This window comes from Pseudomonas sp. AC172 (genome assembly GCF_979258595.1).
On sequence record NZ_OZ409868.1, the window covers coordinates 4,159,295 to 4,272,927 of the forward strand.

General features: G+C 59.4%; 103 protein-coding genes, 2 tRNA genes, 2 pseudogenes and 1 riboswitch (2 of these 108 running past the window's edge). Of the genes and pseudogenes, 57 read left to right on the forward strand and 50 right to left on the reverse strand.

Annotated features, from left to right (window positions below; translation table 11 throughout):
- Positions 1-161: the 3' end of a phosphoheptose isomerase gene (locus tag ACZ0A4_RS18685; RefSeq protein ID WP_007917022.1), read on the forward strand. The gene continues 433 nt to the left of window position 1, outside the view; the window shows 161 of its 594 coding nt (coding positions 434-594); its start codon lies beyond the left edge, outside the window; it ends in the stop codon at positions 159-161.
- Positions 158-736: a BON domain-containing protein gene (locus tag ACZ0A4_RS18690; RefSeq protein ID WP_007917023.1), complete on the forward strand. Its 579-nt coding sequence runs from the start codon at positions 158-160 to the stop codon at positions 734-736. Before ACZ0A4_RS18685 ends, ACZ0A4_RS18690 begins: the two co-directional genes overlap by 4 nt.
- Before the next feature lie 51 nt (positions 737-787).
- Here the strand turns inward: ACZ0A4_RS18690 and ACZ0A4_RS18695 are convergent, their stop codons facing one another.
- The 7 genes from ACZ0A4_RS18695 to rplM form a co-directional block, all read right to left on the reverse strand.
- Positions 788-1,201: a ClpXP protease specificity-enhancing factor gene (locus ACZ0A4_RS18695; RefSeq protein WP_397484268.1), complete on the reverse strand. Its 414-nt coding sequence runs from the start codon at positions 1,199-1,201 to the stop codon at positions 788-790.
- A 16-nt stretch (positions 1,202-1,217) separates the two neighbouring features.
- Positions 1,218-1,835: a glutathione S-transferase N-terminal domain-containing protein gene (locus ACZ0A4_RS18700; RefSeq protein WP_007917025.1), complete on the reverse strand. Its 618-nt coding sequence runs from the start codon at positions 1,833-1,835 to the stop codon at positions 1,218-1,220.
- A gap of 146 nt (positions 1,836-1,981) precedes the next feature.
- Complete coding sequence (locus ACZ0A4_RS18705) at positions 1,982-2,764, reverse strand: cytochrome c1 (RefSeq protein ID WP_463575920.1); 783 nt, start codon at positions 2,762-2,764, stop codon at positions 1,982-1,984.
- Entirely contained in the window at positions 2,764-3,975 is a 1,212-nt protein-coding gene (locus ACZ0A4_RS18710; RefSeq protein ID WP_093430693.1) for a cytochrome b, read from the reverse strand. The genes ACZ0A4_RS18705 and ACZ0A4_RS18710 overlap by 1 nt, the downstream gene beginning before the upstream one ends.
- The gene (gene petA, locus ACZ0A4_RS18715) at positions 3,975-4,568 is read right to left on the reverse strand and encodes a ubiquinol-cytochrome c reductase iron-sulfur subunit (protein ID WP_003228055.1); all 594 of its coding nucleotides are present in this window, start codon (positions 4,566-4,568) and stop codon (positions 3,975-3,977) included. Before petA ends, ACZ0A4_RS18710 begins: the two co-directional genes overlap by 1 nt.
- A 270-nt stretch (positions 4,569-4,838) precedes the next feature.
- Positions 4,839-5,231 (reverse strand): 30S ribosomal protein S9, encoded by a 393-nt coding sequence (gene rpsI, locus ACZ0A4_RS18720; RefSeq protein WP_008080273.1) that lies wholly within the window; start codon positions 5,229-5,231, stop codon positions 4,839-4,841.
- A gap of 14 nt (positions 5,232-5,245) precedes the next feature.
- A complete protein-coding gene (gene rplM, locus ACZ0A4_RS18725) occupies positions 5,246-5,674 on the reverse strand; it encodes a 50S ribosomal protein L13 (protein ID WP_007917032.1) in 429 nt (142 codons plus the stop codon).
- Between the two features lie 245 nt (positions 5,675-5,919).
- Here rplM and ACZ0A4_RS18730 point away from each other — a divergent pair, with 245 nt between their 5' ends.
- A complete protein-coding gene (locus tag ACZ0A4_RS18730) occupies positions 5,920-6,960 on the forward strand; it encodes an NADP(H)-dependent aldo-keto reductase (protein WP_007917033.1) in 1,041 nt (346 codons plus the stop codon).
- A 101-nt stretch (positions 6,961-7,061) separates the two neighbouring features.
- On the opposite strand, the gene ACZ0A4_RS18735 is transcribed toward ACZ0A4_RS18730, so the two are convergent.
- On the reverse strand, positions 7,062-8,198 hold the full coding sequence (locus ACZ0A4_RS18735) for an acyl-CoA dehydrogenase family protein (protein ID WP_095112414.1): 1,137 nt from the start codon (positions 8,196-8,198) through the stop codon (positions 7,062-7,064).
- Between the two features lie 250 nt (positions 8,199-8,448).
- On the opposite strand from ACZ0A4_RS18735, the gene ACZ0A4_RS18740 reads away from it, so the two are divergent.
- Positions 8,449-9,345, forward strand: a complete 897-nt coding sequence (locus ACZ0A4_RS18740) for a GlxA family transcriptional regulator (RefSeq protein ID WP_171057287.1) — start codon at positions 8,449-8,451, stop codon at positions 9,343-9,345.
- A 176-nt stretch (positions 9,346-9,521) separates the two neighbouring features.
- Here the strand turns inward: ACZ0A4_RS18740 and zapE are convergent, their stop codons facing one another.
- The 3 genes from zapE to ACZ0A4_RS18755 all read right to left on the reverse strand — a co-directional run bounded on the left by zapE (position 9,522) and on the right by ACZ0A4_RS18755 (position 12,716).
- Entirely contained in the window at positions 9,522-10,616 is a 1,095-nt protein-coding gene (gene zapE / locus ACZ0A4_RS18745) for a cell division protein ZapE (protein WP_053123668.1), read from the reverse strand.
- A 90-nt stretch (positions 10,617-10,706) separates the two neighbouring features.
- Positions 10,707-12,062 (reverse strand): tryptophan--tRNA ligase, encoded by a 1,356-nt coding sequence (locus tag ACZ0A4_RS18750; RefSeq protein ID WP_463575921.1) that lies wholly within the window; start codon positions 12,060-12,062, stop codon positions 10,707-10,709.
- 24 nt (positions 12,063-12,086) lie between these two features.
- Positions 12,087-12,716 (reverse strand): alpha/beta hydrolase, encoded by a 630-nt coding sequence (locus tag ACZ0A4_RS18755; RefSeq protein ID WP_463575922.1) that lies wholly within the window; start codon positions 12,714-12,716, stop codon positions 12,087-12,089.
- 144 nt (positions 12,717-12,860) lie between these two features.
- Here ACZ0A4_RS18755 and ACZ0A4_RS18760 point away from each other — a divergent pair, with 144 nt between their 5' ends.
- A complete protein-coding gene (locus ACZ0A4_RS18760) occupies positions 12,861-13,295 on the forward strand; it encodes a Z-ring associated ZapG family protein (RefSeq protein WP_007917055.1) in 435 nt (144 codons plus the stop codon).
- A gap of 250 nt (positions 13,296-13,545) precedes the next feature.
- Here the strand turns inward: ACZ0A4_RS18760 and ACZ0A4_RS18765 are convergent, their stop codons facing one another.
- The gene (locus ACZ0A4_RS18765; protein ID WP_141127568.1) at positions 13,546-14,283 is read right to left on the reverse strand and encodes a YiaD family glycine zipper/OmpA-like lipoprotein; all 738 of its coding nucleotides are present in this window, start codon (positions 14,281-14,283) and stop codon (positions 13,546-13,548) included.
- Between the two features lie 116 nt (positions 14,284-14,399).
- Positions 14,400-15,044 (reverse strand): MBL fold metallo-hydrolase, encoded by a 645-nt coding sequence (locus ACZ0A4_RS18770; protein WP_463575923.1) that lies wholly within the window; start codon positions 15,042-15,044, stop codon positions 14,400-14,402.
- A 203-nt stretch (positions 15,045-15,247) separates the two neighbouring features.
- Here ACZ0A4_RS18770 and ACZ0A4_RS18775 point away from each other — a divergent pair, with 203 nt between their 5' ends.
- Positions 15,248-20,182: a M10 family metallopeptidase C-terminal domain-containing protein gene (locus ACZ0A4_RS18775; protein ID WP_463575924.1), complete on the forward strand. Its 4,935-nt coding sequence runs from the start codon at positions 15,248-15,250 to the stop codon at positions 20,180-20,182.
- Between the two features lie 97 nt (positions 20,183-20,279).
- On the opposite strand, the gene ACZ0A4_RS18780 is transcribed toward ACZ0A4_RS18775, so the two are convergent.
- The 5 genes from ACZ0A4_RS18780 to ACZ0A4_RS18800 all read right to left on the reverse strand — a co-directional run bounded on the left by ACZ0A4_RS18780 (position 20,280) and on the right by ACZ0A4_RS18800 (position 30,268).
- Entirely contained in the window at positions 20,280-23,012 is a 2,733-nt protein-coding gene (locus tag ACZ0A4_RS18780; RefSeq protein WP_463575925.1) for a LuxR C-terminal-related transcriptional regulator, read from the reverse strand.
- 623 nt (positions 23,013-23,635) lie between these two features.
- Entirely contained in the window at positions 23,636-25,000 is a 1,365-nt protein-coding gene (locus tag ACZ0A4_RS18785) for a DUF1329 domain-containing protein (RefSeq protein WP_463575927.1), read from the reverse strand.
- Positions 25,001-25,027: 27 nt separating this feature from the next.
- Positions 25,028-26,917, reverse strand: a complete 1,890-nt coding sequence (locus tag ACZ0A4_RS18790) for a DUF1302 domain-containing protein (protein WP_141127565.1) — start codon at positions 26,915-26,917, stop codon at positions 25,028-25,030.
- Between the two features lie 337 nt (positions 26,918-27,254).
- Positions 27,255-28,937 (reverse strand): fatty acid--CoA ligase, encoded by a 1,683-nt coding sequence (locus ACZ0A4_RS18795; protein WP_463575929.1) that lies wholly within the window; start codon positions 28,935-28,937, stop codon positions 27,255-27,257.
- A 146-nt stretch (positions 28,938-29,083) separates the two neighbouring features.
- Positions 29,084-30,268: an MFS transporter gene (locus ACZ0A4_RS18800; protein ID WP_463575930.1), complete on the reverse strand. Its 1,185-nt coding sequence runs from the start codon at positions 30,266-30,268 to the stop codon at positions 29,084-29,086.
- A gap of 84 nt (positions 30,269-30,352) precedes the next feature.
- Between ACZ0A4_RS18800 and ACZ0A4_RS18805 the strand changes: the two genes are divergently transcribed.
- Positions 30,353-31,117: an AraC family transcriptional regulator gene (locus ACZ0A4_RS18805; protein WP_463575931.1), complete on the forward strand. Its 765-nt coding sequence runs from the start codon at positions 30,353-30,355 to the stop codon at positions 31,115-31,117.
- A 115-nt stretch (positions 31,118-31,232) separates the two neighbouring features.
- On the opposite strand, the gene ACZ0A4_RS18810 is transcribed toward ACZ0A4_RS18805, so the two are convergent.
- Positions 31,233-31,862 carry a LysE family translocator gene (locus ACZ0A4_RS18810; RefSeq protein ID WP_007912807.1) on the reverse strand — a complete coding sequence of 210 codons (630 nt, stop codon included), beginning with the start codon at positions 31,860-31,862 and terminating at the stop codon, positions 31,233-31,235.
- Between the two features lie 91 nt (positions 31,863-31,953).
- Between ACZ0A4_RS18810 and ACZ0A4_RS18815 the strand changes: the two genes are divergently transcribed.
- From ACZ0A4_RS18815 to ACZ0A4_RS18825, 3 genes are all read left to right on the forward strand, one after another.
- Positions 31,954-32,919, forward strand: coding sequence for a 2-hydroxyacid dehydrogenase (locus ACZ0A4_RS18815; protein ID WP_463575932.1), 966 nt, complete (start codon positions 31,954-31,956; stop codon positions 32,917-32,919).
- 32 nt (positions 32,920-32,951) lie between these two features.
- Entirely contained in the window at positions 32,952-33,950 is a 999-nt protein-coding gene (locus ACZ0A4_RS18820) for a methyltransferase (RefSeq protein ID WP_463575933.1), read from the forward strand.
- Positions 33,951-33,989: 39 nt separating this feature from the next.
- A riboswitch (yybP-ykoY riboswitch) is annotated at positions 33,990-34,114 on the forward strand.
- Between the two features lie 87 nt (positions 34,115-34,201).
- Positions 34,202-34,786 carry a TMEM165/GDT1 family protein gene (locus tag ACZ0A4_RS18825; RefSeq protein WP_007912813.1) on the forward strand — a complete coding sequence of 195 codons (585 nt, stop codon included), beginning with the start codon at positions 34,202-34,204 and terminating at the stop codon, positions 34,784-34,786.
- 125 nt (positions 34,787-34,911) lie between these two features.
- Here the strand turns inward: ACZ0A4_RS18825 and ACZ0A4_RS18830 are convergent, their stop codons facing one another.
- Entirely contained in the window at positions 34,912-35,730 is an 819-nt protein-coding gene (locus ACZ0A4_RS18830) for a M48 family metallopeptidase (RefSeq protein ID WP_463575934.1), read from the reverse strand.
- Positions 35,731-35,992: 262 nt separating this feature from the next.
- On the opposite strand from ACZ0A4_RS18830, the gene ACZ0A4_RS18835 reads away from it, so the two are divergent.
- Entirely contained in the window at positions 35,993-38,134 is a 2,142-nt protein-coding gene (locus tag ACZ0A4_RS18835; RefSeq protein WP_463575936.1) for a methyl-accepting chemotaxis protein, read from the forward strand.
- Positions 38,135-38,340: 206 nt separating this feature from the next.
- Here the strand turns inward: ACZ0A4_RS18835 and ACZ0A4_RS18840 are convergent, their stop codons facing one another.
- Genes ACZ0A4_RS18840 through ACZ0A4_RS18850 form a run of 3 tightly spaced genes read right to left on the reverse strand, consistent with a single transcriptional unit; the run spans position 38,341 to position 39,453 of the window.
- Positions 38,341-38,964: an SOS response-associated peptidase gene (locus ACZ0A4_RS18840; protein ID WP_463575937.1), complete on the reverse strand. Its 624-nt coding sequence runs from the start codon at positions 38,962-38,964 to the stop codon at positions 38,341-38,343.
- Between the two features lie 36 nt (positions 38,965-39,000).
- On the reverse strand, positions 39,001-39,261 hold the full coding sequence (locus ACZ0A4_RS18845; protein WP_007912819.1) for a putative signal transducing protein: 261 nt from the start codon (positions 39,259-39,261) through the stop codon (positions 39,001-39,003).
- Positions 39,262-39,270: 9 nt separating this feature from the next.
- Positions 39,271-39,453, reverse strand: a complete 183-nt coding sequence (locus ACZ0A4_RS18850; protein WP_463575938.1) for a CPXCG motif-containing cysteine-rich protein — start codon at positions 39,451-39,453, stop codon at positions 39,271-39,273.
- Positions 39,454-39,595: 142 nt separating this feature from the next.
- Between ACZ0A4_RS18850 and ACZ0A4_RS18855 the strand changes: the two genes are divergently transcribed.
- Positions 39,596-40,759: a 1-acyl-sn-glycerol-3-phosphate acyltransferase gene (locus ACZ0A4_RS18855; protein WP_463575939.1), complete on the forward strand. Its 1,164-nt coding sequence runs from the start codon at positions 39,596-39,598 to the stop codon at positions 40,757-40,759.
- A gap of 61 nt (positions 40,760-40,820) precedes the next feature.
- Here ACZ0A4_RS18855 and ACZ0A4_RS18860 read toward each other — a convergent pair whose 3' ends face one another.
- Positions 40,821-41,099 (reverse strand): hypothetical protein, encoded by a 279-nt coding sequence (locus tag ACZ0A4_RS18860; RefSeq protein WP_463575940.1) that lies wholly within the window; start codon positions 41,097-41,099, stop codon positions 40,821-40,823.
- 193 nt (positions 41,100-41,292) lie between these two features.
- Between ACZ0A4_RS18860 and ACZ0A4_RS18865 the strand changes: the two genes are divergently transcribed.
- Positions 41,293-41,499 carry a hypothetical protein gene (locus ACZ0A4_RS18865; protein ID WP_008083982.1) on the forward strand — a complete coding sequence of 69 codons (207 nt, stop codon included), beginning with the start codon at positions 41,293-41,295 and terminating at the stop codon, positions 41,497-41,499.
- Between the two features lie 243 nt (positions 41,500-41,742).
- Here ACZ0A4_RS18865 and ACZ0A4_RS18870 read toward each other — a convergent pair whose 3' ends face one another.
- Entirely contained in the window at positions 41,743-42,327 is a 585-nt protein-coding gene (locus tag ACZ0A4_RS18870) for a YajG family lipoprotein (protein WP_008086137.1), read from the reverse strand.
- 204 nt (positions 42,328-42,531) lie between these two features.
- On the opposite strand from ACZ0A4_RS18870, the gene ACZ0A4_RS18875 reads away from it, so the two are divergent.
- Together ACZ0A4_RS18875 and mqo are read left to right on the forward strand one after the other, a co-directional pair.
- Positions 42,532-42,765, forward strand: a complete 234-nt coding sequence (locus ACZ0A4_RS18875; protein ID WP_116031505.1) for a hypothetical protein — start codon at positions 42,532-42,534, stop codon at positions 42,763-42,765.
- 708 nt (positions 42,766-43,473) lie between these two features.
- A complete protein-coding gene (gene mqo / locus ACZ0A4_RS18880; RefSeq protein WP_463575941.1) occupies positions 43,474-44,982 on the forward strand; it encodes a malate dehydrogenase (quinone) in 1,509 nt (502 codons plus the stop codon).
- Positions 44,983-45,048: 66 nt separating this feature from the next.
- Here the strand turns inward: mqo and ACZ0A4_RS18885 are convergent, their stop codons facing one another.
- From ACZ0A4_RS18885 to ACZ0A4_RS18895, 3 genes are all read right to left on the reverse strand, one after another.
- On the reverse strand, positions 45,049-45,336 hold the full coding sequence (locus tag ACZ0A4_RS18885; RefSeq protein WP_463575942.1) for a PA4642 family protein: 288 nt from the start codon (positions 45,334-45,336) through the stop codon (positions 45,049-45,051).
- A gap of 63 nt (positions 45,337-45,399) precedes the next feature.
- The gene (locus tag ACZ0A4_RS18890) at positions 45,400-45,879 is read right to left on the reverse strand and encodes a hypothetical protein (RefSeq protein ID WP_463575943.1); all 480 of its coding nucleotides are present in this window, start codon (positions 45,877-45,879) and stop codon (positions 45,400-45,402) included.
- A gap of 179 nt (positions 45,880-46,058) precedes the next feature.
- Positions 46,059-46,616 (reverse strand): hypoxanthine-guanine phosphoribosyltransferase, encoded by a 558-nt coding sequence (locus ACZ0A4_RS18895; RefSeq protein ID WP_463575945.1) that lies wholly within the window; start codon positions 46,614-46,616, stop codon positions 46,059-46,061.
- A 162-nt stretch (positions 46,617-46,778) separates the two neighbouring features.
- Here ACZ0A4_RS18895 and upp point away from each other — a divergent pair, with 162 nt between their 5' ends.
- Positions 46,779-47,417 (forward strand): uracil phosphoribosyltransferase, encoded by a 639-nt coding sequence (upp, locus tag ACZ0A4_RS18900; protein WP_007912842.1) that lies wholly within the window; start codon positions 46,779-46,781, stop codon positions 47,415-47,417.
- Positions 47,418-47,419: 2 nt separating this feature from the next.
- On the forward strand, positions 47,420-48,694 hold the full coding sequence (locus tag ACZ0A4_RS18905; protein ID WP_463575946.1) for a uracil-xanthine permease family protein: 1,275 nt from the start codon (positions 47,420-47,422) through the stop codon (positions 48,692-48,694).
- 102 nt (positions 48,695-48,796) lie between these two features.
- On the opposite strand, the gene hemH is transcribed toward ACZ0A4_RS18905, so the two are convergent.
- A complete protein-coding gene (hemH, locus tag ACZ0A4_RS18910; protein WP_463575948.1) occupies positions 48,797-49,822 on the reverse strand; it encodes a ferrochelatase in 1,026 nt (341 codons plus the stop codon).
- A gap of 13 nt (positions 49,823-49,835) precedes the next feature.
- Positions 49,836-50,738, reverse strand: a complete 903-nt coding sequence (locus tag ACZ0A4_RS18915) for a TIGR01777 family oxidoreductase (protein ID WP_463575949.1) — start codon at positions 50,736-50,738, stop codon at positions 49,836-49,838.
- Between the two features lie 197 nt (positions 50,739-50,935).
- Here ACZ0A4_RS18915 and ACZ0A4_RS18920 point away from each other — a divergent pair, with 197 nt between their 5' ends.
- The 12 genes from ACZ0A4_RS18920 (at position 50,936) to ACZ0A4_RS18975 (ending at position 61,069) form a co-directional block, all read left to right on the forward strand.
- A complete protein-coding gene (locus tag ACZ0A4_RS18920; protein WP_141127549.1) occupies positions 50,936-51,922 on the forward strand; it encodes an NAD(P)/FAD-dependent oxidoreductase in 987 nt (328 codons plus the stop codon).
- Positions 51,919-52,134, forward strand: coding sequence for a TIGR02450 family Trp-rich protein (locus ACZ0A4_RS18925; protein ID WP_463575951.1), 216 nt, complete (start codon positions 51,919-51,921; stop codon positions 52,132-52,134). Before ACZ0A4_RS18920 ends, ACZ0A4_RS18925 begins: the two co-directional genes overlap by 4 nt.
- A 221-nt stretch (positions 52,135-52,355) precedes the next feature.
- Positions 52,356-53,318: a YbgA family protein gene (locus ACZ0A4_RS18930; protein WP_463575952.1), complete on the forward strand. Its 963-nt coding sequence runs from the start codon at positions 52,356-52,358 to the stop codon at positions 53,316-53,318.
- Complete coding sequence (locus ACZ0A4_RS18935; protein ID WP_463575954.1) at positions 53,318-54,259, forward strand: MerR family transcriptional regulator; 942 nt, start codon at positions 53,318-53,320, stop codon at positions 54,257-54,259. Before ACZ0A4_RS18930 ends, ACZ0A4_RS18935 begins: the two co-directional genes overlap by 1 nt.
- 20 nt (positions 54,260-54,279) lie before the next feature.
- Positions 54,280-55,725 (forward strand): deoxyribodipyrimidine photo-lyase, encoded by a 1,446-nt coding sequence (gene phrB / locus ACZ0A4_RS18940; protein ID WP_463575955.1) that lies wholly within the window; start codon positions 54,280-54,282, stop codon positions 55,723-55,725.
- Complete coding sequence (locus ACZ0A4_RS18945; RefSeq protein ID WP_016987206.1) at positions 55,718-56,140, forward strand: nuclear transport factor 2 family protein; 423 nt, start codon at positions 55,718-55,720, stop codon at positions 56,138-56,140. Before phrB ends, ACZ0A4_RS18945 begins: the two co-directional genes overlap by 8 nt.
- The gene (locus ACZ0A4_RS18950; protein ID WP_463575956.1) at positions 56,137-56,919 is read left to right on the forward strand and encodes an SDR family NAD(P)-dependent oxidoreductase; all 783 of its coding nucleotides are present in this window, start codon (positions 56,137-56,139) and stop codon (positions 56,917-56,919) included. Before ACZ0A4_RS18945 ends, ACZ0A4_RS18950 begins: the two co-directional genes overlap by 4 nt.
- Entirely contained in the window at positions 56,916-58,163 is a 1,248-nt protein-coding gene (locus ACZ0A4_RS18955) for an NAD(P)/FAD-dependent oxidoreductase (RefSeq protein ID WP_463575957.1), read from the forward strand. Before ACZ0A4_RS18950 ends, ACZ0A4_RS18955 begins: the two co-directional genes overlap by 4 nt.
- Positions 58,160-58,975 carry a DUF1365 domain-containing protein gene (locus ACZ0A4_RS18960; RefSeq protein ID WP_463575959.1) on the forward strand — a complete coding sequence of 272 codons (816 nt, stop codon included), beginning with the start codon at positions 58,160-58,162 and terminating at the stop codon, positions 58,973-58,975. Before ACZ0A4_RS18955 ends, ACZ0A4_RS18960 begins: the two co-directional genes overlap by 4 nt.
- On the forward strand, positions 58,962-60,227 hold the full coding sequence (locus tag ACZ0A4_RS18965) for a class I SAM-dependent methyltransferase (protein ID WP_463575960.1): 1,266 nt from the start codon (positions 58,962-58,964) through the stop codon (positions 60,225-60,227). The genes ACZ0A4_RS18960 and ACZ0A4_RS18965 overlap by 14 nt, the downstream gene beginning before the upstream one ends.
- Positions 60,220-60,711, forward strand: coding sequence for a DUF2878 domain-containing protein (locus ACZ0A4_RS18970; RefSeq protein ID WP_463575961.1), 492 nt, complete (start codon positions 60,220-60,222; stop codon positions 60,709-60,711). Before ACZ0A4_RS18965 ends, ACZ0A4_RS18970 begins: the two co-directional genes overlap by 8 nt.
- Before the next feature lie 52 nt (positions 60,712-60,763).
- A complete protein-coding gene (locus tag ACZ0A4_RS18975) occupies positions 60,764-61,069 on the forward strand; it encodes a YkgJ family cysteine cluster protein (protein ID WP_007912865.1) in 306 nt (101 codons plus the stop codon).
- A gap of 133 nt (positions 61,070-61,202) precedes the next feature.
- Here the strand turns inward: ACZ0A4_RS18975 and ACZ0A4_RS18980 are convergent, their stop codons facing one another.
- The 6 genes from ACZ0A4_RS18980 to hemA form a co-directional block, all read right to left on the reverse strand.
- Complete coding sequence (locus tag ACZ0A4_RS18980) at positions 61,203-61,721, reverse strand: acyloxyacyl hydrolase (protein ID WP_463575962.1); 519 nt, start codon at positions 61,719-61,721, stop codon at positions 61,203-61,205.
- Positions 61,722-61,833: 112 nt separating this feature from the next.
- Entirely contained in the window at positions 61,834-62,625 is a 792-nt protein-coding gene (gene murI / locus ACZ0A4_RS18985; RefSeq protein ID WP_463575963.1) for a glutamate racemase, read from the reverse strand.
- Positions 62,618-63,373: a molybdopterin-synthase adenylyltransferase MoeB gene (locus ACZ0A4_RS18990; RefSeq protein WP_463575964.1), complete on the reverse strand. Its 756-nt coding sequence runs from the start codon at positions 63,371-63,373 to the stop codon at positions 62,618-62,620. The genes murI and ACZ0A4_RS18990 overlap by 8 nt, the downstream gene beginning before the upstream one ends.
- Positions 63,367-64,197, reverse strand: coding sequence for a peptide chain release factor N(5)-glutamine methyltransferase (prmC, locus tag ACZ0A4_RS18995; protein WP_463575965.1), 831 nt, complete (start codon positions 64,195-64,197; stop codon positions 63,367-63,369). Before prmC ends, ACZ0A4_RS18990 begins: the two co-directional genes overlap by 7 nt.
- Positions 64,198-65,280, reverse strand: coding sequence for a peptide chain release factor 1 (gene prfA / locus ACZ0A4_RS19000; RefSeq protein ID WP_463575966.1), 1,083 nt, complete (start codon positions 65,278-65,280; stop codon positions 64,198-64,200).
- Positions 65,277-66,563 carry a glutamyl-tRNA reductase gene (hemA, locus tag ACZ0A4_RS19005; RefSeq protein WP_007951716.1) on the reverse strand — a complete coding sequence of 429 codons (1,287 nt, stop codon included), beginning with the start codon at positions 66,561-66,563 and terminating at the stop codon, positions 65,277-65,279. Before hemA ends, prfA begins: the two co-directional genes overlap by 4 nt.
- Positions 66,564-66,745: 182 nt before the next feature.
- On the opposite strand from hemA, the gene ACZ0A4_RS19010 reads away from it, so the two are divergent.
- From ACZ0A4_RS19010 to ychF, 8 genes are all read left to right on the forward strand, one after another.
- Complete coding sequence (locus tag ACZ0A4_RS19010) at positions 66,746-68,470, forward strand: tetratricopeptide repeat protein (RefSeq protein ID WP_007912892.1); 1,725 nt, start codon at positions 66,746-66,748, stop codon at positions 68,468-68,470.
- 3 nt (positions 68,471-68,473) lie between these two features.
- The gene (gene lolB / locus ACZ0A4_RS19015; protein WP_463575967.1) at positions 68,474-69,091 is read left to right on the forward strand and encodes a lipoprotein insertase outer membrane protein LolB; all 618 of its coding nucleotides are present in this window, start codon (positions 68,474-68,476) and stop codon (positions 69,089-69,091) included.
- A gap of 51 nt (positions 69,092-69,142) precedes the next feature.
- Entirely contained in the window at positions 69,143-69,946 is an 804-nt protein-coding gene (ispE, locus tag ACZ0A4_RS19020; RefSeq protein WP_463577595.1) for a 4-(cytidine 5'-diphospho)-2-C-methyl-D-erythritol kinase, read from the forward strand.
- Positions 69,947-69,982: 36 nt separating this feature from the next.
- Positions 69,983-70,057 (forward strand) — tRNA-Gln (locus ACZ0A4_RS19025).
- A gap of 45 nt (positions 70,058-70,102) precedes the next feature.
- Entirely contained in the window at positions 70,103-71,044 is a 942-nt protein-coding gene (locus tag ACZ0A4_RS19030) for a ribose-phosphate pyrophosphokinase (RefSeq protein WP_003171603.1), read from the forward strand.
- Between the two features lie 142 nt (positions 71,045-71,186).
- Positions 71,187-71,789, forward strand: a complete 603-nt coding sequence (locus ACZ0A4_RS19035; protein ID WP_463575968.1) for a 50S ribosomal protein L25/general stress protein Ctc — start codon at positions 71,187-71,189, stop codon at positions 71,787-71,789.
- A gap of 171 nt (positions 71,790-71,960) precedes the next feature.
- Positions 71,961-72,545: an aminoacyl-tRNA hydrolase gene (pth, locus tag ACZ0A4_RS19040; protein WP_008079560.1), complete on the forward strand. Its 585-nt coding sequence runs from the start codon at positions 71,961-71,963 to the stop codon at positions 72,543-72,545.
- A gap of 22 nt (positions 72,546-72,567) precedes the next feature.
- Entirely contained in the window at positions 72,568-73,668 is a 1,101-nt protein-coding gene (gene ychF, locus ACZ0A4_RS19045; RefSeq protein WP_007912904.1) for a redox-regulated ATPase YchF, read from the forward strand.
- A 183-nt stretch (positions 73,669-73,851) separates the two neighbouring features.
- Here the strand turns inward: ychF and ACZ0A4_RS19050 are convergent, their stop codons facing one another.
- Together ACZ0A4_RS19050 and ACZ0A4_RS19055 are read right to left on the reverse strand one after the other, a co-directional pair.
- Complete coding sequence (locus ACZ0A4_RS19050; RefSeq protein WP_122604792.1) at positions 73,852-75,069, reverse strand: MFS transporter; 1,218 nt, start codon at positions 75,067-75,069, stop codon at positions 73,852-73,854.
- 132 nt (positions 75,070-75,201) lie between these two features.
- Positions 75,202-76,197 (reverse strand): IS110 family RNA-guided transposase, encoded by a 996-nt coding sequence (locus tag ACZ0A4_RS19055; protein ID WP_463575969.1) that lies wholly within the window; start codon positions 76,195-76,197, stop codon positions 75,202-75,204.
- 575 nt (positions 76,198-76,772) lie between these two features.
- On the opposite strand from ACZ0A4_RS19055, the gene ACZ0A4_RS19060 reads away from it, so the two are divergent.
- Positions 76,773-78,830, forward strand: a complete 2,058-nt coding sequence (locus tag ACZ0A4_RS19060; RefSeq protein WP_463575970.1) for a methyl-accepting chemotaxis protein — start codon at positions 76,773-76,775, stop codon at positions 78,828-78,830.
- Here ACZ0A4_RS19060 and ACZ0A4_RS19065 read toward each other — a convergent pair.
- A complete protein-coding gene (locus ACZ0A4_RS19065; RefSeq protein ID WP_463575972.1) occupies positions 78,823-79,725 on the reverse strand; it encodes a LysR substrate-binding domain-containing protein in 903 nt (300 codons plus the stop codon). The two genes, ACZ0A4_RS19060 and ACZ0A4_RS19065, sit on opposite strands and share 8 nt — an antisense overlap.
- Before the next feature lie 226 nt (positions 79,726-79,951).
- Between ACZ0A4_RS19065 and ACZ0A4_RS19070 the strand changes: the two genes are divergently transcribed.
- From ACZ0A4_RS19070 to ACZ0A4_RS19095, 6 genes are all read left to right on the forward strand, one after another.
- Positions 79,952-81,070, forward strand: coding sequence for an ABC transporter ATP-binding protein (locus ACZ0A4_RS19070; protein ID WP_463575973.1), 1,119 nt, complete (start codon positions 79,952-79,954; stop codon positions 81,068-81,070).
- 15 nt (positions 81,071-81,085) lie between these two features.
- The gene (locus ACZ0A4_RS19075) at positions 81,086-82,006 is read left to right on the forward strand and encodes an ABC transporter permease (protein WP_463575974.1); all 921 of its coding nucleotides are present in this window, start codon (positions 81,086-81,088) and stop codon (positions 82,004-82,006) included.
- A complete protein-coding gene (locus ACZ0A4_RS19080; protein WP_008079566.1) occupies positions 82,006-82,812 on the forward strand; it encodes an ABC transporter permease in 807 nt (268 codons plus the stop codon). Before ACZ0A4_RS19075 ends, ACZ0A4_RS19080 begins: the two co-directional genes overlap by 1 nt.
- Positions 82,813-82,839: 27 nt before the next feature.
- Positions 82,840-83,886: an ABC transporter substrate-binding protein gene (locus tag ACZ0A4_RS19085; RefSeq protein ID WP_463575976.1), complete on the forward strand. Its 1,047-nt coding sequence runs from the start codon at positions 82,840-82,842 to the stop codon at positions 83,884-83,886.
- Positions 83,887-83,946: 60 nt separating this feature from the next.
- Positions 83,947-85,401: an amidase gene (locus tag ACZ0A4_RS19090; protein WP_463575978.1), complete on the forward strand. Its 1,455-nt coding sequence runs from the start codon at positions 83,947-83,949 to the stop codon at positions 85,399-85,401.
- 86 nt (positions 85,402-85,487) lie between these two features.
- Positions 85,488-85,564, forward strand: a tRNA-Met gene (locus tag ACZ0A4_RS19095).
- A 68-nt stretch (positions 85,565-85,632) separates the two neighbouring features.
- Here the strand turns inward: ACZ0A4_RS19095 and ACZ0A4_RS19100 are convergent.
- Together ACZ0A4_RS19100 and ACZ0A4_RS19105 are read right to left on the reverse strand one after the other, a co-directional pair.
- On the reverse strand, positions 85,633-86,031 hold the full coding sequence (locus ACZ0A4_RS19100; RefSeq protein WP_463575979.1) for a helix-turn-helix domain-containing protein: 399 nt from the start codon (positions 86,029-86,031) through the stop codon (positions 85,633-85,635).
- Positions 86,032-86,221: 190 nt separating this feature from the next.
- Positions 86,222-87,322, reverse strand: a complete 1,101-nt coding sequence (locus ACZ0A4_RS19105) for a DUF2817 domain-containing protein (protein WP_463575980.1) — start codon at positions 87,320-87,322, stop codon at positions 86,222-86,224.
- A 261-nt stretch (positions 87,323-87,583) separates the two neighbouring features.
- Between ACZ0A4_RS19105 and ggt the strand changes: the two genes are divergently transcribed.
- The 3 genes and pseudogenes from ggt to ACZ0A4_RS19120 all read left to right on the forward strand — a co-directional run.
- Positions 87,584-89,416 carry a gamma-glutamyltransferase gene (ggt, locus tag ACZ0A4_RS19110; RefSeq protein ID WP_463575982.1) on the forward strand — a complete coding sequence of 611 codons (1,833 nt, stop codon included), beginning with the start codon at positions 87,584-87,586 and terminating at the stop codon, positions 89,414-89,416.
- A 396-nt stretch (positions 89,417-89,812) separates the two neighbouring features.
- Positions 89,813-90,181: a DUF6124 family protein gene (locus tag ACZ0A4_RS19115; RefSeq protein WP_127929772.1), complete on the forward strand. Its 369-nt coding sequence runs from the start codon at positions 89,813-89,815 to the stop codon at positions 90,179-90,181.
- Positions 90,182-90,306: 125 nt separating this feature from the next.
- A pseudogene (locus ACZ0A4_RS19120) lies at positions 90,307-90,459 on the forward strand (transcriptional regulator); the annotation flags it as partial.
- A 23-nt stretch (positions 90,460-90,482) separates the two neighbouring features.
- Here ACZ0A4_RS19120 and ACZ0A4_RS19125 read toward each other — a convergent pair.
- The 5 genes and pseudogenes from ACZ0A4_RS19125 to ACZ0A4_RS19145 form a co-directional block, all read right to left on the reverse strand.
- Positions 90,483-91,115, reverse strand: a complete 633-nt coding sequence (locus ACZ0A4_RS19125; protein WP_463575983.1) for a LysE family translocator — start codon at positions 91,113-91,115, stop codon at positions 90,483-90,485.
- Between the two features lie 75 nt (positions 91,116-91,190).
- A complete protein-coding gene (locus ACZ0A4_RS19130; RefSeq protein ID WP_463575984.1) occupies positions 91,191-91,790 on the reverse strand; it encodes a flavin reductase family protein in 600 nt (199 codons plus the stop codon).
- Positions 91,791-91,969: 179 nt separating this feature from the next.
- A complete protein-coding gene (locus ACZ0A4_RS19135; RefSeq protein WP_463577597.1) occupies positions 91,970-92,530 on the reverse strand; it encodes a methyl-accepting chemotaxis protein in 561 nt (186 codons plus the stop codon).
- Positions 92,510-93,334, reverse strand: a pseudogene (locus tag ACZ0A4_RS19140) (PAS domain-containing protein); the annotation flags it as partial. The gene ACZ0A4_RS19135 and the pseudogene ACZ0A4_RS19140, both read right to left, overlap by 21 nt.
- 68 nt (positions 93,335-93,402) lie before the next feature.
- Positions 93,403-94,716 (reverse strand): MFS transporter, encoded by a 1,314-nt coding sequence (locus ACZ0A4_RS19145; RefSeq protein WP_463575986.1) that lies wholly within the window; start codon positions 94,714-94,716, stop codon positions 93,403-93,405.
- Positions 94,717-95,048: 332 nt separating this feature from the next.
- Here ACZ0A4_RS19145 and ACZ0A4_RS19150 point away from each other — a divergent pair, with 332 nt between their 5' ends.
- The 6 genes from ACZ0A4_RS19150 to ACZ0A4_RS19175 all read left to right on the forward strand — a co-directional run bounded on the left by ACZ0A4_RS19150 (position 95,049) and on the right by ACZ0A4_RS19175 (position 103,883).
- Positions 95,049-96,467, forward strand: coding sequence for a short-chain fatty acid transporter (locus ACZ0A4_RS19150; RefSeq protein WP_463575987.1), 1,419 nt, complete (start codon positions 95,049-95,051; stop codon positions 96,465-96,467).
- Between the two features lie 188 nt (positions 96,468-96,655).
- Positions 96,656-98,353 carry a molecular chaperone HscC gene (locus tag ACZ0A4_RS19155; protein WP_463575988.1) on the forward strand — a complete coding sequence of 566 codons (1,698 nt, stop codon included), beginning with the start codon at positions 96,656-96,658 and terminating at the stop codon, positions 98,351-98,353.
- Positions 98,354-98,364: 11 nt separating this feature from the next.
- The gene (locus tag ACZ0A4_RS19160) at positions 98,365-100,092 is read left to right on the forward strand and encodes a J domain-containing protein (protein WP_463575989.1); all 1,728 of its coding nucleotides are present in this window, start codon (positions 98,365-98,367) and stop codon (positions 100,090-100,092) included.
- Between the two features lie 99 nt (positions 100,093-100,191).
- Complete coding sequence (gene acpA, locus ACZ0A4_RS19165; RefSeq protein WP_463575990.1) at positions 100,192-101,886, forward strand: acid phosphatase; 1,695 nt, start codon at positions 100,192-100,194, stop codon at positions 101,884-101,886.
- Between the two features lie 119 nt (positions 101,887-102,005).
- Positions 102,006-103,178: a hypothetical protein gene (locus tag ACZ0A4_RS19170; RefSeq protein ID WP_463575993.1), complete on the forward strand. Its 1,173-nt coding sequence runs from the start codon at positions 102,006-102,008 to the stop codon at positions 103,176-103,178.
- 180 nt (positions 103,179-103,358) lie between these two features.
- Positions 103,359-103,883 carry an SET domain-containing protein-lysine N-methyltransferase gene (locus tag ACZ0A4_RS19175; protein WP_463575994.1) on the forward strand — a complete coding sequence of 175 codons (525 nt, stop codon included), beginning with the start codon at positions 103,359-103,361 and terminating at the stop codon, positions 103,881-103,883.
- An 8-nt stretch (positions 103,884-103,891) separates the two neighbouring features.
- Here the strand turns inward: ACZ0A4_RS19175 and can are convergent, their stop codons facing one another.
- Positions 103,892-104,536, reverse strand: coding sequence for a carbonate dehydratase (can, locus tag ACZ0A4_RS19180; RefSeq protein WP_064120416.1), 645 nt, complete (start codon positions 104,534-104,536; stop codon positions 103,892-103,894).
- A 141-nt stretch (positions 104,537-104,677) separates the two neighbouring features.
- Between can and ACZ0A4_RS19185 the strand changes: the two genes are divergently transcribed.
- On the forward strand, positions 104,678-105,082 hold the full coding sequence (locus tag ACZ0A4_RS19185) for a serine kinase/phosphatase (RefSeq protein ID WP_463575995.1): 405 nt from the start codon (positions 104,678-104,680) through the stop codon (positions 105,080-105,082).
- A gap of 129 nt (positions 105,083-105,211) precedes the next feature.
- Here ACZ0A4_RS19185 and rimI read toward each other — a convergent pair whose 3' ends face one another.
- Positions 105,212-105,664, reverse strand: coding sequence for a ribosomal protein S18-alanine N-acetyltransferase (rimI, locus tag ACZ0A4_RS19190; protein WP_463575997.1), 453 nt, complete (start codon positions 105,662-105,664; stop codon positions 105,212-105,214).
- On the reverse strand, positions 105,657-106,403 hold the full coding sequence (locus ACZ0A4_RS19195) for an energy transducer TonB (protein WP_463577599.1): 747 nt from the start codon (positions 106,401-106,403) through the stop codon (positions 105,657-105,659). The genes rimI and ACZ0A4_RS19195 overlap by 8 nt, the downstream gene beginning before the upstream one ends.
- 233 nt (positions 106,404-106,636) lie before the next feature.
- Between ACZ0A4_RS19195 and mksB the strand changes: the two genes are divergently transcribed.
- Genes mksB through mksF form a run of 3 tightly spaced genes read left to right on the forward strand, consistent with a single transcriptional unit; the run spans position 106,637 to position 111,442 of the window.
- Positions 106,637-107,914, forward strand: coding sequence for an Mks condensin complex protein MksB (gene mksB, locus ACZ0A4_RS19200; protein ID WP_463575998.1), 1,278 nt, complete (start codon positions 106,637-106,639; stop codon positions 107,912-107,914).
- Complete coding sequence (mksE, locus tag ACZ0A4_RS19205) at positions 107,904-108,605, forward strand: Mks condensin complex protein MksE (RefSeq protein WP_016983587.1); 702 nt, start codon at positions 107,904-107,906, stop codon at positions 108,603-108,605. Before mksB ends, mksE begins: the two co-directional genes overlap by 11 nt.
- Positions 108,602-111,442 carry an Mks condensin complex protein MksF gene (gene mksF / locus ACZ0A4_RS19210; protein WP_102901100.1) on the forward strand — a complete coding sequence of 947 codons (2,841 nt, stop codon included), beginning with the start codon at positions 108,602-108,604 and terminating at the stop codon, positions 111,440-111,442. Before mksE ends, mksF begins: the two co-directional genes overlap by 4 nt.
- Before the next feature lie 118 nt (positions 111,443-111,560).
- Here the strand turns inward: mksF and ACZ0A4_RS19215 are convergent, their stop codons facing one another.
- Positions 111,561-113,633, reverse strand: the 3' portion of a protein-coding gene (locus tag ACZ0A4_RS19215) for a PqiB family protein (protein ID WP_463575999.1). 231 nt of this gene lie beyond the right edge of the window; only the last 2,073 of its 2,304 coding nucleotides appear in the window; its start codon lies beyond the right edge, outside the window — the gene reads right to left on this strand; it ends in the stop codon at positions 111,561-111,563.

Consider the following 113,633-nt stretch of genomic DNA (forward strand, 5'->3'; position numbering starts at 1 on the left):
CCGGACGCGATGGTGGCGGCATGGCGTCGCTGCTGTTGCCCGAGGACGTCGAGATTCGCGTACCGGCCAATGTCACTGCACGTATTCAAGAAGTCCACTTGCTGGCGATCCATTGCCTTTGCGATCTGATCGACAGCCAACTGTTCGGGAGTGAAGAATGACCCCTAATCGCCTTGGCCTTCTGGCCTTGACCCTGTGCCTCGGCATCAGCGGCTGCACCTCGGTGGTAAACGCCAGCCGTGAAGCACCGATCGACGACGATCGTGGCACCCGCACCTTCGGCAGCAAGATCGACGACTCGTTGATCGAAACCAAAGTGGGCGTGAACGTGGCCAAGGCCGACCCGGCCCTGGACAACGATTCGCACATCGTCGTCACCAGTTTCAACGGTGTTGTCTTGCTGGCCGGTCAAACCCCACGCGCGGACTTGAAAGCCAAGGCCGAGCAAGCGGCAGCCGCTGTCCAACGGGTAAAAACCGTTCACAACGAACTGCAGGTCATACCGCCATCCGGTTTCCTGGCGCGCCAGAACGACACCTGGCTGACCTCCAAGATCAAGACCCAGATGCTCACCGACGCCAGCATCCCTGGCTCGCGCATCAAGGTTGTGACCGAGAACGGCATCGTCTACTTGCTCGGCCTGCTGACCAAACAGGAAGCCACTCAGGCGACCAATCTGGTTCAGGGTGTTTCCGGCGTACAGAAAATCGTCAAGCTGTTCGAGTACATCGACTGACAGCCGAAACGCGCACATAAAAAAGGCGATCCATCCGGATCGCCTTTTTTATTACTTCACCACTTTCAAACTAGGCCGGCCGCTAGGGCGCGGCGGCTCGCTGTCCGGCGGCGGCATGTCGTCATCCGACTCGATCTCTTCCTCGTCATCCATCGGCGACTCGAGATCAAACACCATGCCCTGACCGTTCTCCCGGGCGTAGATACCCAGGATCGCGCTGATCGGCACGTACAAGCTGTGCGGGACGCCACCGAAGCGACCTTCGAAGGTCACCACGTCGTTGTCCATGTGCAGATGACGCACGGCACTTGGCGAGATGTTCAGGACAATCTGCCCGTCACTGGCGAAACCCTGCGGCACCTGCACCGCCGGGTATTCAGAGTTGACCAGCATGTGTGGGGTGCAATCATTATCAACAATCCACTCGTAGAGCGCGCGGACCAGATAAGGTCGACTGGAGTTCATAGCGGCTCCTTAAGCCTTAGCGCATATCGCGTTCGACACCAGACAGACTCGCCTGGAAAGCCTCACGCGCAAACGAGCGCTCCATATAATCAAGCAGCGGCTTGGCCGGCCGCGGCAATTCAATACCCAGAATCGGCAAACGCCAGAGTATTGGTAATAGGCAGCAATCCACCAGACTTTGTTCCTCACTGAGGAAAAACGGTTTGTCGGCAAACAGCGGCGACACGCCCGTCAGGCTTTCACGCAATTCCTTGCGCGCCACGACACGCGCGGCCTCCTTGGACTTGGGATCCAGAATCAGATCCACCAGACCACACCAGTCACGCTGAATGCGATGAATCAGCAGACGACTGTTGGCACGCGCCACCGGATAAACCGGCATCAACGGCGGGTGCGGGTAACGCTCATCCAGATATTCCATCACCACGGTCGACTCCCACAACGCCAGGTCACGATCGACCAGCGTAGGGAGACTGCCGTAAGGGTTCACCTCAATCAGTTTAGGCGGCTGGCGACCAGCTTCCACATAAATGATCTCGGCGCTGACACCCTTCTCTGCAAGCACAATGCGCACTCGGTGGGAATAGTGGTCGGCGGGGTCGGAGTAACAGGCCAACCGATTGGTCACGCCCATGGCGATCCTCCTCGCTTGTTGAAATTATCGGAACCGGAAAAACGCGCGCGCCCAGAGGGCGCCTCCCGCAACATCCGGCTGACCGGACGTTGCGTTATCGGAGGCGCCCTTGGGCGCGCGCGATTAACAGCAATGCTTGAAGCGTATCAGTGCACGTCTTTCCAGTATTCACGCTTGAGCAGGTAGGCGAACACAAAGAAGAACGCCAGGTACAGCAAGACATAAGTACCGATGCGCTGATGTTGCAGCTTAACCGGGTTAGCCGAGTAAGCCAGGAAGGTTACCAGATTCTTGACCTTCTCATCGAACTGCTCTTCGTTCAGAGCACCGGATTTCGGCACGATGGTCAGTTGATCGCACGCTTCATGGGTCAGAGGCGTACCGGTCAGCGGGTCATATTGCTTCTTGCCGTCTTCGACGATCTGCACCTGCTTGCAACCCACGACCTGACGACCTTGCAGGCCGACCAGCACGTTAGGCATGCCGACGTTCGGGAAGACCTTGTTGTTGACACCCCATGGACGTGCAGGATCCTCGTAGAACGAACGCAGGTAACCGTAAAGCCAATCAGTGCCACGCACACGAGCCACCAGCGTCAGATCCGGTGGCGCTGCGCCGAACCAGGTCTTGGCGTCAGCAGGCTGCATGCCGATGTTCATGTGATCGCCGATCTTGGCACCGGTAAACACAACCTTTTCCAGCATCATTTCGTGAGGAATGCCCAAGTCATCGGCAACCCGCTCATAACGCTGGAACTTGGCACTGTGGCAACCCATGCAATAGTTGGCAAAGGTACGTGCGCCATCCTGCAGCGCAGCGTTGTCGGAAACGTCGATGTCGACCTTTTCCAACTCCGGACCACCGTGTTCAGCGGCGAAGGACAGAACAGGCAGAGCAGCAAAAATCAGAGCCAAAAATAACTTTTTCATCAGCCAGTCACCCTTTCCGGAACCGGTTTGGTCTTCTCGAGCCTGGTGTAGAACGGCATCAGGATGAAGTACGCGAAGTACAGGAAAGTGCAGACCTGCGACAGCAACGTCAGAGACGGCGTCGGAGCTTTCACGCCAGTCCAGCCAAGCAGCACAAAACAAACGCAGAATATGACGAGCCAGACTTTGCTCATCCAGCCTTTATAGCGCATGGATTTGACCGGACTGCGATCAAGCCACGGCAGGACAAACAGGAAAGCAATTGAAGCGCCCATGGCGATAACGCCCATGAGCTTGTCAGGGATTGCTCGCAGGATCGCGTAGAACGGCGTGAAGTACCAGACCGGCGCGATATGCTCAGGCGTCTTAAACGGGTTGGCCGGCTCGAAGTTTGGTTTTTCGAGGAAATAGCCCCCCATTTCCGGGAAGAAGAACACAATAAAGCAGAAGATAAACAGGAACACCACGACACCGACAATGTCTTTCACGGTGTAATACGGGTGGAAAGCAATGCCGTCTAGCGGGATGCCGTTTTCGTCTTTGTGCTTTTTGATGTCGACGCCGTCAGGGTTGTTCGAACCCACTTCGTGCAACGCCAGAATGTGCAGCACCACCAGACCGAGAATCACGATCGGCAGCGCCACAACGTGCAAGGCGAAGAAGCGATTCAGGGTGATCCCGGAGATCAGATAGTCACCACGAATCCACTGGGTCAGGTCGTTGCCGATGACCGGAATCGCGCCGAACAGCGAGATGATCACCTGGGCACCCCAGTAGGACATCTGGCCCCACGGCAGCAAATAACCCATGAACGCCTCGGCCATCAGCGCCAGGTAAATCAGCATGCCGAATACCCAGACCAGCTCGCGCGGCTTCTGGTACGAGCCGTAAAGCAGACCCCGGAACATGTGCAGATACACCACGATGAAGAACATCGAAGCGCCGACAGCGTGCAGCAGGCGCAAGATCGAGCCGTGATTGACGTCACGCATGATGCCTTCGACGGATGCAAAGGCCTCTTCTGCCGATGGCGTGTAGCTCATCGTCAACCAGACACCGGTGACGAGCTGGTTGACCAGCACCAACAGCGCCAGGGAGCCAAAGAAATAGAAGAAGTTGAAATTTTTTGGAGCGTAATACTTGCTGAGATGGTCTTCCCACATTTTGGTCGCAGGAAAGCGCGCATCAACCCAATCCATGAACTTGCTCATCACGCTTTCTCCGTATCGACGCCAATGACAATCAGATCATCGGTCTCATAGGAATGCGGGGGAACTGGCAGGTTCAAAGGCGCAGGTTGCGACTTGTAGACGCGGCCAGCCAGATCGTAGTGGGAACCGTGGCAAGGGCAGAAATAGCCACCGACCCAGTCCTTGCCGAGATCTGCAGGTGCCACTTCGGGACGGAAAGTTGGTGAGCAACCCAGGTGCGTGCAGATCCCGATCAGCAGCAGAATTTCCGGCTTGATCGAACGCACTTCAGGGTCGACATAGGTGGGTTGCGTGGAGTTTTTGGAGGTTGGATCGGAGAGCTGGCCCTCGATCTTCTTGAGATTCCCCAGGATTTCCGCAGTACGGCGGACAATGAACACCGGCTGGCCGCGCCATTCAGCAATCATCTGCTGTCCTGGCTCGATTTTGCTGACATTCACTTTCACCGGTGCACCGGCGGCTTTCGCCTTGGCACTGGGAAACCATGACCCCACGAACGGGACCGCAGCCCCCACCGCTCCTGCAGCACCCACCACGGATGTGGCTGCTACCAAGAAGCGACGCCGGCCTGCATTCACGCCGTCATTGCTCATTCAGTCCTCTCCCATCAGCTTTTGTGGCCTGTTAAATCAGGCATCTACTAAATAAATCAATGTTACTTATAAAAATTTTGCCGAGATGGTAATGAAAAGCCCCAATTCTGACAAGGGAATTACCCAGAGCTCATACCCTCAAGCCTTGCAGTATAGGGGGTCTACGGAAGTGGCAAGTTGTCGCAGCGCAATTCTTTGATAAATCACAGGCATAAAAAAACGCCCGCTTCCGTGAGGAGGCGGACGTTCTTTTTGAACGCGGAAGCGGAATTAACGCTTCGAGTACTGCGGACGCTTACGCGCTTTACGCAGACCAACTTTCTTACGTTCAACTTCACGGGCGTCGCGAGTAACGAAGCCAGCTTTGCGCAGAGCGCCACGCAGGGTTTCGTCGTAGTCCATCAGAGCGCGAGTGATGCCGTGGCGGATTGCGCCAGCTTGACCACTTACACCACCGCCGATCACGGTGACGTAGATGTCGAACTTCTCGACAGTCTCAGTCAGCTCCAGCGGCTGGCGAACTACCATGCGGGCAGTTTCACGGCCGAAGAAGTTTTCCAGCGAACGGTTGTTGATGGAGATGTTACCAGTACCCGGACGCAGGAAAACGCGTGCGGTTGCGGTCTTGCGACGGCCAGTGCCGTAATTTTGAGTCGCCGACATAATGTACTATTCCGTTAAAACTTCAGTTCTTGGGGCTGCTGAGCAGTATGTGGGTGTGCAGCGCCCGCATAGACTTTCAGCTTACGGTACATGTCGCGACCCAGTGGGTTTTTAGGCAGCATGCCTTTAACCGCGGTCTCGATCACGCGCTCAGGGGCTTTAGCGATCAGCTTTTCAAAGTTGATCGACTTGATGCCGCCCGGGAAACCGGAGTGGGAGTAGTACATTTTGTCAGTGGTTTTAGCACCGGTAACACGAATCTGCTCAGCATTGATTACGACGATGTAGTCGCCGGTATCAACGTGAGGAGTGTACTCAGGCTTGTGCTTGCCACGCAGACGGCTCGCGATTTCGGTGGCCAGACGACCCAGGGTCTGACCAGCAGCGTCGACGACAAACCAGTCGCGCTTTACTGTTTCCGGTTTAGCAGTAAAAGTTTTCATTCTTTATAGCCTCAGGGGCCGCCCTGTAAATTAGACGGCGGATCTTACTGAATAGTGCGTACTTTGACAAGTCAAAGGCAGCCGGATACAGACGCTTTCGGGGGCTCGGGTCGGCGCGTCCGTTCAACGGCAAGATTCTTCGGCGGCGGCGCATCACTTCCACTGCAGAAAGAGGTCGGCAATTATGCAGATTGCGAAAAATATTTCAACCTGCTTTTATGATTGTTTTGCCCAAGGAGCACCTGATGGACTATCGCCAGCTAGGCCGTACCGACCTGAACGTGAGTGCAATCTGCCTCGGCACCATGACCTGGGGCGAGCAAAACACTGAAGCTGAAGCCTTCGCGCAGATAGAAAGGGCCAAGGAAGCCGGGATCAATTTCATCGACACCGCCGAGATGTACCCGGTGCCGCCGAAAGCCGAAACCTACGCCACCACCGAACGCTACATCGGCAATTACTTCAAAAGTCGCGGCGACCGCGCCGACTGGATCCTTGCCAGCAAGATCGCCGGCCCGGGCAACACCATCGACTACATCCGCGACAAAAACCTGCGCCACAATCGCCAGCACATCACCGCAGCGGTGGACGCCAGCCTCGAGCGCCTGCAGACCGACTACATCGACCTGTACCAACTGCACTGGCCGGAGCGCAGCACCAACTTTTTCGGACAGCTGGGCTACAAGCACAAGATCGAAGCCAACCTGACGCCGCTCGAAGACACCCTCGAAGCACTCGACGAACAGGTGAAGGCCGGCAAGATCCGCCACATCGGCCTGTCCAACGAAACCCCGTGGGGCACCATGCGTTTTCTCGCACTGGCCGAAGCCCGTGGCTGGCCGCGTGCGGTGTCGATCCAGAACCCGTACAACCTGCTCAACCGCAGTTTTGAAGTGGGGCTGGCGGAAATTGCCATCCGCGAACAGTGCGGCTTGCTGGCTTATTCGCCGCTGGCGTTTGGTTTCCTTTCAGGTAAATACGAAGGTGGCGCCCGCCCGCCGAAAGGCCGTCTGAGCCTCTACAGCCGCTTTAGCCGCTATTTCAACGCTCAGTCGGAAGCAGCGTGCAGCCGTTATGTGGCGCTGGCCCGTGAACACGGTCTGGATCCGGCGCAGATGGCGCTGGCGTTCGTCACACAGCAACCGTTTGTCACCAGCAACATCATTGGCGCGACGACGCTTGAGCAACTGGACAGCAACATTGCCAGTTTCGATCTGAAACTGTCGGATGAGGTGCTGGCAGGGATCGAGGCGATTCACAAGGATCACCCGAATCCTGCACCTTGATTGACCGCTAGAAGCTTCGCGAGCAGGCTCGCTCCCACAGGTACGGTGATCCCCTGAGGGAGCGAGCCTGCTCGCGAAGAGGCCCGCCAATGCAGCGAAGATCAAAGCGACCGCGCAATGATCTCCTTCATGATTTCATTGGTGCCGGCATAAATCCGCTGCACCCGCGCATCCGCCCACGCCCGGGCTACCGGGTATTCCCACATGAAACCGTAGCCGCCATGCAACTGCACACATTCGTCGAGCACCTTGCATTGCAGATCGGTGCCCCAGTATTTCGCCATCGCTGCCGTCGGCACATCCAGTTTGCCTTGCAGGTGAAGCTCCAGACATTTGTCGACGAACACTCGGCCGATCTGGATTTCAGTCGCCATCTCGGCCAGCTTGAAGCGCGTGTTCTGGAAATCGGCAATGGCCTTGCCAAACGCCTTGCGATCTCGGGTGTAATCGAGCGTCCACTGCAACGCTGCTTCGGCTGAGGCGAGGCCACCGATCGCCACTGTCAGGCGTTCCTGCGGCAATTCCTGCATCAGGTAAGCGAAGCCTGCCCCGGCCTGTCCCAGAAGGTTTTCCTTGGGCACACGCACATCCTGGAAGAACAGCTCCGAGGTGTCTTGCGCCTTCATGCCGACTTTCTCCAGGCGCTTGCCCTTGTCGAAGCCCGGCGTATTCGCTTCCACCAGAAACAGGCTGGTGCCCTTGGCGCCGGCCTTCGGATCGGTCTTCGCGACCACGATCACCAAGTCCGCCAGAAAGCCGTTGGTGATAAAGGTTTTCGAGCCGTTGATCACATATTCATCACCGTCCAGCACGGCCGTGGTCTTCACACCTTGCAGATCGGATCCCGCGCCCGGTTCGGTCATGGCAATGGCCGTGACCATCTCGCCCGAAACCAGTTTCGGCAGGTATTTGTGCTTCAGTGCTTCACTACCGTAATGCAGGATGTACGGCGCGACAATGTCCGAATGCAGCGAGAAACCGATCCCGGTCAGACCAAGCCGGCCGACCTCCTCGATCACCACTGCGCTGTACAAAAAGTCCGCCCCCAACCCACCGTACTCTTCAGGGAGGTGCGAGCAGAGCATCCCCGCCTCGCCTGCCTTGTTCCAGAGTTTGCGGTCGATATAGCCTTGCTTCTCCCATTGCGCATGAAACGGCACGGCCTCTTTTTCAAGGAAGGTTCGTACGCTGTCGCGAAACAATTCGTGCTCGGGGCTAAACAAGGTTCTGGGGATCATGCGGCACCTTTCTTTCTTGTTGGAGGGAGATGACCTTCAGAGACTAAGCCTCCCCTGTGACACAGGACACTGGACACATCCGACAAAAAATAAGACGATCCAGCCGTCTGGTGACCACTTTCCCTTATAAAAACAAAACAAAAGTTGAATTATGTCCAAGCAAGTCTCCACGCCCTTGCGGCGCGTCAGCATCCTGGCAATCGACCGGGTTTTCGCCTCCACTCTCATGCAAGCCAAGGATTTCTTCCATCTGGCCAGCCTGCGTTATGGCAAACAACTGGGCCACGGCCTGACACCGGCGTTCGAAACACGCCTGGTCAGCCCCGACGGCAAACCGGTGAACAGCTTCAGTGACGTGGTGATGCCGGTCGATGGTGGCCTGGAAAACGCCGACGTCATTATCCTCCCGGCGTTCTGGGACGATTTCGATACGCTGTGCAGCCGTTATCCACAAGTCCTGCCGTGGCTGCGCGAACAACACTCTCGCGGCGCCGTGCTGTGCGGCGAAGCCACCGGGGTGTTCTGGCTGGCCGAGGCCGGTCTGCTCAACGGCAAGGAAGCGACCACCTACTGGCGCTTCTTCAATGCCTTCGCCGAGCGCTTCCCCAAGGTTTATCTCAATCAGGACAAGCACCTGACCGATGCCGACAACTTGTATTGCGCTGGCGGCACCACCTCAGCCTGCGACCTTTACATCTACTTGATCGAGCGTTTCTGTGGGGCCAACGTCGCGCAAGCCGTAGCCCGCGACATTCTTTACGAAGTGCAGCGCAGCTATGCGCCGGGACGCATCGGTTTCGGCGGGCAGAAACTGCACCAGGACGTGATCATCCTGCAGATCCAGCATTGGCTCGAAGAGCATTTCGCCGACAAATTCCGCTTCGAAGACGTGGCGCGTGAGCATGGCATGAGCATTCGCAATTTCATGCGGCGCTTCCAGACGGCCACGGGTGACAAGCCGCTGCATTACTTGCAACGGCTGCGTATCGAGACGGCGAAGGGCTTGTTGTCCGGCAGCCGCAAGAGCATCAAGACCATCAGTTATGAGGTCGGTTACGACGACGCGAGCTTCTTTGCGCGGTTGTTCCGTCAGCACACTGAACTGTCGCCGAACCAGTATCGGCAGCAGTTTCAGCAGGCTGCATAGCCTTCCTGCAACAGCGCAATTCCAATGTGGGAGCCTGCTCGCGAATTCGGTTTCACACTCAACAAAATTGTTGGCTGACACACCGCCTTCGCGAGCAGGCTCGCTCCCACAGGGGAAATCAGTGCCAATAAAAAGGGCCTGCAATTGCAGGCCCTTTTTTTGTTTCGCGACTCTGTTTAAGGCTTATGCGCCCGCGACAGGAATTCGTGCGATTGCATCTCCAGCAAACGGCTCAGCGTGCGCTGGAATTCAAAATTCAAGCGGCCGCCGGTGTACAGATCCTTCAGCTCGACTTCAGCCGAAATGATCAGCTTGACGTTACGATCGTAGAACTCGTCGACCATGTTGATGAAACGACGGGCGATGTCGTCGGTGGTGACGCTCATCTGCTCGACACCGCTAAGCAACACGGCGTGGAAGATCTTGCCCAGCTCGATGTAGTCGTTCTGGCTACGCGGGCCGTCGCACAGTTCGCGGAAGTCAAACCACGCCACATCATCACAAGTGCGCAGGGCACGGATCTCGCGGTTCTCGATCATCAGCACATCGTTTTCGACCGCAGCAGTGCATTCCGGTGTCAGCGCACGGAAGCTTTTGCGCAGGCTTTCGTGGGACGCTTCGTCGAGCGGGAAGTGGAACAGCTCCGCCTGTTCGAGGTGACGCAGACGGTAGTCGACGCCGCTGTCGACGTTGACGATCTCGGTGTTCTGCTTGATCAGCGCAATCGCGGGCAAGAAGCGTGCGCGTTGCAAGCCGTCCTTGTACAAGCCATCGGGAACGATGTTCGAGGTCGCGACCAAGGTCACGCCATTCTTGAACAGCTCTTCCATCAGCGTACCGAGGATCATCGCGTCGGTGATGTCGGAGACGAAGAATTCATCGAAGCAGATCACCCGCGACTCATCGGAGAAGCGCTTGGCGATGATGGTCAGCGGGTTTTTCTCGCCGCCGAGGGTTTTCATCTCTTCGTGTACACGCTTCATGAAGCGGTGGAAGTGGGTGCGGGTCTTTTCCTTGAACGGCAGCGCTTCGAAGAAGGTGTCGACCAGGTAAGTTTTGCCGCGACCTACGCCGCCCCAGAAATACAGGCCCTTGACCGGCGTCTGATCTTTCTTGCCGAACAGCTTGCTCAGCAGACCCGGCTTGTTTTGATCGGCGGCGATCAGATCGTCGTACAGGCGCTGCAAATGACGCACAGCAGTTTCCTGCGCGGCGTCATGGAAGAAGTCCGGGCGTTTCAGATCAGCTTGGTATCGTTCTAGGGGCGTCATAATTCGTTAGCAAGGCAACAAAAACGGGCCGTCACTGTAGCGACGGCCCGTGGGAATGGCAATCGGCCCTTGGTCGGACCGTGCCGCCGATTAGTCCTGAACCGGGGTCAGCGCAACGCGCAGCGCCTCAATGGCTGCGTCCCGCGCAGCAGCGTCGGCGAATGCCGGGCTGTCCGCGACACACTCGCCTTCCAGCCACACGCTGAAGCTCAGGTCTTCGCTGCGTACATCCAGCGGTTGGCCGGCTTGCAGTTGCTTGGTCACCTGCCCGGCGGTTTTACCGTCGGCGAAGTTGCGCGACAGCAGCAATTGCTCACCATCGGCCGCTAGCAGACGGAAACGGAAGCTGCCATCGTCTTCACGGAAGCTGACGAAGCGAGCGGCTTTTGCGGCTTTCTTCTTGGTGGTCGCGGCAACCTGAACCTGATTGACGAAGGAGCGCAGGCCAACGGCTTCGCGCAGTTCGTTGAGGAACGGCGTGGCCACGGCGCGGGCCTTCCTGGCGCCAATCTGCAGGATGTCTTCCAGGTCTGCCGGACGCTCGATCAACTGATGATACTTGTCGCGCGCTTCGCCGAGATCGTTGTCGAGCAACTGGAACAGACGGTTCTTCGCCTCGCCCCAACCCAGACCACCGAGCAGTTCACTGCGGAACTCGTCAGCCTGCGCCGGCGTGGCGAAGGCCTGGAACAGGGTGAACAGGTGCGAGTTGTCCGGATCCTTGGCTTCGCCTGGCGCTTTGGAGTCGGTGACGATGCGCGAGATCGCGTCCTTCATCTCTTTGGCGCTGGAGAACAACGGGATGGTGTTGTCGTAGCTCTTCGACATCTTGCGACCGTCGAGGCCCGGCAACGTCGCCACGCTTTCTTCAATCAACGCTTCGGGCATGGTGAAGAACTCTTTGCCCTGACCGAACAGGTGGTTGAAACGCTGGCCGATGTCGCGGGCCATTTCCACGTGCTGGATCTGGTCACGACCGACCGGCACCTTGTGCGCGTTGAACATCAGGATGTCCGCGGCCATCAGCACCGGGTAGCTGTAGAGGCCCATGGTAATGCCGGCATCCGGGTCTTCACCGGTTTCGACGTTCTTGTCCACCGAGGCCTTGTAGGCGTGCGCACGGTTGAGCAGGCCCTTGGCGGCCACGCAGGTCAGCAGCCAGGTCAGCTCAGGGATTTCCGGGATGTCGGACTGGCGGTAGAAGGTCACGCGGTCGACATCGAGGCCACCGGCCAGCCAGGTCGCGGCGATTTCCAGACGCGAGCGCTGGATGCGCAGCGGGTCATCGCATTTGATCAGGGCGTGGTAGTCGGCCAGAAAGTAGAACGAATCGGCATTGCTGTCGCGGCTGGCAAGGATCGCCGGGCGGATGGCGCCGGCGTAGTTGCCCAGGTGCGGCGTGCCGGTGGTGGTGATGCCGGTGAGGATACGGGTACGGTTCGTCATGGGTAATCGCTTGTCAGACTGCAATCAATTCGAGAGACGCGGCAGGATCAGATCCTTGAGATCGGTCAGCTTGCCATGAAAAAAGTGTCCGCATTCTGCCACTTTCAGCAGCTCATGGGGGCGCTGGAGTTTTTCCGACCAGTCGTAAACCAGCTGTGGATCGATGACTTCGTCGGTTTCTGGCTGGATCACCGTGAGTTCACCCTGCTGCGGCAGTTGATCCTGTTCGCCCAGACGCATCACCGCCGGCGCGACCATGAACAGATGTTTTAGCTGCACGCCCTGCGCTTCGAGACGACCGCCGAGACTTGCTGCAACAAATCCGCCGAAGGAAAAACCGAACAGGGTCAGCGGCAGATCCGGGTGTTTCTCGCGCAGCCACTTGGCGGCGGCCTGAGCATCGTCGACCTCGCCGGTGCCCATGTCGTGGGAACCTTCGCTGGCACCAACGCCGCGATAGTTGAAGCGCAAGGTAATCAGGCCCGCGTCGCGCGCGGTGCGCTGCAGGGTCGAGACGACTTTGTTGAGCATGGTGCCGCCCTGCACCGGGTTCGGATGGCAGATCAGCGCGATGCCGATTGGCTGCTCGTTATCCAGGTACAGAGACTCAAGTTGACCCACCGGGCCGTCAATCACTACAGGGGTTTCACGCATCAGCAAGGAAGGAACTCCGTGACCTCGAATCGGGTCGACTCGTCTAGCAAATTGTCTGTGCCAATCTATTGCGAGTGAATCGCGGTATACAGCGCAGGTTCGAGCCGTTAACGTAAAGCAAAGCCGTTTATAGAGGAAGGACTCGTGGAACACTCGCTCTTAGTTTGGTTGTTACCGACTCTTGCCCTGGTTGTGGGTGTCGCCATTGGATTCCTGATCGCGCGCGTTGCGCCGAACGCCGCGCCGAGCCGTACGCAGCGTCAACTGGATGATATCCAGGAGCGTTTCGACAGTTATCAAAACGAGGTGGTCACCCACTTCAACAGCACTGCGATGCTGGTCAAGAAACTGACCCAGAGCTATCAGGAAGTGCAGGATCATCTCGCCGAGGGCGCCAATCGTCTGGCCCTGGACGAGCAGACCCGCCAGCGCCTGATAGCCGCCCTGCACGCTGACGCGGCAGTCGCGCCACGTGAACGCCTGACGCCACCGCGCGATCAGGAGCCGCCGCGCGACTACGCACCGAAGACCCCGAACTCGCCGGGCATGCTCGATGAGCACTATGGTCTGAAGAAGTAATCAGCCTGCGCTGACAAACAAAAAGCCCCCGGACAGTGATGTGTCCGGGGGCTTTTTTGTGTCTGTAATCTTCGGTGTTTGTAGCGGCCCCTTCGCGAGCAAGCTCGCTCCCACAAGGTTAAGTGTGGAACACAGGTTTTGTGTACACCATCAATACCTGTGGGAGCGAGCTTGCTCGCGATGAGGCCGGCACTGCCCAACAAAAAATGCCCGATCAGCGGATCGGGCATTTGTTCATTCAGGCAAGCGCTTACGGATACTGCTGAACCGTACCCGGCTGCTGTTGCTGCTGACCACCATACTGCTGGCCCGGGATCGCCTTCAGGTTGACCTCGACCCGACGGTTTTGCGCCCGGCCATTCACGTCGCCGTTGCTGGCAATCGGATTATCCGGACCGGCACCACGGGCCGAGAGGTTGGCACCGCTGACACCCTGCGAAGTCAGGTAGGTCGCCACGCTCTGCGCACGACGCTGGGACAGGTCCATGTTGTGCTGACGGCTACCGGTGCTGTCGGTGTAGCCAACGATTTCGATCTGGTTCTGGCTGAACTCTTTCAACGAACCCGCGAGATTATTCAGCGGTTGGTAGAAGCTGGAGGCGATGTTCGCCGAATCGGTAGCGAAGGTAATGTTGCCCGGCATGATCAGCTTGATCTGATCGCCCTGACGCTGCACTTCAACACCGGTGTTGGCCATGCTGGCGCGCAGCTTGGCTTCCTGCTTGTCAGCGTAGTAGCCGTAACCGGCCGCCGAAGCACCGACCACGGCCGCACCGATCAAGGCGCCCTTGCCACGATTGTTGTGGTCGATGGCGGCACCGGCCAGTGCACCGGCCAGCGCACCGAGGCCACCGTACTTGGCGGTTTTGCTCATGCCCTGCGAGCCACCGTCGGCCTGGCCCTGATTGTCATACGGGTTAGGCGAGGCACAGCCGGACAGCAAGGCCACGGCAGTAGCGACAATAATCAAACGACGCTTGGTGAACATGAAGAGCTCCTACTTTTGTGCATTCTGTGGTGCAGCGGCCGTTTGGCAATAAACCTCTGCGGGCGTTGGATCATCACTCTGCGCAAAAATTCCGCCGCACACTCGTGACAAAATATTTAGGCGCGCACAAACGGGTTTTCGCGCATTTCATCCCCCAGACGCGTGTCCGGCCCATGTCCGGTCACTACGGTCGCGTCCTCGTCCAAGGTGTATAGCCGCTGCTTGATCGAACGCACGATGGTCGCCTGATCACCGCCCCACAAATCCGTGCGCCCTACGCCGCGACGAAACAACGTGTCACCGGCAATCAACAGCTTAGCCTCGGAAAACCAAAAACTCATGGAACCGGGTGTATGTCCCGGCGTATGCAGGGCAACGCCGCAACCGCAGGCCAGCTCTTCATCGTCGTTCAACCAGCGATCGGGCGATGGCACCGGGGTGTATGGCACACCGAACATCTGGCACTGCATTTCGAGGTTGTCCCAAAGGAACTGGTCTTCCTTGTGCAAATGCAGGGTCGCGCCGGTTTTCTCCTTCATCTGCCCGGAGGCGAGGAAGTGATCGAGATGCGCGTGGGTATGGATGATGCTGACCACTTTCAAGCCATGCGCATCGAGGCGCGCCATGATCAGATCAGGGTTACCGCCGGGATCGACGACGATAGCTTTCTTGGTGACCGGATCGCCGATGATCGTGCAATTGCACTGGAGCGGGCCGACGGGGAAGGTTTCACGAATGAGTGTTGGGGTGAGTACAGACATGACAAATCCTGGACGAACGGCGATGAGGTTTGTTGGAGGATTCTACTGCACCTGCCGATACAGAAAGCCCGGTCAGTTATTTGACACCACTGATCGGATAGATAGTGGCGTAACGATATCAAGCTCGCTGTTTATCGTGCAAAATCGCATTTTTTTGTAGCGGTCGCATTCAGGAAGGGCCGCAGAGCACTCAGGAAATACACATGCCTACGCCTAGAAGTTACTCCTTCAGTTTCCCATCATCTCTGACCGGCAACGTCGTCGTTGATAGTCTTATCTCCGGTACTTATTGGCTGGGCGCCAACTGGGGCAAAGGTGGGCCAACCAGCTTGAGCTATAGCTTCATGGCCCCCGGCAGCTCCTATTTCATCAATAACTACAGCCCGGTCAACGAATACAACGCACTCTATGAGCTGACATCCGGCCAGAAAATGGCGGTCAACTATTCGCTGGGCACATGGGCGGCGGTGACCAATTTAAGTTTCTCCCTAACCACCGATACGCTGACGAACGTGGGTGACCTGCGTTTCGGCGGCTATCGACTGATGGACAATAAAACCGCGGCCTGGGCCTATTTCCCTGACAATTCACCGGCCGGCGGCGATGTATGGATTGGTCCGCAAACCAGCGAAGCGACTCCGCTGAAGGGCTCTTACGATGTCATGACGTTCATCCATGAGATCGGCCATTCATTGGGTCTCAAGCATCCATTCGACACCAGCGATAGCAACAAAACACTGCTGGACCCGTCACTGGATGATGTTCATTTCACGGTGATGAGCTACAACAGCAACTATTCCTATCAGCCGACAACGCCGATGGTGCTCGACATCATTGCGATTCAGAGTCTGTACGGCGTCAACACCCTCTGGCAGGCCGGAGACAACGTTTACAAGTGGACGCCTGACCAGTCGATTTTTGAAACCATCTGGGACGCTGGCGGTAACGACACCATTGACGGCAGCAACCAGCTTTCCGCAGTCAAGATCAACCTCACGGAAGGCGCCTACAGCGAGATCGGCAAGGCTTTCACAGACCTGAATACTCAGACGCAAATCCATGATGGTCTGGCGATTGCCTACGGCACGAAAATCGAGAATGCCGTTGGCTCCGCCTTCGATGATGTCTTGATCGGCAACGCTCTCAACAATGCCCTTAATGGCATGGCCGGCGCAGACTCGATGACCGGTGGCGATGGTAACGACGTTTACTATGTCGATAACGTCGGCGATACCGTCGTCGAACTCGCGAACGCCGCCTCGGGCATCGACACCGTCATTTCGTCCATCACCTACTCGTTGGGCAACAACGTCGAGAACCTGACGCTGACGGGCATCGACAATCTCAACGCCACGGGCAATGCGCTGAACAACGTTTTACTTGGCAATAGCGGCAATAACTTTATCGACGGTGGCAGCGGTGCAGATTACATGGCCGGCGGCGCTGGCAATGACACTTACATTGTCGACAACGCTGGCGACGTAGTCAGCGAGACCAGCACTCTGCCAGGCGAAATTGACAATGTGCTCTCCTCGGTCAGCTTCGTACTGGGCGCCAACATAGAAAACATCACCCTCACCGGTACGGGTAACACCTTCGCGCTGGGTAACGCGCTCAACAACGTACTGATTGGCAACGACGGCAACAACCAACTGGCGGGTGGCGCCGGGCTGGACACCATGATTGGCGGCAAAGGCGATGACATCTATGCCCTTGATCAGGCCGGCGAACTCAATCTTGTCCAGGAGATAGCCAACGAAGGTGTCGATACCTTGCAGATCGTCTATTCGGCGATGCCGCAGACCAGCCTGATCGATTTGAACGTCAGCAACCTGCAAAACTTCGAGAACGTTACGCTGCTGGGCAGCGGCAACTTTACTGTCCTCGGCAACAGCCTGAACAACACCCTGATCGGTAACGCCGACAGCAATATTCTCAATGGCGGAACCGGTGCCGACACGATGATCGGCGGCGCTGGCAATGACACTTATATCGTCGACAACGTCGGTGATGTAGTCAGTGAAACCAGCACGCTGGCCAACGAGATCGATACCGTGCAAGCGTCGATCAGTTATGTTCTGGGCAACAACCTGGAAAACCTGACCATCACCGGTACCGACAATCTCAACGCCACAGGCAATACTCTCAACAACACGTTGATCGGCAACAGTGGCAACAACATTCTCGATGGCGGAGCCGGCGCAGACTTCATGGCCGGCGGCACTGGCAACGACACCTACATCGTCGACAATGCCGGCGACGTGGTCAGCGAAACCAGCACCCTGGCGAGCGAAATCGATAATGTGCGCGCCTCGGTCAGCTATGTACTGAGCGCAAACGTCGAAAACATCACCCTGACCGGCAACGCCGACACCTTCGCGCTGGGTAATGCGCTGGACAACGTGCTGATCGGCAACGATGGCAATAACCAACTCGCCGGCGGCGCGGGGCTGGACACCATGATCGGTGGCAAGGGCAATGATATTTATGCGCTGGACCAGGCCGCAGAACTGGCACTTGTTCAAGAGCTGGCCAACGAGGGCATCGATACCCTGCAGCTCACCTATTCCGCCACGCCACAGACCAGCACAGTTGATCTGAACGACAGCAATCTACGCAATTTCGAAAACGTTACGCTATTGGGCAGCGGTAATTTCACGCTCATTGGCAACAGCGCCAGCAACACCCTGATCGGTAACGCTGACAACAATCTCATTGACGGCGGCGCAGGCGCAGACTTCATGGCTGGCGGCGCCGGCAATGACACCTACATCGTCGACAATGCCGGTGACGTGGTCAGCGAAACCAGCACCCTGGCCAATGAAATCGACACGGTACTTTCCTCGGTCAACTACGTTCTTAGCACAAACGTTGAAAACCTCACCCTCACCGGCACCGCTGATATCTTCGCGCTGGGCAACACGCTGGATAACGTACTGATCGGCAACGACGGCAATAACCAGTTGTCCGGTGGTGCCGGTCTCGACACGATGATCGGTGGCAAAGGCAATGACACCTACGCACTCGATCAGTCCGGTGAACTGACACTGATCCAGGAACTGGCCAACGAGGGGACCGACACCCTGCTTCTGACCTATGCCGCGACTTCGCAGATCGTCGACATGAGCATCAGCAACCTGCAGAACGTCGAGAACCTCACGCTGCTCGGAAGTGGCAGCTTTGCAGTGGTCGGCAACGGCCTGAACAACGTGCTGACCGGGAACGCCGACAACAACATCCTCAACGGCGGCGCGGGCGCAGACACCCTGAATGGCGGTGCCGGCAATGACACCTATGTGGTCGATAACATCGGCGATGTGGTCATCGAAAACGGCACGTCGACGTCAGAAATTGACCTGGTTTATTCCTACATCAATTACACGCTGGGCAACAACGTCGAAAACCTCACACTGGTGGGCACTGACAATATCAATGCGACAGGCAACGCCCTCAACAACGTGTTGAACGGCAACAGTGCCAACAACATACTGGACGGCGGCGCAGGCGCAGACTTCATGGCTGGCGGCGCCGGCAATGACACCTACATCGTCGACAATGCCGGTGACGTGGTCAGCGAAACCAGCACCCTGGCGAGCGAAATCGACACCGTGCGGTCTTCGATCAACTACGTCCTCGGCGCCAATGTCGAAAACCTCACCCTCACCGGCACCGCTGATATCTTCGCGCTGGGCAACACGCTGGATAACGTACTGATCGGCAACGACGGCAATAACCAGTTGTCCGGTGGTGCCGGTCTCGACACGATGATCGGTGGCAAAGGCAATGACACCTACGCACTCGATCAGTCCGGTGAACTGACACTGATCCAGGAACTGGCCAACGAGGGGACCGACACCCTGCTTCTGACCTATGCCGCGACTTCGCAGATCGTCGACATGAGCATCAGCAACCTGCAGAACGTCGAGAACCTCACGCTGCTCGGAAGTGGCAGCTTTGCAGTGGTCGGCAACGGCCTGAACAACGTGCTGACCGGGAACGCCGACAACAACATCCTCAACGGCGGCGCGGGCGCAGACACCCTGAATGGCGGTGCCGGCAATGACACCTATGTGGTCGATAACATCGGCGATGTGGTCATCGAAAACGGCACGTCGACGTCAGAAATTGACCTGGTTTATTCCTACATCAATTACACGCTGGGCAACAACGTCGAAAACCTCACACTGGTGGGCACTGACAATATCAATGCGACAGGCAACGCCCTCAACAACGTGTTGAACGGCAACAGTGCCAACAACATACTGGACGGCGGCGCAGGCGCAGACTTCATGGCTGGCGGCGCCGGCAATGACACCTACATCGTCGACAATGCCGGTGACGTGGTCAGCGAAACCAGCACCCTGGCGAGCGAAATCGACACCGTGCGGTCTTCGATCAACTACGTCCTCGGCGCCAATGTCGAAAACCTCACCCTCACCGGCACCGCTGATATCTTCGCGCTGGGCAACACGCTGGATAACGTACTGATCGGCAACGACGGTAATAACCAGTTGTCCGGTGGTGCCGGTCTCGACACGATGATCGGTGGCAAAGGCAATGACACCTACGCACTCGATCAGTCCGGTGAACTGACACTGATCCAGGAACTGGCCAACGAAGGGACCGACACCCTGCTGCTGACCTATGCCGCCACGCCACAAACCAACCTTGTCGATCTTGGTATCAGCAATCTGGTGAACGTGGAAAACGTCACGCTGTTGGGGGGCGGTAATTTCACCTTGACTGGCAACAGCCTGAACAACGTGCTGACCGGCAACGCCGACAACAACACTCTCAACGGCGGCGCCGGGGCGGATACTCTTACTGGCGGTGCGGGTGCAGACACATTTGTTTTTGGCAGCGTCAACGAAATCGGGATGGGCACCAGCCGCGATATGATCACCGACTTCAACAGCCTGCAGGGCGACAAGATTGACCTGACGCAGTTTGATGCCAACCTGCTGAATGCCGGCTTCAATGGCTTCAGTTTCATCGGTGCAGCTGACTTCACCGGCGCAGGACAACTGCGTTTCGTCGATCACATGCTCTCTGGCAACGTGAGCGGCAATGCCGGTGCGGACTTCGAAATCCAGCTTGTCGGTGTGAACAGTTTCAGCGCCAACGACCTGGTAGCCTGATACAACCCGTTGCCCGACCTGATCGCAGGTCGGAAAAGGCGAAAAAACGCCCCGATTGATTCGGGGCGTTTTTGCTTGCGTCGACGTCACTCAGGCGTTACGGCAAAACCCCTAAATCTTTGGCCCGGGCCACGGCCTGTGTGCGCCGCTCGACCCCCAGTTTGCTGTTGATGTGGCTGGCATGGGTTTTCACGGTGTGCAACGAAATGAACAACTGCTCGCTGATTTCCTGGTTCGAACAGCCTTGAGCGATCAAGCGCAGTACCGCCAGTTCGCGACTGCTCAATTGTTCGGTCGTGCCGGACTCGACGCTCGGACGGGATACCGCAGGCGGGTAGTGTTCCAGCAAGTATTGTGCAGCCAATGCAGGCGAAGTCAGCAGTTGGCCGCGCAACCAGTCCACATGTCCTTTCACCAACGCCTCGAAAGGCTGCAGAGCGCCACCAACCGCTGCCTCCAGTGCCTGACTCAGTGCTTTTCTGGCCTCCGGCTCACGCCCCCCCACCAGCAGCAACGCCACCTTCTGCGTCAACGCCATCACACTGAGCAACTGCCGGCCGGTTTGCTGACCATTTTCATGCAATACGTTCAACCGCCCTTCGGCGAGCATGGGTTGCCCTTGAATCAGGTCCAGTAACGCCTGTTGCAACTCCACATGCAGCGGCAGCTGTGGATGAAACTCCGGTGGCGCAGCGGCGCGCTCGCCGGTGTAAGTCTGGCCCAGTCGTGCGAGCCACGCCTCGGCCAGATCAGTGCGGCCCTGCGCCAGCCACAGTTCACATTTGACCAGGGTGATCATCGCCAGGTAGTAGATCGGCGGCACGTCCCAGATATGCATCAGGCGTTCGGCTTCAGCGAGTTCGGCAAAGGCCTTGGCGAACTCGCCAGTGGCGCCGTCCAGGCGGGCGATCACACAGTGGCCGATCAACACGCTGATATCGCGACAGGCCCGCGCCTCGCCGATCCCGGCCATCAAACGCACGCGCGCTGCCTGAGGCTGCAAGCGCATGGCCAACAGAAAGCCCTCGTACAGCGTCAGCCGCGCTCGAACCGCGTACAGGCGTTGTGGCGACAAGCCGCGCAAGCGCTCCAGGCCCTGATGAACTTCGTCGAGGGCGCGCAGGATTTCGCCGCGAGCCTGCAACACCCGCGCACGGTCGTAATGCGCCAGCGCTTCGAACAGCGGATTGCCGACACGCTGCGCCAGTTCCAGGGATTCGCGGTTAAGACCGCGAGCACGCCACAGATCGCCGTCGGCAATGGCCAGATTGGACAGGGTTGACAGACACATCAGCCGCTGGCCATAACGTTTGGCCGGCAGGCTTTCCAAGGCTTCGCTGCAATACCTGAGCGTCAGCTCACGATGGCCTCGGCCGCGGGCAATGATTCCGCTCAGAGCCAACCACTGCGCCAGCATCGACTTCTGTGCGGTGGCAGAAGGTGCCGGCAGGAAGCGACTCAGGTGGCTGGACAACTCTTCGGCGGCATCAAGCTGACAGGCCAGTCCCAGTGCCCAACTGTAGAGAACGATCAGACGCGGCGTGCTGATCAGCAAGCTGTCGGGCAAGTCCATTTTCCAGCGCAGCAGCATGCCGACGTTTTGCTCGGCCAGCAGTTGCTCCTCGGAGAGGTTCTGCACCAGGTTCGCGGCGACATCGAGGTGGCCGGCGCGCAACGCCTGCTCGACCGCCTCATCCAGCAGCCCTTGTGCGTTGAACCAGCGACAGGCACGCAGGTGCAGCGTGGCCGTCGGCACCATCGCTTGGGCAATCGGCCGGGTGCGCAACAGATCCGAGAACAGATGGTGATAGCGATACCAGTGACCGTGCTCGTCCAGCGGCACCAGAAAGACCTGATGCGCCAGCAGAAAACGCAGGATCCCGGCGCTGTCATGAGCTTCACGCACGGCATCGCACAGTTCGCTGCAAAAACGCTCTTGCGGTGCGGTGTCGTAGAGAAAGGCCTGTACTTCGGCGGGCAGGCAATCGATGACCTCTTCGAGCAGATAATCGCGGATAAGCCCTTCCCCGCCGTTCAGCGCTTGTGGCAACGCCGCATCACTGCCCGCTTCGGACACCGCCAGCAGCCAGAAACGCAAACCGGCGACCCAGCCTTCACTGCGCTGGATCAGGTTTTCCAGCGCCTCACCGCGCAACGAACTGCTGTGGCGATCGAGCAAGGCCAGGGCTTCGTCGTGGGTCAGGCGCAGATCCGCCTCATGCAGTTCCAGTAACTGCCGGGACAGACGCAAGCGTGCCAGATGCCAGTCCGGACGCTGGCGGCTGGTGACCATGACCAGCAAGCCATCGGGCAGATGGTTGAGGAAAAATTGCAGGCAGCGATCGAGCACCGGGCCTTGCGCAAGATGGTAATCGTCGAGCACCAGTAGCAGCGGTGCGCCGGGGTCGAGGTGCAGGGTCAGTTCATCCAGCAAGCCGTCGAGCCATTCTTCGAAGGCAAACGGCTGATGGCGCTGGCGCATTTTCAGCAGTCCCAGTGCGCGACTGCCCAGTTGCGGAAAGTAGTCCTGCAAGCCTTCAAGCAAACGTTCAAGAAAGCGTCCGGGGTCGCTGTCGCGAGGACTCAGGCCCAGCCAGAGGCTTTGCCAGTGCGCCGGCAGACTCTGACAGAACTCCACCGCCAGCGAACTCTTGCCGAACCCGGCGGGGGCGCTGACCAGCAACAGCCGCCCACCGAGCCCGGCCTGCAGGCGCTCGCAAAGACGTGGTCGCAAGACGTAGCCGTCGGGCAACGGCGGGCGAAAAAAACGCCCGTCCAGTGCCGCGACGGCAACGCTTGCGGGACCCGGAAGTGGGGACAGATCAGTCATGGCCGGCTCTTGTTCGAATTGCTGTTGGCGGCGTTGCAGATGTCCGCAGACTAGCCTTAAACGTACCGGGAATGAAGGTTGCTGCTACAAATGGCTACAAAAGTCTTTCCAGAATGCGCCATCCCCCCCATTTTCGACCTGGAGCTGCCGAAGGCTGCGATCTTTTGATCTGCTTTGGCTCCTGCTTTTGATCTGGCTTTTGATTTCGCCCCCATCGGCAGGCCGAGCGAAGGTGTTCATCCGGAGCAGGCGCGCAGCGCCGTGCAGCGTAGCCGCATACATCGAGAGGAGGCGCAGCGAAGCAAACCGTAGGCGATGCCCCCGGATGAACACCGTAGCGAGGGAACACTGAGCCTGAGCGAAGTGCCGTACGCCGGGGGCCAAGCCTTTTGGTTCCTTTTTGGCGTTTGAAAAAGGGACTCGCTGTAAGAGCGAAACCGCCAGAGGCCCCAACCGCAGCAACGGATATGCCCCCAAAACCCACGGTCCAAACAAAAGATCAAAAGATCGCAGCCTTCGGCAGCTCCTACAAAAGCGGATCGAAGGAGCGGAGGCCGCGCAAAAAAAACGCCCCGAACCAGTCGGGGCGTTTTCACGAGGATGCGGCCTCGGGTTACAGCGGGTTAGCGAACACCATCCTGACGCAGTGCGGCCGGGGTGAAATCGCTGGTGGTGGCGGTGAAACCGAAGTCATACGCCTGTTTCTCTTCGTTCTTCATGCCCAGTGCCAGATAGCGGCCGGACTGCAGGTCGTAGAGGGTTTCCAGGGCATACCACGGCACTTGCTTGTCGTAGTAGTTCTCGGCGTGCGCTTCGGCGACGCGCCACAGTTGACCACGACCGTCGTAGTGGTCGATCACCGCCGCTTGCCAGGTGTCTTCGTCGATGTAGAAGTCACGCTTGGCGTAGATGTGACGCTGACCTTCCTTCAGTGTCGCAACCACATGCCAGACGCGGCGCAGCTCGTAACGCGCCAGATCCTGGTTGATGTGACCGGCCTTGATGATGTCGGCGTACTTCAGTTTCGGATCGTCGAGCTTGTAGCTGTCGGAGGCGATGTACATCTCTTTCTTGCCTTCGAGCTTCCAGTCGTAGCGATCCGGGGCACCGTTGTACATGTCGAGGTTGTCGGAGGTTCGCAGACCATCCGCCGCAGTACCCGGGCCGTCATAGGACACTTGTGGCGCCCGGCGCACACGACGCTGGCCGGCGTTGTAGACCCACGCCGAACGTGGTTCTTTCACCTGGTCGAGAGTCTCGTGCACCAGCAATACACCACCGGCCAGACGCGCCGGCGCGGTTACTTTCTGCTTGAAGTAGAACAGGATATTGCCCGGGTTCGCCGGATCGTAGTCCTTCATCTTGTCGCGGAACACGAACTGATCCTGGAAGTACACCAGGCTGTACGAGCCGTTCGGTTGCGGCGTGGCCTGGGTCACCAGACGAGTCACGCTGCCACCGCGATAGCGGGTGATGTGGTTCCAGATCACTTCCACGCCGCTCTTCGGAATCGGGAACGGTACTGCGGTTTCAAAGTTTTCCAGACCGTTGCCGCCGGACACCAGATTGGTGTTGGTGGCGTTTTTCTTGATCGCGGCGAACACGTCATCCGGCACGGTCGCGCCACGGTGGGACGGATAGACCGGCATCTTGAAGGTGTCCGGGTAGCGCTTGAACATCGCGTATTGGCCCGGCGCCAGCTTGTCCTTGTACTTGTCGACATCCTTGGCCGTGATGGTGAACAGCGGTTGTTCACTGGCGTAAGGGTTGGACAGGAAACCACGCGCGTCGACCGTGCCGGCGTTTTTTGCCAGCGGCTTCCACGCCGGGATCGAATTGTCGGCGTTGCCGGCCATTTCCGCGCCCATCGGGGTCAGGCTTTTACCCAGCTTGTCCGCTTCGGCAGCGGGCACCGCCGCCATGACACCTGTCGCCAGCAGCGACAGGCCCAGAACACCGGCGTGGAACAGACTCTTTGTTATTTTCATATGTGTGTTCGTCCTGAAATGCAGTGCTTAGAAGTTCACGCCGAAGCTGAGCGCAACGAAGTCGCGGTCATCCACAGTGGTGTACTTGCCGTCGAAGAAGTTGGTGTAGGCCAGGCTCGCGGTGTAGGTGTTCTGGTATTCGGCATCAACACCCAGACTGACCGCCTTGCGACCTTCCTCGAAGTTACCGCCAGGGCCTGGCGAGTAACCACTGACGTCGTGGGACCAGGCCACGTTCGGCTTGAGGTTCACACCGGCGAAGACGTCGTTGTATTCCCAGATGGCGCGACCGCGGTAGCCCCACGACATCGATGTGGTGAAGCCATCGTTGTCGCAATTGCGGCTGCGGTTGTTCTGCGGCGAGCCCGGCCCGGCACCATTGATGGTGCTGGCGTTGAGGATGTTGGCGCAGGTATTGACACCGCCAGTGGCCGGCAACTCACCCGGGCCATACACCGGATCGCGGCCATAACGCATGTCGGATCGGCTTTCCAGCCCGCCGACGTAGGTCGCGCCGACTTCACCGACGAGGGTCAGGCGGCTGGCGCCCATGACCTGATCGAAGAAGTGCGTGAACGTTGTCTGGATCTGGGTGATTTCCTTGCGCTCGTAACCGTGCAGATCCTGACCCGGCACGCCATTGAGTATCGAAGCATTGGTCAGTGCGCCGCCGATCGGACGCACACCGGCGAACAGGATGTCGGTGGAGTTCAGTTGTACCGGCGCGTTCGGACGGTAGCTGATCTCACCGCTCCACGCCGTACCGGTAGGCAGGGTGGTGGAGAAACTCAGACCGTAGAGGCGAATGTCTTCAGGGTATTCAATGAAGTAGTTCGAGTTACCCGCGACCAGCAGTGGTGCGAGTGCCGCAAACGGCCCCGGCAGCGCGCGCGCGGTGTTGTAGACCGATTGCGGCGCACCGGTGGCGCTGAAGATCGGCGCACGGCTGTGATAGTTCATGAAGTAGGCGCCGAACTCGGTGTCGAGCGGCTCGTACATGTACTTGAAGGACGCGCCCCACTGACCGCTGTCGCGGGCATCGCGGTCCGGACCACGGCGCACCAGAACGCCTTCTTCGTTGACGTTGACACCGTTGGCCGCCAGTGGCCCCAGGGCGATGGCCGGGATTTGCGAACGCTTGTTCAGCACGCGCAGGTTGTCGTTGCAACCGTCGGCCACGATGTCCGGCTGCGAGAAGAACGTGCCGCAGTTATCGACGACGGTCTGGTCCCATTCCAGCTGATAGAACGCTTCGGCCGAGAGGTTTTCGGTCAGGCTCTGGGACACGTAGAACATGTTGACCGGGATCAGGCCTTCCTTGATCTCGGCGCCCGGACGACGGAACGCGGAGACGTCGATCGGGTTGATCGAGTTGATGCCGCCGCCGATGAAGGTACTTTCACCCCAGCTCACCACCTGCTTGCCCAGACGCACGGAACCCGGCTGATCGGCAATCGAGTAATTGTGGTAGACGAAGGCGTCGAGGATCTGGCCGCCGGACGATTTGGCGCCCTCTTTGCGACCCGAATCGCTGATGTCCTTGAACTCGCGGCTTTCATCCTTGAGTTCGAAGTCGTACCAGTACTTGCCACGGACGAACACGCCGGTGTCGCCGTATTTCAGTTCAAGGTCATGAATGCCCTTGAAGATCTTCGAAAAGGTTTCACCGCTTTTGAAGTTGGCGTGACCGTCGTCGGACGTCTGCGACAGGCCGTGGCCGCCATTGTTGACGCCGATGAGGTTCTTGTTCGGGCTCTGAGTAGACCAACTGGCACCGATCGACAGGGATGAGTCGAACTGGCCTTCGATTTCACCGACGTTGAAACTGACGCCGAATGCGGGCCCGGCGAGCGAAGAGGCAAGACTGACCGCCAGAGGCAGTTTCGCCCGGCGCCAGAACTGGTTTACTGAGGTCATCGACGCTACTCCATGTGCATTATTGTTATGGCAGTGAGTACTTTTAAAAACGCCTGAAGGACCGGGTGCCAGAGACAGCCCGAAGTCACTCCAAAAATGCATCGCCCCGTTTTGTGCGTGTGCCCCGTTCTTAAAAATCCTTGAGCGGACTATAGCCAGCAGGTGGTACTGCTTGATCCCTCTAAAGTGTGATTTGCAGCTGCCGGCCACTCTGGAACAGTCCTTTCGCCAGTCCGACAGATGTCGGCACGGCAAGGATGGCCTAATTTTTCGATTTCACAAGCCAAGCGCTTGCTTGGTGGGTCTGGCGCGCCGTTTTCGGCGCGCCAGCAGACACTTAAAGTGTCGAGAGGAAGGTGCTGTTGTTGGCCTGCCATTCGGTGATGTCGAGGCGGATGCGCTTCTTGTCGAGCTTGCCGACACTGGTCTTGGGAATTTCGGTAACAAGGGCGATCTGACTCGGAATCGCCCACTTGCTCAGGTGCCCCAATTCCACGAACGGCTTGAGGTGTTCCTTGAGCTCGCGCGCCCCGATCACATGCCCTTCGCGGATCACCAGCAAGGCAAACGGGCGCTCGCCCCACTGCGGATCGGCGATGCCCACGACTGCTACTTCGCGTACCGCGACGTGACGGCTGATCAAGTCTTCGAGGTCCAGCGAGGAGATCCATTCGCCGCCGGTCTTGATCACGTCCTTGATGCGATCGCGGATGTCGATCACGCCCATGCTGTCGAGCGTGGCGACGTCGCCGGTGTGCAGCCAGCCGCCGGCCCACAACTCGGCGCCCTTCTGCGGTTCGTTGAAATACCCTTCGGTGAGCCACGGTGCGCGCAGCACCAGTTCGCCCTGGGTTTCGCCGTCGGCCGGAAGGAAGTTGCCGTCGCCGTCGACGATCGCCGCTTCCACCAGCGGCCCCGGCACACCGGCCTTGATCCGATAGGTGGTGCGTTCGTCTTCAGTGCCGGCCATCAACTCGTCATTGAGGTGCGCGCAGGAAACCAATGGCCCGGTTTCCGACATGCCGTAGGCCGCAGTGAGTTGAATACCACGGGCCTTGGCGGTTTCGTACAGAGTGCGATTGAGCGCACTGCCGCCGATGACGATCTTCCATCCACCGAAATCAGTGCCCTGCGCCCCTTTCGCGTTAAGCAGCATTTGCAGAATGGTTGGCACGCAGTGGGAGAAGGTGACCTTCTCTTTACGCCACAGCTCCACCAGAAACTCCGGATCATAGCGCCCCGGGTAAACCTGCTTGAGCCCGAGCATGGTCGCCACATACGGCAGACCCCAGGCGTGAACGTGGAACATCGGCGTGATCGGCATGTACACATCGTTGGTGCCAAGCAGGCGCACGCTGTCGATGGAGCCCATGATTGTCGACACGCCCATGGTGTGCAGCACCAGTTGCCGATGGGTGAAATACACGCCTTTCGGATTGCCGGTGGTACCGGTGGTGTAGAAGGTGGTAGCGACCGAGTTTTCGTCGAAGTCCTGGAAGTCGTATTGCGCACTGGCGGCGGCGAGCAGTTGCTCGTACTCGCCGACCAGATTCGGCAAGTCGGCAGTTTTCTCCGGCAGATCAGTCAGCAGCAGGGTGTTCTCGACCGAGGTCAGGTGCGGTGCGATCGCTTGATACAGGCCAACAAACTCGCTGTTGACCAGCACAAAGCGGTCCTCGGCGTGGTTCATGGTGTAGAGGATCTGCTCCGGCGACAGGCGCACGTTGATGGTGTGGATCACCGCGCCAATCATCGGTATCGCGAACATGCATTCCAGGTAACGGTGACTGTCCCAGTCCATCACCGCCACGGTGTCACCGGCCTTCACACCGGCCGCCGTCAACACGTTGGCCAACCGCGCCACGCGCTCGATCAGGGTCGGGTAGCTATAGCGAATCTGGTCACGGTAAACGATCTCGCGGGTTTTCTCGTAACGGGCGCCGGACATCAGCAGCCGTTTAATCAGCAATGGATACTGGTAGGCCCCATCGGCCGGGGGAATGACGCGAGTCTGCAACATAAGAATCCCTTTTCTGACTGCACGGTGTTGGCGTAGAGATTGGTACTCTAGAACCCTTATACGCCAGCCAAATCAGCCAAAGGAATGATTTGCAAAGCCGTACAAATGCTAGCTTTGCGCCAGCATTTGCCGGTTTTCATCATCGCTCAGGCGGTTTGTCCCACAGCCTCTTCAGAAGGCGTGCGTGGGAAAACCACCGCAGCGAGGAAGGTCAAAGCGCCGAAACCCGCAAGAATCAAGTACAGGCCTACGAAACCGTGGCGCGGTTCGACATAGGAAATCAGCGGAATCGCCGTCGCACTTGCACCGAACGATAAACAATAACGCAGGGCGAAGACCCGTGATTGCCATTGCGGGGCGACGAAGTTGGCGACCATCGCATCGTTGACGGTGACCTGACCGAACACCACGAACATGAACGCCGCACCGAGGGCGATTACCGCCCAGCCGTCGGCATAAGCCAGCGCGACCAACAGCGGCGCCTGGCACAGCGTCAGGACAATGAACGGCCATTTCAGGCTGAGCCGATGCAACACGCGACCAATGCTCAATTGCGCAACCGCACCGAAGGCATAGGCCAGACTGACCACCACGCCGAGGGTTTGCGGCGAGGCGAACAGCTCATGCAAACGTTCCTGAAACAGCTTCGGATAGGTCATGGTCGTGGCGTTGAACACCACGCCGCCGGTGGCCGTGGCCAACGCCAGCACGCCGAAAACCATCATCATCGAGATGCGCTGGCCGCCGGCGCCTTTGAGTGGAGTGTGCGAGCGTTTCGGAATCGGCTCCTCATGCACCTGCAAGGCAAAGCCAATCCCCAGCACAATCGCCACTGCGCCCGGTATCAGAAACGCCGAGCGCCAGCCGAATTGCGCCACCAGCAAGCCTGTGATCAACGCCGAAAACGCCACGCCAAGATTGCCCCACATGCCGTTGATGCCGATTTCGCGGCCACGGTTCTGCGCGTAAGCAACCAGCATCGCAGTGCCGACCGGGTGATAAATCGCCGCAAAAATACCGATCAGGGTCAGGCCGATCACCAGCATCGTCGGACTGTTACTCAGGCCGGTAAAAATTGCCGAGAGGCCAATGCCGAAGAAAAACACCAGCATCATCTGCCGCCGACTCCAGTGATCGCCGAGCCAACCGGCGGGTAGTGAACAGGCACCGAAAGCAATGAAACCTCCCAGCGACAAACCGATCAGCGTGGCGTAATCGAGGCCGAAAGCCTGGGTCATGCCGAGCACGGCGGCGGGAAAAATCAGCATGAACATGTGATCGATCACATGGGCGGCGTTGATGTAGCGGATGACATTACGGGATTGATTCATGGCGGCACGCTTTACCTTGTTGTGTACCGCTATGCTAAGTTGGCCGTAAAGCGCATTCCTGCCAAGCAAGTCATCAAACCAGACATGTTGATCAGCCACTTCGAACACGGCCCGGTAAGCGCCTACCCCCGGGATTACCTGGATCGCGCGCACCAGCCGTTGCATCTGCATCGTGAGGCGCAGTTGCTGTATGCCGTCAGCGGAATCATGCGCGTGGTCACTGCATCCGGCGCGTGGGTGATTCCACCGAGTCGTGCGGTATGGATTCCGCCAGAGGTGGCGCACGAGATTTTCATGAGTGGCGATGTGCAAATGCGCTCGCTGTTCATCGCTCCCGAGCTGTCACCGGGGAGCCTGCAGCAGTGTTGCGTGCTGGCAGTGACGCCGTTGTTGCGCGAGCTGATCCTGCGCGCCGTGCAAGGCCCGCCGCACGCCGACAATCCGTTGATTCAGCAATTGATGCTCGAAGAACTGGCCAGCCTGGAAGACCTGCCGCTGCATATCCCGATGCCCACTGACCGGCGCCTGCAAAACATCTGTCTGGCGCTGCTGCACACCCCGGATCACCCAAACACTTTGGAAGACTGGGCGCAGCAGGTCGGCGCCAGCTCACGGACATTGGCGCGGCTGTTCCAGCAACAACTACAGATGAATTTCAACGCTTGGCGCCAGCAATTGCGCCTGATGGAAGCCCTGCCACGCCTGCTCGCCGGGGACAGCGTGCAGTGTGTGGCGCGGGATCTGGGTTACGGCAGCGCGCGGGCGTTCAGCGCGATGTTTCGCCGTTTGCTTGGGGAAAATCCCCGCGAATATCTGAATACCCTGAGCAAGCTCAGCGAACTTGTGTAAGACCCTGTGGGAGCGAGCCTGCTCGCGAAAGCGGTCTTTCAGCCACCAATAATGTCAACTGACCCAACGCCTTCGCGAGCAAGCTCGCTCCCACAGTTTGATCGCGTTTCAGCTCTTAGTGCATCTCGGTAAACGCGATTTTCACGCCGAGAGCAATCAGCACCGCGCCCATGGTGCGATCAAACCAATGCCCCATGCGGGCGAAACCGGCACGTACCCGTTGCTGGCTGAACAGCATCGCCACCAGGCAGAACCAGATGGCCGTCGCGACAGCCAGATAAATCCCGTAACCGGCCTGCACCGCCAGCGGCGTATGCGGGTTGATCACCACGGTGAACAACGACAGGAAGAACAGCGTGGCTTTCGGATTCAAACCATTGGTCACGAAACCCGAGGTGAACGCGCCGCGTGCGGTACGCACGCCGGCTTCTTTATGCAGATCGTCGGTCACGGTTTTCGCCGGCTGCGCACGCAAGGCTTTGAAACCGATGTACAGCAGATAAGCCGCAGCCGCCCACTTCAAGGCGTTGAACAGCACAATCGATTGCGACACGATCAGGCCGATGCCGAGCAACGAATAACCGACATGCAGGAAAATCGCCGTGCCCACACCCAGTGCGGTCCAGGTGCCGGCGCGACGCCCGTGGGTCACGCTCTCGCGCACCACCACGGCAAAGTCCGGGCCAGGGCTGGCCACGGCCAACAGATGGATCAGTGCAACGGTCAAGAACTCGGTCCAGTACATGGGGGCTCCTTTCGGCCAAGCGTATCAATTTGTTTCATCTGGTAGGCTCGGCAGATTACGCCCAACGCTCACAGCACAAAAGGTACAGTTGATGACGAACACGCGCCGCGCGGTATTCCTTGATCACCCTTCGCTGGATCTCGGCGACCTCGACCTCAATCCATTGCGCGAATGTTTCAGCGATTTGCACCTGTTCGCCCAGACCTTGCCCGAGCAGGTTGCCGAGCGCCTGCAAGGTGCCACCGTGGCGATCAGCAACAAGATCCTGATCGATGCTGCCGCCATGGCTGCCAACCCCGATCTGAAACTGATCCTGATCACCGCCACCGGCACCAACAACGTCGACCTCGCCGCGGCGCGCGCGCAGGGCATCACCGTGTGCAACTGCCAGGGTTACGGCACGCCGTCAGTGGCGCAGCACACGATCATGCTGCTGCTCAACCTCGCCACCCGGCTGGCCGATTACCAGAAGGCCGTCGGCGAAGGTCGTTGGCAGCAGGCCAAACAGTTCTGCCTGCTCGACTACCCGATTGTCGAACTGGAGGGCAAAACCCTCGGCTTGCTCGGTCATGGCGAACTCGGCGGCGCCGTGGCGCGACTGGCCGAAGCGTTCGGCATGCGTGTGTTGCTCGGGCAGATTCCCGGGCGCCCTGCTCGCCCGGATCGTTTGCCGCTGGATCAACTGCTGCCGCAAATCGACGCCCTCACCCTGCACTGCCCGCTCAACGAACACACTCGCCATTTCATCGGTGCCCGCGAGTTGGCCTCGATGAAGCCAGGTGCGTTCGTGGTCAACACCGCACGTGGCGGCCTGATCGATGAACAGGCGCTGGTCGATGCTTTGCGCAATGGCCACCTCGGCGGCGCGGCTACCGATGTGTTGAGCGTCGAGCCGCCGACCCAGGGCAATCCGTTGCTCGCGGTGGACATCCCACGCCTGATCGTTACCCCGCACAACGCTTGGGGCAGCCGCGAGGCACGCCAGCGCATCGTCGGCCAATTGACCGAAAACGCTCAGGCGTTCTTCAGCGGTAAGGCGCTGCGGGTCGTCAGTTGATAAACTGCGGCACTTTTTTTTGAGGAGCAGTTATGGATCCGCGCAGTGAAGTACTGCTTCGTCAGCCCGAGTTGTTTCAAGGTTCGTTGTTGCTGGCCGGTTTGCCCGCCGACGATTTGCTTGGACGCCTGCCGAACGCATTCGGCTGGTGCTGGCATGCCGGCGATCAAGCCGCGCTGGACGCCCGTTTCGAAGGCCGCAGCCATTTCGGCGTGAATGTTCCCGAGCGCGAGTTCGACAGCGCTGTGGTGTTCCTGCCCAAGTCCAAGGATCTGACCGATTACATCCTCAACGCCGTGGCTTCACGCCTGGCCGGGCGCGAAGTGTTTCTGGTCGGGGAAAAACGCAGCGGCATCGAGGGCGCGTCCAAGCAGCTCAACCCGTTCGGCAAGCCGCGCAAACTCGACAGCGCGCGTCACTGCCAGCTCTGGCAAGTCACTGTGGCCAATGCCCCGGAAGCCAAGTCGCTGGAAAGCCTGGCGCAGACCTATGAATTGCCTTTGGCCGAAGGCCCGCTGAAAGTCATCAGCCTGCCGGGCGTGTTCAGCCACGGTCGCCTGGATCGCGGCAGCGCCCTGCTGCTGGAGCATCTGGACAAACTGCCGAGCGGCCACCTGCTCGACTTCGGTTGCGGCGCTGGCGTGTTGGGCGCTGCGGTCAAACGTCGCTACCCGCACAATCAGGTCACGCTGCTCGATGTCGATGCGTTCGCCGCCGCCAGCAGCCGTCTGACGCTGGCTGCCAACGGCCTGGAAGCCGAAGTGTTGACCGGGGACGGGATCGACGCTGCGCCGATGGGTTTGAACGCGATTCTGAGCAACCCGCCGTTTCATGTCGGCGTGCACACCGATTACTTAGCTACCGAAAATTTGCTGCGAAAAGCGGCCAAACATCTGAAAAACGGCGGCGAACTGCGCTTGGTGGCGAACAGCTTCCTTAAGTATCAACCGCTGATCGAAGAACATCTTGGCGTGTGTGCGATCAAGGCGGAAGGCAATGGTTTCCGGATTTACCGGGCCAAGCGCGGCTGAAAATTTGTTCTTGCCCAAACGGATTTGCCTAGGCAGAATCCGCTCCGTCCTAGGGGAGTAGTCTCCCACGAGCGCCAAGCTCGTCCGGCATACGTCAACATACTTGATCCTCAGATCATGGCGTATGCGACCCAAGCGTCCGCAGCAGACGGTTCGCAGGGTTTGACAAGACCTATGACACGCACACCTTACCCGGGGCGGGAAGGCTGTACGTGTCATAGCCGTGTCGACCCGCCCCTTAGGAAATCCTGATGCTGGACTCGTTACTCGTTCCCACCGCAATCGTTGCCTTGGCCGAAATCGGCGACAAGACGCAACTGCTCGCGCTGATTCTCGCCGCTCGCTTCCGCAAACCCTGGCCGATCATTGCCGGTATTGTCGCCGCGACCCTGGCCAACCACGCAGCAGCCGGTGCGGTAGGCGCCTGGTTCGGCAGTTTCTTCTCGAATGCGACGCTGCACTGGATTCTCGCCGCGAGCTTTACGGCCACGGCGCTGTGGACACTGGTGCCGGACAAAATGGACGACGATGAAACCAGCACCGCGCGCAAGTTCGGGCCGTTCCTGACCACACTGATTGCATTCTTCCTGGCAGAAATGGGTGACAAGACTCAGGTCGCGACGGTGATGCTCGCGGCGCAATACCCGGATCTGTGGCTGGTGATTATCGGTACGACGGCGGGCATGTTGATTGCCAACGTGCCGGTGGTATTGGCGGGTAACTTTGCTGCGGACAAATTGCCGCTGACCTTGATCCGTCGCCTCGCGGCATCGGCGTTCATGATTCTGGCCATCGTAGCGGTGTACAAGGCGATGCAGAGCAGTGGCTGGGTTTAACCCTGCCGACGCCGCTCGTTCCCACGCTCTGCGTGGGAATGCAGCCGGGGACGCTCTGCGTCCCTTTTGGAACACGGAGCGTCCCTTGAGGCATTCCCACGCAGAGCGTGGGAACGATCATCGACTCAGGACTTCGGGGCCTGTTCGTACAGCGGCATAACCTTCGGAATCGCCGCCTGCAACGAGGCAATCCGGCTGGCCGAGGCCGGGTGGGTACTCATGAATTCCGGCGGCGAGCCTTCCGAAGCCTTGCTCATCTTGTTCCACAACGTGATCGCGGCATTCGGGTTGTAGCCGGCGCGTGCGGCCAGTTCCAGGCCGATCAGATCGGCTTCGTTTTCGTTGGCGCGGCTGTTCGGCAGGGTCATGCCGTAGTTGGCCACGGTGTCGGCCAGCGCCAGACTGTCCTGACCCAGCCCCAGCAACGCACCCGCGCCCTGCTTGGCCATTTCAATCCCGTAAGCCTTGGACATTGCTTCACGACCGTGCTCGCGCAGGGCGTGGGCAATTTCATGGCCCATGACCGCAGCGATTTCATCATCGGTGAGCTTCAGGCTGTCGATCAGCCCGGTGTAGAAAATGATCTTGCCGCCCGGCCCGCAGTTGGCGTTGAGTTCGTCGCTCTTGATCAGATTGACCTCCCACTGCCATTGCGCCGCATCCGGACGGAAGTTCGGTGCCTGGGCGATCAGGCGGTTGGCAATCGCCTGAACCCGCTTGGCCTCGGGACTGGTCTTGTCCAGCACACCTTTGCTGGAGGCCTCGCCGACGGTCTTCTGATACGACTGGGCATACATCTGGTCGACCTCTTGCGAGGACAGCATGCTGAACATGTACTGCTTGCGCTCCACCCCCACGGCGCCGCCGCTGGTGGTGTTGACCGACTGACAACCGACCAGCAACAGCGCTGCGCTCAGTGCACTTACAACCAATGTCTTGTTCATTCAAAAGCTCCCTGAAAACCTGCGCGTATCCTAGGCGGGTAATTGTATCGACGCCAGATACAACGGACGTGATGCAACGACTTTCAGACGTTTCCCACCAGAGCTGTCGTAAAAAATTCACAGCGACTGCCAAGCCCCGTGCAACTGCGTCGCGCACTGATCCATTTGCGACATCGGCTTTCAATTGCACCGGCTCGCACTCATGGCCCAATGCTGCCTGCCGATACATCAGCGCAGACGTCCTCTTGCGTGCGGAGCTCCCATGAAGTTCAAGTCGATCCAGTTTTCTGTTGCCGCCCTGGCCGGTGCCATCGTTCTCAGCGTGGTGGCAGCGCTGGTGCTGTACGCGCTGTTTGCCGGCGCCCGCACGCAAGAGATGGTGCAGCAGCGCACTCAGGCGCAGTTTGAGCAAGTCATCGAACAGCGCCTGACTTCGCTGGCACACACCCAGGTCAACCAGATCCAGCGCGAACTCGAAGCGCCGCTGCTGATTGCCGGCGCACTGGTGCGGGTCAACGCCCTGCTCGGCACGCCGGGCACCGATGGCCAGCCGCGCCTGAGCGTCAGCCGCGAGCAACTGATCAGCCTGATCAAAGAAAACGTCGAAAAGAACCCGAAGATTCTCGGCACTTACATCGGCTGGGAAAAGAACGCACTGGACCACAATGACGCGGCCTACGTCGGCACCAGCGTTGTGGGCATCGATTCCGCCAACGGGCGCTTCCTACCGTGGTGGTTCCGCAACGACGACGGCAGCCTCGGCCTCGACAAACTGGTCGACGTCGACGACCAGAAGACGCTGTCCACCGGCGTGCGCGCCAGCGAGTACTACTTGTGCTCGAAAGAGAGCAAAAAAGCCTGTGTGATCGATCCGGCGCCGTACAAGGTCGGCGACAAGATCGTCATGCTCGCCTCTTTTATTGAACCGATCATGCTCAACAGCGCCTTCCAGGGCATCGTCGGTGCTGACCTGTCGGTGAACTTCATCCAGGAAATGCTCCTCGCTGCCAACCAGAAGCTCTACAGCGGCGCCGGGCAAATGGCCCTGATCGGCAGCAACGGCCGGATCGTTGCCTACACCAAGGACGCCAGCAAGTTCGGCGAAAAAGTCAGCGATATCCTCGACGCCGAGCAGATCGGCAACCTGGCTGATCTCAAGCGCGGTGAAGTGACTTACTCGGTCAACAAGGATAAGGGCCGCATCGAGTTGTACCTGCCGTTCGGCATCGGCCAGACCGACGCGCGCTGGACGTTGATGCTGCAACTGCCGCTCAACGCGGTGATGGCGGATCTGCAAAAGCTACAGGCCGATCTGGATGCTCAGCGTAAATCCGACACCTTCGGCATGGCCATGGTCGGTCTGCTCATCGCCGGCCTCGGCTTGCTGGTGATCTGGCTGGTCGGCCACGGCATCGCCCGACCGCTGAAGCAGATGGTCGCCATGCTCAATGACATTGCTCAGGGTGAAGGTGATCTGACCCGACGCTTGAGCAGTGATCGCAGCGATGAATTGGGATCGATCGCCAAGGGCTTCAACACCTTTTTGGCCAAATTGCAGGCGATGATCACGCAAGTAGTGACGTCGGTGCAGAGTGTCAGCGATTCTTCGGAACACACCGCTGACATCGCGATTCGCACCAACATCGGTATTCAGAAACAAATGGCCGAGATCGATCAGGTCGCCACGGCGGTGCAGGAAATGACCGCCACCGCGCAGGATGTCGCGCGTAACGCGACGCAGGCGGCACAAGCGGCCAGCCATGCTGATCAAGCGGCGAGTCAGGGCATGCAGATCGTCCGCGATACGTCCAATTCGATCGGCGTACTGGCCGTGGAAATCGGCAAGGCGGTAGGCGTAGTGCAAACGCTGGCCAAGGACAGCGAGAACATCAATGCGATCCTCACGGCGATTCGCGGGATTGCCGAGCAGACCAATTTGCTCGCCTTGAACGCGGCAATTGAAGCGGCACGTGCAGGTGAGCAAGGTCGCGGCTTTGCCGTGGTCGCCGACGAGGTGCGCAATCTGGCGCAGAAAACCCAGAAGGCTACCGAAGAAATCCAGACCATGATCCAGCAACTGCAACAGGGCACGCGCGACGTGGTGCGGGTCATGGAAGACAGCCAGAACCGCACCGACGAAAGCGTGCAGCACGCGGCGAAAGCGGCCGAGGCGCTGGAGACGATTACCCAGGCGGTGTCGGTGATCAACGACATGAACACGCAGATTGCCAGTGCGGCGGAAGAACAGAGTGCAGTGGCCGATGACATTAACCGTAACGTGATCAATATCGGGCAAGTGGCCAATGAAGTGGCGGGCGGTGCGGATGAGTCGAGTTCAGCGAGTGCCGATTTGACCAAACTGGCAGAGCAGCAGCGGCGGTTGATCAATCAGTTCAAGGTCTGAAAAGCGAGAAGCCCCTCACCCTAACCCTCTCCCAGAGGGAGAAGGGACTGATTGGAAGATATTTCAGAATGACACCGACCTGAAAGATCTTCACTGAATCCATAATCGACTCGATGCATCAGGTCGGTGAATCGCTCAAGACAACTCGGTCGGTCCCCTCTCCCCCCGGGAGAGGGCTAGGGTGAGGGGCTTTTGATCCAAATGCTTTAACCCGGGGTCAGGCACTCCGGCCCGTTGAGCTTGGGATCATTGATCAGATTCGCCAACACCCGCTCGCGCAGCACCGCCGGCTCACTGGCCAGCAACCCCTGCAACACATGCAACGGCGTCTCGGGATCAAGCCACGCCGCCTGCCCTGCTTCATCAAGGATCAACGGCCGGCGCTGACTCGACGCCGGCTGGGTAATCACCGCCGTACTCAACCAAACCTGCTCCTGAACCGGATAAGCCTCCCAGATCGCCGCAAAAAACAGTGACGAGCCCTCCCCCGGTGTCAGCCAGTACGGCCGCTTGCGCTGGGTCCCGCGCCACTCGTAAAAACCGTTCGCCGGCAGCAGGCAGCGACGCTGGCGCAGTGCCTCACGAAACATAGGTTGCTCAGCCACGGTTTCCGCACGGGCATGCGCCGGCGTCTTCGACAAATCGGTCAGCCACGGCGGCGTCAGCCCCCAACGGGCGCGGGCCAGTGTGCGCGCACCGTCTTCACCTGCACGCAGCATCAACACCGAATCATTGGGGGAAATGTTCCACTGCGCCTGCTGATCGGCGGGAAAACCTGGCAGGGCCGCGAAATCGCGGTTCCAGCGAAACAGGGCATAACGTCCACACATGGGGCAACACGACTCTGAAGTAAAACGAAGCTCAGCCTAACAGACCAGCGTTCCGGGGAAGCTCTCCGGTTCATCGCCGGGCAGCGGCAGCGCGGCATTGTACGCGGTGATCAGCTCGCGGGCGTATTCAGCCTGGTCGTTATCGACGGACAGTCCCAGCAGACCGAAAATCGGCAATTCGCCCGTACCACCGAGCAAATCGCGGCCAATCAAATGCGCCTCGATGCCTTCGCTGGCGAGCATGCCCTTGAGCATTTCACCTTCCATCAGGTTTTCCGGCTCGTAAATTCGCTGCATGGGCGCCCCTTATTCGTTCTCGCTGAAAACTTCCAGAAACCAGTCCTCTCCATGGACCTGCAACACGAACGTGATTGGCCGACAACACACCTGACAGTCCTCGATGTAGGTCTGATCGCCGCCGGAAAGGTCCACTGACGTCTCGACCGTTTCACCACAATAAGGACATTCGTATTCAGCGGCTTCCAGCATCGCGGTCTCCCAAGTGACTTGTGCGTATAATCGCCGGTCTATTTGCAGGGCTATTTTTGTCTGGCTACTTTTTCAGACCGTGCCCCGCGGGTTTTCGATCAAAACCTTTACTTACCCTAGCCGTTTCCAACAAGAGAGCATGATGGGCGAATTCGATGCCATCCGACCTTACGACGACAGCGAAGTACCTGTGGTACTGGCAAGACTGCTCGGCGACAAGGCGTTTCTAGATATCCTCACCCACTTCCGCTTCCCGCGTTTTGCCGGTGCCTTCGGCTGGATGCTCAAACCACTTATAGCCCATCGGCTGCGTCGTGAGTTCGCCGACGTGACCTCGGTGGCGACGTTGCAGGACAAGGTCGAGTCCTACGTCGACCACACCATTGAGCGCGCCACCGACGGCGTGACCTACACCGGTGTCGAGCAATTCAAGTCCGGCAGCGCTTATCTGTTCATCGCCAACCACCGCGATATCGTGATGGACCCGGCCTTCGTCAACTACGCCGTGTACCACGCCGGCCTGCCGACGCCGCGCATCGCGATTGGCGACAACTTGCTGCAAAAACCGTTTGTCAGCGATCTGATGCGTTTGAACAAGAGCTTTATCGTGCACCGCTCGATCACCGGCCGTCGCGAGAAAATGGCCGCGTATCAACTGTTGTCGGCGTACATCAACCACTCGATCCGCAACGATTGCGCCTCGATCTGGATTGCTCAGGCCGAAGGCCGGGCGAAGGACGGCGACGACCGCACCGAGTCGGCGATCCTCAAGATGTTCCATATGAGCCGCAAGGATGAGCCGTTCGGTGAAGTCATCCGCTCGCTGAACGTCACCCCGGTGTCGATCAGCTACGAATACGACCCCTGCGATCAGGCCAAGGCCCGTGAGCTGTACATCCGCGCCACCACCGGCACCTACGCGAAAGCGCCGGGCGAGGATGACGTGAGCATCGCCAAGGGCATCACTGGCTACAAAGGGCGCGTGCATGTGAACTTTGCTGCGCCGATCACTGAGCTGTTTGAAGACACCAAGCAATTGGCGGTCGAAATGGACAAGCAGATTCTTGGCGGTTACCGGTTGTTCCCGGTGCACTACCTGGCGTACGCACAGTGGACTGATGCTGACCCGCAGTTGAATGTGCCGAAGGCTGCCGAGGTGTTCCCGGCGGATGAACTGGCCAAGGCGCAGGAAGAATGGCAGGAACGGCTGGATGCGTGCCCTGAAGAGCACCGTCCGTATCTGGTTCTGCAATATGCGACGCCGGTGCGTAATCAGTACCGGGTCAAGGCTGGGTTGCCGCTGTAAGCGGTTTCCAGCAGACGCAAAAACGGCGCCTTCGGGCGCCGTTTTTTTATGCCGGAAGCTTTCAGAAGCGGGTGCTGATCCAGGAGACGATCAGGGCCAGGCCCAGGCAGGCAAAACCAAAACGATAGAAAAACCGGTTCATGCGCAAGGTCGCCCAATCCAGTATCGGCTCGGCTTTCGGCTGCGCCTGACGCTGGGCGGCGATGCTGGCCATCGCGCGCTGTTCACGGCGGCGGGTGGCGTGCAGCAGCCAACTGCCCGGAAACGCCAACAACAACGCCAGCAAGTTGATCAACTTGGCGGGATGGGCGGTAAACAGTGTCATCAAGTGCAACGACATCACAGACCTCTATCTAAACCGGTGTGGCAGACGCCAGATCGGCGACTGCGGCGCGGATTCTACCGAAACCTTGCAGCCCTGCCCCAGCCTTTGCGACAAATTACCTGATAATCGACCGATGGCTGTCCTGTGTCACGGCATCGTCATGTGGATGGGCCACCCTGCGCGCCTCGAAACACACATGGAACGCGACATGCTTCACGCTGAAAACCAGGATCGCCTTTATCTCATTACCCCTTACGACGAACAGCAAAGCCTCGTCGGCAGTCTCGCTTTTAACGTTCAGGATCGCCATTGGCTGGTGTATTGCGCGCTCGGCGGGCATCAGCATGCGGATTTGCCGGAGACGGATTTGCTGACGGGCGTTAGCGTGCTCGACTTCTATTCCCAGGCTGCCTAAAAGCAAAAGCACCCTCACCCTAGCCCTCTCCCGGAGGGAGAGGGCTAGGGTGAGGGTGCTTTTCGAGGTGCATCGACCTGAAGGTTCGAGGTGAATGTAGATCTCAAGAACAACACAGATCGGCTCCCTTCCCCCTCGCCCCCTTTGGGGGAGAGGGCTGAGGTGAGGGGGTTACGATTTCAGGTCCCACAAAAAAGCCCGGGCTCATCGCTGATCCCGGGCTTTTTCACATCCGCCGAAAACTTACTCAGCCAGCACCTGACCCACCGTCGGATCCTTGAACAGACGCGTCAGCGCATCGCTCAACACATCGCTGACCAGTTTGGTGTTGGTTTCCTGGTTCGGCGCCATGCCGAAACGCTGGTCCAGCGACGCACCGTAACGGCCGCTGTAACGGCGGTTGGCGTTTTGCACGTCTGAGCGGAAGGTCGCGCCGATGGTGGCTTCAGTCACGTACATGCCTTCTTTCGGCGACTGATACTTCAGCTCGGCCAGAGTCACGGTCAACTGCGGCGCGTTCGGCGCGTTGTTGGTCGGGGTGAAACCGAGCAGACGCACGGCGGCTTCAGCCTGAGCCTGCAGCTTCGGCAGGATCTGCTCGCGCTGCACGGTGATGGCGCTGGTTTCCGGGTACAGACCGCCACGCGTGCCCAAAGTTGGCGACGGACGACCGTCTACTACACGCACAACAACAGGCTGACCACGGCCGACCGCTGGCAGCTGAGTGGTCAGCTTCGGCTCCGGGTTCAGTTGTTGCGGGCTGTGGGCGCAGCCGGCCAGGGTCAAACCGGCCACAGTGATCAAACCGAACAACAGGCGTTGCAACATGCTCTTCTCTCCAGAATCAGGCACAAACAGGCCGGCAGTATAGCGGTGGGCCACTGCGGGTAACCAGCGCCCGACAGTGAATACTGAAATGTCTGACAAACCCGTGGGAAAGCGGTTCCTGTCACAGATTATTCACCCGGCATACACGTTCACGTCACGGCGCTTTGACAACCTTGTAATCAGTCCCCCACAAGGTACTCAACCATGCGTTATCTGATCTCGTTGTTCGCGCCACGCCCGCTGCACCGCAGCTTCGCCCTGCTCGACCGTAACGGCCATTGCCAGGCTTTCAAGCAGTGCAGCCTGCAGCCGATGGGTGACGGCTGGGTGGAAATCGAAGAAATCCGCCTCCACTGGTTGCACCAGCCACTGCCCGCCAGCGCCCGCGTCATAGCGTCGCAGCCCCGTGCACGGGTGCAAGCGATGTTGAGCATCTGACCGGATGCCTAATAAAAGTCATTAAACACGAGCAACTGCCCGCATTTCTTCGATACAATCTCCCCCCGATTATAAGGACGTCTCCTGATCGGGCCCCGCAACAGCGTCAATGCGCATGCATTTGACATCAAAATCGCCCACAGAGAGCCGCCCACACAGATCGAGTGAAGTTGGCGCGCTTGCCTGTTCTTCCGGCAAAAACCCCGCTTTTCGCGAATCTGCAGAGCTGTCATGACGCTCGGCCACCGCGTTGTTTTTGCCCTCGGGCAAGGTGCCAGGCCTGGACAGCCCTTTTTTGAGGTTCACGTCTTCAAAAGAGCGTGAAAAAAACGGGTTTTCACAACTTCACAAGAGTGTGGCGAGCAAATGAAAAGTTTTGCGTCTGAACATGCACCATTAGCGTCTGAAACAGCCCAACGACACAGGACCGGGTACACCTCGAATATCGGAGCCTGAAGCCTGTCCGCTACGGATTTGGTTGCACAAAAACGGATGTCTCGACCATAAGTCGAATTGCCAGCTGCGTGCTGAAATGAGTTCATGGAGCTCTTGAAGCCAGGCCGCATACATCCGTCGAAGTTGCGAAAAATTGCGAAGATTCGGACATGGCGAACCTGACCACGGATAGCCCGGACATCACTGACCTGTCCCGGAACGCCTGGCAGCCATGCCGACAATTTGGTGCTGCAGATTTTGGAGACGCGTTAAATGGCGCATAACGAAGCAGTCGACGTAGTTCTGGTTGGGGCGGGCATCATGAGTGCCACCCTGGCAGTACTGCTCAAAGAGCTCGACCCCGCGATCAAGCTGGAAGTCGTCGAGCTGATGGATTCCGGTGCTGCGGAGAGTTCCAACCCATGGAACAACGCCGGTACCGGTCACGCCGGCCTGTGCGAGCTGAACTACACGCCGCAAGCCGCCGATGGCACCGTCGACATCAAGAAAGCCGTACACATCAACACCCAGTTCGAGGTTTCGAAGCAGTTCTGGTCGTACCTGACCAGGAAAGGCACTTTCGGCTCGTGCAAATCCTTTATCAGCCCGGTGCCACACCTGAGTTTCGTCCAGGGCGACAGCGGCGTGTCTTTCCTCAAATCGCGCTTCGACGTGTTGAGCAAGCACCACGCCTTCGCAGACATGGAGTACACCGAAGACAAGGCCAAGATGGCCGAGTGGATGCCACTGATGATGCCGGGCCGCGCGCAAGACGAAGTGCTCGCCGCGACCCGCGTGATGAACGGTACCGACGTCAACTTCGGCGCCCTGACCAATCAGTTGCTCAAGCACCTGACCAGCGCTCCGGACACGCAAGTCAAATACTGCAAGCGCGTCACTGGCCTCAAGCGTAACGGTGACGGCTGGACCGTCAGCATCAAGGACGTCAACAACGGCAACACCCGTGAAGTCGACGCCAAATTCGTCTTCCTCGGCGCGGGCGGCGCGGCGCTGCCGTTGCTGCAAGCTTCGGGTATCGAAGAAAGCAAAGGCTTCGGCGGCTTCCCGATCAGCGGCCAGTGGCTGCGTTGCGACAACCCGGAAGTGGTCAAACACCACCAGGCCAAGGTTTACAGCCAGGCGGCCGTGGGTTCGCCACCGATGTCGGTGCCGCACCTCGACACCCGCGTGGTCGATGGCAAGAAGTCCCTGCTGTTCGGGCCATACGCCGGTTTCACCACCAAGTTCCTCAAGCACGGCTCCTTCATGGACCTGCCGCTGTCGGTTCGCGCCGGCAACATCGGGCCGATGCTGGCCGTGGCGAAAAACAACATGGACCTGACCAAGTACCTGGTCAGCGAAGTGATGCAATCGATGGAACAGCGTCTGGATTCCCTGCGCCGTTTCTACCCGGAGGCGAAAGCCGAAGACTGGCGCCTGGAAGTGGCCGGCCAACGGGTACAGATCATCAAGAAAGACCCGAAAAAGGGCGGCATCCTGCAGTTCGGTACCGAACTGGTGTCGGCCAAGGACGGCTCCCTTGCTGCCCTGCTCGGCGCTTCGCCGGGAGCATCGGTGACCGTTTCGATCATGCTGGAATTGATCGAGAAGTGCTTCCCGGCCAAGGCCAAGGGTGAGTGGGCCGGCAAACTCGCCGAGATCTTCCCGGCCCGTGAAAAGGTCCTGGAAACCGATGCTGCGCTGTATCGCAAGATCAACACGCAGAACAACATCGCGCTGGAACTGGTTGAAGAAAGCAGCGAGACCCCAAGCTACGCTTGATCTTGCCGCATAAAAAACGCCCCGATCGGGGCGTTTTTTTATGGCCTTTGATCTTGTCTCTCGACCTTAACCGCGGGACTTTTCGATCAGTTCGATGTAGTCCGGGGCGTTGCGCTGATCGGCGATCAGCTCAACGAAGGTCTTGCCCTGCTCGTCTTTGCCATCAACGTCATAACCCGCCGCGACGAAGAAGCCCAGAAAGCGCTCGAAGTCATCGATACGCAGGCCACGGTAAGCCTTGATCAGTTTGTGCAGCGACGGCGAAGTGGCGTCGACCGGCTCAAAATCGAGGAACAGCTTGATCTGCTCATCGCCGATCTCGTCACCAATCACTTGTTTCTTATCTTTACGCATTGCCGACTCCAGCTCGCAGACATGACACGGGGCGGGCAGTTTACCCCTGCCCGGCCGCCCGGCTCAACGCGATCGCACCGCACCGGTGTGCAAATCGGCCCAGATATGGCCGTTGGCGTAACTGAGGAATTGCACATACACGGTGTCATTGCGCAGCAGATCGATGATCACGCGGTATTGGGCCTGTGGATAAAACAGTGTCAGAGTTTTGCTTTTGTCGTCGTAGATCGGCTTTTTCAGGCTTTTGCTTTCGCCGTCGAAATTGACCAGTACCTGGGTGATCGTCGCGCCCTTGTTCAGGGATTTGCCTTTGAGGCGGATCATCAGCGGCGACGTGACCGGAATCGGCTGCTGATTGGACTGGCGTTGTGCGCCGACGACCACGGAATAATCGGTGACCTGCATGAGTTGCTGCTGCTCGGGCTCGGCATCGCGTACGGTCAGATCGTCCGGCGGCAGGAACTGGCTGTGCATCGGCGCGGCGGAAAGAGGCAGGCAGAAGATCAGTGAAAACGCGGCGAGGCTGCGGATCAAGAGGCGCATGACAGGCTCCGGAGGGCGGGGCCGAGCACTCTAGCATGGGGAATGCGGATGGATCAGCACACACAAAACAACTGTGGGAGCGAGCCTGCTCGCGAAGGCAATTCACATTCAACACTTATGTTGAATGAAAGATCGCTTTCGCGAGCAGGCTAGCTCCCACAGGGGATAGTGCCGGGGTCTTACATGCCTTTTACGGCAAAGATCCCGTTGGCGTTGCGCCAGTAGCCTTTGTAATCCATGCCGTAACCGAAGATGTAACGGTCGATGCATGGCAGGCCGACGAAATCGGCTTTCAGGTCAGGACGCGCCTTGCGGTCGTGGTCCTTGTCGATCAGCACGGCGGTGTGCACTTTGCGCGCGCCGGCGTGTTTGCAGAAGTCGATGATCGCGCCGAGGGTGTGACCTTCGTCGAGGATATCGTCGATGATCAGCACGTCGCGATCAATGAACGAGACTTCCGGCTTGGCTTTCCAGAACAGGTCGCCGCCGCTGGTTTCGTTGCGATAACGGGTCGCGTGCAGGTAGGACGCTTCCAGCGGGAATTGCAGATGCGTCAGCAGCTTGCCGGAGAAAATCAGTCCGCCGTTCATCACGCAGAACACTACCGGGTTGCAGTCGGCCAGTTGTTCGTTGATTTGTGCACCGACGCGGGCAATGGCGGCCTCGACTTCAGCTTCGGTGTACAGGCAGTCAGCCTCTCGCATGATTTGACGGATATGCTCGAGATCAGCGGACATGGCGCTCTCCAGGGGTGGCGGAATTGGAAAAGCGGGCAAAGGTACGCATCCATTGAGGCCGAATCAAGCCTTTATGGACTAACGTACAGAATGTCCTATAGGACATCACCCTCGGATAGATTAATCTAGGCCGGTTTTTTTGCCCGCCGCCGGAGTTTTTCCATGCCCATCCTCGAGATCCGCCATCCGCTGATCCGTCATAAACTCGGCCTGATGCGCCGCGCCGATATCAGCACCAAGAACTTCCGTGAGCTCGCTCAGGAAGTCGGCGCCCTGTTGACCTATGAAGCTACAAAAGATTTGCCGCTGGAGTCCTACGATATTGCAGGCTGGTGCGGCACCGTGTCGGTCGAGAAGATCGCCGGCAAGAAGATCACCGTCGTGCCGATCCTGCGCGCCGGTATCGGCATGCTAGAAGGCGTGCTGAGCCTGATCCCGGGTGCCAAGGTTTCCGCTGTGGGTGTCGCCCGCAACGAAGAAACCCTGCAAGCGCACACCTACCTGGAAAAACTGGTTCCGGAAATCGACGAACGGTTGGCGATGATCATCGACCCGATGCTCGCCACCGGCAGCTCGATGGTTGCGACCATCGACCTGCTGAAAAAGGCTGGTTGCAAAGATATCCGCGCGATGGTGCTGGTTGCCGCGCCGGAAGGCATTGCTGCCGTCGAAAAAGCTCACCCGGACGTGACCATCTACACCGCGTCCATCGATGAGCGCTTGAACGAGCACGGTTACATCATCCCTGGACTTGGCGACGCCGGTGACAAGATCTTCGGCACCAAGCAGAAGGACGCGTAACCATGCAGCAAGAGTTCAACGATCCGCTCTGGCGCACGGTGCTGTCCGGCGCCCAGATGCTGTTCGTGGCTTTCGGCGCTCTGGTGCTGATGCCGCTGATCACGGGCCTGGACCCGAACGTGGCACTGTTTACCGCGGGTTTAGGGACGATTCTGTTCCAGATCGTCACCGGGCGTCAGGTGCCGGTGTTTCTGGCGTCGAGCTTCGCTTTCATCACCCCGATCATTCTCGCCAAGGGCCAGTTTGGCCTCGCGGCGACCATGGGCGGTGTGATGGCGGCCGGTTTCGTCTACACCTTCCTCGGCCTGGCCGTGAAGATCAAAGGCACCGGTTTTATCGACCGTCTGCTGCCGCCGGTGGTGATTGGCCCGGTGATCATTTCCATCGGTCTGGCCATGGCGCCGATTGCCGCAAACATGGCGATGGGCAAGGCTGGCGACGGTTCTGAACTGATCCATTATCAGACCGCAATGCTGATCTCGATGCCGGCGCTGCTGACCACGTTGATCGTGGCGGTGTTCGGTAAAGGCATCTTCCGCCTGGTGCCGATCATCTCTGGCGTACTGGTCGGTTTTGGTATGGCGTTCTATTTCGGCGTGGTCGACACGGCTAAGATTGCCGCAGCGCCATGGTTTGCGATTCCGCACTTCACTGCGCCGGAGTTCAACTGGCAGGCGATTCTGTTCATCGTTCCGGTGGCCTTGGCGCCGGCCATTGAGCACATCGGTGGCGTGATTGCCGTGGGTAGTGTGACCGGTCGTGACTATCTGAAGAAGCCAGGCCTGCATCGCACCCTGCTCGGTGACGGCATTGCTACCACCGCTGCCGGGATGTTCGGTGGTCCGCCGAACACTACTTACGCCGAAGTGACGGGCGCAGTGATGCTGACCAAGAACTACAACCCGAAAATCATGACCTGGGCGGCGATCTTCGCCATCAGCCTGGCCTTCATCGGCAAGTTCGGCGCGCTGCTGCAGAGCATTCCGGTGCCAGTGATGGGCGGGATTTTGTGCTTGCTGTTTGGCTCGATCGCGGCGGTGGGCATGAACACCCTGATTCGCCACAAGATCGATCTGGGCGAGGCGCGCAATCTGGTGATCGTTTCGGTAACACTGGTGTTCGGGATTGGCGGTGTGCTGGTCGGCACCGGCACCGGTCCGGACGACTTCGGCCTCAAAGGCATCGCGCTGTGCGCGGTGGTGGCGATTGCGCTGAACCTGATTCTGCCGGGCAATGATGGCTGGAAGAACAAGAAGGCGGATGAGCCGCTGATCTGAACCTTTAGATCTTCATCGCCTGACAGATAGCTTTCGCGAGCAGGCTCACTCCTACAAGGTCAACGCAATACCTGTAGTAGTGAGCCTGCTCGCGATTTGCTTTCAGAGCGCCAGCGGTGCTCTTTCGCAGAGGGTCGCCAAGGCCTTCGCCCATTGCCGGTCATCGTTCAGACACGGCACCAGCACCAATTCCTCGCCCCCCGCTTCGCGGAACTGTTCCTTGCCGCGATCACCAATCTCTTCCAGCGTCTCGATGCAATCGGCAACAAACGCCGGGCACATCACCAGAAGCTTCTTCACACCGCTTTTACCCAGCTCATCCAGGCGCGCTTCGGTGTACGGCTCGATCCACTTTGCCCGACCCAGACGCGACTGAAACGACACCGACCATTTGCCCTCCGGCAGGCCCATGCGCTCAGCAAACAAGGCCGCGGTACGCAAGCACTGCGCGCGATAACAGGTCGCCAATACCGCAGGCGCGGCGTTCTTGCAGCAGTCGTCACTCTTGAAGCAATGATTGCCGGTCGGATCGAGTTTGGTCAGGTGCCGCTCGGGCAAACCGTGGAAGCTCAGCAACAGGTGATCGAAATCCTGCTGCAGATGCGGTCGGGCGCTTTCGACCAACGCATCGAGGTATTCCGGTTGATCGTAGAACGGTTGCAGCACCGACAGTTGCACATCGAGCTTGTTCTGCCGGATCACCCGTTTCGCTTCTTCGATCACCGTGGTTGTGGTGCTGTCAGCGAACTGCGGATACAGCGGCGCCAGCGTGATGCGCTTGTGCCCCGCCGCCACCAGCTTCAGCAAGCAGGTTTCAATCGACGGTTCGCCGTATCGCATGGCCAGCTCTACCGGGCCGTGAGTCCACTGCGAGGTCATCTGCTGCTGCAGACGACGACTGAGCACCACCAGCGGTGAACCCTCGTCCCACCAGATCGAGGCATAGGCATGTGCCGATTGCTCGGGGCGTTTGATCAGGATCAGCGACACCAGCAAACGCCGCACCGGCCACGGCAGGTCGATCACGTACGGGTCCATCAGGAATTGATTGAGGTAGCTGCGCACATCGGCCAGTGAGGTTGAGGCCGGGGAACCCAGATTGACCAGAAGCAAAGCGTGATCGGTCATGCAACGTCCTATTTCAGAGGCGGCTGGAGAGATCGTCCAGAGCCGCGCGTAAATCCGTGAACTGGAAAGTGAAACCCGCTTCCAGCAAGCGTGCCGGCATAGCCTTCTGGCCGCCGAGCAACAACAAAGACATCTCGCCGAGGCCGACCTTCAGTGCCAGAGTCGGCATCGGCATGAACGCCGGGCGGTGCAGAACGCTGCCCAGCGTCTTGGCAAATTCGCGATTGCGCACCGGTTGCGGCGCGCACGCATTATAAGGACCACTGGCCTGCTCGCGGTGCAGAAGAAAATCAATCAAGGCGATTTGATCGTTGATATGAATCCACGGCATCCACTGCCGACCATTGCCCAAAGGCCCGCCCAGGCCGAGTTTGAACGGCAACAGCAAGCGCGACAAAAAGCCGCCCTCGGCCGACAGCACCAGGCCCGTTCGCACCAGTACCACGCGGATGCCTTGTGCCTCGGCACGCTGTGCGGTTTCCTCCCAGGCAATACACAACTGACTGGCGAAATCGTCGATCACCGGCGGCGAATCTTCGGTCAGTTCGCGCTCACCGCCGTCGCCGTACCAGCCGATCGCCGAACCGGAAATCAGCAATGCCGGTCTCTGCGTGCGGGTTTCAAGCCACGCCAACAGCGTTTCCGTCAGCGTGATGCGGCTGCTCCACAGCAACGCTTTGCGTCGGTGCGTCCACGGCCGATCGGCAATTGGTGCGCCGGCCAGATTGATGATCGCGTCGACAGGCTCTTCGCCAATATCTTCCAGACGCGCAATGCCACGCACCTGCGCACCACAGTTTTTCGCGACTTTTTCCGGTTTGCGGCTCCACACCGTCAGGCGATGGCCCTGCTCTGACCAATGTCGGCAGAGCTGACGTCCTATCAAACCAGTACCGCCGGTCAGCAATATGTGCATGACATCTTCCTCGCGTAGCGTTTAACCCGGATCACTAGTCTATTTTTATAAGCAGGGATCTTTTCTATCGGGCAGGCTCTATTGTTTAACCATAGGCCAAGCTGTCAGAACGAGAACGCTAGAAGTTATACCAAAAAACAAAATTGTACAGGTTTCATCCACGGCGTAGTCTGTACAGAAAGGTAAACGAGGCCCCTATGACTGTACCTATCGCAATCATCGGCACCGGCATCGCCGGGCTCTCCGCCGCCCAGGCTCTGACAGAGAGCGGGCACACCGTCCAGTTATTCGACAAAAGTCGCGGCAGCGGCGGGCGCATGTCGAGCAAGCGCAGCGACGCCGGTTCGCTGGACATGGGCGCGCAATATTTCACCGCGCGTGATCGCCGCTTCGTCACCGAAGTGCAGCGCTGGCAAAGCCAGGGCTGGGTCGCTGAGTGGACGCCACAGCTCTACACCTATCAGGGCGGGCAACTGAACCTGTCGCCGGACGAGCAGACCCGTTGGGTCGGCGCGCCGCGTATGAGCGCCATTACTCGTGGCTTGCTTGACGGTCTGGAAGTGCATTTCGCCTGCCGGATCACCGAGGTCTATCGCGGTGAAGAACATTGGCATTTGCAGGATGCCGAAGGCTTCACCCACGGGCCGTTCAGCCATGTCGTGATCGCCACCCCGGCACCGCAAGCGACTGCCCTGCTGGCCGCTGCACCGAAACTGGCCGGGGCCGCCGCCGGGGTGAAAATGGACCCGACCTGGGCCGTCGCCCTCGCTTTCGAAACACCACTGGATACGCCGATCGAAGGCTGCTTTGTGCAGGACAGCCCACTCGACTGGCTGGCGCGCAACCGCAGTAAACCGGGGCGCGACAACACCCTCGACACCTGGGTGCTGCATGCCACCAGCGCGTGGAGCCGGCAACATATCGACCTGTCCAAGGAAGCGGTGATCGAGCAACTGCACGGCGCCTTTGCCGAGTTGCTGCACAGCGCGATGCCCGCGCCGAGTTTCAGCCTCGCCCATCGCTGGCTCTATGCCCGCCCCGCCACCGGTCATGAATGGGGCACGCTGGCCGATGCCGATCTGGGCTTGTACGCCTGCGGCGACTGGTGCCTGTCCGGGCGTGTCGAAGGCGCTTGGCTGAGTGGTCAGGAAGCCGCAAAGCGCTTGCACGAACACCTGCAATGAACCGCATCAATCCGCAAAAATTGCTGCTGTCGAAATGGACAGCAGCCCATCCGCAGAACCGCGAAAAGCACTTTCTGGTGACCGAGCTGTTCCGCGACGAGGAAGGCACGGTGCTGGAAGTTGAGTTGCAGGCGGTGTTGACCAAGCGTGCTGAACACTTCGACTGGCAGACACTACAAAACAACACTGAATGGCTGCAGGGCTGGAAGTAAATACCCTCCCCCTGTGGGAGCGAGCTTGCTCGCGAAGGCGGTGAATCAGCCAATGCATCTGTTGAATGTTAATCCGCTTTCGCGAGCAAGCTCGCTCCCAAAGCAAACTGCGCTCAATCCGAAAAAGTTATACAAATAATTTGACTTGTACACCCATGAATCTATGCTGAGCAAAGTTGTACAGAGATCTACCTCTGTACAGGTATGGATTCGAGGTGCCCATGTCCGATCCTTGCGTAGCCAAACCAAAAATCGCCATCAGCGCCTGCCTGCTGGGTGCCGAGGTGCGCTACAACGGTGGGCACAAGGAATCACGGCTATGCAGCCGCACCCTCACCGAGCATTTCGATTTCGTCCCGCTGTGTCCGGAGGTCGCGATCGGCCTGGGTATCCCGCGCGAACCGATCCGCCTTGTTGGCGATGCCGAGCATCCACAAGCGGTCGGCACGGTGAACCGGGCGATCAACGTCACTCAGCCACTGGCCGAATACGGCGAGAAAATGGCCGCCGAACTCGATGACCTCTGCGGCTACATTTTCATGCAGCAATCGCCGTCCTGCGGCCTGGAGCGGGTCAAGGTCTACCACGCCAACGGCGCTCCGGTGAACGGCGGCGGACGCGGGATCTACGCCCAAGCGTTCTGCGCCCGTCATCCGGATCTGCCGGTGGAAGAAGCCGGGCGCCTCAACGACCCGGTGCTGCGCGAGAATTTCATCACCCGTGTGTTCGCCTACAGCGAATGGCAACAAGTCCTCGCCAATGGCCTGAGCCGTCGCGCCCTCACCGAATTCCATTCGCGCTACAAATATTTACTGATGGCGCACAACCCGCTGCAATACAAAGCACTGGGCAAACTGTTGGGCAACATGGCCCACAGCGATCCCGCCGAACTCGGCCCACGCTACTTCAGCGAACTGATGGCGGCGCTGAAAAAATGCGCCACCCGTGGCACCCACTGCAACGTGCTGCTGCACATCAGCGGTTATCTGAAACAGGTAATCAGCGCCGAAGACAAACAGGAAATGCAACACGTCATCGGCCAGTACCGCCAAGGCATCGTGCCGCTGGTGGTGCCGTTGACGCTGCTCAAGCATCACTTTCGCCTCCATCCGGATTCGTACATCGCGCAACAGGTTTACCTGCAACCGCACCCGGAAAACCTCAGCCTGCGAAACGCAATCTAATGAACGACAAACTCGATACCAGCGCCCAGGAAGACCTTGGCGCGGATTTTAAAAAAGCCCTCGACGAGGGCTGGCTGCCGATCCGCGAAGTCGCCCGGCAGACCGGCGTAAACGCGATCACCCTGCGCGCGTGGGAACGCCGCTACGGGCTGGTCGTCCCGCAACGCACGCCCAAAGGTCACCGACTGTATTCGGCCGAACATGTGCAGCAAATTCTGACCATCCTTACCTGGCTCAACCGTGGTGTTGCCGTCAGTCAGGTCAAACCGCTGCTCGACGCACCGCAGGCGTTCAGCGAGTCGGTGGAAAACGACTGGCAGCGCTTGCGCCAAACCCTGCTTGCAGCCGTCACGCAGCTCAATGAACGCAGTCTCGACGACAGCGTCAATCAGGCCATGGCGCTCTACCCGCCACGCACCTTGTGCGAGCAATTGTTGATGCCGCTGCTGGCGGAACTGGAGCAGCGCTGGCAAGGTCAGTTCGGCGCGCAGATGGAACGGGTGTTCTTTTATTCGTGGTTACGCAGCAAATTCGGCACACGCATCTACCATAACAATCGTCAGTTACATGGCGCACCGCTGTTATTGATCAATCATTCCGACCTGCCACTGGAACCTCACCTGTGGCTGTGCGCGTGGCTGATCAGCAGCGCCGATTGTCCGGTGCAAGTGTTTGACTGGCCGCTGCCGGCCGCCGAACTGGCGCTGGCGGTCGAACATCTGCAAGCCCGTGGCGTACTGCTGTATTCCAGCAAAGCCATGAACCTTGCGCAGTTGCCGAAACTATTGAACGGAGTCAGTTGCCCGAAAATGCTGGTCGGACCAACGGTATGCATCCACCACGCCGAGTTGTCCGTAAGAACTTGCGAGATGGCTGATGTGTTCCTGGCTGAAGACGCGCTTCTGGCGCACCAGGTGCTCGTTCAGCGTGGGCTGATCTAATGGACGCAGTGAGTTCCGACATGCAATTGATCTGGCTGCGCAGCGATCTGCGCCAACATGACAACACTGCCCTCGCGGCCGCCGCAGCGCGCGGCCCGACGGTCGCCGTGTTTCTGTTGAGCCCGCAGCAATGGCACGAGCATGACGATGCAGCGTGCAAGGTCGACTTTTGGTTGCGTAACCTGCGGGAGTTGAGTGCTAGCCTTGGCCAACTGAATATCCCGTTGCTGATTCGCACTGCGACCCATTGGGATCAGGCCCCGGCAGAACTGCTCAAACTCTGCCGGCAGTTGCGGATAGCAGCGGTTCACGCCAATGAAGAATATGGCGTCCATGAAAGCCGTCGCGATGCAGCGGTGGCCGAAACACTAAAGGCCGAGGGCATCACCTTTCACAGCTATCTCGACCAGTTGCTGTTCAAACCCGGCAGCGTACTGACCAAGACCGAGAGTTACTTCAAGGTGTTCAGCCAGTTCCGCAAAGTCTGTTACGAACGCCTGCATCGCTCGATGCCGGGGTTGGTCAAGGCCCCCGGAAAACAGGCAAAACTTGCCATCGACAGCGACCCGGTTCCCGACTCCGTCGAAGGCTTTGCCACACCGAGCCAATCCCTGCGCGATCTGTGGCCCGCCGGTGAACAGGAAGCCCGACGCCGCCTCGACACCTTCACCGACGTGCAGATCGACTACTACCAAAGCGAACGTGACTTTCCGGCCAAACCTGGCACCAGTCAGCTCTCGGCGTATCTGGCGGCGGGCGTGATTTCGCCGCGCCAGTGTCTGCATGCCGCCCTGCAAAGTAATCAGGGCGAATTCGAGAGCGGCAAGGTCGGCGCGGTTACCTGGATCAACGAACTGCTGTGGCGCGAGTTCTACAAGCACATTCTGGTCGGCTACCCACGGGTCTCAAGGCATCGCGCTTTCCGCCCGGAAACCGAAGCGCTGGCCTGGCGTGATGCGCCGGAGGATCTCGCGGCGTGGCAAGAGGCCCGCACCGGTCTGCCGATCATCGATGCGGCCATGCGCCAATTGCTGGAAACCGGCTGGATGCACAATCGCCTGCGCATGGTCGTGGCGATGTTCCTGACCAAAAACCTGTTGATCGACTGGCGCGAAGGCGAACGCTTTTTCATGCGCCACCTGATTGATGGTGACCTGGCAGCGAACAACGGTGGCTGGCAATGGAGTTCGTCGACGGGCACCGATTCGGCGCCGTATTTCCGCATCTTCAATCCGCTGAGCCAGTCGGAAAAATTCGACAGCGAAGGCCTGTTCATCAAGCACTGGCTGCCGGAACTGGCCGACCTCAACAAAAAAGAATTGCACAACCCGGCCAACCTCGGTGGTTTGTTCGGTGCGGTGGATTATCCGTCGCCGATCGTCAACCTCAGCGACTCGCGCCAGCGGGCACTGGCGGCCTTCAAGAATCTGCCATCGCGTACGTCTACAGGAGGCGATGATGAGTGAATTCCTGCGCCGCTTCGCCCGGCAATTTTCAGCGTTGAACAAAGACAACCTGCAAAGCCTGGGCGAGCTGTACAGCGATGACATTCATTTCACCGACCCGCTGCACGAGGTTCAGGGGCTGGCGCAGCTACGCGACTATTTCGGCGAGCTCTACGCCAACGTCAGCGAACTGCGTTTCGACTTTCATGGTTTCGACCAGATCGGCGACTGCGAAGGCTACCTGCGCTGGGTCATGAGTTATCGCCACCCGCGCCTGGCGGGTGGCCGCGTGATTCGTGTCAGCGGTTGCTCGCATCTGTTGTGGCACGACAAGGTTTATCGCCACCGGGATTATTTCGATGCCGGGGCGCTGCTGTATGAACATTTACCAGTATTGGGCCGGGTCATCGCCTGGCTGAAAAGGAGAATGGGATGAGTCGTACACCTCCACGGCGTTATTGGTTGACCGGGGCCAGCAGTGGCATCGGCGCGGCCCTGGCTGAGGAAATTCTGAAAACCGGTGCGCATCTGGCGGTCAGTTCCCGTCAGATCGCACCGCTCAAGGTCTTGTCGCAACGCTATCCAGGGCAGGTTTTAGTAGTGCCGGGGGATCTGACCAACAGTCAGACAGTGCGCGAAATCGGTGAGCAGATCGCCGAGGACTGGGGTTCGCTGGACTCGGTAATTCTCAACGCCGGCACCTGCGAATACGTCGATGCCAAGCAGTTCGATTCCTCGATCATCGAGCATGTGGTGCGCACCAACCTGCTCGCCAGCAGTTATTGCATCGAGGCCGCGCTGCCGCTGCTGCGTAAAGGCACCGCGCCGCACCTGATCGGCGTGGCCAGTTCGGTGACCTACCTGCCGCTGCCCCGCGCCGAAGCCTACGGCGCCTCGAAGGCCGGTTTGCGTTATCTGTTCGAATCGCTGCGCATCGATCTGGCCGACGAAGGCATTGAAGTCACCGTGGTCAGCCCAGGCTTCGTCGAAACACCGCTGACCGCCAAGAATGATTTCCCCATGCCCTTGAGCTGGCCTGTGGATAAAGCCGCGCGGCACATCTTCGCCAAGCTCAAGGACCGGCCGCTGGAGATCGCCTTCCCGGCGCTGTTCATGGCCGCGCTGTGGCCGCTGTCGAAACTGCCGGCACGCGTCCAACTGGCGATCGGCAAGCGCATGGTGCGCAAGTCTCCACCGCTGACGGATCCGACATGAAAATTGCCATCGTCGGCAGCGGCATCGCCGGGCTGACCTGCGCCCACCTGCTCAATCGCCGGCACGAGATCACGGTGTTCGAGGCCAGCGACTGGGTCGGTGGCCACACGCACACGGTCGACGTCACGGTCGCAGGACGGCAGTACGCTGTGGACACCGGTTTCATCGTCTTCAACGACTGGACCTACCCGAATTTCATCCGCCTGCTCGGCCAGCTCGGCGTAGCGTTCAAGCCGACTGAAATGAGCTTTTCGGTGACCGACCCGGACACCGGACTGGAATATAACGGCAACAACCTCAACAGCCTCTTCGCCCAGCGCAGCAACCTAATGTCGCCAGGGTTCTGGGGCATGTTGCGCGACATTCTGCGCTTCAACAAAGAAGCCCAGCGCGACCTCGTCGAACTGCGCATCGCCGCCGACACCACCCTCGACGAATACCTCAAGGCCGGCGGTTACGGCGAGCGTTTCATCCTGCATTACATCGTGCCGATGGGCTCGGCGATCTGGTCGATGCCGATGGCGGAAATGCTCAATTTCCCGCTGCAGTTTTTTGTGCGGTTCTTCAAGAACCATGGCTTGTTGTCGGTCAGTGAGCGGCCGCGATGGCAGGTCATCGAAGGCGGCTCAAGCGCCTATATCGCGCCGCTGACGGCAGCGTTCAAGGAGCGGATTCGTCTCAATTGCCCGGTAACCCGGGTTGATCGCGACGCGCATGGCGTAGTTATCCACAGCCCGGCAGGCATTGAGCATTTCGACCAAGTGGTATTCGCCTGCCACAGCGATCAAGCGTTGAAACTGCTGGCAGTCCCAAGCGATGCCGAACGCACGATCCTCGGTGCCCTGCCCTACGCCGACAATGAAGTGGTACTGCACACAGACACGCGCTTGTTACCAACGCGAAAACTGGCCTGGGCAAGCTGGAACTATCGCCTCAGCGGCGCCGGCCATACTCACGCCGCCGTCACCTACGACATGAACATTCTGCAGGGCATACAGAGCGACACCACGTTCTGTGTCAGCCTCAACCAGAGCGCCGGCATCAGCCCGGACAAAGTGCTTGCCCGTTACACCTATGCCCATCCGCAATTCAGCCTCGCGGCAGTGGCGGCGCAAAACCGCTGGGGCGAACTGGATGGCGCGCAACATACGCATTATTGCGGCGCCTATTGGGCCAACGGTTTCCATGAGGACGGTGTGGTCAGCGCCTTGCGCGTGGCCGCCGCGTTCGGTGAAACCTTATGAACAGCGCCCTCTACAGTGGCTGGATTGGCCATCGGCGTTTCTCACCGCGCCGCCATGAATTCCGTTATCGGATCGGTATGCTCTACCTCGACCTCAGCGAGCAGGACGCCGTGCTCGCACTGTCGCCGCTGGCCGGGCGCAGTCGCTTTGCGCCGTTTTCATTTCGCGAGACCGACTACCTCAAGACCTTTACCGGCCGTGGCATGCGCCTGATCGATGCCGTGCGTCGGCAGGTCGGCATCGCCATCGGCCACGAACCGCAAGGCTCGATCTGCCTGCTGACCCAGGCGCGCAGTTGGGGGTTGTCGTTCAACCCGGTGAGTTTCTTTTATTGCCATGAAGCCGACGGACAACTGGCGGCGATTGTCTGCGAGGTCACCAATACGCCGTGGCGCGAGCGCTATCACTACGTACTGCCAGCGCGCACGCCCGTCGACCTCCAGGATTTTCACCAGCACTTTGCCGTCGCCAAAGCCTTTCACGTTTCGCCGTTTTTGCCGCGCGATCTCGAATATCGCATGAGTTTCAGTCCCGCCGCGCAAGCCCTCGGCGTGCACATGGCCGACTGGCAAGGCGAGCACAAACTGTTCGACGCGACGCTCAATCTGCAGCGCGAAACCCTTGATCGCCAGAGCCTGCATCGATATTTGCGCCGCTTCCCGTGGATGACCGCGAAAACCGCCTTGGCGATCTACTGGCAAGCGCTGCGACTGCTGCTCAAACGCGCACCGCTTTTTGCTCATCAGGCTGCCGACGGCAGTTTTCAAACCGCCACTGTGCCTCCCAAGGAGCACCGCCATGAAATCCTCTAGTCTGTCGGTCAGTCGGTTCAGCACCAACGGTCTGACCGGATCGCTGCTGCGTCGTGGTGTATTGCGCCAATTGGCGCAGCTCAAACACGGACATCTGCTGGTGATCGAGGATGGCGAACGGCTGATGTTCGGCGCGCCGGGCAGTACGTTGCTCGGGGAAATCCATGTGCTCGACTCGGCCGTCTGGGGCATGGTCGCCGGCAATGGTTCGATTGGTGCTGGCGAGGCGTTTATTCACGGTTATTGGAGTTCGCCGGATCTGACGGCGGTGGTGCGCGTGTTCGTCAGCAATCTGGACGTGCTCGATGCCATGGAGGGCGGCCTGGCACGCCTGGGCCGGCCGTTGGTGCAAGGCCTGCATTGGCTCAATCGCAATACGCGCAAGGGTTCGCAGAAAAACATCGCTGCGCACTACGACCTCGGTAACGATCTGTTCGAGCAGTTTCTCGATCCGACCATGATGTATTCGGCGGCGCAGTTCCTTACGCCAGAAGACAGCCTCGAACAGGCGCAGTTGAACAAGCTGGAGCGGATCTGCCAGAAACTCGCGCTGCAACCCGGCGACCATTTGCTGGAGATCGGCACCGGTTGGGGCAGCATGGCGCTCTACGCCGCTCAGAACTACGGTTGCCGCGTCACCACTACGACGCTGTCAAAAGAGCAGTATGCGTTTACCGCGCAACGCATCGAACAACTGGGCTTGCAGGATCAGGTCACGCTGCTGCTCAAGGACTACCGCGACCTCACTGGCGAATACGACAAACTGGTGTCGATCGAAATGATCGAAGCCGTCGGTCACCGCTTCCTGCCAGCCTACTTCAAACAATGTGCGCACCTGCTCAAGAGCAACGGCCTGATGCTGATCCAGGCGATCACTATTCGCGAACAACGCTACGAACAAGCCAAGCGCGGCGTCGACTTCATCCAGCGTTACATCTTCCCCGGTGGCGCCCTGCCCTGCGTGCAGAAAATGCTCGAAGTGGTCAGCCGCGACACCGATATGAACCTGCTGCACATGGAAGATTTCGGCCTGCACTACGCCCGCACCCTGCGTTTGTGGCACGAGAACTTCCGTCGCGCCCATGGCCGTTTGAGCGAGTTGGGTTACGACGACTATTTCCTGCGGCTGTGGGAGTTTTACCTGTGTTACTGCGAGGGCGGATTTCTTGAGCGCACCATCGGCACCGCGCAATTGCTGCTGGCCAAACCAGCCGCAATGACCGCACCGCTACTCGGTCGCTTCGATGCTTGAGCGTGTCGCCAATGCCGTGTTGTTCCAGATCGGCTGGCTGACCTGCGTGCTCGGCGGCAACAGTTTGTGGTTGTTGCTGGCGTTGGCGGTGCTGGTGATTCATCTGCGCTGGATCAGCAGTTGGGCGGCCGAGGGCCGTTTGATGTTGAGCGTGGTGATTGTCGGCACGGCGGTGGACAGCGTTTTGCGCGCGGCGGGTGTGTTCGAGTTTCAGGACCTGTCGCCGCTGATTCCGCTGTGGCTGATGCTGCTCTGGGCACTGCTGGGGACCACGTTGCGTCATTGCCTGGCCTGGAGCGCCCGGCCGTGGTGGCTGGCGAGTGCGCTGGGCGCGATCGGTGGCGCGTTGTCGTATTACGCTGGCGGGCGACTGGCCGGGGTGCAATTTCCCTATGGTGAACTGTCGACATTGATCGGCATCGGCCTGCTCTGGGCGCTGCTGTTTCCGTTGCTGCATGTGATGGCTCGGCGCTTGAGTCACTGAGCGTCTGTCAGACCTTTCACACGCACAGCGGCGACTGCCTTACACTGCCGCCATGAAAACCATACCCCACCAGCAAATCACCGAGCCGGCGGTCACCTGCTCGACCTGCGCGGCGTGCTGCTGCCAGCTCGAAGTGATGCTGATCACCGACACCGGCGTGCCTGATCGCTTTATCGATACCGATGAGTGGGGCGGCGAAGTGATGCTGCGTCTGGACGACGGCTGGTGCGCGGCGCTGGATCGCGACAGCATGATGTGCACGATCTATGAGAAACGCCCGCTGATCTGCCGCGAGTTCGAAATGGGCGCGCCGGAATGCATTGAAGAACGCAAAGGCATCACGACCGCTTACCGCTGATCCCAATAACACCCCCAAACCAAATGTGGGAGCGAGCCTGCTCGCGAAAGCGCTCTTTCATTCAACATCATCGTTGGATATGAAACAGCTTTCGCGAGCAGGCTCGCTCCCACAGGGGTCAGGTGTGTATCAGTCAGAGCGGCATCGTGTAATGCAGCGAGTAACTTTCTACACCGTCGTTGTCACTGGCCAGGCCCGCGTTGGAATAGTGCGTCGCACGAATCCCGACTTCATGCCCACCATTGAAACGCAGGCCAAAACCGAAGCGGTCTTCGAACTGGAAAGAGCCGCCGAGGTTATTGGATTCGTACTGGGTGTTGGAGAACGCCGCCACGCCGATCCCCGCTTCGATATACGGTTTGACCGATTGACCGGCAAACTCGTAAACGAATACCGGCGAGAACGACAGGCTGTTGTTGCTGGAGGTCTTGTCACCTTCCCAGTAGGTGTAAGCCCCGCTCCAGTAACCGGTCAGGCGACCGACGTCACTCTGCAGCCAGCTCTTGTCCCAGTCGAAATTCATGCCCAGGCGATACGTCATGGTCGAGTCGCTGGTGGCCCCCACCGCGAACTCCACGCCTGCCGCTTGTGCAGTAAAACTTTGCCCCATCAGTGCGGCCGCAATCGCGGCCAAGCAGAATAGTCGCTTCACGTTGAAACTTCCTTTTCCGGAACGATCGTTTGGTTTTCTAGGTAACTCATCGCTATAGAAGCTAGCGCCTGCTCAGAAGTTCAGCTGATTTTTTAGTTATTTCACAATTTTTTTACAAGCTGAAGTTTTGCACTTCGCCAGCGTTTTGTCCCAGCAGCGGCAAGATGTTTTTCAAGTACGCAGGATCGGCGCTGGACCAGAATCTGACCGACTGGTTCGGGCCGACAGCGAGTAAATCGCGCTCCGCCAAAAGCCGCTGAAGTTGACGCGCCACAGCCGCGCCGGTATCGATCAGGCTGATGTCCGCAGGGATCATCGACTTGAGCATCGGCTTGAGAAAAGGATAGTGGGTGCAGCCCAAAATGATTGTGTCGCAACCACTGGTCAGCAGTGGTTCGACATAGCCGTGCAGCAACTGGCGCAACTCGGTGCTGTGCAGATCGCCGCTTTCAATCAGCTCGACGAGGCCGGGGCATGGCTGGGTGATCACGCGTACGTCAGCGGCAAAGCGATCCAGCAACGCGGCGAATTTGGCGCTCTGCAATGTGCCGGTGGTGGCGAGCACACCGACCACACCGCTGCGGGTCGCGGCGGCGGCGGGTTTGACCGCTGGCTCCATGCCGACTATTGGCCAGTCGGGAAAGTCGCGACGCAAATCGGCAACGCCGGCAACCGTGGCCGTATTGCAGGCCAGCACCAAGGCCTTGGCGCCTTGCTCATGGAAAAACCCGGCCATCACGCTGCAGCGCTGACGGATAAATTCCGGGGTTTTCTCACCGTAGGGAATGTGCCCGCAATCGGCGACATAGAGCAGCGATTCATTGGGCAGCAAACGCTGGATTTCCGCCAGCACCGACAAGCCGCCGACGCCGGAGTCGAACACGCCGATCGGCGCTTCACGCATGGCGCGGACCACAGACGCTGCACCCCGGATCACGCTTGACCCGCAACTCGCGGAAACGCGAACCGAGAGCATCGATCAACAGCAAACGGCCCACCAGCGGCTCACCGAAACCGACCAGAACCTTCAAGGCCTCAAGCGCTTGCAGGCTGCCAACCAGCCCCACCAGCGGCCCGACCACACCCGCTTCGCTGCAAGTCAGTTCGGCTTCGCTGCCGTGCCCGTATAAACAGTGGTAACACGGGCTCTCGGCGCGACGCGGGTCGAACACTGACAACTGCCCTTCCAGGCGAATCGCCGCACCGCTGACCAGTGGCTTGCACGCCGCCACACACGCGGCGTTGACCGCTTCGCGGGTGGAGAAATTATCGGAACAGTCGAGCACCAGATCCACCGCTGCCACAGCAGCGGCGAGGGAATCCTCGTCCAGCGCCTGACGATGGGCGATCAGTTGAATCTCGGGATTGATCGCGCCCAGACGTTTGAGCGCCGAGTCGACCTTGCTCATGCCGACGCTGTCGGTGTCATGAATGATCTGGCGTTGCAGGTTGGTCAGGTCGACCGTGTCGAAATCCGCCAGATGCAGCTCACCGACACCCGCCGCCGCCAGATACAAAGCCACCGGAGCGCCGAGACCGCCGAGGCCGACGATCAGCACGCGACTGTGCTTGAGCTTCAGTTGCCCGTCGATGTCGATGTGTTGCAGCAGAATCTGCCGGCTGTAGCGCAGCAATTCCTGATCATTCAGCACGGCAGGCGCCCCAGACTGATGCGTTGATGGCCGCCCAGATCGGTGCGGCTGTGGACTTCTTCAAAACCGCGAGTGAGCAGCAGATCACGCACGGCTTCGGCTTGATCATAGCCGTGCTCGAGCATCAGCCAGCCAGCGGCCTCCAGATGATCCGGGGCCTGGGCGACGATCAAACGCAGATCATCGAGCCCGTCTGCACCGGCGACCAGCGCACTGGCCGGTTCGAAGCGCACATCGCCTTCGACCAGATGCGGATCGGCGGCGGCAATGTACGGCGGGTTGCTGATGATCAACTGGAAGCGCTGACCTTCAAGGGCGCTGAACCAGTGGCTGCTCAACACCGTGGCGTTGTTCAAATGCAAGCGCTGGCGATTGCGTTCGGCCAAGGCTACGGCTTCGAGTACGCGATCCACCGCAGTGACTTTCCACGCCGGACGCTCGCTGGCCAGGGCCAGGGCAATCGCGCCGCTGCCGGTGCCGAGATCGAGTACTTTGGCCGGCGTCGCGGGGAGCAATTCCAGCGCCGCTTCTACCAGCAATTCAGTGTCCGGGCGCGGGATCAGCGTGTGCGGTGCGACTTCCAGATCGAGTTTCCAGAAGCCTTGCTGTCCGAGAATGTAGGCCACCGGCTCGCCGCCACGACGACGTTGCAGGTATTCGGCAAAGGTCAGCGCCGCTTCACTCGGCACGATACGCTCGGGCCAGGTGTGCAGAAAACTGCGCGATTTGCCCAGCGCAGCGGCGAGAAGCAACTCGGCGTCAAGACGCGCCGTGGGCGAGTCCGGCAGTTCAGCGGCGCGCAACAGGCTGGCGATGATGGTCATTTATTCACCTATCGCTGCAAGTTGATCCGCCTGGTGTTCGGCCAGCAACGGCTCGATCACCGCTTCAACGCCACCGGCGAGGATTTCATCCAGCGAGTACAGGGTCAGGTTGACGCGATGGTCGGTAACCCGGCCCTGAGCAAAGTTATAGGTGCGAATCCGCTCGGAACGGTCACCGGAACCGACCAGCAATTTACGCTCGCTGGCGATCGCATTGGCCGCCGCAGCGGTTTGCTGATCGTTGAGCTTGGCCGACAACCAGGCCATCGCACGAGCACGGTTCTTGTGTTGCGAACGTTCTTCCTGACACTCGACGACGGTGCCGGTCGGAATGTGCGTGATGCGGATCGCCGAATCGGTGGTGTTGACGTGCTGACCACCGGCCCCGGAGGAACGGTAAGTGTCGACGCGCAAATCCGCCGGGTTGATCTCGATGGCTTCGCGCTCGTCCGGCTCGGGCAACACCGCGACGGTGCAGGCCGAGGTGTGGATACGGCCCTGGGATTCGGTGGCGGGTACGCGCTGTACGCGGTGCGCGCCGGATTCGAATTTCAGCTTGCCGTAAACATTGTCGCCTTCAATGCGCGCGATGACTTCTTTATAGCCACCGTGTTCGCCTTCGTTTGCCGACAGGATTTCCACACGCCAGCCACGGCGCTCGGCGTAACGCGAGTACATGCGGAACAGGTCGCCGGAGAAGATCGCCGCCTCGTCGCCACCGGTGCCGGCGCGAATTTCGAGGAACACGTTACGCCCGTCATTCGGATCCTTGGGCAGCAACATGCGTTGCAGATCGTCTTCCAGGGTCACCAGCAATTCTTTGGCTTCGCGGACTTCTTCCACGGCCATTTCGCGCATGTCCGGGTCGTTGTCCTTGAGCAGCGCCTGCGCGCCTTCCAGATCGCCTTGTACGCTGAGCAGCTTTTTATAGGCTTGCACGACCGGCTCGAGTTCGGCGTATTCCTTGGAATACGCGCGGAATCTGGTCTGATCGGCAATGACTTCGCCGTCGCCGAGCAGCGCGGTCAGTTCCTCGAAACGGTCCTGGAGGATGTCCAGCTTATTGAGCAGTGACGCTTTCATTGCGGTTTTTTATCCGAAAAGCTATCCGGTGAGCCCTCAAGGGCAAAGAGTTCCTGGGCCATGGCCAGCGCATCGAGGCGGCCTTCGGCAGAAAGCTTTTTCAGTTGCACGCTAGGCGCGTGCAACAGTTTATTGGTCAGGCCACGGGCCAGTTGCCCAAGCACGTCTTCAGCGTTGCCGCCATTGGCCAGCAGGCGCAGGGCCTTTTGCAGCTCTTCATCGCGCAGGCGTTCGCTCTGTTGACGATAGGCCTTGAGCACATCGACCGCCGCCAGCTCGCGCAGGCGCACCATGAAATCGTCGGCGCCGACCGAGACCATCTCTTCAGCGGCTTGCGCTGCGCCCTGACGGCTCTTGAGGTTTTCGGCGACCACTTCGTGGAGATCGTCGACGCTATAGAGGTAAACGTCGTCCAACTCGCCGACTTCCGGCTCGATATCCCGGGGAACGGCGATGTCGACCATGAAGATCGGTTTGTGCTTGCGCAGCTTCAAAGCGCTTTCCACCGCGCCTTTGCCAAGAATTGGCAACTGACTGGCGGTGGAACTGATGACGATGTCGCTGCGCACCAGTTCTGCCGGGATGTCCGACAGCAACACCGCGTGAGCACCGAACTGTTCGGCCAGCAAACTGGCGCGCTCCAGCGTGCGGTTGGCAACAACGATGCGCTTGACGCCCAGCTCGTGCAAATGGCGGGCGACCAGGGTGATGGTCTCGCCGGCGCCGATCAGCAAGGCCTGACTGCGTTGCAAATCGCTGAAAATCTGTTTGGCCAGGCTGACCGCAGCAAATGCCACCGATACCGGGTTTTCACCGATCGCGGTGTCGGTGCGCACCTGCTTGGCGGCGTTGAACGTCGCTTGAAACAGTCGCCCCAACAGCGGGCCGATGGTGCCGGCCTCGCGAGCCACGGCGTAGGCCGATTTCATCTGACCGAGAATCTGCGGTTCGCCCAGCACCAGCGAGTCGAGCCCGGAGGCGACGCGCATCATGTGACGAACTGCCGCATCATCTTCATGCACATAAGCACTCGCGCGCAGCTCATCGAGGCTTAAATGGTGATAGTCGGCCAGCCAGCGCAGCACGATATCGGCAGAAAGCTGATCCTGTTCTATATAAAGCTCACTGCGATTGCAGGTGGAGAGGATCGCAGCTTCGCGGCTGTCGGTCAGTCGGCAGAGCTGCTGCAAGGCCTCCACCAGCTGTTCAGGAGTAAAGGCCACGCGCTCGCGGACGTCTACTGACGCAGTCTTGTGGTTGATACCGAGTGCAAGGAAGGCCATTCAAGGTCGCTGATGGTGACGTGAAGCCGGCAATTGTCCTACTTCGAAAGATTCAGAACAACTACCGCTGACTATTGTCCCAATCGTCAGCCCCTATAATGGGCACAATTGAGTCTCGGTTATGTTTGGCCGAAGGCTTGTGTCATGATGATCCGACCGCAGGTTAGTCGTCCTTTTCCTATATGAATAGATCTTCCGCGTTGCTCCTCGCTTTTGTCTTCCTCAGCGGCTGCCAGGCCTTGGCTCCCGTTTCGCCGGACGGTACGCCGTCGGTCGAAGACACCACGCCCGCGCCTGAAAAACCCAAGGTTTACAGCTCGTTCAGCGAGGAAACCGTTTTCAGCCTGTTGAGCGCCGAACTCGCCGGCCAGCGCAATCGTTTCGACATTGCCCTGGATAACTACGTGACCCAGGCCATCAATACGCAGGATCCGGGCGTCTCCGAGCGCGCATTCCGTATCGCCGAATATCTGGGCGCCGATCAACCGGCCCTCGATACCGCGCTGATCTGGGCGAAAAACGCCCCGGACGACCTCGAAGCGCAACGTGCCGCCGCCGTGCAACTGGCGCGCGCGGGGCGTTATGACGACTCGATGGTCTATATGGAGAAAGTCCTGCAGGGCAAGGGCGACACCCATTTCGACTTCCTCGCGCTGTCGGCAGCGGATACCGATCAGGAAACCCGCAACGGTCTGATGAAAAGTTTTGACCGTTTGTTGCAGCGTCATCCGAACAACAGCCAGCTGATTTTCGGCAAAGCCCTGCTGTTGCAACAGGACGGCGACAACAAAGCCGCACTGGCATTGCTTGAAGACCATCCGCCGGAAGAAGGCGAGATCGCGCCGATCCTGCTGCGCGCACGTCTGCTGCAATTGCTGAACCGTGGCGACGAAGCACTGCCACTGCTGCAGAAAAGCATCAAAAAGTACCCGGACGACAAACGCCTGCGCCTGACTTACGCGCGCATGCTGGTCGAACAGGACCGCATGGACGACGCCAAAGCCGAGTTCTCCAGCCTTGTGCAGCAATACCCGGAAGACGACGAACTGCGTTACTCGCTGGCGTTGGTCTGCCTGGAAGCCAAAGCCTGGGACGAGGCCAAGGGTTATCTGGAAGACTTGATCGCCCGCGAAAGCCACGTCGATTCGGCGCACCTGAACCTCGGTCGCATCGCTGAAGAACGCAACGACCCGCAAGGCGCGCTCATTGAGTACGCTCAGGTCGGCCCGGGCAACGACTATCTGCCAGCGCAATTGCGTCAGGCCGATATTCTGATGAACAACGGTAAAACCGCTGAAGCGCAGAGCAAACTCGCCGCCCAGCGCGACGAGCAACCGGACTACGCGATTCAGCTATACCTGATCGAATCGGAAACCCTGTCGGCCAATAAACAGGACGACAAGGCCTGGAAAGTCTTGCAGCAAGCCTTGCTGCAATACCCGGACGATCTGAATCTGCTCTATACACGGGCCATGCTCGCGGAAAAACGCAATGACCTGGCGCAGATGGAAAAAGACCTGCGCCTGATCATCAAGCGTGATCCGGACAACGCCATGGCGCTCAACGCTTTGGGCTACACCCTGTCCGATCGCACCACGCGCTACGCTGAAGCCAAAGCGCTGATCGAGCAGGCACACCAGATCAATCCGGAAGACCCGGCCGTACTCGACAGCCTCGGCTGGGTGAATTACCGCTTGGGCAATCTGGATGACGCCGAGAAATATCTGCGTCAGGCGCTGGAGCGCTTCCCCGATCACGAAGTCGCCGCGCATCTGGGCGAAGTGTTGTGGACCAAGGGCAACCAGCGTGAAGCCAAACAAATCTGGGGCAAATTCCTCAAGGATCAGCCCGACAGCACCATTCTGCGCAGCACCATCAAGCGCCTGACCGGATCCGAGACTCTTTAACTCATGTTTTTGCGCCACGTTATTGTTTTCAGCTTCATCGCCCTGCTCGCTGGCTGCTCGGGTTTTGGCACTCGCGAATCGGTCGAGGGCCACGGCAGTCCGGCTCAATGGGCCGCGAACAAACAACAGCTGAGCGGCCTCGATGGCTGGCAGATCGACGGCAAGATCGGCATCCGCGCACCGAGAGATTCCGGAAGCGGCACGCTGTTCTGGCTGCAGCGTCAGGACTATTACGACATTCGTCTGTCCGGCCCGCTGGGTCGTGGTGCAGCACGCCTGACCGGACGTCCGGGCAAAGTGTCGCTGGAAGTCGCCAATCAGGGGCGCTACGAATCGCAGTCCCCGGAAGCCCTGCTCGAAGAGCAACTTGGCTGGAAACTGCCAGTGTCGAATCTGGCCTGGTGGGTGCGTGGTCTGCCCGCTCCAGACAGCAAAAGTCGCCTGAGTCTGGATGCTGACAGCCGCTTGGCCAACCTGGAACAGGATGGCTGGAAAGTCGAATACACCGCTTACACCGAACAAAACGGCTACTGGTTGCCCGAGCGCATCAAGCTGCACGGCACTGACCTCGACGTGACGCTGGTGATCAAGACCTGGCAGCCGCGCAAGTTGGGGCAATAAACCGTGACCGCTACACGCCTGACCCTGCCCTCGCCGGCCAAACTCAACCTGATGCTGCACATTCTCGGTCGCCGTGAAGACGGTTATCACGAGTTGCAGACACTGTTTCAGTTTGTCGACTACGGCGATGAAATCACGTTTGCCGTGCGTGATGACGGTGTGATTCAACTGCATACCGAGTTCGCCGGCGTACCGCATGACAGCAACCTGATCGTGCGCGCGGCGAAAATGCTTCAGCAACAGTCCGGCTGTTCGCTCGGCATCGACATCTGGATTGATAAAGTCCTGCCCATGGGCGGCGGTATTGGTGGCGGCAGCTCGAATGCGGCGACGACTTTGCTCGGTCTGAATCATTTGTGGCAGCTGGGTTGGGACGAAGATCGCCTGGCCGCACTGGGTTTGTCGCTGGGCGCCGACGTACCGGTTTTTGTCCGTGGTCACGCGGCGTTTGCCGAAGGCGTGGGCGAGAAACTCACCCCGGTGAATCCCGAAGAACCGTGGTATCTGGTGCTCGTGCCGCAAGTCTCTGTTAGTACGGCAGAAATTTTTTCCGATCCTTTGTTGACACGTAACACGCCGCCCATTAAAGTGCGCCCCGTTCCCGAGGGAAACAGTCGAAATGACTGCTTGCCGGTGGTTGCAAGGCGTTATCCAGAAGTACGTAACGCATTGGATTTGTTAGGTAAATTTACCGAAGCAAAACTCACCGGAACTGGAAGTTGTGTGTTTGGGGGCTTCCCAAGCAAAGCTGAAGCTGATAAAGTCTCGGCCCTTCTGACAGAGACCCTTACAGGGTTTGTAGCAAAAGGCAGCAACGTTTCGATGTTGCACCGCAAGCTGCAAAGTCTGCTCTAAAGGAACCAGGTGCTCGGCACTTGATGCAACAGATACAGGGGCGTCGCCAAGCGGTAAGGCAGCAGGTTTTGATCCTGCCATGCGTTGGTTCGAATCCAGCCGCCCCTGCCATTTTCTATACTCATCCAGGTTACCCTCAGCCTCTAGGTACTGCGCGTGTCCAAGATGATGGTCTTTACGGGGAACGCTAACCCCGATCTGGCTCGGCGTGTCGTACGTCAGCTGCATATCCCTCTCGGTGACATCTCTGTCGGTAAGTTCTCCGACGGCGAAATTACTGCCGAGATCAATGAAAACGTTCGCGGTAAAGACGTTTTCATTATTCAGCCGACTTGCGCTCCGACCAACGATAACCTGATGGAACTGGTAGTGATGGCTGATGCCTTCCGCCGCTCCTCGGCTACTCGTATCACTGCTGTTATTCCTTATTTTGGTTATGCCCGTCAGGATCGCCGTCCGCGTTCCGCACGTGTGGCTATCAGCGCGAAAGTCGTTGCTGACATGCTTACCGTAGTCGGCATCGACCGTGTTCTCACGGTTGATCTGCATGCTGACCAGATTCAGGGTTTCTTCGATATTCCGGTAGATAACATCTACGGCTCCCCGGTTCTGGTGGATGACATTGAAGATCAGCGCTTCGAAAACCTGATGATCGTTTCCCCGGACATTGGTGGCGTCGTGCGTGCACGTGCCGTTGCCAAATCCCTGGGTGTGGATCTCGGGATCATCGACAAACGCCGTGAGAAAGCCAATCACTCTGAAGTGATGCATATCATCGGTGATGTCGAAGGGCGTACCTGCATTCTGGTCGATGACATGGTCGATACCGCCGGCACTCTGTGCCACGCGGCCAAGGCCTTGAAAGAGCATGGCGCAGCCAAGGTCTTTGCCTACTGCACACACCCTGTGCTGTCGGGTCGGGCCATCGAGAATATCGAAAATTCCGTGCTGGACGAGCTGGTGGTGACCAACACCATCCCGCTGTCCGCTGCAGCACAAGCCTGTGCACGTATCCGTCAACTGGATATCGCACCGGTTGTTGCCGAAGCGGTTCGCCGCATCAGCAATGAAGAATCGATCAGTGCGATGTTCCGTTAAGGGCCCTGCCCTTCGCGAAATGTCTCGTTGACGAAAAGCGCCCCGCCCCGGCATTCCTGCCGGGGCGGGGCTTTTTTGCCCATACCGTGTTTGGCGCTGGTCGCAAACGCCACTCCGGTCATGGCTATTTTGGAGATACAAAATGAACGATTTTACTCTGAATGCTGAAGTGCGTTCCGACCTGGGGAAAGGTGCGAGCCGCCGCCTGCGTCGTATCGCTAGCCTGGTTCCAGCTGTTGTTTACGGTGGCGAAAAAGCCCCTGAATCCATCAGCATGCTGGCCAAAGAAGTTGCCAAACTGCTCGAAAACGAAGCGGCTTACAGCCACATCATCGAGCTGAACGTTGGTGGCACCAAGCAAAACGTGATCATCAAAGCTCTGCAACGTCACCCGTCCAAGGGTCACGTTATGCACGCTGACTTCGTACGCGTTGTCGCTGGCCAGAAACTGACCGCTATCGTTCCTGTGCACTTCATCAACGAAGCTGCTCCAGTGAAGAAAGGCGGCGAAATCTCGCACGTTGTTGCCGAGATCGAAGTCTCCTGCCTGCCGAAAGATCTGCCTGAGTTCATCGAAGTCGACCTGGCTAACGCTGAAATCGGTTCGATCATTCACCTGTCGGACCTCAAAGCTCCTAAAGGCGTTGAGTTCATTGCTCTGGCACACGGCGATGACAAGGCTGTTGCCAACGTCCACGCTCCACGTGTTGCTCCAGAAGCTACCGAAGAAGGCGCAGCAGAGTAATTCACTCTGTCATGCCTGAGTGAGCAAGTAACATCGCGGACTGGAACGTAGCGAGAAAGCGGGCGAGAACGCGGAGTTTACATCCATGGTAAATGAGCATTTTTCGTCCACTTTCGCCGCTTTGCCTGATCGCGGCGATGTTACTCACCACTCTAAGGAAGGGCCCCTATCGTGACTGCCATCAAACTGATCGTTGGCCTGGGAAATCCAGGCGCCGAATACGACCAGACCCGGCATAACGCAGGGGCCCTTTTTGTTGAGCGCATCGCCCACGCACAGAATGTGAATCTTGTGGCCGATCGCAAATATTTCGGCCTGACCGGGCGCTATTCGCATCAGGGTCAGGATGTTCGTCTGCTGATTCCCACCACTTACATGAACCGCAGCGGCCAGGCCGTGGCGGCACTCGCCGGTTTCTTCCGCATCAAGCCTGAAGAAATCCTCGTGGCGCACGACGAACTCGACTTGCCTCCGGGCGTTGCCAAGCTCAAGCAGGGCGGCGGCCATGGCGGTCACAACGGGTTGCGCGACATCATTGCGCAACTGGGCAATCAGAATACGTTCTACCGCCTGCGGCTTGGCATTGGCCACCCGGGCGTCGCCAGTATGGTTTCAAATTTCGTCCTGGGTCGTGCGCCACGCGCCGAACAGGAAAAACTCGATGCCAGCATCGACTTTGCCCTCGGCGTGCTGCCGGATATCCTCGCCGGTGAATGGAACCGCGCGATGAAAAACCTGCACAGCCAGAAGGCCTGACTCTACTCCGAGGGGAAACACCATGGGATTCAATTGCGGCATCGTCGGCCTGCCTAACGTCGGCAAGTCCACCCTGTTCAACGCCCTGACCAAATCCGGTATCGCGGCCGAGAACTTCCCCTTCTGCACCATCGAGCCGAACAGCGGCATCGTGCCGATGCCGGATCCGCGTCTGGAAGCCCTGGCGGCCATCGTCAATCCGAAGCGCATCCTGCCGACCACCATGGAATTCGTCGACATCGCAGGCCTGGTGGCCGGCGCCTCGAAAGGTGAAGGCCTGGGCAACAAGTTCCTCGCCAACATCCGTGAGACTGATGCGATCGCCCACGTCGTGCGCTGCTTCGAAGACGAAAACGTGATCCACGTTTCCAACAGCGTCGACCCGAAGCGCGACATCGAAATCATCGACCTGGAACTGATCTTCGCCGACCTCGACAGCTGCGAGAAGCAACTGCAGAAAGTCGCGCGTAACGCCAAGGGCGGTGACAAGGACGCTGTGGTTCAGAAGGCTCTGCTTGAGCAACTGATCGCGCACTTCACCGAAGCCAAGCCTGCACGCAGCCTGATGAAAAACATGAGCGCTGACGAAAAGGCAGTGATCAAGGGCTTCCACCTGCTGACCACCAAACCGGTCATGTACATCGCCAACGTCGCTGAAGACGGTTTCGAGAACAACCCGCACCTGGACGTGGTTCGCGCCATCGCCGAAGAAGAAGGCGCCATGGTCGTTCCGGTCTGCAACAAGATCGAAGCGGAAATCGCCGAGCTGGATGACGGTGAAGAGAAGGACATGTTCCTCGAGGCCCTGGGCCTGGAAGAGCCTGGCCTGAACCGCGTGATCCGCGCCGGCTACGAAATGCTGCACCTGCAGACCTACTTCACCGCAGGTGTCGAAGAAGTCCGCGCCTGGACCGTCAAAGTCGGTGCCACCGCACCTCAGGCTGCTGGCGTAATCCACACCGACTTCGAGAAAGGCTTCATCCGCGCCGAAGTGATCGCCTACAACGACTTCATCCAGTACAAGGGCGAAGCCGGTACCAAAGAAGCCGGTAAATGGCGTCTGGAAGGCAAGGATTACATCGTCAAAGACGGCGACGTGATGCACTTCCGTTTCAACGTGTAAGCGTTACGCCCAAGAAAAAGCCGCGTTTGATACGCGGCTTTTTTGTGCCTGAAATTTACTGTTGTACGTATTTCCCCTGTGGGAGCGAGCCTGCTCGCGAAGAGGGAGTGTCAGTCACATCACTACGGATGACACACCGCATTCGCGAGCAGGCTCGCTCCCACAGTTGGGAATTGTGTGGCGTCAGGCCTTTTTGGTGCGCGGCAAAAAGATCGCCAGTACGCCAAACAGTGGCAGGAACGAGCACAGGAAATACACGTACTCAATCCCGTGCACATCCGCCAGATGCCCCAGCAGCGCCGCGCCAATCCCGCCAAAACCAAACATCAAACCGAAGAACACCCCGGCAATCATCCCGACATTGCCCGGCACCAGTTCCTGCGCATACACCACAATCGCCGAGAACGCCGACGCCAGAATGAAGCCGATCACCACGCTGAGAACGCTGGTCCAGAACAGGTCGACGTGAGGCATGAGCAGCGTGAACGGCGCCACACCGAGGATCGAGAACCAGATCACCGCCTTACGGCCGATCTTGTCGCCGATCGGCCCGCCGAAGAACGTCCCCGCCGCCACCGCGCCCAAAAACAGGAACAGATGCAGCTGCGAGCTGGCCACCGACAGGTCGAACTTCTCGATCAGGTAGAAAGTGAAATAACTGGTAAGGCTGGCCATGTAGAAATACTTGGAGAACACCAACAACCCCAGCACCACCAACGCACTGGTCACCCTGCCCTTCGACAGCCCGTGAGTCGCCGCCTGGCCAGCCTTGAGCTTGAACAGATTCAAGTGATGGGCGTACCAGCGGCTGATGCGGTACAGCACGAACAGTGCAAACACCGCGAACAAACCGAACCACGCCACGTTGCCTTGGCCGAACGGAATGATGATCGCCGCCGCCAGCAACGGGCCGAACGCGGAACCGGCGTTACCGCCGACCTGGAAGGTCGATTGCGCCAGACCAAAGCGTCCGCCCGAGGCCAGTCGCGCAATCCGCGAGGCTTCCGGGTGGAACGTCGAGGAACCGATACCGATCAGCGCCGCCGCCAGCAGAATCAACGGGAAACTGCCGACCATCGACATCATCACGATGCCAATCAGCGTACAGATCGAACCGGCCGGCAACAGCCACGGCTTCGGATGCCGATCGGTGTGATAACCGACCCACGGCTGCAACAGCGAGGCGGTCAGTTGAAAGGTCAAAGTGATCAGCCCGACCTGAGTAAACGTCAGGCCGTAATTGGCCTTGAGCATCGGATAGATAGAAGGCAAAACCGACTGGATCAGGTCGTTGATCAAATGCGCCAGCGCCACTGCGCCGATGATACGCATCACCAAAGGACTGCTTTGGGGAGCAGCGGGCGCCGAGGCAGCGGCGGTCTGAACGTTGCTGATAGCCATGGGAGTTTCCGGACAGCAGATGAGTGCACACAGGCAGGTGCGTCAATGTGCCATTTTTCAGTGCGCCAGCGCCATCCCCTTAGCCAGCTAACTAACTGACCTGACCGAATCATGTAGATACTCTGTTCACGGTCAAGCTTTTGCGAGGTGTTTCTCGCTAAAAAGCTTGGCCGTATTGAAATCTTCGCCGGCTCGCATGCAGGCCCACAGCCCAGTCAGGTATTTGCGCATGACGGCGACGATGGCCTGCATTTTTCTCTTTCCTCGCCCGATCAGCGCTTCGTAAAAGGCTTTCACGTTGCTGTCGCAACGTATGGCAGTCAGCGCTGGCATATACATCGCTGAGCGTAGGTAGGCGTTTCCGCCCTTACTTATCCGTCCAGGTTTATCGATGCTGGTACCTGATTGCGTAAGCCGTACATCGAGACCTGCATGTCGGCTGACCTGCGCGGACTTAAGCGTCACTGGCAAGGTCGTCAATTCAGCCAATGCCGCAAATACTGAAATTTCGCCCATGCCCGGCGCTGCGATCATGTGCCCGAACTGGGCGCTTAGGGTTGGGCAATTGTCGATCAGCGCCCGACCTGCGAGCCTGAAACGCTCGATTCGCTTGTCAAATGCCTCAATGGCTTCTTCTTCGTCTTCAATCAGCATTTTCATGGTTGTTTGAGTAGCTTTCAGCGCATGCAGCTCGTTCTTGGCTCGGGTGCGATGACACGTCAGACGATTGATATGCCTTCCGATAGCCCGCAGTTCCAACTGTATGGTCGTGGGCGGCGTCCACAATCTGGGGCTCATGCGCTCGCCGTATTCAGCTAGCAACTGGGCATCGATCGCATCGGTTTTGCTGTTCTTCAGCATCAGCTTGGCGAAGTTATGAAAGCTCTTCGGGTTGATAACCGAAACGGGCAAACCCGCTGCAGTGAGCTCCATGGCCAAATCCAGGTAATAGATGCCGGTGGCCTCCATCACTACGGATAAAGGCTTGAGCTCGAGCAATCTGTTGACCGCTGCTTTGCGCCCGGCGGGCGTTTGGTCGATGTTGCAGGCCCCTGCAAAACGGCCGTCGTTGCGCCAGCCCATGGCGGTCGTGCGAGACCCCACATCCAAACCGACATGCATGCTCATGCTTTCAACTCCGAGTGAACTGGGTTAGAAATGCATCCTGGTTCCCCTGACCTCGAACTTCATGCCACTGCAACCTTGTAATGCGAAGTCCGACTTGTCGGCTTCTCGATACTCTTCGTGGTGGGCAATGAGGCGGGGGGACCTCTCTACAGACAAGGTCAGGAGCAAGTCCTGCCTTTAGGAGCGATCGGTCTCCCCCAGAAACACATCTTCGTATGTCCGCACCAACGAGCTTAGATCTCAATCGACTGGTGTAAGGGCAACATACAAGGAGCTGCCGCAGGCTGCGATCTTTTGATCTTGCCGTTAAAAACACAGATCAAAAGATCGCAGCCTTCGGCAGTTCCTACATGGGATGCGTGATTGCACAACGCCATGGTCTGAATCTTGCCTTGCTTCTCCCCTTGAACGCGGGCGCCTTACAAAGGCGACCGACAATGGGAAGTTTCGCTACAGAGCCGGCCTACAGAGCGGGCGAGAGTGAACTTTCGAGGCCTTTTAGCAGGGCACAACATCCAGGTCGCACGACCTCGATGCACGCCTTTGGTGCGTGGTGTCCAGAGGAGTCATGGGGCATGCAGGCTTTCCTTTCACCGGGGATCAAATTGCTGGGGCGGTTTGGCTTCGCAGGTAAATTCCAGTTGTTGTTTCTGCTGTTCATTCTGCCGTTGGCCGGCAGCCTGTTGATGATCGGCCAGGACTATCGCGACAAACTCAATCTGATTTCTGGCGAACGTGCTGGCGTGCGGCAGTTGCTCGCGCTGGATGCGCTGGACAACTTGCTCGCCGCGCAACGTGATCGCGCCGCCCGCTGGCGCGCCACCGAAACCAATCGCCAACCGACACCGGCCACCCTCGCCGCCATGGGCGCGTTTGACGCAGTGCAACCGGCAGTTCTGCAAGCCACCACTGATTTGGGCAACGCGTTGAAAAACGAAGGCGCGGAAGGCGAAACCCTCACCCGCTATCAAGCGCTGCAAAATGCATTGAACGGTCTGGATTCGAAAAGCCTCAGCAGCGTCGGCTGGTGGCCGGACGGTTACGACCGTTTCACCAATGCGTTGAGCGCCCTGCAAGCGTTGCGCGAGCAGATCGTCATGGACAATCGCCTGACCCTTGCGCCGTGGCTGGAAACCTACCTGCTGACGCAAATTTCCACGCAACACGCGCCGGACCTGATCGAACGCGTCGGCCGCCTCGCTGCGGTCGGTCAGGCTTCGGTCGTCTCTGGCCAGTTCACCCTGCAAAGCCGCTTGCAGTTGCGCGACTTGCGCAGCCGTATCGGCGATGCCCGCGAGCAACTGGTCAAAACCGCTACGCTGCTCGAAGCACGCCTGCCGAAAGATCAGCAGAGCTGGGCCAGCCAATACCATGACAGCCTGAAACGCCTTGATAGCGGCCTGAAGGTGCTCGACGACGGCGTGTTCGGCGGCAGCATCACGCTCAAACCGGAAGACTTCGAACGCAACCTTGATGCCCTGCTGACCGACCTCGCCGCTCTGCGCCAGCAGTCGCTGGTGTCGCTGGACCAACGACTGGACGCCTACCACAGCTCGGCGATCCGTCAGTTCATTATCGTCGCGGCGATCTTCGGCTGCCTGTTGCTCGCGGCGCTGTATCTGTTTGTCTGCCTGCAAGCCTCGATCCGCCGCAGCGCCAGCGGCATCACCCTGCTCGCTGAGGCCCTGCGCGATGGCAACCTGAGCCTGCAAGTGCCGGTGGAGGGCCGCGATGAACTGGCGGCGATCAGCACCGCACTCAACGTTGCCGTGGTGCAACTGCGCGCGAGCATGCTCGGCGTCGATCACGAGACCTCGCAGTTGAGCCATGCCGTGCGCAGTCTCAACGAACACTCCAGCGGCGCTCTCGGCGAAGTCGAGGCGCAACAGTTGCAGATCAGCCAGATCGCTGCCGCCGCCACGCAATTGGCCGCGACCTCGCAAGGCGTGGCGCAAAGCTGCGAACAGGCTTCCGGCAGCGCCCAGCACACCCGGCGCATCGCCGCCGACAGCAGCCGCGACAGCCAGCGCACCACGGCGAGTATTCAACAACTCAATCAACGCTTGAACGACACCGCTGCAGCGCTGGGTCGGGTCAGCGAGCAAGGCCAGCAGATTCAATTGGTGGTCGACACCATTCGCGGCGTCGCCGAACAGACCAATTTGCTCGCGCTCAACGCAGCCATCGAAGCTGCGCGAGCTGGTGAACAAGGACGCGGTTTCGCTGTGGTCGCCGATGAGGTGCGCAGCCTGTCGCAACGTACGCAGTCGTCCACCGCGCAGATCGCCGGCACCGTCGACAGCCTGCGCGCGACGGTCAACGAAGCCGTGAGCCTGATGGAAGCTGCATGCGGCCAGGCGCAAACCGATGCCGAGTCGGTGACGGGTCTCGGTGAACGCCTGGGCGAAATCGCCAGCGCCGTGCAGAGCGTCACCGACACCCTGGCGCAGATCGCCACGGCAGTTGAAGAGCAAGCGAGTACCGCCGATGAAGTCAGCGGCAATATTCAGCAGGTCGATCAGGCGGCTGTGCGTTTACTTGAAGGCGCACGGGCGGTGAACCTTGCGGCGGACACCCTCAGCCAGGGCAGCAAAGCGCTGAGCGACAATACCGCACGTTTCCGTCTCAGTTAATCACGGCCTCGGGGAAGTCCGTTTCCAGTTCAGCCTTGAGCCATTGAATAAACCACGCCACATCCGCCGAGAGTTCGGCGGACGGCGTCAGCACCCGATAGCTCTCAAGCTTCACCTGAGCGTCGACCGCGCGCACCAGTTTGCCGCTGGCGAGTTCGTGACGCACCAGCACCTCGTTGGCCAGCGCGATGCCCTGTCCGCTCTCGGCCACGGACAGCGCGTGATCGTTGTTGACGTAGAGCATGTCGGAATTGAGATGAATATCGAGGTCGTGGGCGGCGAACCACAGATTCCACCATTCGCCGTCATCGACGTGGATCAGTTCGTGGCTGACCAGATCAGCCGGGCTGTTGATCGGTGCAATGCTGGCTAGATACGCCGGCGTGCAGATCGGAAAAACCCGTGGGCAAATCAGCGCTTCCCGTGAGTCGGCATATTGCCCGTCGAGGCCGTAGACGATGCCCAGATCCGCCGTTTTGCCATCCACTTCGGTGAAGGTCGAATTCGGTTCGATCGCCAGTTTCAATCCCGGCCGCAGATGCCGCAGCGCTTCGATCCTCGGCATCAACCAGCGCTTGGCGAAGCCCGGCACCACCATGATCCGCAACCAGCGCTCGGCATCTTTTGGCCGGGCTTCTTTGCCCGCCTCAATGATTAGCTGCAAAGCGGCGCTGATCTTGCGGTGATACTTCTCCCCCGCCGGGGTCAGGGTGACCCCGCGTGAGGTACGCTCGAACAATTGAATGCCCAACCAGTCCTCAAGCAATTTCACGTGGCGGCCAATCGCAGGCTGGGTCACGTGCAGGGCTTTCGAGGCTTCGACATAGCTGCCCAGACGCGCGGCGGCATCAAAGGCACGCACCGCGTTGAGCGGCGGCAAACGGTGGTCGGGCATGATTCCTGGCACCTTCGGCTGTTAAATTAACTAACACCTGCCATGTTTAAATTGAAGTGTCGCGCCGCGCAACCCCTGGCTGATAATCGAGCCACAGCAGAACAATAAAACAGCTGGTGTCACACCCGAACGCAATCTCGATCCTGCCCAAAAAAATAATATCCATGGCCCGACGGCAACGCTTTGCACAGCGAGTCGCAGGCGATGGGGGAATCGGAGGTAACGCATGAATGCCCTGCATTCGCTGCAAACGCTGGCGGTCTCGATCCGCTCAGTGCGCAAGGTTTACGGTGATCCGCAGACCGGTCCGGTGGCGCTGAAAAGCATCGACCTGGACATCCGCGACAACGAATTCTTCACCCTTCTCGGCCCTTCGGGCTGCGGCAAGACCACGCTGCTGCGGATGATCGCCGGCTTCGAATTTCCCACCGAAGGCGAGATCCTGCTCTACGGCGAAAACATCGCTGATCGCCCGCCCTTCCAGCGCCCGGTCAACACGGTGTTCCAGCATTACGCGCTGTTCCCGCACATGACCATCGCCGAGAACCTGGCTTTCGGTCTTGAATCGCAGCCGATGGGCAAAGTCCTCAGCAAGGTGCAAATCGCCGAGCGCGTGCGCGAGATGTTGGCGCTGGTGCAGATGGAACGCTTCGCCAATCGCAAACCAGCGCAGCTCTCTGGCGGCCAGCAACAACGTGTCGCCCTCGCCCGCGCTTTGGCACCGCATCCGAAAGTGCTCTTGCTCGACGAGCCGCTGTCGGCACTCGATCTCAAGCTGCGTCAGGCGATGCGCGAAGAGTTGAAAACCATCCAGGCCAAGACCGGCATTACCTTCATTTTCGTCACCCACGACCAGGAAGAAGCGCTGACCATGTCAGACCGCATCGCCGTGCTCTCCGAAGGCGAAGTGCAGCAGGTCGGGCGGCCAGAAGATATTTATGAGCGCCCGCGCAATCGCTTTGTCGCTGACTTCATCGGCGAAACCAATTTCATTGAAGGCTCGGTCACTCGCGTAGAAGACGGCATGGCCTGGTTCGCCGGACCTGCGGGTCATTCATTGCCGGCGCAACCGTGCAGCGATGTGCAGGTCGGCGCCAACGTGACCTTGTCGGTGCGACCTGAGCGTCTGCATCTGGTACCAGCGGCTACCGAAACCGCGCTGCCGTGCCGGATCGAAGCGCAGATTTATCTGGGCACCGACCTGCAATATCAGGTCAGCCTCAGCGACGGTTCGCGCCTCACCGTGCGTACGCCCAATTGCGTCGACCAGAGCCTGCGCTTTGCCGTCGGCGCCCAGGCCGGTCTGTTGTTCGACCAGGGCAGCGCCAGCGTCCTGCACGATTGAGCCGGAGGAATTGCCATGCACGCCTTACCGATTGCCAACACGCTGGAACGCCGCAAGGCTTTCCAGAATTTCCTCGGGGTCAGCCCGGCGCTGATCGCTATCTGTTTGTTTCTGGTAGTGCCGATCCTGATCGTCATTGGCTATTCGCTGATGGAGGCCAACCCCTACGGCGGGGTCAACAAAGTCTTCAGCAGCGACGCCTACACCTCGCTACTGTTCGAGCGGCAACTGGACGACAGCCTCGCCTTTGCCGACTCGTATTTGATCATCGCCCTGCGCTCGATCGGCATCGCCGGGCTGACCACCATCATCACGTTGCTGATCGGTTTTCCGGTCGCCGTGTGGCTGGCCATGCAGCCGGCGCATCGACGCGGCCTGTTGATCTTTCTGATCACCGTGCCGTTCTGGGCCAACCTGCTGATCCGCACTTACGCGTGGATTCTGCTGCTGCGTAATACCGGGGTGATCAACAACAGCCTGATGGGCATGGGCGTTATCCACGAACCGTTGCAGCTGTTGTACACCGACGGCGCGGTGCTGCTGGGGCTGGTTTACACCTACGCGCCGTTCGTGGTGTTGCCGATTTACGCGACGCTGGAAAAGATGGATATCCGTCTGCTCGAAGCCGCGCAGGATCTCTACGCCGGACGCATACGTACCTTGCGCAAAGTGGTTTTGCCCATCGCCAAACCGGGGATTCTCGCCGGCGCCATCCTCACTTTCGTACCGTGCCTGGGCGCGATGATCGCTCCGGAATTGCTCGGCGGCGGCACGCGGATGATGCTCGGCAACCTGATTTTCCGGCAGTTCAGCGATGCACGTAACTGGCCGTTTGGTGCGGCGTTGTCGCTGGTGCTAATGGCTGCGGTGATGCTGGTGCTGACCGTGTATGCCCTGCGCGCTGAGCGCCAGCGCATCGCCAAAGGAGGTGCGTGATGATCGGCCTATTCAAACGCAAAGGGCTGGGTGTGCAGGACTTTCCCGGTTTCGGCGGCTTCAGTTTTCTGTTCTATCTGTACCTCTACGCGCCGATCGTGGTGCTGGTGGTGTTCTCGTTCAACGCCAATCAGTCGGCGACGGTGTGGACCGGTTTCAGCCTCGACTGGTATCGCGCCGCGTTCGCCAATCAGGCCTTGCGCCAGGCCGCCGGCAACAGCCTGTTGATCGCGGTGTGCGCGAGCATGATCGCCACGGCGATTGCCACCCTCGCCGCCCTCGGCACCTCGCGCGGGGCCAAGTTCAAGGGTCTGCAATTGTCGATGGGCGCAATCATGTTGCCGCTGGTGTTGCCGGAAATTGTTGTCGGTGTGGCGACGCTCGCATTGTTCTCGACCATCGGTCTGTCGCTGGGTTACGGCAACCTGATCATCGCCCATACGGTGTTCTGTATTCCCTTCGCCTACCTGCCGATTCGCGCGCGGCTGAACGACATGGACCTGTCGCTGGAACAAGCCTCGGCCGACCTCTACGCCGGCCCTTGGCGGACCTTTCGCAAGGTCACTTTGCCGCTGCTGATGCCAGGGATTTTCTCCGGGCTGATGCTGGCCTTCATCGTCTCGCTGGATAACTTCGTGATCTCGATGATGGTCTCGCAGGCCGGCACAACAACGCTGCCGATCTTCATTTTCGGCCTGCTGCGCATGGGCGTGACACCCGACGTCAACGCCGTGTCGACGTTGATCCTCGGCGTCTCGGTGCTGTTCGTCAGCCTCTCTTACCTGTTGGGCAAAAAGAACGCCTGAACCTTCTACGACCTGTGGGGAAATAGCATGAGCAAGTGGATAAAAAGCGTTGGCACTTCGTTGTTCCTGACTGTGCCGCTGGCGATGGCTGGCAGCGTTCAGGCCGCCGAGAAGCTCAACGTGGTGAGCTGGAGCGGCTACTTTTCGCCGGAGATTCTCGCCAGGTTCCAGAAGCAGACCGGCATCGAAGTCACGGTCGATTCCTACGATTCCAACGAGACCTTGTTGGCGAAACTGAAACAGGGCGGCGCCGGTTATGACGTGGCGATTCCGTCGCACCAGTTCGTGCCGATCCTGATCAAGGAAAACCTGCTGGAACGCTTCGACCCGGTCAAAGAGCCCTACTACGCCAGCGTTGTGGATAACTTGAAAAAACCGAGCTGGGACCCGGAAGGCGCGTATTCGGTGCCGTTCATTTGGGGCACCACCAGCGTCTTGCTGGACTCGGCGCGCTACAAAGGCCCGGCCGACAGCTACAAGGTTTTGTATGAGCCGCCGGCCGAATTGCAGGGGCGCATCAACATGTTCGACTCGGTCAGCGACATGGTCGACATGGCCAGCCTCTATCTGAACATTCCGCTGTGCAGCGAAGACCCGAAACAGATGCAGCAGGTGCTGACGCTGCTCAAGGCGCAGAAGCCGTTCGTGAAAACCTACAGCTCCAAGGCCGGCTCGATTCGCGAGAACCTGGCCTCCGGTGAAATCGACATGTCGATGTTCTGGGGCGGTTCGTCGATGCGTGCCCGCGAGATGAAACCGACGCTGAAATACCTCTACCCGAAAGAAGGCGTGCTGGCCTGGGTCGACAACATGGTCATCCCTATCGGCAGCAAAAACCCGGCGAATGCCAAGGCGTTTATCGCATTCCTCAGCCAGCCGGAAAACTCGGCGATGACGCAGAACTTCCTCAAGCACCAGAGCCCGATCAAAGGCGTCGAACCGTTCCTCGACGCGGCGCTCAAGGACGCGCCGGAGTTGCACATTCCCGAGGGCACAAACGTGGTGTTCAGCAAGACTTGCGGCGAGGGTGCGATCCGCCTCGCCGACCGTCTCTGGACCAACCTGATGCGTTGATCTTTACCGCCCCGTCGCACTGGCGGGGCGTTTTTCCAGCCGTCTGAAAGGCCGCTTGCAATGAACTCTAATAACATCAGCGAACTGGTCCTGTTGCAGGCCCACGCGCTCGCCGACCGCATCCGCCTGCGCCAGGTTTCCTGCCGGGAAGTGATGCAGACTTACCTTGCCCATATCGAACGTTTCAACCCGTTGGTCAATGCGTTGATCAGCCTGCAGTCGCCGGAACATCTGCTGGCTCAGGCCGATGAGCGCGATGCCGAACTGGCGCGTGGCGAGTACCGTGGCTGGATGCATGGCTTGCCTCATGCGATCAAGGATCTATCACTGACCCAAGGCATTCGCACCACGCTGGGGTCGCCGCTGTACAAGGATTTTGTGCCTGAGCGCGACGGCATCATGGTCGAGCGGATCAAGGCGGCCGGCGCGATCATTATTGGCAAGACCAACACCCCGGAATTCGGTCTCGGTTCGCAAAGCTATAACCCGTTGTTTGGTGCGACTGCTTGCGCGTATGACCCGAGCAAAACCGCGGGCGGCAGCAGTGGCGGCGCGGCGGCGGCGCTGGCGATGCATCTGGTGCCGGTGGCGGATGGCAGCGACATGATGGGTTCGCTGCGTAATCCAGCGGCGTTCAATAACATCTTTGGTTTTCGTCCGTCGCAGGGTCGCGTGCCGTTTGATGACAGCGCGGATCTGTTTTTTGATCAGTTGGGTTACGAAGGGCCGATGGCGCGCAGTGTGAAAGATGCGGCGCTGCTGTTGTCAGTGCAAGCCGGGGGCGATGCGCGGGCACCGTTGTCGATCGCGGAATCCGGTGAGGCGTTTGCGGCGCCGCTGGAGCGTGACTTCAAAGGCACGCGGTTGGGCTGGCTTGGTGACTTCGGTGGTTATCTGCCGATGGAGCAAGGCGTGCTGTCGCTGTGTGAGAAGACCTTTGCCGACTTTGAAAGCCTCGGCTGCCACGTTGAGTCAGTTGAGCCGGGGTTCGCGCCTGAGCGGCTGTGGAGCAGTTGGCGGACGTTGCGGCACTGGATGGTCGCGGGGTCGCTGGGCGCGACGTATGCCGATCCGCAAAAGCGTGCATTGTTGAAGCCGGAAGCGATTTGGGAAGTCGAGAACGGCCTGAAGCTGTCGGCCAGCGAAGTGTTCGCCGCCTCGATGGTGCGCAGCGATTGGTATCGGGCGATTTCCCGGCTGTTCGAAAAGTACGATTACCTGCTGCTGCCCAGCGCCCAAGTGTTCCCTTTCGACAAAACCCAGCCTTGGCCAACGTCTATCGAAAGCGTGGCGATGGACACGTATCACCGCTGGATGGAGGTGGTCATCCCCGGCACGTTGTCGGGTTGCCCGGTCGCCAATGTTCAGGCCGGATTCAATGCGCAGGGTTTACCGATGGGGCTGCAAATCATCGGCAAGCACCAGGCCGACTTCGCTGTCCTGCAATTGGCGCACGCGTATGAGCAGGCCAGCCGCTGGTTCCAACGCTACCCTTCGCCGCTGCTGAGCCAGTGATTTTGATAAACGGTTGAAAGCGTAGAAAAATTTTTTAAATTTACGCTTGACGCTTTTCCATTTCAGGGGAATAATGCGCGCCACTTGGCTACATAGCTCAGTTGGTTAGAGCATAGCATTCATAATGCTGGGGTCCGGGGTTCAAGTCCCTGTGTAGCCACCAAGTACTAAAAACGGCTTACCGAAAGGTAGGCCGTTTTTTTATGCCTCGAGAAAAGTCTCGGCAATCTGTTACTTCAATACATCCTTCTCTTCGTCACTCGCTTTGGTCGCTGCCTGTGCGATTAGTGCGTCAAGCATCTGCGCAATGACCTTCTGTTGGACCTTCGAAAGCTCATTGATGGACTGCAACCGTCGATACCACATCGAGGTCAAGCTGCGTCTGGGCGTCTCCGTGTACGAGGGAACCCCGAGCAGGTCTTCAACAGGCACGCGCAGCGCAAATGCCATCTTCACCAGCGTCGTGACCGGCATGCTGCGCGTGCCCTCCTCGTAGCCCTGAAAGGTTTGCCGGGAAAGACCTAAAGCCCGTGCAAACCGCGTCTGTGTGATCTCGTGCACTGTGCGTAAGTGAGCAATGCGACTGCCCATCGCCACCAGAAAATCGCGATCCTCATTGGAAACACTCATGACAATGGCCGACTGAAAATAGAGTTGAATGGCAACGGACTCATCCTTTTCATCTGAAATCCATCCTGGAAAAAACGATAGAAACCATCCTCAGGCAGCGGTGCGTAAGTTGTCGACCTGAAAAGTCTGTAGGAGAAATGTGGAGCAACCGCCAAGTTGCGGCGAAGTACTACAGGCGCGAAATGCGTTTTCAGCAAGCCAACGCCGACAACCCTTTCGCCCAGATTTGCCGAGTCCGCAACCCCACCATCGCCCGCCAATCCGGATCAGCCGGATAGAACTGCTCGAGCAGATTCACTTTGATCCCCCTCCCCGTCGCATCCAGCGGATCACCATGCAGATGCAGCCAATGGTCATCACGCAAATGCCGATGCACATCCGGCCCCGGATACGTCCCGCACTCGATCACGAACGGCATTAGCTGCACGCCCGGCAACGCATTAAGCAACGCCTGTGAGGTGTAACCGGTGGCAGTCGCTGCCACACCGGTTTCGCTCAAGGTTTCGGCGCCGGTGTGCAGGGTGTAAAGCCATGGACCATAAATCGCCTGGGCCTGCGCGAGTGCCGGGTACGGCGCCTGGGTGATGGTCAGCAACATCGGATGACCGTACTCACCGGCGCCGGTGTGCAGGTCGAAACACATCACGGTTTCAGCGCCAGCCAGATGCGTTTCGATGATTTGATGCAGCGTGCGGTTCGACCAACTCGGCGCGCGGCCACCGTAAAACAGTCCGTCGGGATGGCTGTGCTGACCGCCCTCGACAATCGACATCACCGCCGGCCAGCCGTGTTCGTTGATCTGTGCGTCGAGCAAGGCATCGGCGCGTTGGCGCTCGGGGCCGTGCAAATCGGTGCAGGCGTAGATTTCATGCAGTGCCGCGTACGCGCGGTTATCCGGTAGCGGCCCGGTGAAATCCAGATGATTGCGGTTGAGGTCGATGTTGTCTTCGTTGACCCGGCGCAACCACGCCGTGCCCCATGGGTTGATCAGGTGAACCATGACCACCGCGACATCCTTGGGCAGCGAACCAGGTTCGAAGGTTTTCAGCCATTCGATCTGACTGTCCGAGCCGTAATAGCCCTCGACTCCGTGCGTGCCGCTGAGCGCTACCAGCCGACGTTTGGCCTGCGGATCGCCGAGCACGGCGACGTCGGTGCTCAGCGGTTCGCCGAATGGCCCGCAACGCGGATGCGCGTAGGAGGTGAGCGCGGCGCCGGCGGCATTGGCGGCGACGATGAACTGCTCGCGTTGATCGCTGTAGCTGGCTTCGGTGGGGAACTCGCTGTGCATATCGGTCTCTTGTTGATCTTGTAATTGTGGGAGCGAGCTTGCTCGCGAAAGCGGTTGGACATTCAACATTTCTGCCGACTGACACTGCGCATTCGCGAGCAAGCTCGCTCCCACAGGTGCTCAGTGCAGCTCAACGGATTTGCGGTTGACCCTAGCGAACATCCGCCCTGAAAAGAAAGACAAAAATTCCCACCAATTTGCGTCGCGACCGAGCGGTCGATAAAGTCCCTCAGACTTTTATCCCACGGACGGAGAGCCCGCGTGTTTTCAGCCTTGCCCTTGAGCTGCTTTCGCCTGCCTGCCCTGACGCTGATCATCAGCGCCCTGACCCTCACCGCGTGCAACGCCCCGCCCTCCTCGACCTTGCCGCTGGCACCGGAAGCCGCGTCAGGTTTTCGCACCGATCTGCAAACCCGTCACGCCAGCAGACACATGGCCGCCGCAGCCAATCCCTTGGCTGCTGAGGCCGGTCGCGAGATGCTGCGTCAGGGCGGTTCGGCGATTGATGCGGCGATTGCGATGCAAGCGGTGCTGACCCTGGTTGAGCCGCAATCTTCCGGGATCGGTGGCGGCGCGATGATCGTGTTGTGGGACGGCAAACAGGTGCGCACTTACGACGGTCGCGAAACCGCGCCGGCCGGTGCGACCGAGAAGCTGTTCTTGCGCGCCGATGGCCAGCCGATGTCGTTCCCGCAGGCGCAGATCGGCGGTCGCTCGGTTGGCACGCCCGGCGTGTTGCGCGCGCTGGAAATGGCACATAAACAACACGGTCGGCTGCCATGGGCCAAGCTGTTTGAACCGGCGATCAAACTGTCCGAGCAAGGCTTTGCGATCTCTGCGCGTTTGTACTCGCTGCTGGAATCAGATCCAGTCATCCGCCAGTCGCCGGACATGGCCAAGTATTTCCTCAACGCCGATGGCAGCGTCAAAGCCGTCGGCACACGCCTGCAAAACCCGGCGCTGGCCGCCGTGCTCAAACGCATCGCCAATGAAGGCGCGGATGCGCTTTACAAAGGCCCGATCGCCGAAGAAATCGTCGCCAAGGTGCAGGGCCACGCCAACCCCGGCAGCCTGACGCTCAGCGATCTGCAGCGCTATCAGGCCAAGGAGCGCGCGCCGCTGTGCACCGATTACAAACGCTGGCAGGTCTGCGGCATGCCGCCACCGTCGTCGGGCGGGATCGCCGTTGCGCAGATTCTCGGCACCTTGCAGGCGCTGGAAACCCGCGACCCACGCCTGTCACTGACGCCGCTCAAACCGGTGAAAACCGACAAACCGGCCGGCATTGAACCGGATCCGCAAGCCGTGCATCTGATCGCCGAAGCCGAACGTCTGGCCTACGCCGACCGCGCGCAATACGTCGCCGACACTGACTTCGTGCCAGTGCCGGTCAAAGGCCTGGTCGACCCGGGTTATCTGGCCAGCCGCGCCAGCCTGATCGGCGAGCGCAGCATGGGCAGCGCCAATCCGGGCACACCGCCGGGCGTACAAGTGGCCTACGCCCCGGACCGTTCGCCGCTGCGCATCTCCACCTCACAAGTGGTCGCGGTGGATGACCTCGGCGGCGCCGTGTCGATGACCACCACTATCGAAGCGGCGTTCGGTTCGCACCTGATGGTTCAGGGTTTCCTGCTGAACAACCAGATGACCGACTTCTCGTTCATCCCCGAAGAGAACGGGCAGAAAGTCGCCAACCGCGTCGAGCCCCTAAAACGCCCTCGCTCGTCGATGGCGCCAACGCTGATCTTCGATCGCCACAGCGGCGAATTCGTCGCCACGGTTGGCTCTCCGGGCGGTTCGCAAATCATCGAATACGTGGCGAAAACCACCGTCGGCCTGCTCGACTGGAACCTCGACCCGCAAAGCGCCATCAGCCTGCCCAACTTCGGCAGCCGTAACGGCCCCACCGAACTGGAACAAGGCCAATTCAGCCCGGCGCTGATTCAGGCGCTGAAAGACAAAGGGCATGCGGTGAATGAAATCGACATGACCAGCGGCACCCAGGCCATCGTGCGGGTCAAGGATGCGCAGGGGAAAGCGTCGTTGGAGGGTGGCGCGGATCCACGGCGTGAGGGGGAAGCGCTGGGGGATTGAGGCTACGACGCAAAGAGAAAAGGCTTACCGCGAGGTAGGCCTTTTGCTTAGCACACCGCGTATTTCAAATCGGGATGTTTAAAAGCTGCGAGGCAAACAGAGAACCGTCCCACAAGGTTTTCAGGTTGTCCGTCGGACGTCAGCTCTCTAGCCTGTACTCGTCGCTGCCAATTCAGTGACCGGGATTGGAAACCCCGAGTAGAACCGAGCGCACAAGCGCCTTTCATAACGTATCCTTGCGCACCTTCATGGTGTGCACTCCGTTATGGCGGCTGTGCGCGGGAGACCTTCGGGTCAACCGGGTTCTCCGTTCCCCGGGTTTCCAACCTGCGTACAGCTGCCACCTATTCGTTCGGAAACCGAATCGGCCAGCTCCAATCCTGATCGGAGAACACCATGAAAAAACCAACACCCAATCCCCCCGAAACAGACACCGACCCAACATCCCCGTACGCAACCATCGACAGCAAAAAACTCAACGAAGCGGCCGACCGCGCCCTCGACCACTACCTCAAACCGACCATTCACATCATGGCGTCCACCCGCGTAGCTGAACCCATGTACCTCGCCAACCCGGTCTACGACACCGAATCCCTGCTGGCCAATGCCAGCGAAACCCTGGGCTCGGTCACCGAGATGCTCAACAATTTCGCCGCCGTGCTGGATACCGCGCACCGCAAGACAGCGCTGGGTATCGCGCAAATCGTCATGTTGAGTGAGCTGGCGGTGAATCAGGCGCTGGATAACGTTCAGCCGGTTACGTAGTTTTCGCAATGCATAAAAAATCCGATGCCTTGCAGGCATCGGATTCTTATTTCCTCGCGTTGCCCGGAATAAACCTGGCGCCCCTTATTGCTTATGAGGCGGACTCCTTTGAAGTGGAGTAATCCATGAACGTACGCCCAATTCATAACGAAGACGACTATCGTGCGGCGCTCAAAAACGTGTCTGCACTTTTCGACAACGAGCCAGTACCGGGTACTGCTGAAGGCGATCACTTCGACATCATGATCAGCCTTATCGAAGCCTACGAGGCCACACAGCTTTCACATCCAAGATCTATGGCTCAGCGATTCGCCACCAGATGCGCACCAAACAACAGATAGCAACCACCGGCCAAGCGATCCAGCCATTGTCGCGAACGCTCATACACACCAGCAATTCGCCGACTGGCGAAGAACAGCGCTACGCAGCAATACCAGCTGAACGACAGCGTTGCCATGGTCATCACCGCCAGCGCCAGTAACAGTGGCGGGATGTGAGCCGGCATGGCTGTAGCGAAGATGGTGGCGACGAACAGCGCTGACTTGGGATTGGTCATGTTGCCCAGAAAGCCGCGGCCATAAGCTCCGAGCAACGTTTGCTGCGAGTCATCCAGCGTACCCGCGACAATCGGCGCTTTGCGCTTGAACTGCTTGAGCCCGAGGTAGATCAGGTAGCAGCCACCGGCAATCTTGAAGCTCAGGTACAGCGTCGGCGCGGCACTGAACAGCGACTGAATGCCCAAGCCACCCGCCAGTCCCCACAACACGGTTCCGCTGGCGACGCCGAGCGCCGCGAACACGCCATGGCGGCGGGAACGGCTGACCGCGAGTTGTGCGATGTTGAAGAAGTTCGGGCCGGGCGTGACCACGGCCACGGTCCACAGCAGAGCCAGCGACAGCAACGGCGCCAGATAACTCGAAAGGGAAAGATCCATGGGGCATGTGCCTGATTGGTTCGATGATGCCCTCTACCTTGCAACATCCTGCAATGTTTTGCCATCAGCCGTCATTCAGACCGCTAGCGTCTTGCCATCCACCGCATCACCAATCTTCAGGAAATGCCCGCCTGCCACGTGGTGCAAAGTGCGTAAACCATCATGACCTTCGAAATGCCAGCGACCGTCGCTGAACACACGCTCATCGGCATGGGCGGCGATGACTTCGGCGAGGAACAGGTCGTATTGCTCGTGGTTGCGCGGCTCTGGCAGCAAGCGGCATTCGAGCCAGGCGACGCAGCCGTCGAGCAGCGGTGCTTCGACCTGTTCGCCAGCAAAGGTTTGCAGGCCATACGCTTGAAACTTGTCTTGCCCTTGGGTTTGGGTGATGTCCAGGCCCGACGTATTGCCGACGGTTTGCACGATGTCGGCCTGATCGACGCACGGGACGTTGAGCACGAAGGTGCCGGACGCTTCGAGCAGTTGCCGGGTCCAGGTGGATTTATCGAGGACGACGGCGACTTTCGGCGGTTCGAAATCCAGCGGCATGGCCCAAGCGGCGGCCATGATGTTGCGCTGGCCGTCGTGGGCGGCGCTGACCAGCACGGTCGGCCCGTGGTTGAGTAAACGGTAGGCTTTGTTCAGGGGCACCGGGCGGCGGTGGGAATCGCTCATGGGATCTGCTCCGGGGGAAAAGGAGCCGATTGTAGCGCTGCCACTGAAGAAACACAGAACCTGTGGGAGCGAGCTTGCTCCGGGCGGCGTTCCGACGAAGGCGATAGGTCAGTCACATCAATGTTGAATGACACACCGCTTTCGCGAGCAGGCTCGCTCCCCCATGGGATCAGTGCAGGTCAGTTGGAGAGTTGATTGGCAAACTGGCCTACCGCATTCACGACCTTCTGCGCACCGTCCTGAATCTCGACAATCACCGTGCCCGCCTCTGCCGCCAACGCCAGGCCTTGTTCAGCCTGGAGCTTGCCATCGGTCATCAGTGCCACTGCATTGCGCGCCATTTCCTGGTTCTGCCGCACCACGGTGACAATTTCTTCGGTCGCCTGGCTGGTGCGCGAGGCCAGTTGTCGCACCTCGTCGGCCACCACCGCAAAACCACGTCCCTGCTCACCGGCGCGCGCCGCCTCAATGGCAGCGTTGAGCGCCAGCAGGTTGGTCTGCTCGGCAATGCCGCTGATGGTTTTGACGATGGTGCCGATCACCTGCGACTGCTCGTTCAGTGCCTCGATGCCCTCACCGGCAGCCTGCATGTGCCGCGACAGGTCACGCATTACGTTGACCGCTTCAGTCACCACCGTGGTACCGCGCTGGGCGGTGCTGTCGGTTTGCTGCGAGGTGCTGTAGGCAATGCTCGCCGCGTCGGCTACTGCTTGTTCGCGGTTGACCTGATCGGTGATCACCGTGGCGAACTTCACCACTTTGTACAGTTTGTCGTTGGCATCGACGACCGGGTTGTAGGACGCCTCCAGCCACACCGTACGACCATGGCTGTCGACACGCTTGAAGCGGTCAGCCACGAATTCACCGTTGTTCAAACGCCGCCAGAAGTTCTGGTACTCGGCGCTGTTGTACTCCTCCGGCGTGCAGAACATACGGTGATGTTTGCCCTTGATCTGCGCCAGGCTGTAACCCATGCCGCTGAGGAAGCGATCGTTGGCGTTGAGCACGTTGCCGTTGAGGTCGAACTCGATCACCGCAGTCGAACGCACCAGCGCACCAATCAGGTTTTCGTGTTCACGAGAGGCTTCAATGGTGCGGGTCAGGTCGCTGGCGAACAGCGAAATATGCTTGATCCGCCCGTCCGAGGAACGCACCGGTTGCACGATCGAACGCAGCCACGCCTCCTCACCATTGCCGCGCAACAGGCGCACGGCACCGGCGAAGTGCTCGCCACGGGTCATGGCGTTTTTGAAGCGGTGGTGGAATTCGTCGGTTTTTACGTGGGCCGGGACGATGTCTTCAATCGCCCGACCGATGAGGTCCTGACTCTTGTAGAGCATCTCGGTGAGGAAGTTCTGGTTGACCGATTGAATACGCCCGTCGGGCTCAAGGTTCAGCACCAGCATCTCGCTTTCCAGGCTTTCCTTCACCTGCACGAGGCTGGAGAGTTCTTCACGAAGAGCGGCCAGCTCTTGCTTCAGGCGTTTGTTGAACATGGGGAAGTACCGATGGGCAGGATAGAAAGCGGGATGCAGCCTAACCATCGGCCTTGAAAAACTTTTCTGAAGACCGCTGGCGACTCGTCAGTCAAAAATAGTTCTGACCGGTAACGTCACGCCGCTCCGGCCACCTGACACTGTCCCGAACGCGGCATCCGCGCACCGAAATACGCCGCCGTCAGCAGACCCACCATGCCCATCACTGCGCAGAACATCACGCAAATCCATGGGCTCCATGGCATCAGACCGATCAGCAACAGCGGTGTGATACTGGCCCAGATGGCGTAGGCAATGTTGTAGGTGAAGGAAATGCCTGACACGCGAATACGTGCCGGGAACAACCCGACCATCACCGACGGCACCGCGCCGACCACACCGCAAGCCAGACCGGCCACCGCGTAAGCCAGGCCTACCCAGTGACCGCCCATGATCAAGCAGCCATACAGCACGCCAATACCCAGCGGCAGCAACAGGCTATAAAGCATGACGGTACGCCAGGCGCCGAGACGATCGACCAGCAACCCGGCGATCACGCAGCCGATATTGAGAAACACGATACCCAAGGCACTGAGGGCAAAGGTATGGCTGGCGGTCATGCCGAAGGTTTTCTGCATCATGGTCGGGGTGATGACGACGAACACCACCACCGCCGAAGTCAGCACGCAGGTCAGCAGCATCGCCGGCAGCATCGCCAATCGATGCTCGCGCAGCACCGTGCGCAGCGGCAACTCGACCCGCGCCTCACGCTGCGCTTCCATGGCCATGAACACCGGGGTTTCGCTCAGCCAGCGGCGCAGATAAACGCCAATCACGCCGAAGACACCACCGAGCAGGAACGGATAACGCCAGGCGTAATCAAGGATTTGCGCCGGGGTGAAGACTTGCGCCAGAAACGTCGCGGTCAATGCGCCGATCAGGTAACCGAAGGTCAGCCCGGCCTGCAAAAAACCCAGGGCATAACCGCGATGGCCGGTCGGTGCGTGCTCGGCGACGAACACCCAGGCGCTCGGCACCTCACCGCCTACCGCCGCACCTTGCAGAATGCGCAGCGCCAGCAACAACAACGGCGCGAAATAACCGATCTGCGCGTAGGTCGGCATGATGCCGATCAGCAGGCACGGCAGCGCCATCATCAGAATGCTCAGGCTGAAGACTTTCTTGCGCCCGAGTTTGTCGGCGAAATGCGCCATCAGTATTCCGCCCAGCGGCCGCGCCAGATAACCGGTGACGAAAATCCCGAAGCTTTGCAGCAGACGCAGCCATTCGGGCATTTCCGGCGGGAAGAACAGCTGGCTGAGGGTCAGGGCGAAGAACACGAAGATGATGAAATCGTAGATTTCCAGCGCGCCGCCAAGGGCCGCAAGGCCGAGGGTCTTGTAGTCGGAACGGCTGAACGGCGCAGGTTTGGCCGGGGATTGGGCAGTCATGGCAAAGAACTCGAAAACAGGCAAAAAACCAAGGCGCCCATGGTCTACGCAAATGCGCGGATGGACAACCCGTTAGACCATAGTCCCGGTTTTGCAAAACCTGCTCACAAAGCATCGGTAGTTGAATTAATGTTAATGCCTGTCCAGCGGGTTAGCTCCTCCGAAGAAACCCCTGTGGGAGCGAGCTTGCTCGCGAAGAGGCCGGTACATTCAGAATCGATGTCGACTGACCGACCGCCTTCGCGAGCAAGCTCGCTCCCACAGGTAGGGTGTGTTTGGAGAAATCGGAAACCCGCGGACCACAATAACCATAAAAATCCGAGGTACTCCCTGTGGCCGTTGATATCGAAGATAGCCGCTCCGCACGCTTTGCCCTGCGCTGTTCAAGTTTCGCCGAACGCTGGTTTCCCGACTCCTGGGTATTCGCCGCACTGGCTGTGATAATCGTCGCCCTGGCCACGCTGGTCATGGGCGCCAAACCCACCGATGCCGCGATGGCTTTCGGTGACGGCTTCTGGAGCCTGATCCCGTTCACCATGCAAATGGCCTTCGTGGTAATCGGCGGCTATGTGGTCGCCAGTTCGCCGCCCGCCGTGAAACTGATCGACCGCCTCGCGCGGATCCCGAAAAACGGCCGTTCCGCCGTGGCCTGGGTGGCGCTGATCTCGATGGTCGCGTCCTTGCTCAACTGGGGCCTGTCGCTGGTGTTCGGCGGTTTGCTGGTGCGCGCCCTCGCCCGCCGCACCGATCTGAAAATGGATTATCGCGCCGCCGGTGCTGCTGCCTATCTGGGCCTTGGCGCGGTGTGGGCGCTGGGTTTGTCGTCGTCGGCTGCGCAGTTGCAGGCCAACCCCGCCAGCCTGCCGCCGTCGATCCTGTCGATCACCGGGGTGATTCCGTTCACCGAAACGATTTTCCTCTGGCAGTCCGGTGTCATGCTGCTGGCACTGATCGTGATCTCGATCATCATCGCCTACGCCACCGCCCCCGGGCCGAACTCGGCGCGCGATGCCAAGGCCTGCGGCATCGACCCGGCCTTTAATCTGCCGCCACTGCAACCGCGCACACGACCGGGCGAATGGCTGGAACACAGTCCGCTGCTGATCATCGTGCTGGTGCTGTTGGCGGCGGGATGGCTGTTTCATGAGTTTTCGACCAAACCGGCGATCACCGCGATTTCCGGCCTCAATACCTACAACTTCCTGTTCATCATGCTCGGCGCCTTGCTGCACTGGCGTCCGCGCAGCTTCCTCGATGCCGTGGCGCGTGCGGTGCCGACCACCACTGGCGTGTTGATCCAGTTCCCGCTGTATGGCTCGATTGCCGCACTGATGACCACGGTCAAAGGCGCGGATGCGCAGACGCTGGCGCACCACATCTCGACGTTCTTCGTCAGCATCGCCTCCCACGACACCTATGCGCTGCTGATGGGCGTGTATTCAGCGATTCTCGGCTTCTTCATTCCGTCGGGCGGCGGCAAGTGGATCATCGAAGCGCCGTACGTGATGCAGGTCGCCAATGACCTGCAATATCACCTCGGCTGGGCAGTGCAGATTTATAACGCTGCCGAAGCGTTGCCGAACCTGATCAACCCGTTCTACATGCTGCCGCTGCTGGGCGTGCTTGGGTTGAAGGCGCGGGATCTGATCGGTTTCTCCTTCGTGCAACTGCTGGTGCACACGCCGCTGGTACTGCTGTTGTTGTGGGCGCTGGGGACGACGCTGGCGTATACGCCGCCAGTCATGCCGTAGTCCCAAGCGGGGCCAGTCATGATGGCTGCGCCCCGCACTTTTCTCGCGAAACAGCCGCGTGTCGGGCTGCCTGTCGCAAATAATGGCTCAGAGCCATCATCCTGCTTTACCGCATCGCACCCTCGGTAATATTCTGCGCGCCCATAAATGTTTCCATTTTTTACCAAGCGCAAAGGGAGTTCGTTGCAATGATCGTAGGGATTGACCTGGGAACCACCAACAGCCTGGTCGCCGTCTGGCGGGGCGATGCCACCGAGTTGGTGCCCAATGCCCTGGGTCAGTTCCTGACACCGAGCGTTGTCGGCCTCGATGATCAAGGCCGGATTCTGGTCGGTCAGGCGGCGCGTGAGCGTCTGCACACGCATCCGCGTCTGACCGCATCGCTGTTCAAGCGCCACATGGGCAGCGCCACGCAAACGTACCTGGCCGACAAGGCGTTTCGCCCGGAAGAGTTGTCCGCGCTGGTGCTGAAGAGTTTGAAGGAAGACGTCGAGCGCGCGTTTGGCGAAACCGTCACCGAAGCCGTGATCAGCGTCCCGGCCTACTTCAGTGATGCCCAGCGCAAGGCCACGCGGATCGCCGGCGAACTGGCCGGGCTGAAGGTCGAGAAGCTGATCAACGAACCGACCGCCGCCGCCCTCGCCTATGGACTGCACCAACGGGACAAGGAAACTTCGTTCCTGGTTTTCGACCTCGGTGGCGGCACGTTCGACGTGTCGATTCTGGAGCTGTTCGAAGGCGTGATGGAAGTGCGCGCCAGTGCCGGTGACAACTTCCTCGGTGGCGAAGACTTCGACACGGTGCTGCTGGAGCACTTCATCAGCCAGCAGCGTTCCGCCGCAGACTTCCCGGAGCGCAGCAGCGTCATCCAGCCGCTGCGTCGCGAGGCCGAGCGCGTGCGCAAGGCGCTGGGTCAGGACGACAGTGCCGAATTCCGCCTGCAACTCGGTGAGCGGCAGTGGACGCAAACCATCACTCAGCAACAGTTGGCGACGCTGTACATGCCGCTGCTCGAACGCCTGCGCGCGCCGATTGAACGGGCGCTGCGCGATGCACGCATCCGCGTCAGCGACCTCGACGAGATTTTGCTGGTCGGCGGCACCACGCGCATGCCGATGGTACGCAAACTCGCCGCCGGGCTGTTCGGCCGCTTCCCGTCGATCACCCTCGACCCTGATCAGGTCGTGGCACAAGGCGCGGCCATTCAGGCAGCACTCAAAGCCCGCGCCGCCGCGCTGGAAGAAGTTGTGCTGACCGATGTCTGCTCCTACACCTTGGGCATCGAGACTTCGACGCAGGTCGGCCGCAACTATGAGAGCGGCCATTACCTGCCGATCATCGAGCGCAACAGCATCGTGCCGGTCAGTCGGGTAAAAACCGTGTACACCCTGCACGACAATCAGGAACAGGTGGTCGTGCGGATCTTTCAGGGCGAAAGCCGTCTGGTCAAAGACAACGTCGCACTCGGCGAACTGGACATCAAGGTGCCGAAACGCAAGGCCGGCGAAGTGGCCCTCGACGTGCGTTTCACCTACGACAACAACGGTCTGCTGGAAGCCCAGGTGAAAATCCCTCTGACCGGACAACAGCATTCGCTGGTCATCGAGAACAACCCGGGCGTGCTGTCACCCGAGGAAATCCAGCAACGCCTGCAGAACCTGGCACAGCTGAAGATTCACCCACGCGAGCAGCAGGTCAACACGCTGTTGAGTGCACGCCTGGAGCGCCTCTATCAGGAAAGCCTGGGCGATCTGCGTGATCTGATGGGCGATTGGGCCAAACAATTCCAGATCGCGCTCGACTCTCAGGACGAGCGCCAGATCCGTGAAGTGCGCACCGAACTGAGTCGACAATTGAGCGAACTTGATCGCACTCCGTGGCAATAAGGAGCCTGGCCATGGATTGCTGGTCGGTGCTGCACCTGCACAATGATGCAGACGCCCGTGACATCAAGCGCAGTTATGCGCGCCTGCTGAAAACCTTCCGCCCCGATGAGGATGCCGAAGGTTTCCAGCGCCTGCGTGAAGCCTACGAACAAGCGCTGGCGATTGCCCGGTGGCGCCTTGAAAACGCTGAACCTGTGGACGAAGACGACGTCGCCGTGGCCACGGCATCCAGCACCTTTGCCGCACTGGCACTCGATGCTGCGCTGGCAAACAAACACAGCCACCCGCAAAACCCGTCGTGGGATTTTGCCGGTCTCGACGTTCCGCCCGTCAACCCGACCGCTCCTGAGCCTTTTGCACCGCCGGCGAAGGATGATGTTTTGCCTGTCGAGCCACTGACGGCGGCCTCGGACACAGAAGCGTATGTGTTTGAAGCGCAGGCCGCGCGGCAACTGCTTGAGGGGCTATCGCCCGAAAACCTCGACGATCGTTGGGATCAGGCGCAACAGCAAGGCTGCGCCAAGGCCTTCGAAAGGCTGTTGCTGCAATTGTGTTTTGAACAGCCGCAACTGCGCAGCCCGGTGCTGCACTGGGCCGTCGAGCAACTTGGATGGTTGGGGCCGTGGCAGGACATGCTGATCAATGATCGCCAGCGTGAGGTTCTCGCCGAGAGTCTGATGGCCGACTATCGAGACCACCTGCAAGCGCTACTCGAAAGCCACAGCGAACGCGAGTTTCTCAACGTGCTCAAACGCTACAGCGCCCAACCGTGGCTGCAGGTTTTCGATCGCCGCGAACAATGGCAGCAAACCCTGCTGCACTTGCTCAATGACACTGAGTGGAGCGTTCCGCTGTTCGACCGCATCGGCCAACTGTTCGGCTGGGATCACAACAAAGGCCTGCACCCGCAACCGGACTGGCTCTGGGACACCTTGATCGAACGTTGCAATCAGGAAAGTTTCTACGACAATCTGCGGGCCAAGGCTGAAAGCGACCGGACGTGGGCGGCCGATGTCCAGGCAGCGCATCTGCTGATCAATCCGCTCAAGCCCCTGCAGCAAAAGAAGATCATCGACGGCTTCGGTCAGAACGAATGGCAGGCCTGCCACGATCTGTCGGAAAACCTCAAATGGCGCTTCCCGGCACTGCTCGCGCGATTGCCCTACGCCGACGTTTTTTATTGGCGGCGGTTCTTCCCGCGGCCCATTGCGGCCGAAACCTGGGTGCGGGTATGGGCGGCCATTGCGTTGGCGCTGTGCCTGTTTTATCTGGGCCTTGAGAAAAGGGATGCCGCCAATCTGATCTTCATTCCGATGATCTTTGCCTGCGTGCCGGTCTGGTTTTTCCGCTTTGCCCTGAGTTGGTGGGTGGTGCTCACGTCCCATGTCATCGTGCCGGACCTGTGGCTCACCGAAAGCCTGATTCCACGCAAATGGAACCCTGACACGCGCTGGCTGGTGATACGCCACGGAGTACCGCAAGGGGTGATGGTGCTGCTGTTTTCGCTGATGCTTGGCCCGCTGGGGGCGCTCGCGTATGCCGGCACGCTGCTGATCGGGCTGGTGCACAAACGCCGCATCGGTTCGCTCGATCCGGAGCTGAGCAGCCGCCGCCCTTGGCTGACAGCGCTGCATTGGGCGCACTTCAGTCCGCTGCAATTGCTGTTTCTGGTGGTCATGACTGCGATCACGGCGGCCAGCAGACTGGGCTTTTCGCTCAGCCAACTCATGCCCGGCTAGACATGCAGCGCCAGTGCCGCCTGTCATCCATCCGTCACATTCACTTGCTAGCGTCCGCCCGAAACATACTGAAACAATTAAGCAAGAACGGGCTGACAGATGAAAGACGACACAGACGGCACTGACGCACCTGAATCCAATCACCCCACCGACACCAGTCGCCGCCGCTTTCTCGGCGGCGTCGCGGTGCTCGGTGTCGGTGCCACGCTGGCCGGGTGTGGCAGCGCCAGCGATCAACCGGGCAAACCGGCCGAGCGCCCGCTGACACCTGCCGAGCTGGACAAAGCCCTGCGCGATCAGGTGAAAACCGTGGTAGTGATCTACGCCGAGAACCGCAGTTTCAATAACCTGTTCGGTGATTTCCCCGGTGTCGAAAAACCACTGGCAGCGCTCAAGCCCGGCGACTATCAACAACGTGACCGCGACGGTTCGCTGCTGCAAACCCTGCCGCCCGTCTGGGGTGGCGTCCTGCAGATCGGCCCGCAAACACTCGATGGCGTGACCTACCCCAGCGCCACGCAGTTTCAGGAAAACCTGGCCAACGCACCGTTCGCCCTCAAAGGCCCGAACGCTGAAGATTTGCCGTTCGGCCTGGTGACCCGCGATTTATGGCACGTGTTTTATCAGAATCAGATGCAAATCAATGGCGGCAAGAACGACGGCTTTGTCGCCTGGGCCGACTCCGGCGGTTTGACCATGGGCCATTACGCCCAGAGCCGTTATTCCCTGCGCCTGTGGGACGTCGCGCAGGAATTCGTGCTGTGCGACAACTTTTTCCAGGGCGCTTTCGGTGGCTCGTTCCTCAATCACCAGTACCTGATCAGCGCTACCGCGCCGTTCTATCCGGACGCGGCCAACTCTGTGGCCAAGTCACAGATCGCCGCGCTGCAAAGTGACGACCCGACCGACCCGCGCCTCAAGCCCCTGGACGCATCGCCGGCCAGCGCCATGACCGGCCCGCCGCAGTTCGGCCCGAGTGCGCTGACGCCGGACGGTTTCGGCGTCAACACCCTCGCCCCGCCCTACTGGCCCACGTGGATTCGCGACCCCGAGCGCCCGGCGTATTCGAAAGCGGATCTGCCCAACGTCATGGTGCCGCAAACCCACGAACACATTGGCGACAAGCTGTCGAAGAAAAACATTGATTGGGCCTGGTACGCCGGCGCCTGGCAGGCGACGCTGGATCAGTACAAGGATTCCGGCGGAATTCCGAAGATCCCGAATTTTCAATACCACCATCAGCCGTTCAACTACTTCAAACAGCAAGGTCCGGAGAACCCCGCCGAGCGCAATAAACGCCTGCGCGATGCTGGCCTGGGCGATGAGTCGAGCAGCAACAAATTCTTCGCCGATGCCGAAGCGGGCAAGTTGCCGGCGGTGAGTTTCTACAAACCTCAGGGCAACCTGAACATGCACGCCGGTTATGCCGACGTGGCCTCCGGTGACCGGCATATCGTGCGCGCGCTGAAAGTACTGCGCGAAAGCCCGCAGTGGCAAAACATGGTGGTGATCGTCACGGTCGATGAAAACGGCGGTTGGTGGGACCACGTCGCACCGCCCAAGGGCGACCGCTGGGGGCCAGGTTCACGAGTGCCTGCGCTGGTGGTGTCGCCGTTTGCGCGCAAGGGCACAGTGGACCACACGGTCTACGACACGGCATCCATTCTGCGGTTGATCACCCGTGTGTTCCGGCTCGAGACCCTCAACGGCCTCAAACAACGTGACGACACCATGATCGCTCGGGGTCAGAAACCCATGGGCGACTTGACCAACGCCCTGCATTTTCAGGTCTGAAAGCAATTCCTGCGGCGTGCGGCAAATATCTGCACATGACGGCTTTTCTGTGCAACACACCTGATCCAATATGAGCCGCCCCCGACTCGCGGGGAACCCACGCTGAAAAGGATCTGAGCATGTTCAAACTCGCAGGACTCACGCTCGCCGCGCTCACGCTGAGCGCGGCCGCCCACGCCGATGTCGACCTGAAACTGGGCAGCACCGAGCGTGTTACCCGCCTCTTCGCCTACCCCAACAACTGCAACGTGATCTGCTACCGCAACTGGACGCTGGAACAGACCGTCGCCCATTACCTGAACCAGAGCGTGCAACGCGATGGTTATGCCGATGCCAAGGTGCTGATAAAAACCGACAACGGCCAGCTCTATGCCGAAATCACCGGCGTGCCGAAGGATTACGACAAACCACTGTCGGCGCTGCTGGATGCAGGGGATCTGGCTTACACCGGCGCGAGCAAACTCAACGCCGACGGCAAATGGGCCTACAGCTGGTATCTGTTCCTGCCGCTGGGCATGGCTCTGGAAAACCGCAAAAGCGTCGAATTGCTGCACTTCCCGCCGGATTATTCGCTGACCCAGGCGCAGGATTATCTGCGTTCGAACACCACCGATCGTTGGGCGACGCTGCTGACTGACAATGGCATTCCTGCCGGGCAGACGCCGGCCTATCAAACCATCATCGATATCGCCCCGATCGCTGCGCCGTCCAATGCTGGCAGTGATCTGGAAGGCGTGTATGACTACTTCAAGGACTACCAGACCACCCTGGTCAAACAGTTCAGCCAGACCGCCAGCGGCACGACGCTGCCGATGGTCGCGTTCGGCGCGCCGGTGCGTAACTGGATCAAGCAACAATACGGGCCAACCGTGAATGTCTTGGGGCTGGCGACCATCAGCCCGAGCGAAGGCGTGAAAGTGTCGGTGCTGGGTTCCAACCACCCGAGTTACATCTGGTACGCCGCCGACCCGAAAAGCTACACCGGCGACGATGCGCAGGCGAAGGCTGATGCAGCAGGCCTGAAAGTCATGGGTCAGGATTTGAGTGCCGCCTGCTGGCAGGCCGGGATGGGCAGCAAACCGGGCAGCGATGCCCAGGCTACCCTCAGCAGTTGCACACAGACGTGGCAGGTCACGCAGAAAGTCAAAACCTGCGAGCTGTTCTACACCTCGATCCGTAATCTGACCCCGGAACAAGCCACCGCCAAGTGCTCCACCACCCCGATCAAGGCTCAACTGAAGCAATTGCAGGCACCCCTGCCAGCCACCGCAATCCCCGCCCCGCACCTGTAATCGCCTGAAGCCTTCCCGTGTCAGCCAAGGCTGACGCGGGAAAGCGTCTAAATCGCCTGTCAGATCTGACAGTAGACCCGCTATACCTAATAGGACACGATTGGATCCAACCAGCAGTATTGCAGCGCTGACAGGACGTCAACCCAAGGAAGTCGCAAAAGCCTTGCGACAAGGACTGATATGAATATCCACGCCAAGGCGCATTCGCCGCCACGCGATACTAAAGGTATTTATCCCTTCGCCGGTCTGCCCGTGCGTCTGGGGTTTCCGGCCAGCGCCGATTTCGAAATCCTTCAGGATGGGTACGGTGCCCCGGCGGCGGTCGCTGCGCGGCGCGAGTTCCTGCACACCCACCGGATTTGCCGGGTGTCCGGGCAATTACTGCCGTATCGCTGCCGCCAGACCCGACAATTGCTGACGGGCATCCATATCTACGATCCGCGTTTTTGCGGTTTGATCGAACACGCGTGCGACCCCAACGTGTTTCTCGACATGAGCGAGTTGTGGCTGTGGGCGTTGAAAGATATCCACAGGGGCGAACGGCTGACCATGGACTACACCGCCACCGAAGACAAATTGCTGCACCAGTTTGCCTGCGGTTGCGGTTCGCCACGCTGCCGTGGGTGGATCACCGGCTACGACGAACCACCCAGTCTCGAAGGCCAGCACTTTCTACGGCGCTGGCGGCATTCCGGCCTGCGCTGAAAGGTGCGTTATACCGCGCCAACCGGACGCAAACGATACTGCGGCGGCAGTTGCTCGAAACCACTGATGGTGGTGTTCAGACTTTTCCAGCGGCCATCCTTGATGCCGTAGATGCACCCGTGGATCGACAGGCTCTGCCCGCGATGCCAGGCGTTCTGGATGATGCTGGTGTGGGCGACGTTGGCCACTTGCTGGATCACGTTGAGTTCGCACATGCGATCAACCTGCTCTTCTTCAGTCGGCAACTTGGCCAGTTCTTCACGTTTTTCGTAATACAGATCACGAATCGAACGCAGCCAGCCGTCGATCAGACCGAACTGCCGGTCCTGCATCGAAGCGCGCACACCGCCGCAGCCGTAGTGGCCGGTGACGAGGATGTGTTTGACCTTGAGCACGTCGACCGCGTACTGGATCACCGACAGGCAGTTGAGGTCGGTGTGCAGCACCACGTTGGCGACGTTGCGGTGTACGAAAAGATCGCCCGGCAGCATGCCGACGATCTCGTTGGCCGGCACACGCGCATCGGAACAACCGATCCACAGATATTCCGGCGTTTGCTGGCGCGCCAGTTTGGCGAAGAAATCCGGGTCTTCCTTGGTGATCGCGTCAGCCCAACGCTCGTTGTTATCAATCAGGTCTTGTAAGTCATGCATGCTGTAAGGCCTCAAGAAAGATGCGCTGGTATGACAGACGACCGCCCGTCGGGGTCACGCCGCCACCGCAAGTGATTTCATTGGAATTCTCGTGTGCCTGGTGAGTCCACCTAAGTAAGGCCCACAGTATGAGGAATTGCCATGACTGATTCACGACGCCCTTACGATGCGGTGCAACCGGAGCCCATCGATGATAACGAAGACCGTATGGGTTCGGTGCATGAGCTGGATTTCGATGAAGACGAACCCAGCGCGAAGATTGGCGATGAAATTCCCGAGCGTGAACGTGAGCAGTTGATGCCCAACGAGCGCGTGCGTGAGGCGGGCATGACCGGTGCGTCAGTCAGTGATCATGAGCCGACGGACGATGACATGAGCCCGGAAACCCTGATCCATGAAGACGGCGCGCGGGATGCCGAAGAGGCTGGCCAAGGCAATCAGGCGGATTGGGATTTGAGCGTTGTCGACGAGGATGACATTGGCGGTGGCAATGGCCTGGATGAAGCGGAGCTGGCGCGGCGGGATCCGATGGATGGCAACCGCTGATCTTCGTTGCCTGAAAGGACGCTTTCGCGAGCAGGCTCGCTCCCACAGGTTTTTGGTTTGATCACAAAAGTTGTGTGCGAATCAAATCCACTGTGGGAGCGAGCCTGCTCGCGAAGCTTTTAACGACGGTCAGTCAACCAGGGTGCAGGCCATGACCACGGCATCTTCACGCCCACCCACCGCCGGATAATAATCCCGACGCCGGCCAATCTCGTTGAAGCCATAACGCTCGTACAACTTGAACGCGCCCGTATTGCTGTCGCGCACTTCCAGAAAACATTCCCGTGCCGAAGCCGCATACGCCCGCGACATCAAGTGCTCGAGCAACGTCAGCCCCAGCCCGCGCCCCTGATTCTCCGGTTTGACGGTGATATTGAGCAGATGCGCCTCATCCAGAATGATCTGCACCACCCCGTGGCCAACCTGCTGCTCACCTTCGAACATCAGCCAGATCTGGTACTTGCCCAGCCCATCAAGAAAAATCCCGCGAGTCCACGGATGGCTGTAAGCGGCGTACTCGATTTTCAGCACGGTTTCCAGATCCGCTTCGGTCATCGGGCGGAACGATACAGCTTCACTCATTCGATTCTTTCCAGCGCGCCATCAGCCGACGCATGGCTTGCCACACAGCGGCTTTGCGCTGTGGCTCTTCCATTAACAATTCCAGACCGGGAATGGCCCAGGCCGAACCCAGACCTTCGATCTGCAATTCACGATTGAACGCTTCGGCATCCGCTTCACCGGCAAAACGCACCGCTGGCAGGCCGATCAGCCACAGGCAGGCGCACGGAGCGGCTTCCATTTGCACCGAAAGGAAACCCTGAACGAAGTCACGCGCCGCTTCCGGGCCTTGATCCATGGTGCCGCGATTTAACCACGGCCAACGCACTGGCTCGCCGACGATTTGCGGCGCATCCGGCAGACCGGCGGCGCGCAGCATGTCTTTCAACAGCAAATACGCTGGATCACGGCTCTGGAACGGTTCGCCTGTGGGTAACTCGACCAGTAGCAGGCAACGCCCGGCGCGAAGTAATTGCAAGGCGAAACGCGGTGGCGGCACCGGTGCCGGTTTGGCGACGACGGGTGTGTCGTCGGCCTCTTCCACCGGTTTGGCGTTGGTCCGGGTGCTGGCCAACGAAGGGCGCGGCACTTCGATCTTCGGCCGTTCGGCCGGACGAACGGCAGGCTGCGCGGGCGTTTCGACCTGAGGCGCAAGCACCACCGGCGCCTCTACCTCGGGCTCGGGCATGTCCAACAGCTCGGGCCGCGAAAGCGCGGCGAAGGGCAATTCGGTGCGCGGCAGCCAGTTGACCACCTGCATGGCGTTCAAATAGGCGCGGCGGCGGGACTCGATAAGCAAAGGGTCGGCCACTTGTGGATAACTGAAGTAGGCTGATTCTACCGCCCTTCGTTCAAGATCGCTTGCTGTTGATCGATAGCCTTTACCTAAGCTCCCTCCCTTGGAAAATGCGACAGCCCGTCCCGAGAGTGAATCGCATCCTTCGTGATGCAGTACAATCGCGGCTTTTAATCGTCAACCAGCCGGCCATTCCGATGATCGAACCCAAGCGCGTCTTGCGCGCCCTCGCTGAACACTGGGCACTTCTGGAGCCACTGTGCGAGCACTTCGACCAAGGCACACTGAGCCTCAACGAACTGCGCACGCAACTGGCCGCCCAACAACTGGACAGCACACCGCAGGACATCACCAGCCTGCTCGACGTGTGGATTCGCCTCGATATTCTGATTCCGGTGGCGAAAAGCCCGAACCGTTTCGAGCTGAACGCGCAGATCCACGACTTCCTCGCGTACCTGCGCCGTGAACACCGCTTGGGCCTGTGCCTGGAAATCGAAGCCTATCTGCGTCACCTCGAGCGTCTGGCCGGTTACATCCAGGACGCATTCGAAGTCCGTGACGGCCACGACCTGGCCCGCCAGTTGCGCCTGCTCGACATGCGTGTCCGCGACGTGTTGAAGAAGCTCGACAACGACGAACAGGCCTTGGTCGCCGTGGCCGAACGGGCGAAGACCAGCGATCGACAGATTCCATTGCGTCAGCGTTACGCTGAAGTACTGGCGACCTGGGACGAATACGTCGAGCCGATGATCGATCTGGTGAACGCCGACGGCGCCTTCGAACAAGGCGTGCGCAAAGTCGAAACCGTGCTGCTGAAGATGCTCAGCGAGCAACAGCGCCTCGGCCATCTGGTTGACGACGACATGCTGCTGCGCACCCACGCGCGCATCCTTGAAATGCAAACCAGCGCCCAGTTGACCTTGCGCCATGCCCGCGAACTCTTGCTACCGCTGCGTGAAGAAGCGCGCCGGCACAACGCCGTGACCCGTGGCGCCGCGTTGGCCTTGGCCGCTATTCGCCGCAAAGGCATCGACGCCGTGCCGCAAGCGGCGATGCCACTGTTCACCCGTCCGCAAAGTACCTTCCTCGGCAGCGCCAGTCAGGTCGAAGCCTACGTGTATGCGTTGGCGCGATTCGAGCCGAAACCGGCGCGTTTCCCGAAAGCGCACAAAACGCAGAAAGGCGAAGCCCCACGCGCGCCACGCACCGTGCGCGAGATGGTCGACCGTTGCGAAGAAGCCCTGCCGATGCCGGATCTGATGACCTGGTTGCTGGAGCAGGAACCGGACGGCGCCACCGACGAATTGCTCTACTGGTTCTCGCGCCTGTCGCGGGAAAAGCGCTTCAAGCGCGAGCGTCTGGAACGCCGCGAATACCACACTCACGAGCACCAGGTCAGCCTGCGCTCCTTCGCCCTGCTCTCGGCCAGCGACGCTGCCTCCGAGAATTCTGCGAGCATCCCCAATGCATCTTGATCTTTCCGAACTGTCGCAACTCGCGCCGATCTTCCGCGAGCTGTTCAAGGGTTACCACGTCAGCCGCCGCGACCCGGAGCTGTACGCGCAATTGTCGAACTTCCAGGATCAATACCGCACGCTGTTCAAGGCGCTGGGCTTTGAACTGGTCTGCGACACCCGCGGTTTCTACTACTTCGTGCCGGACATGGCCGCTGCGGCGGTGAACAAGACGGCCCAGCGTCTGGCGCTGTTCACCTTCATCCTCGTCGAGCATCTGGCCGATCAGGGCCGCGACCCGATCGCCGTGCTCGATGGCGGCAGCCTCGGCCGCGAAGAATTGCCGTCGCTGCTGGAGAAATACCGCGACCTGTTCATTCAGGCCGAAGTGCAGACCGTTGAAGAGCTCGAAGAAAAGATCATGCGCCGCATGACTCAACTCGGTTTCGCCAGCGAAGAAAACGGCGTGTACCGTTTCCTGCCGCCGATGCACCGTTTCCTCGATGTGTGCCTGTCGGTGCAGCAGGATCGCGATCTGGCGGCCAGCGTGCACAGCGTATTGCCGCTGCCGGCACCGGTGCTGATCGACGAAGCGGCGGAAGCCAAATTCCTCGAAACCGACGATCCGCTCGACCTCACCGAATTTGATGAAGAGAGCGAAGAAGACGCACTGGCCCGCGCCATTGCCGAAGAACAGGAGTCCGACGCATGAGCCAGGAACGCTACGGCATCCGCCGCTTTGCCCTTTTGAACACCGCCGGTTACAGCCTCGGCCTGTTCCCGCTGGAAGAACCGTTGTCGGTTTACGGCGCGAACAACCTCGGTAAATCGGCGTCGATCAACGCCCTGCAATTCCCGATTCTGGCGCGCATGTCGGACATGAGTTTCGGCAAGTACAGCCTCGAACAATCGCGGCGCTTCTACTTCGCTTCCGACACCAGCTACATCCTCGTCGAAGTGAACCTGCCCCATGGCCCGCACGTGATCGGCGTGGTCGGTCGCGGCCCGGGCGGTGGTTTTGGTCACCAGTTCTTCGCTTACGCCGGTAAGCTTGATCTGGCGCATTACCAGAAGAACGACACCTGCCTGCGTCAGAAAGAGCTGTTCAGCAACCTTGAGAAAGAAGGCCTGAAAGCTTACGAACTCAAGCCGGATGAGCTGCGTCGTCTGCTGGTGGGTGGTCACACTTCGATTCCGCTGGACCTGACCCTGATCCCGCTGCGCTCCACCAGCGAGCAGAGCCTGAAGACTTTCCGCGCGCTGTTCATCAACCTGCTGCACATGCGTGAAATCACCGCGGCCAAGCTCAAGCAGCTGTTCCTCGATGCCTTCGAACACAGCCTGCGTTCCGGCAGCGTCGATTACATCGCCGCGTGCGAAGAAGCCTTCCGCGATGTGCGACGCATGGAACAGGACTACAACTCGCTGGTCGCTGCCGGCCCGTTGGTTGAAGCCTTGGCCAACGGCGTGAAACAGCGCGACGTGCTGCGCGGCAAACTGCATCGCCTGTCGCCGCTGCTCGACTCGTTGCTCGGCACCTGGTCCGACTACGCCAGTGCGCGTAAAGAAGAGCTGACCATTCAGGCCGATCACTACCGTGGCGAGCAGGACAGCCTGCAAAACGATCAACGCGGTGGCACCCAGGAACTGATGCGTCTGGAGCGGGAAATTTCCGGCATTCAGCGCTGGCTCGGCGAGCTGTCGGTGCTGAAGAATCGCTTTGCCCTGGTCGACGACGTCAAAGTGCTCGAGCAACAATTGCTCGCCGCCAAAGACGCTCACGACGAATTGGCCGGCGCCTTGGCGCAATCCCGTCAGTTCAGCGCCGAAGATCTGGAAGAGCGCGTACGCGATCTGGAAAAACGCCTGAAGTCGGTGAAGCAGCAACTCGACCACGCCGACAACAACAGTTACGCCCGTTTGCGCGAAGAGTTCTCGCAGCAGGACGTCGAGCGTCTGATGCGGCTGTTCAACAGCGCCCTGTTCAGCCTGCCGCTGGGCGAACACGGCATCACCCTCGACGACGATGGCGAGTGGGTCAAATCGGTTGAGCTGATTCTCGATGGTTTCAAAGGCGAGCGCTTCGAAGTGCCGGGCCTGTCGATCGACATCTCGCACATCGAGCCGCCGGCCCTGCAAGCACTGGCCGATCGTGCCGCGTTGCGCGATCAGAAAGAACGCTTGGAAAAAGAACTCAAGCAACTGAAAACCCAGCAGGCCGTGGCCGCCGACCGCGCCGCGAGCAAGACCCAGACCGAAGCGCTGTACCAGCAAGTGCTGGACGCGCAGAAAGCACTGGAAGACTTCCGCCGCACGCAGACTTTGAGCGCCGAAGAAAGCGACAAGCTCGAGCAACTGGCGCAGATGGAAGGCGCGCAGGACGAACTCAAGCGTTCCAGCGATGCCTTCACCGAGCGTGTCCAGCAGCTGTCGGCCAAGCTGCAACTGGTGGGCCGGCAGATCGCCGACATGGAAGCCAAACAACGCACCCTCGACGATGCCCTGCGCCGTCGTCAGTTGTTGCCGGCGGACCTGCCGTTCGGTACGCCATTCATGGACCCGGTCGACGACTCAATGGACAATCTGCTGCCGCTGCTCAACGACTATCAGGACAGCTGGCAAGGCCTGTTGCGCGCCGACGGTCAGATCGAAGCGCTGTACGCGCAGGTACGCCTCAAAGGTGTGGCCAAATTCGACAGCGAAGACGATATGGAGCGGCGTCTGTCGCTGCTGATCAACGCGTACGCGCACCGTACCGATGAAGCGCTGACGCTGGGCAAGGCGCGTCGTGCCGCGGTCACCGACATCGCTCGGACCCTGCGCAATATTCGTAGCGACTACGACAGCCTCGAGCATCAACTGGCGTTGTTCAACCGCGAGATCAACAAGCGTCAGGTCTCCAACCTGCAGAGCTTCCGCATCGTCCTCGCGCCGAACAAGGAAGCGCTCAAGCACATTGACCAGATCATCCACAGCGCCGGTCAGTACGAAGAAGGCGAAACCCTGTCGGTGTTCGATCTCAGCCAGAGCGCCGAGCAGGACAACAAGAACGAAGAAGCCAAGGAATACCTGGCGCGGCTGGTGGCGGCAAACCACAACCAGCTCGGCCTCAAGGACTTGTTCGAACTGGCGTTCGAGATCACCAAGGTCAACGGCCAGCCGGTGATCCACACAGACATCGATGGCGCGGCGTCCAACGGCACGACCATGACCATCAAGGCGCTGACCAACATGTACTTGTTGCTGCACTTGATGGATCGTGACCAAGCCGGTCGCGTGCGTCTGCCGTACTACCTCGACGAGGCAGCAGACATCGACGAGAAGAACCAGGCCGCACTGCTGGAAACCAGTCTGCAACTGGGCTTCGTGCCGATTCTGGCGAGTGTGAAGCCGCAGGTCTGCGCCAGTGTCGCGATCGACCTGGAAGGTGGTAGCGGGCCGGCGGGAATCTACATTGATGAAGCGGACTGGAAGTACATCCGTCGCCATGATGTGGTGAAGGCTACGGTGAATGTTGAAGCGGATGAGCCGGAGCTGGATGCGGTTTGATCGGTTTTAGCTGAAGACAAAAAAAGGGCCGCGATCTGATGGGATCGCGGCCCTTTTTTATGGCTTGGGATTCGTGCTGAATTGGCTCGCGATGGCGCCACTTCAGACACCGCAGGATTTACTTACCGAGCGAAATCTTCGGCGCCCACGTCAGCCACTCGTCCTCAAACTTGTCGAACAACGGGAACGTCTGCTCAGCCCGCGCCGGGTTACCCATGCGCTCGCCATCCGGCGTGGCGAAAGCAATCCCACCCTGAATCGCCGTCTCCAGCGACTCGGTGCGCACCGTCAGCCCGTTGAACAAACCGATATCGAAACCGACACCGCTGGTGTTCCAGAACCGGCTGCCACTGCGCACCAACGGCGCATATTTAGGCTCGATCAGAATGTGCACCAACACACGATCCGCCGTCTGCCCCAGTTCATAACCGGTCACTTTACCCACGGTAATTTCACGGTAAGTTACCGGCACGCCCGGCTTCAGCGAACCACGACGGGCAGCGCTCAATACCAGACTCAGCCCCGCTTCTTGCTTGGTCACTTCCGGCGCATTGGCCAGCGCCACGAAGCTCTTCTGCGGGCCGAGGCTCTTCGCCGCTGGCTGCACTTCGATGTACTGCCCGGTCACCAGGGTTTCCAGGTTCGCGGTCTTGATCAAGCCCAACTCCGGCTTGACCACCCAGAACTGGCTGCCGACCCGGGCGATCTTCTCTGGCACTTCGGTGATGCGCGCCGTGAGGATCACCGATTGCAGATCGTCAGTCAGGTCGACACTTTCAATCTTGCCAACATCAAGGCCCTTGAAACGTACCGGGGTGCCGCTGCGCAGGCCATCAGCGCGATCGACTTTGATCGTCACCAGCGTGCCTTTCTGATTCGCCTCATCATGGTTGGCGAACAGGCGGAAACGTGGAATACGCTTTTGCAACGGCGCCTTGGCCTGCGGTGTTTCGAAGGCAATACCGCCGGCCATCAGGGTCTGCAGCGATTCGCTCTTCACTTGAATGCCACCGGTCAGTCCGCCGGTCAGTGTGATTCCGCTGACATTCCAGAAGCGGGTCGAAGCGTTGACCAGGTTTTCGTATTCCTTCTCGATGTGAACTCCGATCACCAGTTGCTTGCGGGTCTTGGAGAACTGATAGCTCTGAACCGAACCAACCTTGACCTGCTTGTACAGAATCGGGCTGCCGACATCGATGGAGCCGAGGACATCAGTGAACAACACCAGATGCAGACCCGGCGAACGCAGATCCAGTGGCGGAGCTTTCGGCCGTGCCTCGAACTCGCGCTTCGGCGCAGCGCCCTTGTCACCCGGGCGCACGGCGATGTAGTTACCTTTCACCAGCGCCTCCAGCCCGGTGATACCGGCCAGAGAAATTGACGGTTTGACCACCCAGAACTGCGTGCCGTCGACCAGATAATCTTCAGCGAGCGGATCAAGGGTCAACTCGGCAGTGGCACTGTTCAGATCCGGATCGACCTTCAGCGCTTTCAGATTGCCGACCTGAATACCTTTGTACATTACCGGCGTACGGCCAGCCTGCAGGCCCTCGAAATCGCTGAGTTTGACCTTCACGCGAATCCCGGCAGCCGCCGCGTCAAAGTCTTCGTAGAGACGGAACGGCAGGCTTGGATCGGTCGGCGGACTGTCCTTGCGGTTCTCCGGCGTAGCGAAGGCGATGCCGCCGGCGACGATGCTGGCCAGCGATTCGCTGCGCACTTTCACGCCGGACAGGTTAGCGTCGATGCTGATGCCGCTGGCGTTCCAGAAACGCGTATGTTTGCGCACCAGTTTGGCGTAAGTCGGCTCGATGAAGACTTTGAGTTCAACGGTGCTCTGATCTTCCGAAAGCACGTAGCTTTTGATCTGGCCCACCTTGATCTGCTTGTAGAACACCGGGCTGCCGCGGCTCAACGAGCCAAGACGATCAGCCTTGATGGTCAGATGCAGGCCAGGCTTGGCGTCGGACAGCGGCGGCTCTTCGGAGAGTGCCTTGAACTTGCGTGTCGGTTCGCCTTCGCCGGGACTGATGGCAACATAGTTACCCGAGACCAATGTCTCCAGCCCAGTAATACCAGCCAGGGTGACACTCGGTTTGACCAGCCAGAAGCGCGTGCTGGTCTTGAGGTATTGCTCAACGTCTTTATTCATCTCTACGGTGGCGATGACGCCTTTGGAGTTACCCTCATC

Coding starts and splice junctions, on each gene's coding strand:
- ACZ0A4_RS18970 (WP_463575961.1), top strand. CDS start 60,220: ATGCTTGAGCGTGTCGCCAATGCCGTGTTGTTCCAGATCGGCTGGCTG.
- hemH (WP_463575948.1), bottom strand. CDS start 49,822: ATGACCGATCACGCTTTGCTTCTGGTCAATCTGGGTTCCCCGGCCTCA.
- ACZ0A4_RS18975 (WP_007912865.1), top strand. CDS start 60,764: ATGAAAACCATACCCCACCAGCAAATCACCGAGCCGGCGGTCACCTGC.
- ACZ0A4_RS18920 (WP_141127549.1), top strand. CDS start 50,936: ATGACTGTACCTATCGCAATCATCGGCACCGGCATCGCCGGGCTCTCC.
- ACZ0A4_RS18845 (WP_007912819.1), bottom strand. CDS start 39,261: ATGCAGCGAATTTACGAGCCGGAAAACCTGATGGAAGGTGAAATGCTC.
- ACZ0A4_RS18915 (WP_463575949.1), bottom strand. CDS start 50,738: ATGCACATATTGCTGACCGGCGGTACTGGTTTGATAGGACGTCAGCTC.
- rplM (WP_007917032.1), bottom strand. CDS start 5,674: ATGAAAACTTTTACTGCTAAACCGGAAACAGTAAAGCGCGACTGGTTT.
- ACZ0A4_RS18860 (WP_463575940.1), bottom strand. CDS start 41,099: ATGTCGTTGCACTTGATGACACTGTTTACCGCCCATCCCGCCAAGTTG.
- ACZ0A4_RS19050 (WP_122604792.1), bottom strand. CDS start 75,069: ATGGCTATCAGCAACGTTCAGACCGCCGCTGCCTCGGCGCCCGCTGCT.
- ACZ0A4_RS19130 (WP_463575984.1), bottom strand. CDS start 91,790: ATGAGCGATTCCCACCGCCGCCCGGTGCCCCTGAACAAAGCCTACCGT.
- ACZ0A4_RS18960 (WP_463575959.1), top strand. CDS start 58,160: ATGAACAGCGCCCTCTACAGTGGCTGGATTGGCCATCGGCGTTTCTCA.
- hemA (WP_007951716.1), bottom strand. CDS start 66,563: ATGGCCTTCCTTGCACTCGGTATCAACCACAAGACTGCGTCAGTAGAC.
- ACZ0A4_RS18770 (WP_463575923.1), bottom strand. CDS start 15,044: ATGTCTGTACTCACCCCAACACTCATTCGTGAAACCTTCCCCGTCGGC.
- ACZ0A4_RS18835 (WP_463575936.1), top strand. CDS start 35,993: ATGAAGTTCAAGTCGATCCAGTTTTCTGTTGCCGCCCTGGCCGGTGCC.
- ACZ0A4_RS19075 (WP_463575974.1), top strand. CDS start 81,086: ATGCACGCCTTACCGATTGCCAACACGCTGGAACGCCGCAAGGCTTTC.
- ACZ0A4_RS18800 (WP_463575930.1), bottom strand. CDS start 30,268: ATGAATCAATCCCGTAATGTCATCCGCTACATCAACGCCGCCCATGTG.
- can (WP_064120416.1), bottom strand. CDS start 104,536: ATGCATGACTTACAAGACCTGATTGATAACAACGAGCGTTGGGCTGAC.
- ACZ0A4_RS19100 (WP_463575979.1), bottom strand. CDS start 86,031: ATGAGTGTTTCCAATGAGGATCGCGATTTTCTGGTGGCGATGGGCAGT.
- ACZ0A4_RS19070 (WP_463575973.1), top strand. CDS start 79,952: ATGAATGCCCTGCATTCGCTGCAAACGCTGGCGGTCTCGATCCGCTCA.
- ACZ0A4_RS19125 (WP_463575983.1), bottom strand. CDS start 91,115: ATGGATCTTTCCCTTTCGAGTTATCTGGCGCCGTTGCTGTCGCTGGCT.
- lolB (WP_463575967.1), top strand. CDS start 68,474: ATGTTTTTGCGCCACGTTATTGTTTTCAGCTTCATCGCCCTGCTCGCT.
- ACZ0A4_RS18700 (WP_007917025.1), bottom strand. CDS start 1,835: ATGGGCGTGACCAATCGGTTGGCCTGTTACTCCGACCCCGCCGACCAC.
- ACZ0A4_RS18705 (WP_463575920.1), bottom strand. CDS start 2,764: ATGAAAAAGTTATTTTTGGCTCTGATTTTTGCTGCTCTGCCTGTTCTG.
- ACZ0A4_RS18765 (WP_141127568.1), bottom strand. CDS start 14,283: ATGTTCACCAAGCGTCGTTTGATTATTGTCGCTACTGCCGTGGCCTTG.
- ACZ0A4_RS18945 (WP_016987206.1), top strand. CDS start 55,718: ATGAGTGAATTCCTGCGCCGCTTCGCCCGGCAATTTTCAGCGTTGAAC.
- ACZ0A4_RS19115 (WP_127929772.1), top strand. CDS start 89,813: ATGAAAAAACCAACACCCAATCCCCCCGAAACAGACACCGACCCAACA.
- ACZ0A4_RS19145 (WP_463575986.1), bottom strand. CDS start 94,716: ATGACTGCCCAATCCCCGGCCAAACCTGCGCCGTTCAGCCGTTCCGAC.
- mksB (WP_463575998.1), top strand. CDS start 106,637: ATGATCGAACCCAAGCGCGTCTTGCGCGCCCTCGCTGAACACTGGGCA.
- ACZ0A4_RS18780 (WP_463575925.1), bottom strand. CDS start 23,012: ATGACTGATCTGTCCCCACTTCCGGGTCCCGCAAGCGTTGCCGTCGCG.
- ACZ0A4_RS18950 (WP_463575956.1), top strand. CDS start 56,137: ATGAGTCGTACACCTCCACGGCGTTATTGGTTGACCGGGGCCAGCAGT.
- ACZ0A4_RS18840 (WP_463575937.1), bottom strand. CDS start 38,964: ATGTGTGGACGTTATGCCCTGTTTCGCTGGAACCGCGATTTCGCGGCC.
- ACZ0A4_RS18885 (WP_463575942.1), bottom strand. CDS start 45,336: ATGCGTAAAGATAAGAAACAAGTGATTGGTGACGAGATCGGCGATGAG.
- murI (WP_463575963.1), bottom strand. CDS start 62,625: ATGCGTGAAGCGCCGATCGGCGTGTTCGACTCCGGCGTCGGCGGCTTG.
- ACZ0A4_RS18695 (WP_397484268.1), bottom strand. CDS start 1,201: ATGAACTCCAGTCGACCTTATCTGGTCCGCGCGCTCTACGAGTGGATT.
- ACZ0A4_RS18735 (WP_095112414.1), bottom strand. CDS start 8,198: ATGATCCCCAGAACCTTGTTTAGCCCCGAGCACGAATTGTTTCGCGAC.
- prfA (WP_463575966.1), bottom strand. CDS start 65,280: ATGAAAGCGTCACTGCTCAATAAGCTGGACATCCTCCAGGACCGTTTC.
- ACZ0A4_RS18905 (WP_463575946.1), top strand. CDS start 47,420: ATGCAGCAAGAGTTCAACGATCCGCTCTGGCGCACGGTGCTGTCCGGC.
- ACZ0A4_RS18785 (WP_463575927.1), bottom strand. CDS start 25,000: ATGAAAATAACAAAGAGTCTGTTCCACGCCGGTGTTCTGGGCCTGTCG.
- ACZ0A4_RS19155 (WP_463575988.1), top strand. CDS start 96,656: ATGATCGTAGGGATTGACCTGGGAACCACCAACAGCCTGGTCGCCGTC.
- ACZ0A4_RS18775 (WP_463575924.1), top strand. CDS start 15,248: ATGCCTACGCCTAGAAGTTACTCCTTCAGTTTCCCATCATCTCTGACC.
- rimI (WP_463575997.1), bottom strand. CDS start 105,664: ATGAGTGAAGCTGTATCGTTCCGCCCGATGACCGAAGCGGATCTGGAA.
- mksE (WP_016983587.1), top strand. CDS start 107,904: ATGCATCTTGATCTTTCCGAACTGTCGCAACTCGCGCCGATCTTCCGC.
- ACZ0A4_RS18825 (WP_007912813.1), top strand. CDS start 34,202: ATGCTGGACTCGTTACTCGTTCCCACCGCAATCGTTGCCTTGGCCGAA.
- ACZ0A4_RS19170 (WP_463575993.1), top strand. CDS start 102,006: ATGTTCAAACTCGCAGGACTCACGCTCGCCGCGCTCACGCTGAGCGCG.
- ACZ0A4_RS19175 (WP_463575994.1), top strand. CDS start 103,359: ATGAATATCCACGCCAAGGCGCATTCGCCGCCACGCGATACTAAAGGT.
- ACZ0A4_RS19085 (WP_463575976.1), top strand. CDS start 82,840: ATGAGCAAGTGGATAAAAAGCGTTGGCACTTCGTTGTTCCTGACTGTG.
- phrB (WP_463575955.1), top strand. CDS start 54,280: ATGCAATTGATCTGGCTGCGCAGCGATCTGCGCCAACATGACAACACT.
- mksF (WP_102901100.1), top strand. CDS start 108,602: ATGAGCCAGGAACGCTACGGCATCCGCCGCTTTGCCCTTTTGAACACC.
- ACZ0A4_RS18870 (WP_008086137.1), bottom strand. CDS start 42,327: ATGTTGCAACGCCTGTTGTTCGGTTTGATCACTGTGGCCGGTTTGACC.
- ACZ0A4_RS19035 (WP_463575968.1), top strand. CDS start 71,187: ATGAACGATTTTACTCTGAATGCTGAAGTGCGTTCCGACCTGGGGAAA.
- ACZ0A4_RS18925 (WP_463575951.1), top strand. CDS start 51,919: ATGAACCGCATCAATCCGCAAAAATTGCTGCTGTCGAAATGGACAGCA.
- ACZ0A4_RS19060 (WP_463575970.1), top strand. CDS start 76,773: ATGCAGGCTTTCCTTTCACCGGGGATCAAATTGCTGGGGCGGTTTGGC.
- ACZ0A4_RS19055 (WP_463575969.1), bottom strand. CDS start 76,197: ATGAGCATGCATGTCGGTTTGGATGTGGGGTCTCGCACGACCGCCATG.
- ACZ0A4_RS18750 (WP_463575921.1), bottom strand. CDS start 12,062: ATGACGAACCGTACCCGTATCCTCACCGGCATCACCACCACCGGCACG.
- ACZ0A4_RS18935 (WP_463575954.1), top strand. CDS start 53,318: ATGAACGACAAACTCGATACCAGCGCCCAGGAAGACCTTGGCGCGGAT.
- ACZ0A4_RS18810 (WP_007912807.1), bottom strand. CDS start 31,862: ATGTACTGGACCGAGTTCTTGACCGTTGCACTGATCCATCTGTTGGCC.
- ACZ0A4_RS18790 (WP_141127565.1), bottom strand. CDS start 26,917: ATGACCTCAGTAAACCAGTTCTGGCGCCGGGCGAAACTGCCTCTGGCG.
- petA (WP_003228055.1), bottom strand. CDS start 4,568: ATGAGCAATGACGGCGTGAATGCAGGCCGGCGTCGCTTCTTGGTAGCA.
- ACZ0A4_RS19185 (WP_463575995.1), top strand. CDS start 104,678: ATGACTGATTCACGACGCCCTTACGATGCGGTGCAACCGGAGCCCATC.
- rpsI (WP_008080273.1), bottom strand. CDS start 5,231: ATGTCGGCGACTCAAAATTACGGCACTGGCCGTCGCAAGACCGCAACC.
- ACZ0A4_RS18955 (WP_463575957.1), top strand. CDS start 56,916: ATGAAAATTGCCATCGTCGGCAGCGGCATCGCCGGGCTGACCTGCGCC.
- acpA (WP_463575990.1), top strand. CDS start 100,192: ATGAAAGACGACACAGACGGCACTGACGCACCTGAATCCAATCACCCC.
- ACZ0A4_RS19160 (WP_463575989.1), top strand. CDS start 98,365: ATGGATTGCTGGTCGGTGCTGCACCTGCACAATGATGCAGACGCCCGT.
- ychF (WP_007912904.1), top strand. CDS start 72,568: ATGGGATTCAATTGCGGCATCGTCGGCCTGCCTAACGTCGGCAAGTCC.
- ACZ0A4_RS18965 (WP_463575960.1), top strand. CDS start 58,962: ATGAAATCCTCTAGTCTGTCGGTCAGTCGGTTCAGCACCAACGGTCTG.
- ACZ0A4_RS18830 (WP_463575934.1), bottom strand. CDS start 35,730: ATGAACAAGACATTGGTTGTAAGTGCACTGAGCGCAGCGCTGTTGCTG.
- ACZ0A4_RS18865 (WP_008083982.1), top strand. CDS start 41,293: ATGCTTCACGCTGAAAACCAGGATCGCCTTTATCTCATTACCCCTTAC.
- mqo (WP_463575941.1), top strand. CDS start 43,474: ATGGCGCATAACGAAGCAGTCGACGTAGTTCTGGTTGGGGCGGGCATC.
- ACZ0A4_RS18795 (WP_463575929.1), bottom strand. CDS start 28,937: ATGTTGCAGACTCGCGTCATTCCCCCGGCCGATGGGGCCTACCAGTAT.
- upp (WP_007912842.1), top strand. CDS start 46,779: ATGCCCATCCTCGAGATCCGCCATCCGCTGATCCGTCATAAACTCGGC.
- ACZ0A4_RS18890 (WP_463575943.1), bottom strand. CDS start 45,879: ATGCGCCTCTTGATCCGCAGCCTCGCCGCGTTTTCACTGATCTTCTGC.
- ACZ0A4_RS18850 (WP_463575938.1), bottom strand. CDS start 39,453: ATGCTGGAAGCCGCTGAATACGAATGTCCTTATTGTGGTGAAACGGTC.
- ACZ0A4_RS18895 (WP_463575945.1), bottom strand. CDS start 46,616: ATGTCCGCTGATCTCGAGCATATCCGTCAAATCATGCGAGAGGCTGAC.
- ACZ0A4_RS19195 (WP_463577599.1), bottom strand. CDS start 106,403: ATGCAGGTGGTCAACTGGCTGCCGCGCACCGAATTGCCCTTCGCCGCG.
- ispE (WP_463577595.1), top strand. CDS start 69,143: ATGCTGCACATTCTCGGTCGCCGTGAAGACGGTTATCACGAGTTGCAG.
- ACZ0A4_RS19090 (WP_463575978.1), top strand. CDS start 83,947: ATGAACTCTAATAACATCAGCGAACTGGTCCTGTTGCAGGCCCACGCG.
- ACZ0A4_RS18875 (WP_116031505.1), top strand. CDS start 42,532: ATGCGTTATCTGATCTCGTTGTTCGCGCCACGCCCGCTGCACCGCAGC.
- ACZ0A4_RS18690 (WP_007917023.1), top strand. CDS start 158: ATGACCCCTAATCGCCTTGGCCTTCTGGCCTTGACCCTGTGCCTCGGC.
- ACZ0A4_RS18930 (WP_463575952.1), top strand. CDS start 52,356: ATGTCCGATCCTTGCGTAGCCAAACCAAAAATCGCCATCAGCGCCTGC.
- ACZ0A4_RS18730 (WP_007917033.1), top strand. CDS start 5,920: ATGGACTATCGCCAGCTAGGCCGTACCGACCTGAACGTGAGTGCAATC.
- zapE (WP_053123668.1), bottom strand. CDS start 10,616: ATGACGCCCCTAGAACGATACCAAGCTGATCTGAAACGCCCGGACTTC.
- ACZ0A4_RS18815 (WP_463575932.1), top strand. CDS start 31,954: ATGACGAACACGCGCCGCGCGGTATTCCTTGATCACCCTTCGCTGGAT.
- ACZ0A4_RS18710 (WP_093430693.1), bottom strand. CDS start 3,975: ATGAGCAAGTTCATGGATTGGGTTGATGCGCGCTTTCCTGCGACCAAA.
- ACZ0A4_RS18855 (WP_463575939.1), top strand. CDS start 39,596: ATGGGCGAATTCGATGCCATCCGACCTTACGACGACAGCGAAGTACCT.
- ACZ0A4_RS19065 (WP_463575972.1), bottom strand. CDS start 79,725: ATGCCCGACCACCGTTTGCCGCCGCTCAACGCGGTGCGTGCCTTTGAT.
- ACZ0A4_RS19080 (WP_008079566.1), top strand. CDS start 82,006: ATGATCGGCCTATTCAAACGCAAAGGGCTGGGTGTGCAGGACTTTCCC.
- ACZ0A4_RS18755 (WP_463575922.1), bottom strand. CDS start 12,716: ATGCGTGAAACCCCTGTAGTGATTGACGGCCCGGTGGGTCAACTTGAG.
- prmC (WP_463575965.1), bottom strand. CDS start 64,197: ATGACCATCATCGCCAGCCTGTTGCGCGCCGCTGAACTGCCGGACTCG.
- ACZ0A4_RS18820 (WP_463575933.1), top strand. CDS start 32,952: ATGGATCCGCGCAGTGAAGTACTGCTTCGTCAGCCCGAGTTGTTTCAA.
- ACZ0A4_RS19105 (WP_463575980.1), bottom strand. CDS start 87,322: ATGCACAGCGAGTTCCCCACCGAAGCCAGCTACAGCGATCAACGCGAG.
- ACZ0A4_RS18805 (WP_463575931.1), top strand. CDS start 30,353: ATGTTGATCAGCCACTTCGAACACGGCCCGGTAAGCGCCTACCCCCGG.
- ACZ0A4_RS19010 (WP_007912892.1), top strand. CDS start 66,746: ATGAATAGATCTTCCGCGTTGCTCCTCGCTTTTGTCTTCCTCAGCGGC.